This window comes from Streptomyces parvus (assembly GCF_032121415.1).
GTDB classification, from domain to species: domain Bacteria; phylum Actinomycetota; class Actinomycetes; order Streptomycetales; family Streptomycetaceae; genus Streptomyces; species Streptomyces globisporus_A.
Genome location: NZ_CP135079.1, coordinates 6,378,887 through 6,494,229 on the forward strand (window position 1 = coordinate 6,378,887; position 115,343 = coordinate 6,494,229).

At 68.9% G+C, this 115,343-nt stretch carries 98 protein-coding genes and 7 pseudogenes (2 of these 105 running past the window's edge); 42 read left to right on the forward strand and 63 right to left on the reverse strand.

Annotated elements, in window-relative coordinates:
- A protein-coding gene (locus tag RNL97_RS29635; protein ID WP_313751410.1) for a DEAD/DEAH box helicase crosses the window boundary here: on the forward strand, positions 1-4,079 show its 3' portion. Its footprint begins 616 nt before the window's first position; only the last 4,079 of its 4,695 coding nucleotides appear in the window; the start codon falls outside the window, past its left edge; its stop codon occupies positions 4,077-4,079.
- Positions 4,080-4,902: 823 nt separating this feature from the next.
- On the opposite strand, the gene RNL97_RS29640 is transcribed toward RNL97_RS29635, so the two are convergent.
- Together RNL97_RS29640 and RNL97_RS29645 are read right to left on the reverse strand one after the other, a co-directional pair.
- Positions 4,903-5,859, reverse strand: coding sequence for an IS481 family transposase (locus tag RNL97_RS29640; protein WP_313751411.1), 957 nt, complete (start codon positions 5,857-5,859; stop codon positions 4,903-4,905).
- 588 nt (positions 5,860-6,447) lie between these two features.
- Positions 6,448-7,836 (reverse strand): hypothetical protein, encoded by a 1,389-nt coding sequence (locus RNL97_RS29645; protein WP_151510167.1) that lies wholly within the window; start codon positions 7,834-7,836, stop codon positions 6,448-6,450.
- Between the two features lie 760 nt (positions 7,837-8,596).
- Here RNL97_RS29645 and RNL97_RS29650 point away from each other — a divergent pair.
- A complete protein-coding gene (locus tag RNL97_RS29650; RefSeq protein WP_151510193.1) occupies positions 8,597-9,709 on the forward strand; it encodes a tyrosine-type recombinase/integrase in 1,113 nt (370 codons plus the stop codon).
- 723 nt (positions 9,710-10,432) lie between these two features.
- On the opposite strand, the gene RNL97_RS29655 is transcribed toward RNL97_RS29650, so the two are convergent.
- Entirely contained in the window at positions 10,433-10,726 is a 294-nt protein-coding gene (locus RNL97_RS29655) for a transposase family protein (protein WP_264158802.1), read from the reverse strand.
- Between the two features lie 140 nt (positions 10,727-10,866).
- Positions 10,867-11,112 (reverse strand): annotated as a pseudogene (locus RNL97_RS29660) (helix-turn-helix domain-containing protein); the annotation flags it as partial.
- A 367-nt stretch (positions 11,113-11,479) separates the two neighbouring features.
- Here RNL97_RS29660 and RNL97_RS29665 point away from each other — a divergent pair.
- The 3 genes from RNL97_RS29665 (at position 11,480) to RNL97_RS29675 (ending at position 16,392) form a co-directional block, all read left to right on the forward strand.
- Positions 11,480-14,209, forward strand: a complete 2,730-nt coding sequence (locus RNL97_RS29665; protein ID WP_313751412.1) for a hypothetical protein — start codon at positions 11,480-11,482, stop codon at positions 14,207-14,209.
- Between the two features lie 388 nt (positions 14,210-14,597).
- Positions 14,598-15,551, forward strand: coding sequence for a DUF6615 family protein (locus tag RNL97_RS29670; protein ID WP_313751413.1), 954 nt, complete (start codon positions 14,598-14,600; stop codon positions 15,549-15,551).
- Between the two features lie 457 nt (positions 15,552-16,008).
- Positions 16,009-16,392, forward strand: coding sequence for an integrase core domain-containing protein (locus tag RNL97_RS29675; protein ID WP_192806641.1), 384 nt, complete (start codon positions 16,009-16,011; stop codon positions 16,390-16,392).
- Between the two features lie 45 nt (positions 16,393-16,437).
- Here the strand turns inward: RNL97_RS29675 and RNL97_RS29680 are convergent.
- From RNL97_RS29680 to RNL97_RS33160, 3 genes and pseudogenes are all read right to left on the reverse strand, one after another.
- A pseudogene (locus RNL97_RS29680) lies at positions 16,438-17,627 on the reverse strand (dihydrofolate reductase family protein).
- Positions 17,628-17,656: 29 nt separating this feature from the next.
- Positions 17,657-18,730 carry a DNA-binding protein gene (locus RNL97_RS29685; RefSeq protein WP_313751414.1) on the reverse strand — a complete coding sequence of 358 codons (1,074 nt, stop codon included), beginning with the start codon at positions 18,728-18,730 and terminating at the stop codon, positions 17,657-17,659.
- Between the two features lie 135 nt (positions 18,731-18,865).
- Positions 18,866-19,084: pseudogene (locus RNL97_RS33160) on the reverse strand (helix-turn-helix domain-containing protein); the annotation flags it as partial.
- 290 nt (positions 19,085-19,374) lie between these two features.
- Between RNL97_RS33160 and RNL97_RS29690 the strand changes: the two are divergent.
- The 11 genes from RNL97_RS29690 to RNL97_RS29735 all read left to right on the forward strand — a co-directional run bounded on the left by RNL97_RS29690 (position 19,375) and on the right by RNL97_RS29735 (position 30,193).
- Positions 19,375-19,983, forward strand: coding sequence for a hypothetical protein (locus RNL97_RS29690; RefSeq protein ID WP_151510161.1), 609 nt, complete (start codon positions 19,375-19,377; stop codon positions 19,981-19,983).
- Between the two features lie 259 nt (positions 19,984-20,242).
- Positions 20,243-20,443, forward strand: a complete 201-nt coding sequence (locus RNL97_RS33165; RefSeq protein ID WP_225994812.1) for a DUF6302 family protein — start codon at positions 20,243-20,245, stop codon at positions 20,441-20,443.
- 44 nt (positions 20,444-20,487) lie between these two features.
- Positions 20,488-20,691 carry a DUF5999 family protein gene (locus RNL97_RS29695; protein ID WP_151510160.1) on the forward strand — a complete coding sequence of 68 codons (204 nt, stop codon included), beginning with the start codon at positions 20,488-20,490 and terminating at the stop codon, positions 20,689-20,691.
- The gene (locus RNL97_RS29700) at positions 20,688-21,341 is read left to right on the forward strand and encodes a hypothetical protein (RefSeq protein ID WP_151510159.1); all 654 of its coding nucleotides are present in this window, start codon (positions 20,688-20,690) and stop codon (positions 21,339-21,341) included. Before RNL97_RS29695 ends, RNL97_RS29700 begins: the two co-directional genes overlap by 4 nt.
- 188 nt (positions 21,342-21,529) lie before the next feature.
- Positions 21,530-21,709: an FxLD family lanthipeptide gene (locus RNL97_RS29705; protein ID WP_028444064.1), complete on the forward strand. Its 180-nt coding sequence runs from the start codon at positions 21,530-21,532 to the stop codon at positions 21,707-21,709.
- A gap of 176 nt (positions 21,710-21,885) precedes the next feature.
- Positions 21,886-24,915: a lantibiotic dehydratase gene (locus RNL97_RS29710; protein ID WP_151510192.1), complete on the forward strand. Its 3,030-nt coding sequence runs from the start codon at positions 21,886-21,888 to the stop codon at positions 24,913-24,915.
- Complete coding sequence (locus RNL97_RS29715) at positions 24,912-26,177, forward strand: lanthionine synthetase C family protein (protein WP_151510158.1); 1,266 nt, start codon at positions 24,912-24,914, stop codon at positions 26,175-26,177. The genes RNL97_RS29710 and RNL97_RS29715 overlap by 4 nt, the downstream gene beginning before the upstream one ends.
- A 21-nt stretch (positions 26,178-26,198) precedes the next feature.
- Positions 26,199-28,268, forward strand: a complete 2,070-nt coding sequence (fxlM, locus tag RNL97_RS29720; protein ID WP_151510157.1) for a methyltransferase, FxLD system — start codon at positions 26,199-26,201, stop codon at positions 28,266-28,268.
- Positions 28,269-28,357: 89 nt separating this feature from the next.
- A complete protein-coding gene (locus tag RNL97_RS29725) occupies positions 28,358-29,488 on the forward strand; it encodes a hypothetical protein (protein ID WP_151510156.1) in 1,131 nt (376 codons plus the stop codon).
- A 195-nt stretch (positions 29,489-29,683) separates the two neighbouring features.
- Positions 29,684-29,815, forward strand: a complete 132-nt coding sequence (locus RNL97_RS29730; protein ID WP_264158801.1) for a P-loop NTPase family protein — start codon at positions 29,684-29,686, stop codon at positions 29,813-29,815.
- A gap of 21 nt (positions 29,816-29,836) precedes the next feature.
- Positions 29,837-30,193 carry a P-loop NTPase family protein gene (locus tag RNL97_RS29735; protein WP_225994811.1) on the forward strand — a complete coding sequence of 119 codons (357 nt, stop codon included), beginning with the start codon at positions 29,837-29,839 and terminating at the stop codon, positions 30,191-30,193.
- Positions 30,194-30,375: 182 nt separating this feature from the next.
- Here the strand turns inward: RNL97_RS29735 and RNL97_RS29740 are convergent, their stop codons facing one another.
- Genes RNL97_RS29740 through RNL97_RS29750 form a run of 3 tightly spaced genes read right to left on the reverse strand, consistent with a single transcriptional unit; the run spans position 30,376 to position 33,189 of the window.
- Positions 30,376-31,554 (reverse strand): cytochrome P450 family protein, encoded by a 1,179-nt coding sequence (locus tag RNL97_RS29740; protein ID WP_151510155.1) that lies wholly within the window; start codon positions 31,552-31,554, stop codon positions 30,376-30,378.
- A gap of 4 nt (positions 31,555-31,558) precedes the next feature.
- Positions 31,559-32,743, reverse strand: a complete 1,185-nt coding sequence (locus tag RNL97_RS29745; protein WP_151510154.1) for an MAB_1171c family putative transporter — start codon at positions 32,741-32,743, stop codon at positions 31,559-31,561.
- Positions 32,740-33,189 (reverse strand): regulator component, encoded by a 450-nt coding sequence (locus tag RNL97_RS29750; RefSeq protein ID WP_225994810.1) that lies wholly within the window; start codon positions 33,187-33,189, stop codon positions 32,740-32,742. The genes RNL97_RS29745 and RNL97_RS29750 overlap by 4 nt, the downstream gene beginning before the upstream one ends.
- 440 nt (positions 33,190-33,629) lie before the next feature.
- Here RNL97_RS29750 and RNL97_RS29755 point away from each other — a divergent pair, with 440 nt between their 5' ends.
- Complete coding sequence (locus tag RNL97_RS29755; protein WP_151510153.1) at positions 33,630-34,475, forward strand: helix-turn-helix domain-containing protein; 846 nt, start codon at positions 33,630-33,632, stop codon at positions 34,473-34,475.
- A 42-nt stretch (positions 34,476-34,517) separates the two neighbouring features.
- On the opposite strand, the gene RNL97_RS29760 is transcribed toward RNL97_RS29755, so the two are convergent.
- On the reverse strand, positions 34,518-34,964 hold the full coding sequence (locus RNL97_RS29760) for a Secondary metabolite protein (RefSeq protein ID WP_151510152.1): 447 nt from the start codon (positions 34,962-34,964) through the stop codon (positions 34,518-34,520).
- Positions 34,965-35,388: 424 nt separating this feature from the next.
- Here RNL97_RS29760 and RNL97_RS29765 point away from each other — a divergent pair, with 424 nt between their 5' ends.
- The 18 genes from RNL97_RS29765 (at position 35,389) to RNL97_RS29850 (ending at position 53,028) form a co-directional block, all read left to right on the forward strand.
- Positions 35,389-35,712, forward strand: a complete 324-nt coding sequence (locus RNL97_RS29765) for a transcriptional regulator (RefSeq protein ID WP_151510151.1) — start codon at positions 35,389-35,391, stop codon at positions 35,710-35,712.
- Position 35,713: 1 nt separating this feature from the next.
- Entirely contained in the window at positions 35,714-36,733 is a 1,020-nt protein-coding gene (locus RNL97_RS29770; protein ID WP_151510150.1) for a hypothetical protein, read from the forward strand.
- Positions 36,733-37,440, forward strand: a complete 708-nt coding sequence (locus RNL97_RS29775) for an ATP-binding protein (protein WP_151510149.1) — start codon at positions 36,733-36,735, stop codon at positions 37,438-37,440. Before RNL97_RS29770 ends, RNL97_RS29775 begins: the two co-directional genes overlap by 1 nt.
- Positions 37,441-37,555: 115 nt before the next feature.
- Positions 37,556-38,122, forward strand: coding sequence for a WhiB family transcriptional regulator (locus RNL97_RS29780; RefSeq protein WP_151510148.1), 567 nt, complete (start codon positions 37,556-37,558; stop codon positions 38,120-38,122).
- On the forward strand, positions 38,119-39,186 hold the full coding sequence (locus RNL97_RS29785; RefSeq protein ID WP_151510147.1) for a DUF2637 domain-containing protein: 1,068 nt from the start codon (positions 38,119-38,121) through the stop codon (positions 39,184-39,186). The genes RNL97_RS29780 and RNL97_RS29785 overlap by 4 nt, the downstream gene beginning before the upstream one ends.
- A gap of 102 nt (positions 39,187-39,288) precedes the next feature.
- A complete protein-coding gene (locus RNL97_RS29790; RefSeq protein WP_003972986.1) occupies positions 39,289-39,513 on the forward strand; it encodes a hypothetical protein in 225 nt (74 codons plus the stop codon).
- The gene (locus RNL97_RS29795) at positions 39,510-40,175 is read left to right on the forward strand and encodes a plasmid mobilization protein (protein WP_151510146.1); all 666 of its coding nucleotides are present in this window, start codon (positions 39,510-39,512) and stop codon (positions 40,173-40,175) included. Before RNL97_RS29790 ends, RNL97_RS29795 begins: the two co-directional genes overlap by 4 nt.
- Positions 40,175-41,947, forward strand: coding sequence for a relaxase/mobilization nuclease domain-containing protein (locus tag RNL97_RS29800; protein WP_151510145.1), 1,773 nt, complete (start codon positions 40,175-40,177; stop codon positions 41,945-41,947). Before RNL97_RS29795 ends, RNL97_RS29800 begins: the two co-directional genes overlap by 1 nt.
- A gap of 103 nt (positions 41,948-42,050) precedes the next feature.
- Positions 42,051-42,455 carry a hypothetical protein gene (locus RNL97_RS29805; protein WP_151510144.1) on the forward strand — a complete coding sequence of 135 codons (405 nt, stop codon included), beginning with the start codon at positions 42,051-42,053 and terminating at the stop codon, positions 42,453-42,455.
- 481 nt (positions 42,456-42,936) lie between these two features.
- The gene (locus tag RNL97_RS29810) at positions 42,937-43,845 is read left to right on the forward strand and encodes a LysR family transcriptional regulator (RefSeq protein ID WP_151510143.1); all 909 of its coding nucleotides are present in this window, start codon (positions 42,937-42,939) and stop codon (positions 43,843-43,845) included.
- Between the two features lie 84 nt (positions 43,846-43,929).
- On the forward strand, positions 43,930-44,415 hold the full coding sequence (locus tag RNL97_RS29815) for a nuclear transport factor 2 family protein (protein WP_151510142.1): 486 nt from the start codon (positions 43,930-43,932) through the stop codon (positions 44,413-44,415).
- Positions 44,416-44,453: 38 nt separating this feature from the next.
- Positions 44,454-45,359: a VOC family protein gene (locus tag RNL97_RS29820; RefSeq protein ID WP_151510141.1), complete on the forward strand. Its 906-nt coding sequence runs from the start codon at positions 44,454-44,456 to the stop codon at positions 45,357-45,359.
- Positions 45,360-45,364: 5 nt separating this feature from the next.
- A complete protein-coding gene (locus RNL97_RS29825) occupies positions 45,365-46,210 on the forward strand; it encodes a cupin domain-containing protein (protein ID WP_151510140.1) in 846 nt (281 codons plus the stop codon).
- Entirely contained in the window at positions 46,207-46,983 is a 777-nt protein-coding gene (locus RNL97_RS29830) for an HpcH/HpaI aldolase family protein (RefSeq protein WP_151510139.1), read from the forward strand. Before RNL97_RS29825 ends, RNL97_RS29830 begins: the two co-directional genes overlap by 4 nt.
- Before the next feature lie 59 nt (positions 46,984-47,042).
- Entirely contained in the window at positions 47,043-48,002 is a 960-nt protein-coding gene (locus tag RNL97_RS29835; protein ID WP_192806640.1) for an amidohydrolase family protein, read from the forward strand.
- 61 nt (positions 48,003-48,063) lie between these two features.
- Positions 48,064-49,716: a bifunctional 3-(3-hydroxy-phenyl)propionate/3-hydroxycinnamic acid hydroxylase gene (locus RNL97_RS29840; RefSeq protein WP_313751415.1), complete on the forward strand. Its 1,653-nt coding sequence runs from the start codon at positions 48,064-48,066 to the stop codon at positions 49,714-49,716.
- Between the two features lie 38 nt (positions 49,717-49,754).
- Positions 49,755-50,987 (forward strand): SGNH/GDSL hydrolase family protein, encoded by a 1,233-nt coding sequence (locus tag RNL97_RS29845; RefSeq protein ID WP_151510136.1) that lies wholly within the window; start codon positions 49,755-49,757, stop codon positions 50,985-50,987.
- 49 nt (positions 50,988-51,036) lie between these two features.
- Positions 51,037-53,028 carry an acetoacetate--CoA ligase gene (locus RNL97_RS29850; protein WP_151510135.1) on the forward strand — a complete coding sequence of 664 codons (1,992 nt, stop codon included), beginning with the start codon at positions 51,037-51,039 and terminating at the stop codon, positions 53,026-53,028.
- Positions 53,029-53,150: 122 nt separating this feature from the next.
- On the opposite strand, the gene RNL97_RS29855 is transcribed toward RNL97_RS29850, so the two are convergent.
- The 6 genes from RNL97_RS29855 to RNL97_RS29880 all read right to left on the reverse strand — a co-directional run bounded on the left by RNL97_RS29855 (position 53,151) and on the right by RNL97_RS29880 (position 58,064).
- The gene (locus RNL97_RS29855; protein WP_151510134.1) at positions 53,151-53,405 is read right to left on the reverse strand and encodes a hypothetical protein; all 255 of its coding nucleotides are present in this window, start codon (positions 53,403-53,405) and stop codon (positions 53,151-53,153) included.
- Positions 53,406-53,820: 415 nt separating this feature from the next.
- Positions 53,821-55,017 (reverse strand): acyl-CoA dehydrogenase family protein, encoded by a 1,197-nt coding sequence (locus tag RNL97_RS29860; RefSeq protein ID WP_313751416.1) that lies wholly within the window; start codon positions 55,015-55,017, stop codon positions 53,821-53,823.
- 48 nt (positions 55,018-55,065) lie between these two features.
- On the reverse strand, positions 55,066-55,629 hold the full coding sequence (locus RNL97_RS29865) for a flavin reductase family protein (protein WP_030624174.1): 564 nt from the start codon (positions 55,627-55,629) through the stop codon (positions 55,066-55,068).
- Positions 55,626-55,811: a hypothetical protein gene (locus RNL97_RS29870; RefSeq protein WP_151510132.1), complete on the reverse strand. Its 186-nt coding sequence runs from the start codon at positions 55,809-55,811 to the stop codon at positions 55,626-55,628. Before RNL97_RS29870 ends, RNL97_RS29865 begins: the two co-directional genes overlap by 4 nt.
- A complete protein-coding gene (locus RNL97_RS29875) occupies positions 55,796-56,095 on the reverse strand; it encodes a hypothetical protein (RefSeq protein ID WP_151510131.1) in 300 nt (99 codons plus the stop codon). Before RNL97_RS29875 ends, RNL97_RS29870 begins: the two co-directional genes overlap by 16 nt.
- A gap of 937 nt (positions 56,096-57,032) precedes the next feature.
- Positions 57,033-58,064 (reverse strand): hypothetical protein, encoded by a 1,032-nt coding sequence (locus tag RNL97_RS29880; RefSeq protein WP_151510130.1) that lies wholly within the window; start codon positions 58,062-58,064, stop codon positions 57,033-57,035.
- Between the two features lie 209 nt (positions 58,065-58,273).
- Between RNL97_RS29880 and RNL97_RS29885 the strand changes: the two genes are divergently transcribed.
- A complete protein-coding gene (locus tag RNL97_RS29885) occupies positions 58,274-59,053 on the forward strand; it encodes a TetR/AcrR family transcriptional regulator (protein WP_225994809.1) in 780 nt (259 codons plus the stop codon).
- Positions 59,054-59,246: 193 nt separating this feature from the next.
- Here RNL97_RS29885 and RNL97_RS29895 read toward each other — a convergent pair.
- The 5 genes and pseudogenes from RNL97_RS29895 to RNL97_RS29915 all read right to left on the reverse strand — a co-directional run.
- Positions 59,247-60,039, reverse strand: a pseudogene (locus tag RNL97_RS29895) (winged helix-turn-helix domain-containing protein); the annotation flags it as partial.
- Between the two features lie 37 nt (positions 60,040-60,076).
- Positions 60,077-60,322 carry a MarR family transcriptional regulator gene (locus RNL97_RS29900; RefSeq protein ID WP_151510128.1) on the reverse strand — a complete coding sequence of 82 codons (246 nt, stop codon included), beginning with the start codon at positions 60,320-60,322 and terminating at the stop codon, positions 60,077-60,079.
- 102 nt (positions 60,323-60,424) lie between these two features.
- Complete coding sequence (locus RNL97_RS29905) at positions 60,425-60,742, reverse strand: esterase (protein WP_225994808.1); 318 nt, start codon at positions 60,740-60,742, stop codon at positions 60,425-60,427.
- A gap of 101 nt (positions 60,743-60,843) precedes the next feature.
- On the reverse strand, positions 60,844-61,056 hold the full coding sequence (locus RNL97_RS29910) for a hypothetical protein (protein WP_129826083.1): 213 nt from the start codon (positions 61,054-61,056) through the stop codon (positions 60,844-60,846).
- A 109-nt stretch (positions 61,057-61,165) separates the two neighbouring features.
- Entirely contained in the window at positions 61,166-61,423 is a 258-nt protein-coding gene (locus tag RNL97_RS29915; protein ID WP_313751417.1) for an SPDY domain-containing protein, read from the reverse strand.
- Between the two features lie 307 nt (positions 61,424-61,730).
- On the opposite strand from RNL97_RS29915, the gene RNL97_RS29920 reads away from it, so the two are divergent.
- Positions 61,731-61,994: a hypothetical protein gene (locus RNL97_RS29920; RefSeq protein ID WP_151510127.1), complete on the forward strand. Its 264-nt coding sequence runs from the start codon at positions 61,731-61,733 to the stop codon at positions 61,992-61,994.
- A gap of 4 nt (positions 61,995-61,998) precedes the next feature.
- Here RNL97_RS29920 and RNL97_RS29925 read toward each other — a convergent pair whose 3' ends face one another.
- From RNL97_RS29925 to RNL97_RS30000, 16 genes and pseudogenes are all read right to left on the reverse strand, one after another.
- Positions 61,999-62,484 (reverse strand): hypothetical protein, encoded by a 486-nt coding sequence (locus RNL97_RS29925; protein ID WP_151510126.1) that lies wholly within the window; start codon positions 62,482-62,484, stop codon positions 61,999-62,001.
- Between the two features lie 57 nt (positions 62,485-62,541).
- A complete protein-coding gene (locus tag RNL97_RS29930; protein WP_151510125.1) occupies positions 62,542-63,492 on the reverse strand; it encodes an SPDY domain-containing protein in 951 nt (316 codons plus the stop codon).
- 147 nt (positions 63,493-63,639) lie between these two features.
- Positions 63,640-64,458, reverse strand: coding sequence for a winged helix-turn-helix transcriptional regulator (locus RNL97_RS29935; RefSeq protein WP_225994806.1), 819 nt, complete (start codon positions 64,456-64,458; stop codon positions 63,640-63,642).
- 24 nt (positions 64,459-64,482) lie between these two features.
- On the reverse strand, positions 64,483-65,307 hold the full coding sequence (locus RNL97_RS29940) for a large ATP-binding protein (protein ID WP_192806639.1): 825 nt from the start codon (positions 65,305-65,307) through the stop codon (positions 64,483-64,485).
- Positions 65,304-65,969 (reverse strand): hypothetical protein, encoded by a 666-nt coding sequence (locus tag RNL97_RS29945; protein ID WP_313751419.1) that lies wholly within the window; start codon positions 65,967-65,969, stop codon positions 65,304-65,306. Before RNL97_RS29945 ends, RNL97_RS29940 begins: the two co-directional genes overlap by 4 nt.
- Complete coding sequence (locus tag RNL97_RS29950) at positions 65,966-66,442, reverse strand: hypothetical protein (RefSeq protein WP_151510123.1); 477 nt, start codon at positions 66,440-66,442, stop codon at positions 65,966-65,968. Before RNL97_RS29950 ends, RNL97_RS29945 begins: the two co-directional genes overlap by 4 nt.
- Complete coding sequence (locus RNL97_RS29955) at positions 66,439-67,218, reverse strand: glycosyl hydrolase (protein WP_151510122.1); 780 nt, start codon at positions 67,216-67,218, stop codon at positions 66,439-66,441. The genes RNL97_RS29950 and RNL97_RS29955 overlap by 4 nt, the downstream gene beginning before the upstream one ends.
- Positions 67,215-67,814, reverse strand: a complete 600-nt coding sequence (locus RNL97_RS29960; protein ID WP_151510121.1) for a DUF4913 domain-containing protein — start codon at positions 67,812-67,814, stop codon at positions 67,215-67,217. Before RNL97_RS29960 ends, RNL97_RS29955 begins: the two co-directional genes overlap by 4 nt.
- Positions 67,815-67,907: 93 nt before the next feature.
- Positions 67,908-68,882 carry a DNA cytosine methyltransferase gene (locus tag RNL97_RS29965; protein WP_264158803.1) on the reverse strand — a complete coding sequence of 325 codons (975 nt, stop codon included), beginning with the start codon at positions 68,880-68,882 and terminating at the stop codon, positions 67,908-67,910.
- A 43-nt stretch (positions 68,883-68,925) separates the two neighbouring features.
- Positions 68,926-69,192, reverse strand: a pseudogene (locus RNL97_RS29970) (hypothetical protein); the annotation flags it as partial.
- Entirely contained in the window at positions 69,189-70,361 is a 1,173-nt protein-coding gene (locus RNL97_RS29975; RefSeq protein ID WP_192806638.1) for a DnaB-like helicase N-terminal domain-containing protein, read from the reverse strand. The pseudogene RNL97_RS29970 and the gene RNL97_RS29975, both read right to left, overlap by 4 nt.
- Positions 70,358-70,588, reverse strand: a complete 231-nt coding sequence (locus RNL97_RS29980) for a hypothetical protein (RefSeq protein ID WP_151510119.1) — start codon at positions 70,586-70,588, stop codon at positions 70,358-70,360. Before RNL97_RS29980 ends, RNL97_RS29975 begins: the two co-directional genes overlap by 4 nt.
- Positions 70,585-72,373: pseudogene (locus RNL97_RS29985) on the reverse strand (type IV secretory system conjugative DNA transfer family protein). The gene RNL97_RS29980 and the pseudogene RNL97_RS29985 overlap by 4 nt, the downstream one beginning before the upstream one ends.
- Before the next feature lie 94 nt (positions 72,374-72,467).
- Complete coding sequence (locus RNL97_RS29990) at positions 72,468-73,226, reverse strand: hypothetical protein (RefSeq protein ID WP_313751420.1); 759 nt, start codon at positions 73,224-73,226, stop codon at positions 72,468-72,470.
- Positions 73,223-73,948 carry a hypothetical protein gene (locus tag RNL97_RS29995; RefSeq protein WP_151510117.1) on the reverse strand — a complete coding sequence of 242 codons (726 nt, stop codon included), beginning with the start codon at positions 73,946-73,948 and terminating at the stop codon, positions 73,223-73,225. The genes RNL97_RS29990 and RNL97_RS29995 overlap by 4 nt, the downstream gene beginning before the upstream one ends.
- A gap of 158 nt (positions 73,949-74,106) precedes the next feature.
- Complete coding sequence (locus tag RNL97_RS30000) at positions 74,107-74,493, reverse strand: hypothetical protein (RefSeq protein WP_151510116.1); 387 nt, start codon at positions 74,491-74,493, stop codon at positions 74,107-74,109.
- 119 nt (positions 74,494-74,612) lie between these two features.
- On the opposite strand from RNL97_RS30000, the gene RNL97_RS30005 reads away from it, so the two are divergent.
- Positions 74,613-75,593: a hypothetical protein gene (locus tag RNL97_RS30005; RefSeq protein ID WP_151510115.1), complete on the forward strand. Its 981-nt coding sequence runs from the start codon at positions 74,613-74,615 to the stop codon at positions 75,591-75,593.
- A 283-nt stretch (positions 75,594-75,876) separates the two neighbouring features.
- On the opposite strand, the gene RNL97_RS30010 is transcribed toward RNL97_RS30005, so the two are convergent.
- The 10 genes from RNL97_RS30010 to RNL97_RS30055 all read right to left on the reverse strand — a co-directional run bounded on the left by RNL97_RS30010 (position 75,877) and on the right by RNL97_RS30055 (position 85,425).
- The gene (locus RNL97_RS30010) at positions 75,877-76,641 is read right to left on the reverse strand and encodes a hypothetical protein (RefSeq protein WP_151510114.1); all 765 of its coding nucleotides are present in this window, start codon (positions 76,639-76,641) and stop codon (positions 75,877-75,879) included.
- 97 nt (positions 76,642-76,738) lie between these two features.
- Positions 76,739-77,302, reverse strand: coding sequence for a hypothetical protein (locus tag RNL97_RS30015; protein ID WP_313751421.1), 564 nt, complete (start codon positions 77,300-77,302; stop codon positions 76,739-76,741).
- Between the two features lie 129 nt (positions 77,303-77,431).
- Positions 77,432-78,124, reverse strand: coding sequence for a hypothetical protein (locus RNL97_RS30020; RefSeq protein WP_225994804.1), 693 nt, complete (start codon positions 78,122-78,124; stop codon positions 77,432-77,434).
- 32 nt (positions 78,125-78,156) lie between these two features.
- On the reverse strand, positions 78,157-79,662 hold the full coding sequence (locus RNL97_RS30025) for an ATP-binding protein (protein ID WP_313751422.1): 1,506 nt from the start codon (positions 79,660-79,662) through the stop codon (positions 78,157-78,159).
- A 26-nt stretch (positions 79,663-79,688) separates the two neighbouring features.
- Positions 79,689-80,141: a DUF6238 family protein gene (locus RNL97_RS30030; protein WP_151510112.1), complete on the reverse strand. Its 453-nt coding sequence runs from the start codon at positions 80,139-80,141 to the stop codon at positions 79,689-79,691.
- Between the two features lie 25 nt (positions 80,142-80,166).
- Positions 80,167-81,633 carry an SCO6880 family protein gene (locus RNL97_RS30035; RefSeq protein ID WP_151510111.1) on the reverse strand — a complete coding sequence of 489 codons (1,467 nt, stop codon included), beginning with the start codon at positions 81,631-81,633 and terminating at the stop codon, positions 80,167-80,169.
- 131 nt (positions 81,634-81,764) lie between these two features.
- On the reverse strand, positions 81,765-83,174 hold the full coding sequence (locus tag RNL97_RS30040; RefSeq protein ID WP_151510110.1) for an SCO6881 family protein: 1,410 nt from the start codon (positions 83,172-83,174) through the stop codon (positions 81,765-81,767).
- Between the two features lie 28 nt (positions 83,175-83,202).
- Positions 83,203-83,883 (reverse strand): hypothetical protein, encoded by a 681-nt coding sequence (locus RNL97_RS30045; protein WP_151510109.1) that lies wholly within the window; start codon positions 83,881-83,883, stop codon positions 83,203-83,205.
- A complete protein-coding gene (locus RNL97_RS30050; protein ID WP_151510108.1) occupies positions 83,883-84,191 on the reverse strand; it encodes a DUF6112 family protein in 309 nt (102 codons plus the stop codon). The genes RNL97_RS30045 and RNL97_RS30050 overlap by 1 nt, the downstream gene beginning before the upstream one ends.
- An 88-nt stretch (positions 84,192-84,279) precedes the next feature.
- Positions 84,280-85,425: a C40 family peptidase gene (locus tag RNL97_RS30055; RefSeq protein ID WP_151510107.1), complete on the reverse strand. Its 1,146-nt coding sequence runs from the start codon at positions 85,423-85,425 to the stop codon at positions 84,280-84,282.
- Between the two features lie 580 nt (positions 85,426-86,005).
- Between RNL97_RS30055 and RNL97_RS30060 the strand changes: the two genes are divergently transcribed.
- Both RNL97_RS30060 and RNL97_RS30065 read left to right on the forward strand, forming a co-directional pair.
- Positions 86,006-86,752, forward strand: coding sequence for a DNA-methyltransferase (locus tag RNL97_RS30060; protein ID WP_151510106.1), 747 nt, complete (start codon positions 86,006-86,008; stop codon positions 86,750-86,752).
- 334 nt (positions 86,753-87,086) lie between these two features.
- Positions 87,087-88,358: pseudogene (locus RNL97_RS30065) on the forward strand (IS110 family RNA-guided transposase); the annotation flags it as partial.
- Positions 88,359-88,687: 329 nt separating this feature from the next.
- Here the strand turns inward: RNL97_RS30065 and RNL97_RS30070 are convergent.
- Entirely contained in the window at positions 88,688-89,107 is a 420-nt protein-coding gene (locus tag RNL97_RS30070; RefSeq protein ID WP_313751424.1) for a helix-turn-helix domain-containing protein, read from the reverse strand.
- Positions 89,108-89,873: 766 nt separating this feature from the next.
- Here RNL97_RS30070 and RNL97_RS30075 point away from each other — a divergent pair.
- The gene (locus tag RNL97_RS30075; protein WP_151510105.1) at positions 89,874-91,526 is read left to right on the forward strand and encodes an N-6 DNA methylase; all 1,653 of its coding nucleotides are present in this window, start codon (positions 89,874-89,876) and stop codon (positions 91,524-91,526) included.
- Between the two features lie 39 nt (positions 91,527-91,565).
- On the opposite strand, the gene RNL97_RS30080 is transcribed toward RNL97_RS30075, so the two are convergent.
- The 8 genes from RNL97_RS30080 to RNL97_RS30115 form a co-directional block, all read right to left on the reverse strand.
- On the reverse strand, positions 91,566-93,692 hold the full coding sequence (locus tag RNL97_RS30080; RefSeq protein ID WP_151510104.1) for a UvrD-helicase domain-containing protein: 2,127 nt from the start codon (positions 93,690-93,692) through the stop codon (positions 91,566-91,568).
- Between the two features lie 40 nt (positions 93,693-93,732).
- On the reverse strand, positions 93,733-94,977 hold the full coding sequence (locus RNL97_RS30085) for an McrC family protein (RefSeq protein WP_151510103.1): 1,245 nt from the start codon (positions 94,975-94,977) through the stop codon (positions 93,733-93,735).
- Entirely contained in the window at positions 94,974-96,821 is a 1,848-nt protein-coding gene (locus RNL97_RS30090) for a DUF4357 domain-containing protein (RefSeq protein ID WP_225994802.1), read from the reverse strand. Before RNL97_RS30090 ends, RNL97_RS30085 begins: the two co-directional genes overlap by 4 nt.
- 114 nt (positions 96,822-96,935) lie before the next feature.
- Positions 96,936-98,573 carry a hypothetical protein gene (locus RNL97_RS30095; RefSeq protein WP_151510102.1) on the reverse strand — a complete coding sequence of 546 codons (1,638 nt, stop codon included), beginning with the start codon at positions 98,571-98,573 and terminating at the stop codon, positions 96,936-96,938.
- A gap of 39 nt (positions 98,574-98,612) precedes the next feature.
- Positions 98,613-99,011, reverse strand: a complete 399-nt coding sequence (locus tag RNL97_RS30100; protein ID WP_151510101.1) for a hypothetical protein — start codon at positions 99,009-99,011, stop codon at positions 98,613-98,615.
- Positions 99,008-101,413 carry an AAA family ATPase gene (locus RNL97_RS30105; protein WP_151510100.1) on the reverse strand — a complete coding sequence of 802 codons (2,406 nt, stop codon included), beginning with the start codon at positions 101,411-101,413 and terminating at the stop codon, positions 99,008-99,010. Before RNL97_RS30105 ends, RNL97_RS30100 begins: the two co-directional genes overlap by 4 nt.
- Before the next feature lie 270 nt (positions 101,414-101,683).
- Entirely contained in the window at positions 101,684-102,931 is a 1,248-nt protein-coding gene (locus tag RNL97_RS30110; RefSeq protein WP_151510099.1) for an McrC family protein, read from the reverse strand.
- The gene (locus RNL97_RS30115; RefSeq protein WP_313751425.1) at positions 102,924-105,032 is read right to left on the reverse strand and encodes an AAA family ATPase; all 2,109 of its coding nucleotides are present in this window, start codon (positions 105,030-105,032) and stop codon (positions 102,924-102,926) included. Before RNL97_RS30115 ends, RNL97_RS30110 begins: the two co-directional genes overlap by 8 nt.
- A 132-nt stretch (positions 105,033-105,164) precedes the next feature.
- Here RNL97_RS30115 and RNL97_RS30120 point away from each other — a divergent pair, with 132 nt between their 5' ends.
- The gene (locus RNL97_RS30120) at positions 105,165-105,584 is read left to right on the forward strand and encodes an EVE domain-containing protein (RefSeq protein WP_225994801.1); all 420 of its coding nucleotides are present in this window, start codon (positions 105,165-105,167) and stop codon (positions 105,582-105,584) included.
- Between the two features lie 23 nt (positions 105,585-105,607).
- Here RNL97_RS30120 and RNL97_RS30125 read toward each other — a convergent pair whose 3' ends face one another.
- From RNL97_RS30125 to RNL97_RS30150, 6 genes are all read right to left on the reverse strand, one after another.
- Positions 105,608-106,990 carry a hypothetical protein gene (locus RNL97_RS30125; protein WP_225994800.1) on the reverse strand — a complete coding sequence of 461 codons (1,383 nt, stop codon included), beginning with the start codon at positions 106,988-106,990 and terminating at the stop codon, positions 105,608-105,610.
- A 15-nt stretch (positions 106,991-107,005) separates the two neighbouring features.
- Positions 107,006-107,482, reverse strand: a complete 477-nt coding sequence (locus RNL97_RS30130) for an ATP-binding protein (RefSeq protein ID WP_264158800.1) — start codon at positions 107,480-107,482, stop codon at positions 107,006-107,008.
- Entirely contained in the window at positions 107,439-109,784 is a 2,346-nt protein-coding gene (locus RNL97_RS30135) for a competence protein CoiA family protein (protein ID WP_151510096.1), read from the reverse strand. The genes RNL97_RS30130 and RNL97_RS30135 overlap by 44 nt, the downstream gene beginning before the upstream one ends.
- Positions 109,785-110,022: 238 nt before the next feature.
- Positions 110,023-111,174, reverse strand: coding sequence for an EcsC family protein (locus RNL97_RS30140; RefSeq protein WP_151510095.1), 1,152 nt, complete (start codon positions 111,172-111,174; stop codon positions 110,023-110,025).
- 68 nt (positions 111,175-111,242) lie between these two features.
- Positions 111,243-115,319 carry an Eco57I restriction-modification methylase domain-containing protein gene (locus tag RNL97_RS30145; protein WP_151510094.1) on the reverse strand — a complete coding sequence of 1,359 codons (4,077 nt, stop codon included), beginning with the start codon at positions 115,317-115,319 and terminating at the stop codon, positions 111,243-111,245.
- On the reverse strand, positions 115,319-115,343 hold the end of the coding sequence (locus RNL97_RS30150) for a DEAD/DEAH box helicase (protein WP_313751426.1). It continues 2,930 nt past the right edge of the window; 25 of the gene's 2,955 nt are visible here — the last part of the coding sequence; its start codon lies beyond the right edge, outside the window; its stop codon occupies positions 115,319-115,321. Before RNL97_RS30150 ends, RNL97_RS30145 begins: the two co-directional genes overlap by 1 nt.

Consider the following 115,343-nt stretch of genomic DNA (forward strand, 5'->3'; position numbering starts at 1 on the left):
TGCTCAGCCGACGCGAGATGCGCGCCACACCGCCCCACCTTCTGCTCACCAACTACGCCATGCTGGAGTACCTGCTGCTCCGCCCCCAGGACATGGACCTCTTCGAGGGAGAACAGGCGGGTTCCTGGCGGTTCGTCGTCGTCGACGAGGCCCACGTCTACGACGGAGCGCGCGGCGCGGAACTCGCAATGCTGCTGCGCCGTTTGAAGGACCGTGTGGGGCAGGGTCGGGAGATCCAGGCCGTCGCCACCAGTGCCACCGTCGGCGCGGAGGAGAACCCGGCCGCCGTCACCGCCTTCGCCCAGGCCCTCTTCGACGTCCCCTTCCGCTGGGACGCGAGCGACCCGGCCGCCCAGGACCTGGTCACTGCTACCCGGGTCGCCACACCCGATGGCCCGCACTGGGGGCCGCTGCCGACCACCGAGTACCTGCGCCTGGCCACGACCGCCGACCCCGGACCGGAGATCGTGTCGGCCGCCCGCATGCACGGCCTGCCCGCCGACACCACCGCGGCCACCGCCCTCGCCGCCGAGGCCGGCACCGCGGTTCTGCGCCGGGCCCTCGCCGACGGACCCCGGCCCGTGAACGAGATCGCCCGCGACGTCTTTCCCGGTGACCCCGTCGGACCCGCGGCGGTCACCGCGCTCATCCAACTCGCCAGCCAGGTGACCGACACCGACGGCGCTCCCGTGCTCTCCGCCCGCTACCACCTCTTCGCACGCGCCACAGAAGGCGCCTTCACCTGCCTCGACCCGGCAGGCCCCCACCTCGACCTGGCCCGCCACGAGACCTGCGCGCGGTGTGCCCGCCCCTCCTTCGAGCTGGGTGCCTGCCGCCGCTGCGGTGCCGTACACCTGCACGGCACCCTCACCGGCAAGGGGGCACAGGCCCGCCTCGCACACCGCAAGTCTCCCGACAGCTTCCACACTTGGCTGCTCCTCGACGGGGACGGCTCGGACACCGGTGCCGACGAGGACGACGAGACACTCGGCGACAACGCCAAGGGCGGCCTCAAGGAACGCCGACTGTGCACTCGCTGTGCGGTCGTGCACCCCGCGGCCACGGCATCCTGCACCGCTCCTGGATGCGGTGGCACCGAACTGCGCCGAGTCCACCAACTCGACACCCACGAGGGCACCCCGGCCGCATGCCTCGCCTGCGGAGCGCGTGGTCACGGCATGATCCGCCTGTTCGAGGCGGGCAACGAGGCTTCGGCCGCCGTCCTCAGCACCGCCCTCTATCAGGCGCTGCCTCCGGCGACCGACGGCCCGGCCGCCGCACTGCCCGGACAGGGCCGCAAGCTGCTGTTCTTCAGCGACAGCCGACAGGCCGCCGCGTACTTCGCGCCCTACCTGGAGGACTCCTACACCCGCATCCAGCACCGACGTCTGATCACTCAGGCCGTCCGGCAGGGCTGCCCCGATCCCGACGAGCCCCTGCACATCGACGACCTCGTCGCCCACACCATCCGCGCCGCCGACCGCGCCGGAGTCTTCCGCCGCAACGACTCCCGCCAGGCCAAGCAGCGCGAAGTGGCCCTGTGGGTGATGCAAGAAGTGCTCAGCCTCGACGACCGCCAGTCACTCGAAGGCCTCGGCCTGCTCCGGGTCGACATCGACCGCGAGCCCTTCTGGCAGCCGCCCGCCGCCCTCACCTCACTCGGCCTCTCGGACGACGAGGCATGGCTGCTGCTGCAGGAACTTCTGCGCAGCCTGCGCAACCAGGGCTCGCTCACCATGCCCGAGGATGTCGACGCGGGCGACGAGGCGTTCGCCCCGCGCAAGGGGCCCATCTGGGTCCGCTCCCAGGGCTCCGAGGCCAAGCGCAGGGTGATCAGCTGGCTGCCCAGCGCCGCGAGCGCCTCGAACCGACGCGTCGACTACCTCGTACGCGTACTCGACGCCCTCGGCCACCAGGGTGAACGACGGGCCGCCGCTCTCGACGTCTTGAACCGTCTGTGGACCGACCTCACGACAGGTCACCTCGCCGACTGGCTGCCGTCCGAGAACCAGCCCGGGATCGGCGTCGTCCGTCGGCTCGACCACGCCTGGCTGCGCTTGCGGCCGGTGATGGCGGACAGCGATCCGCTGTACGCCTGCGACCGCTGCCGCCGCATCACCGCGGTGTCCGTGCGCGGTGTGTGCCCGACGCTGCGCTGCACAGGGCGCCTGGAGGACTTCAAGCCGTCGCCCGAGACAGACGAGCATCTGCGGCGCCTCTACCTGACCTTCGACCCTGTTCCCCTGCGCGCTCAGGAGCACACCGCGCAGTGGACCGGGGAGAAGGCCGCCGAGATCCAGGGGGAGTTCGTTCGAGGACAGGTCAACGCCCTGTCCTGCTCCACCACCTTCGAACTCGGCGTCGACGTCGGTGAACTCCAGGCCGTCGTCCTGCGCAACATGCCGCCCACCACCGCCAACTACGTCCAGCGCGCCGGCCGTGCCGGCCGCCGTGCGGACTCGGCCGCCCTGGTCCTCACCTACGCGCAGCGGCGCCCCCACGACCTTTCCCGGTTCGCGGAGCCCGAGCGGATGATCGCCGGGGAGGTGAGGGCCCCGATCGTCCCTGTCGACAACGTCCGGATCGACCGCCGCCACGCCCACTCCATCGCGCTCGCCGCCTTCTTCCGTGCCATGAAGGACGAGCGGGGCCGGATCTGGCGCAAGGCGGGAGAGTTCTTCCTTCCCGACGACACCACCGGTGAGATCGCCGCCCACACCGTGCGCGACTGGCTGACGCCTGTCCCCAAGGTCGTCATGGCCTCCCTGCGCCGGGTTCTCCCCGACACGGTCCAAGCCGAGATCGGCATCGACTCCGGCGACTGGGTCGCCGAACTGGACCGACTCCTGCGGGCCGCACAGCAGATCCTCGACCAGGACGTCACCTCGTACAGTGAACGCCGCGATCAGGCCGCGGCCGCCCGCAAGTACCGGCAGGCGGAGATGTACGAGAAGGTCATCCGCAACCTCACCCAGCGCGAACTGCTCGGGGTCCTCGCCAAACGCAACGTGCTGCCCAAGTACGGCTTCCCCGTGGACACCGTCGAACTGCGCATCCCCCAGGAAGGTGGCGCCGTCTCGGGGCAACTGGAACTCACCCGCGATCTGAGCGCCGCTGTCCACGAGTACGCCCCAGGGGCCGAGATCGTGGCGGGCGGCCACCTGTGGGCGTCCGCCGGTGTCTACCGGCTGCCGGACCGCGAACTGGTCAGCCGACACTACGCCGTGTGCGCCGCCTGCGGCCGCTATCGGGAGGCCACCGAACCCGTGGGCCCCGTCTGCGCCGCCTGCGGCACGCAGTCGGCGGCCGCGCAACGAAGGTACGTCGAACCGGTCTACGGTTTCGTCGCCGCGCGCGGCCCACAGCGCCGCCCGGGGCAGACCCCGCCACGGCGGTCCTGGTACGGCGACGTCCACATGTCCACCGACACCGCCGACCTCCAGGAAGGCGCGACCACCTTCGTCTCCGGCCACACCACGCCCTGGTCGGCGGGCACCAGGGGAGAGATGGTGGTCGTCTCCGAGGGACCGGCCGGTGCCGGATACCAGATCTGCGACTGGTGCGGCTGGGGCCGTCCGCACGCTCAGGCCGGGCCTCTTCGCGGCGGCCACCCGCACCTGCTGAAGGACACCCAGTGCACGGGCCCCCTCCGGGTCGTCTCCCTCGCTCACCGGTACCAGACCGACTTCCTCCAGATCCATCTGGACCCGCTCACAGCCTTGACCGCCACTGCGGCCCGTCTGCGTTCCGGCCTGTACGCGCTGCTCGAAGGCGCCGCAGCGCATCTGGAGATGAGTCGCGATGACATCGACGGCACGGTTCACACCGGCACCGGCGGCATGCCGTCCCTGCTGCTCTTCGACACCACTCCGGGGGGCGCGGGCAATGCCGTGTCCATGGGCGAGCGGCTCGAACCGGTTGTCTCTGCCGCGCTTGCTCGGGTGGCGGCCTGCGAGTGCGGCCCGGAGAGCAGCTGCTACGCGTGCCTGCGGAACTTCCGCAACGAGCGATTCCACGAGCTGCTGAGCCGATATGAGGCCATGGCGCTCCTCAACGCCTTGGCCGGGGATCCGACCTGATCGGAATATGTAGGGGCTTCGCTCGACCGCGTCGCGCGAACAGTTCCTCCCACACAAGCGGACTGAGCGGCCGACCAGACGCAAGGCACCCACGACGGAGCTGAACAGACGAGTAGCGTCGCGTCGACTGCCGACCGGGACAAGCTCTGAGCCGTGGTGGGACCTGGGCCGCGATTAGCCACCCGGCGGGTTGCACCAGGAGGCCGAGACGCGCTGCCACCGACTCGCGGTGGGAATCGCCCACCGGAGAGGGGAAGGAGAGCAGACTATCCGTATGGACACTGCCTCAGCCCACCAGGACAGTGAAGAAGCAGAGCAGCTGAGCGCAGCCGTGGGGGTCCTCGCCGACTTCCTGAGCCGTCAGCCGCTCACCGTGGCCCTGGCCTCGCTGGAGCACCGATTGGAGGGGGCCGACGGGGTGAATGTCATGCGGATAGCGGAGGACAGCCACGTCGTGCCGGAGCTGCTTGCCTCAGCGCTCACGGTCCGCGAGAGCCTGGGCCGGATCAACGACTTGATCCACGCCTGCGGCATCCTCCTCGTCCTGCCCCACATCCTTGGGGATGGAGAACACATTGCCGTGCGCCCCTCCCTTGGTGCCGGTAACGACCAGAGCCGTCCGTACGACCTGGAGACGGACCAGCGCGTCGCGGAGTTCAAGTTCGCTCGTTGGCGCGGCGCGGACGCCATGCGCAAGCGCCAGGCCTTCAAGGACCTCGTGATGCTCGCGGCCGACACCTCTGGCCGTCGGGCCGAGCTCTTCGTGCTCGGCCCCGAGCCCTGCCGCTTCCTGGCTTCCAGCACTTCAACTGCGGCCTGGGCCCTAGATGTATTGACCCGCAGGGTTGTTGACACGGGTGATGGGTGGGTGGCCGCCGAGTGCGGTGTGGCTGCGGTGGTGGTTGTAGGTGTGGAGGAAGTCTGCCAGGGCTTCGGCCCGCTCGGTGTTGGCGGTGTAGGGCCGGATGTAGGCCCATTCGTCGAGCAGGGTGCGGTTGAAGCGTTCGACCTTGCCGTTGGTCTGGGGCCGGTAGGCCCGGGTCAGCTTGCCTGTGGCGCCGAGGTCCGCGAGGGCGTTCCTCCAGGCCAGGCCCTTGCGGTAGGCCCAGGCGTTGTCCGTCAGGACCCGCTCGATGCGGGGGATGCCCTGGCGGTGGAAGAAGGCGGCTGCGCGGGTGAGGAAGCCCGCGCAGGTCGCGACCTTCTCGTCGGGGTGGATCTCGCTGTAGGCCAGGCGGGAATGGTCGTCGACGGCAGAGTGGATGTAGTCGAAGCCCATGTTGCTGCGGGTGGCGCGGCCGGCCTGGCGGCCCAGGGTCCTGTGACCGCCGCCGTCGGGGATCCGGCCGAGCTTCTTCACGTCGATGTGGATCAGCTCGCCGGGCCGGTCGCGTTCGTAGCGGCGGATCAGGGTGCCGGTCGGACGGTCGATCCAGGACAGCCGGTTCAGACTGTGGCGGGTCAGGATCCGGTGCACGGTCGAGGCGGGCAGGCCCAGGACCGGGCCGATGCGGGCGGGGCCGAGCTTGCGGGTCCTGCGGAGGTCGCAGACGCGAGCCTCGACGGCCCGTGGGGTGCGGTGCGGTGTGCGATGGGGCCTGCTGGAGCGGTCGGCCAGGCCCGAGTCACCCTCCGCGCGCCAACGGCGGATCCACTTGTGGGCGGTAGGCCTGGATATGCCCATTTCGGCCGCCACATGGGCAACTGGCCGCCCACCGAGGACGCGATCGACCAGGATTCGCCTGCCGTGAACGGTCAGCCGGGCATTACGGTGGGACACGAAGACCTCCGTGTGTGGTGTGGAGCCTAGACACCTCCACCACACCGGAGGTCTTCGCCATGATCAAGCCCGGTCGGCGTTAACAACGCTCGTGATCAATACACCTAGACCGCAGCCCAGGGGCGCTGCGGACCTTCACTACCGCATTCGGCACGCCGAACATGTCCGTCGCCCAGTTCACCGCGACCCATGCCGCCCACGTTCAGATCACCGATTTGCGGGATCTTCTCCCCGCATCCGTCGCAGCCCTCCTGCAGTGAAATATGGGCTGCGGAGTCTAGCTGCACAGTGTTTCCCGACTTGGTTGACCAGTGCATCCAGATTGTCCATCGACAGCCAGCCCCGGCGTCACGGAGTGTCGATCGCTAATCGAGACAAAAGATCACGGCGAGTATGTGCTGGAGGGGGCCCACTGACCTCGAAGGGCTCGAAGGTATTGATCTCGAGCCCGAGAAGATCACCTATGTGCTGAGGCGAGCCATCAGCTCCGGGAGGCTCGCGAGCGGGGCATCGTTCTAGGCCTGCGTGCCCATCGTCCTCGCGCCGGGCCTGGCTCCGAGATGAACCGGGCCCGGAGGAGTTCTAGTGTCAGCGGGCGCGGCTCGGGCGAGGCTCCTTGTCCTGGCCGGGCAGCAGCCGTAGTGCTAGGACCGAGCCGTCGGCGTGGACGGAGACGGGGCCGCCCCAGTCCTTGTCGAATGTGAGGCGTGGGCGGACGTGGCGGCCGGCGTGGACGAGGGCGCGGTATTCCTCGACGTTGCCCCTGGCGAGGAGGCGGAAGACCTCCTCGTCCACGCCGGAGAACGCTTCGACGCGGGGGCCGTTGAGGCGGAAGACGTGGTCGGTGCCGACGTAGTTGTTGCCGAAGAGGACGTGGGTGGCGTCCTGGACGCTCATGTTGGCCGCGTGCTCAAGGCCCGTAAATCGTCTGTGGCCCTGCCGGTCGGTCAGGTGGCGCGCGGTGGCGTGGCCGGAGCCGGTGAAGGCCATCAGGCCCGCCGCCGTAGTGTGGGCCAGGGACTCCTGGAACCAGGCGTAGTCTTTTGCCTGCACGTGGCAGCCCCGTACGGGCTCCGGCGCGACCAAGCCCTTGGTCGGTGGGTGGATGTTCGGCATCACGTTTGCTTGGAACGGTGGGGCGTTGAGGTTCGGCTCACGGACCTCCGCCGGGAACAGCCGGCCGCCGCTGCCGGGTGCCTGGAGGGCGTGGACGGTCATCGTGCCGCCGTCTGTCGGGAGCTGTGTGCTGAACAGCAGGCCCGGTGTCTCGTTCCACGGGCCGATGTGCACCGCTTCGGCGTGGGCGGAGGCGGAGGCCAACTGCTCGGCGGAGGTGGCGGAGTCGCTGTGGTTGCCCTTGCAGGCGAGGGGAATGGTGAGGGACGGCTCGCCCGGACGCCAGATCTCTGCGAAGTAGTGTGGGCGGTAGCGATACCTCACCTTCTCGCCTTTGTCCCTGCTGGTGAGGGCCCAGCCCGCGCGTAACGCCGTATCGACAGGAACGATCGTCACCGTGTGGTCAGGGAAGCGGCTGCGCAGCATGTGTTCGGCGAGAGTGAGCGCGAAACCGATGCCAAGCTCGCCGGACTGCAGCGACTTGTAGTGGTCCGCGATCCGGTGGCCTTCGTCGGTGAGGCCGAGGAAGGAGTTGCGACCGCCGGCCAGGGCCTGGGTGTACTTGAGCGCACCCCAGTGCTCCGCCAGTCCCCGGCCCGCCCCGCGCCATGACAGGGCTGTGGCCCGGGCGAGGGTGTGGAGCACGTCCCAGAGGGTCACTTCGAACTGCCGGGGCAGCTCCGTCTGCGGGATCGGAGCGAGGGCGAGCTTCCGGCGGAGCGGCTCGTCCTCGTTCTCCTTCCGCTTCTTGTCGTCCGCGGCGATGGCGGCTTCCACCTTCCCGACGAGTACCACGTCGGAGTGGACGGAGACGTTCGACGGCTGGGTCAGGTCCTGGAGCACTTCTTCGGTCGGCTTCAACAGCTCTCCTTCACAGTGTGCGAGGCCGGTTCACCATCGGCTGGACCTTACGGAAGGAAGGAACGGCGCACACAAGTGCGCAGGGGCGCATGACATGGACCTCGGCTCGGTCGGGTCGGCGTCGACGCCTCAGCCCGCCTCGCCCACGAGGTCCACACTGCCGAGGAGTTTCGGACGTGCGGCAGGCAGCAATCCGGTTTCCGGGCTGTCGAGCATCGATCGGCTGATGGCTAAGAGGGGGCGCGTTCCGTGAGCCGGAGCGATGGCGGGGCCCGGCAGGTCGGTGCGTGGGCGCACTTCGTCCGTGTGCTGAGGTGTCTTCCGCGTGCATGATGACTCGTCAGGTAAGTCAGCATCCGGTCAGCACAAGCCCCCGCGCGTTCCGGGGCGATTGTCCCAACAGACGTCTGAGCGAAGGGGAAGCCCAGGTAGGAAGCCATCTCGACTGATCGGAGCGATGTTCTTCACAAACATCGTTCCGGTGTACAGTCGAGACCGCCCTTGACCTGCATAAAGCAGGCAGGGAGCCGTCTTCGAGGAGTCCCAAGTGCTGCGCACTCTGTTCAAGTCCAAGATCTGACTATTTGGCGTTGCCGCAGGTCAGGGGCATCATGTGCCCCCCTCAGGTCAGCAAACGGTCAGCATGCGTCCCAGACGTGTCCCCGCTTGCTGACCTGCGACCTGCAGTGCGGCGCCTGAGCATGATTCTTGGGCCGGAACGGATGGTGCACGAAACATGGCCCGACAGCTCGCCCGTGGTATGGGGTCCTTCTTCAAGGACTGCGGCTGCGCGAAGCCAACCCGCTGCCCTCACCCGTACTCGATCCGCTACCGGGACGCGCTGGGCAAGCAGCGCGAGGAGTCCGGTTACGGAACGCAGGACGACGCGATCGAACGCCTGACGCAGGTGTACGCGGAGAAGAAGACCACGGCGCCGACCGTGGCGGCGGCCCGCCGTGAACTGGGTCAGCTGACGGTCGGGGAGTACGCGAAGCAGTGGCGTCCCCGGCAGCGCAAGATGACGGATTACTCCACGGGGGAGCACGTCGACAGTTCGATCAACGTGCACATTGTCCCGCGCCTGGGGTCGCGGAAGCTGAACTCGGTCACACCGATCGTGGTCGAACGCTTCCTGGACGAGATGGAGGGCGACGGAGTCGGTCGGGGAAACCAGGTGAACATATTTCGGGTTCTCAAGACCGTTCTGCGGGATGCGTATGCCAAGGGGGCCATGGCGGACGATCCGGTGAAGGGGGTCCAGGAGCCCGAGTATGTTCGGGGAACGGTTGCCATTCCCTCGCTCGCCTACGTGACGAAAGCACTGGCCGTCGCCGATGAGGACCTGGCGCTGGAGATCGTCATGATGGCGGGATGCGGCTTGCGCAACGGTGAGGCGCGGGCGGTGAACGTCAACAACGTGGTGGCGCAGGACGTGTACCGGGTGCGCGAGCAGATCCATTCCAACACGTTGAAGCCGGCGAAGCTGAAGCACCGCAAGACGGGGGAGTTCCGCGAGGTGCCGTTGCCCGGGTCGGTGCGGGAGGCGATCGAGCGGTACGCGACCAAGCACGGCACCACGAAGGATGGCTACCTGCTGCGCGGTCCGGGCGGCTACTTCACCGAAGGCATGGAGCGGCGCCGGGTGAGGAAGCTCTTCACAGACCTGCCGCCGGAGGAAGGGGTGGGGATGTACGGCTTCCGGCACTACTTCGCCTCGAACGCACTCGGCAACGGGATCCCGATCACCGACGTCGCGGAATGGATGGGCCACAAGTCCATCGAGGAGACGTACCGCACCTACCGGCACCTGATGCCCGGCAGCATTACTAAGGCCGCCCGGATCCTGGACACCGGCCTCTGGGAAGCAGCCTGATTTTTGGATTCGAGGGAACAGCAGGTTCTTCGAGTGCTGGTGGTACACGCCTCGCATGGCTGCTGACCAGCGGAAACGGCTACGATTCGGCCAAGCTGCAACCGGCTGGTCCGTGTATGGCCCGGATCTTGGCCGGCAGGGAGTGGACCCCTGACCGACGGACTGGAGGCGGTGAGTCGGCACACGAACGAGGGGCGGGCCGACAGATCTTCACGGAGCACGCCTCGATCCAACGCGCTACGAGAGAGGGAAACGCCAGGGCTTGGACCGCGGAGCGGGTAACCCACCGGCTGAAGAACTTCCACGCCTTCCCGATTGGCCACGAGGCGTGCGGCTGGGTCTTCCCCCACACACGCTCTCTGACTGAGCCCGGCCAGCCGCAGGCTGCGGCCCATCTGCGCTATCAGGTGCTCCGCTTCACCGCGATCGAACGCAGCCAGTCCGATCGGCGAAGAGCTGGCGCGCGGCCGCTCTGCTCAGCCCGACACGTCTTCCTAACGAGCTCGTGCACGGTAAGCGGTGAGATGTCGAGGGCTTCGGTGGGACTGATGCTCACCTCTGTCGTCGGGGGCCAGGTCCGCGGTCTGCTGGTGGGACAGTAGGCCGGCGACGGCCTGGACGGTGTCGCTGATGTGCTCGTGGCGGCCGAGGTGGTGGGCCAGTCCTCCCCAGGCCTTCAGGTGGGCGATGCCGTGCTCGACCCAGTGAGGAGTGTGCCTTGCGCTATCGCTCGTGCCTTTCCTCGTACCAGTCCGGGGCGTTCTTCTTGAACTTGCGGTGCGGTGGGGTGCCCACGCGTCCGCCGGTCTGGGCGCCGAGGCCCTGGTAGCCGGCATCGACAAGGAATTGGACCACGGGTCCGTCGGCCAGGAGCTGGACCAGGCCCAACCGGAGGGAGTGGGTGATGTCCGCGCAGCTGCCCGGCCCGGTCGGGCTGCAGAACAGCACCTGCCCATTTTGGTCTGTGAGGACCATGGTCTTGACGGCGTTCTGCCTGTTCTTGCCGGAGATGAACACGTCGCGGTCCTTACGTCCGGCCGCCGGACCCGGATCTCGGTGCCGTCGATGATGCCGGTCTGGCCACTGGCGCCGAGGTAGTCGATGACTTCGGCCAGCGTCCGGAGTCGGACGCCGGGGCTGATCGCGCATCCCCGCTCGGCGAGCAGGGGCCGAACCTCACCGATGGCCCGGGTGATGGTGGAGCGGTCGACTCCGAACCAGCAGGCCAGCACGTCGTCAGTGGCCCCGTGACGGAGATGGACGAGGGCGGCCAGGAGTCGGTCGACGAACACAAGCCGGTGCTTCGCACCGGCGCCCACAGCACGCCTTCGCGGCCGAGAAGCCAGCTTGGCTTCGTGACACTCGTGCCACAACAGGCCCAACTCGGCGACGAGTTTGGGCATCACATCGGTAGACAGCCCCGTGATCCGACGGTTGCTGACGATCACTGCACGAGTCACGTTCCGCACCACCCGACCATGATCAACCACCCAGAGCTCGACGTCTCACCGCTTACCGTGCACGAGCTCGTTAGGCGTTGCTGCCGCAGTGTTGACTTCGACTACCTTGGCTTGACCTTCGGGGTGCAACCGATGAGGCCCAGCGCCTCCGGGTTCGCAGTAGGTATAAACGTCCTTGGAGTCGGGTCGGCGAATCTAACAGGGGAGTGAGAGGTTGAGGAGAGGGGCTTCCTCGATTGGCACGGGTGGGGCTGGCACGATCTACGAGTATCGAGTCGCGGCCCTGGATCTGGCCGCTCTGCTGTGCGGCGTGAGCGTTCCGGGGCTAGACGTGGTGCCGGACTCGGTCTGCCTGCAGCAGGGCAGGGAGTTCCCTCTGGACGACGTGGTGGTTCTCAACCGTGAGGGCCCTTACGAGTTGGCCGTGGAACGGCAGGTCAAAAGAACGTTGGAGATCGCTCGCAGCAGCGATCCCTGGCGGAAGACGATCCGGCAGTGCGTGGAGAGTCTGGAGTCGTTTGGCGGGGAAATGGATGCCGACCGGCACAGGCTAGGTGTGACCGCATCCGGCCCCTCGCATGGCTTGGAGGTGCTGCAGAGCTTGGCTGCGTACGCTGCTGCGCAGAAAGGAGTGGAGGACCTTCTGAGAATCCTGCCGGGCTTGGGCCAGGAGCACCGTCGGGTATGGAAACACCTGGCGGACACCGTCCGTGACGTACTTGCAGAAAGTGAGGCTGCTCCCGAACAGAGGTTGGTGGAGCTAAGCGCTTTCCGAATCGCTCGACGTCTCGTCGTACAGATTGAGCCTACCGAGCAAGTCAGTCCGCGCTATCCCTACCTGTGCGCTCTGTTGAATGACCGGGTGCTTGCGGCCGAGTCCAGACATGACGCCGCTGTGGCGTACCGGATGATCGAGGCGCTGGCACAGGAGTGGGGGCCGCGGGCTGGTGTGATTGATGCTGCCATGTTGCGGACCGCACTGCAGGCTCGTGGCATCGTGTTGCGCAATGAACCGCCGGCCGGGTTGCAGCGGGCCGGTGCCTCACACCAGGTTCGCGTGGTCGGGGAACTGGAGCCCACTGACGCCCTGCGCTTCGAGGTGCATCCCGCCATGGAGATGGGTGGAGCCCGTGGTGCGCTAGCGGTACTCCCTCCCTACATCGCCCGTCCGGCCAGCGTTGATATGGAGCTGCGGCGTGAGATAGCTGAGGCGGTCGACGGGAGCCGACTGGTGATGGTGGTTGGTGGCTCCTCAACAGGCAAGACACGATCCTGCTGGGAAGCAGTGCGGGCTGAACTCCCAGACTGGAAGATTGTGCATCCGCTGGCTCCGGATCGGCCAGCGGCACTCCTGCATGCGTTGCAGGAGGATGTGCTGCAGCCACGAACCGTGCTGTGGCTGAATGAAGCAGACCTCTACTTGCTGGTCAAGGACTACGCCGCACAGGTCTCAGCAAGCTTGCAGGACCTGTTGACGAACCAACAGCGCGGGCCCGTCCTGGTCCTGGGCACCATGTGGCCGAGCTTCTGGGAAAAGTTGACGGAGTGCTCCGTCGAGGACGATGACCACCTGGCCACCGGGATGGGCGCGGTGAGTCAGCTTGCCGACCTGGCGGTCACTGTTCGGATGCCTGCCGCGTTCAGTGAACCGGAGTTGGCCCGTGCTGAGGCTGTAGTCAACTCCGACCCGCGCCTGACGCTGGCCCGAACCCGTGCTGCCAGTGGACGCATCGCTCAGTTCCTTGCTGGAGCCCCACATCTATGGCGACGCTACGAGCAGTCCGAAGGGGCGGCACGTGCCATTCTCCACGCTGCCATGGACGCACGCCGATGTGGACATGGTCCCCTTCTGTCTGAAAGCTTTTTGCGGGTTGCCTGTGAGGGCTACGTGGATGACTCCACATGGCACAGCTTGGACGAGGACTGGTTCGCCTCCCACCTAGCCAAGCTCCTTCGACCGCATCGTCAGCTTCCTGGGCCGCTGATGCGCCATCGGCCTCGTCCCTACGAGCCACCTACCGACAGCCCGTTGTATCAACTTGCCGACTTCCTCCATGAGAAGAGCCGGGCAACTAGAGAGAGGGAACACCCCGCTCCCTCTCTGTGGGCGGCAGCAGCGGCACACTCGCGTACAGACACGGACACGCGGGAACTCGCACAGGCCGCGCGTCGCCTGGGAGTGGTGAGCTGTGAACAGCTCTATCTGAAGGCGGCGGAGTGCGGCGACGTAAGCGTGCTTCGCTGGTTCACTCGTCGCCTCATTGACCTCAGACGCTTCGAGCGGGCGGAACAGATCATTGAGGGGCACTGTCTCGACGGGTTACTCCTTGGCGAGCTCTCAGCGGCTCTCGGACTTGCCGGCCACTACAAGGAGGCTGAGCACCTGGCTCGCCGGGCGTACGAGGTGAGCGGTAACCGGAACGGTCAGCGCAGCCTGGCTCACCACTTGCTGACGCTGGGCGTGCGCCACTCGGCCGCACGTATTTACTCATGGGCCGCCGACACCGGAGACCCAGTCGCCGCGCGGTGGCTCACTGCCTACCACGAAGCCCGCGGCGATCGGATCGCGGCAGAGCGTCTAGCGCACACAGCCCTCACGGAGTATGGAAGCCCGTCCGCAGCCCTCGCGCTTGCTCAGTTGCGTGTTACCGCCGGAGCATCCGACGATGCGCAACGATTGTGCCGAGGCATCGCCGGTCACGGCCACACTGATGCCCTGGTGGCCTTCGCGCGCGAAAGATCAGACCACCGTGACCACGCCACTGCCACCTGTTTCTACAGTGCGGCCGCCGCTGCGAAGCACCCGAAGGCACTCGAGTGGATGTCATGGCACTGGGAAGGACGAGGTCACCATCAGCACGCCGAGGAGCTCGCACACGCAGCAGCGGCGGCCGGAAATAGCCACGCCCTGCACGGGCTCGCCCAACTGAGATTCTTCAACGGCGATATCCACGAATCCGAGCGTCTGAATCGCGCCGCTGCGCTTGCAGGGTCAGCATCGGCCCGGGGGTGGCTAATCCGTAGAGGAATCCACCCGTGAGTCGAGCTCTACGCAGACTTTCTCCTCGGCGCGGGCCACAGCCGAATCGCCGTGGACGGTGTGCAGTGCGCGGTTGGCCTGGCGGTCTCCGCCGCGGTTGAGGCGGTGGCGGTCGGTGATCTCGTACGAGCGCTCGCGCAGGGGGGTCGGTACGCGAAGTTCAAGACGATTGCTGGTGTCGCGGCACCCGAGTGCCCCGGAGTTGGAGGTCTCCCGTTCGTCAACTCGTCGATGTGAAACAGGTCATGACCGTAAGGTAGTTGGCACACAGTCAGCGCAGCGCCGAGCGAACGCCCAGGGATCAAAGGCGGAGCCGCAACAGGGAGATCCATTGACGTCGCCGCCACTTCCCCCCATTCCTCCACCACCGGGATCCCGCATTGGGTCCGTGAAGCACATCCACCACGTGATCGAGAACTTGATGGCTGGGCGGCCGGAGGCATGCCACTTGGCGAAGGCTCTGGCCAAGCAGGCTCGTGCCACGCACCGCCGCATGGCGAGAGCACGTGCCGTTGGGTTCGAGGCGTACGAGACGACCCTCACCGACCTGCTTCTGACGGAGCTTGCGCATGTGGACCCGCGTTTCTGGCGGGTCGTTAGATTTAAGCCGCACGAGGAACGAGCGAACGGCGCCGACTGGGAGTGGTGGATCCAGCGGAGCGACTCATCGTGGGTGCGTCTCTGGATTCAGGCCAAGCGCCTCTACCACCCTGGTGAGCGCTACGAGGAGCTCAAACGCAAAGTCCGGAGAGGATCAGACGGCAGGATCTGGCAGAGTCGGTTGCTGGTCGAGGCCGCGCGACGGGAAGGCCGGAACGGTGAGGTCCCGCCGGTCCCGTTGTACGCCTTCTACAACTGCCTGCAGGGTAAAAGGGCTGAGTCATGGCCGTGTACGAGACTTGCGCCCTGTCAACAGCAGCCCCTTCTCGGCATCACGATCGCCCCCGCCCAGCAGATCGACGAGTTGGTCGTGAAGGGTAAGAACAGCTACTGCGACGTACTGGCCGAGAGTAAGCCGCTGTCGTGCCTGGTGCACTGCCCGACAGCGCGGTCGGGGCATCATCAGGAGTCATACGCCTCGACGCTGCTGATGGGCATGGGAGCGCTGCACAGCAACGACGTCCTCTCTTCGACTCCGTCCCTGCCTGGTCGCATTGAAGAAGCGCTTGAGGCGGACGACGAGGTGGTCGCCGACGAGTCGGACCCTCGGATCGCTCTCATCACGGGTCACGCGGCGCTCCCCGGTGCCCGCATGGATGAAGTGCCACAGGGGTTGGCCGACCTGCGGGAGCGGTTCGACCTACGGGCACTGGAGCGGCAGGGGTGGCGGGAAACGACGTGACAGCGCCCCGGGCAGAGTGCGAGTCAGATCCCTGGGCACTTTTCCGCATTGGAAAGAGGCGGAGCGCCCTATGACCCGCGCTCAACTTGATTAAGCACGAGGCATGTCCCACCGGGTATTGGTTCCGTGTTGCCATAGGCCCGTATTGCGTAGCAGCACTGTCACCACCGTTCGGGTCGCCGTGTCGATGACGCAGGCGCAATCTCGACGCTGGTGGACTCGCCGGGCACCTGGGTATTTCGGGTCGCCTCCGTAGGTCTGCTCGGGAGATATGCCGCACCGCAGCACTTCACTCTCATCGAAACCGAGCTTCTTCGCCCGGGACAGGGCGTGCCGGCTCAGCGTGACGCCTGCATGCGTGCGAAGTCGGGTCAGCGCGCGCTCTCGACGAGCATCGCGTCGGTCGTTACTCATGAGGCGGCATCACCGGACACTAGATCCATCGGACGCCCTGGACATGGCCCTGTGGCAACGTGTCCGCGAAGAAAAGACCTACCAGCGGGGCGAGTTGATACATCATTCCGATGCCGGGTCGCAATACACGAGTTTCCGGCTCGCCGAGCACCTGGACGCCGTCGGCATCGCGGCCTCGATCAGCTCGGTCGGCGACGCCTACGACAATGCCCTCGTGGAGAGCACGATCGGCCTGTTCAAGACCAAGCTGATCAAGCCCCGACGTCCATGGAAGACGCTTTCCCAGGTCGAACTCGCCACTGCCGAGTGGATCGACTGGTACTGCCACCGCCGACTACACGGCGAAGCCGGGCACATCCCACCCGTCGAATACGAAACCAACTACTACCTCACAACCACGAAACCGCAGGTCAAAACCACAATCTGAAGTTCCTACCGAACCCGGAACGGTTCAGTTCCCTGAATCCGAGGATCAGAGGCGGAGGTGCCGGTTCGGCGCCTGGGCAGCGTTTGCGTACTCAGGCAGTGCAAGAACTATGACGCCAGCGTCTTCAAGGGTTTCGACGCCATCGGCGCCGGCGACGAAGGTGTCGGGCTCGTTCCAGGCGGTGACGACGCGGCGGAGGCCCACGTCGCGGATGAGCTGGGCGCAGGGGCGAGGTCGGGATGCCCGCCTGGCGCACGGCTCCAGGGAGCTGTAGATCGTGGCGGTCGCGAGCCGGGCGTCCTCGGCGGGGAGCTTGGCGAGGGCCCCTTCCTCGGCATGGTCGTGGGGGTCGCTCTCACGGGAGTAGCCGCGGGCGAGTTCGGTCCCGTCGGCCGCGACGACGACCGCCCCCACGCTGAAGGCGGTTTCCGAAGGTGGGCAGAGGGCGGCCAGCTCACAGGCGAGGATGAGCCAGTTCCGGTCTGCAGTGTTGGGCTCGCGGCCGGTGCCGGGGGCGCCGGCTGAAGAGGTGGTGCTCATCGGGGCTCCGTCGAGGTGTCCTTGGGGGCGTACCTCAGGAGTACCACGTCACCGATCTGGCGGGTCTCCAGGAGCCGGAGGCGGGCGGCCGGGCCGCCGGGGTAGCTCGCGGGGCCGAGCATCCTTACCGCATCGAACTGGCCGACCAGGAGCGGGGCGATGACGAGTTGGAGTTCGTCGGCAAGAGCGGCTTCGAGGAGCTGTGTGTGAACGGTGCCACCACCTTCGACCATGAGCCGCTTGACGGCGTACGCGTCGCCGAGGATGTCGAGCGCGGCCGGCCATACGGCCTCGGCGGGGACGCTCTGAACGGTAGCCAGGTCACCGAGGTTGGCGCGAGCTTTCGCGGTGGCCTCGTGGCCCACGGCCAGGACGAGCTTGTCTCCGCCGTGGTGCCAGAACTTCCAGCCGGGATCAAGGTTGCCCGTTCCTGTGATGGTGACCTTCAGCGGGTACTCCGGCTCACCGGCGGCGACCCGGGACGCCCTGCGTTCCGCCGAGTTGACGAGGAGGCGGGGGTTGTCGGCGCGGAGTGTGCCAGCGCCGACAAGGATCGCGTCGACACTGGCTCGTACGGAGTCGACGCGCTCGAAGTCCTCCTTGTTGGAGAGCAGGAGTCGGTCCTCGCCCGGGCGGGTGTCAAGGTGGCCGTCGATCGATACAGCTGCGGACAGCAGGACGTACGGGCGGGGCACGGTATCTCCAGGCGGTGTGCGCGGGTGAGTCAGGCGGGATGCAGAACGATGCGGTCGAGTGAGGCGCGGAACTCGGCGACGCCGTCCTCGCCGGTTACGGGGGCCAGTGCCTGGTCGAGCCGGTCGAGCTGTCCGAAGATGCGGGCAGATCCGGTCTCGGCGGCGATCCCGACGGCCTGCCCACCGATTCGGGCAGCGAGGGTCACATTGCCTGTGCCCGCATGGGCACGTGCAGCGCGAGCTAGGTAGACACCGCGGTCCCGGCGATATGCGGACGGGAGCACTGCGAGGGCGCTGTCAAAGCCTGCCGCGGCCTGCTCATACTCGCCGAGTGCGGCGAGGGAGCGAGCTCGGGCGGTGCTGATGTACGCCGCATCGAGCCAGGAACCCCAGACACCGTCGGAGCCCGCGCGCCCGAGGAGAGCAAGCGCGGTGTCGTATGCCCTGTGGGCTTCGCTGCCTTCACCGAGTACGGCACGCGCGTGGGCCTCGTGCAGAACGGCGATGACTTCGAGGCGGCTCCCGGGTCGGGCGGTGCGTCGGGCGGCTGCGGCGAGGCCGAGAGCGTCGGCAGGATGACCGGTGTCGACAGCCAGCTGTGCCTTACGGCCGAGGATGTACGCGGTGAGATCGGTGTCGCCGGTGATGTGGGAAGCGTCCAGTGCCTTCGCGGTGTGGCCGTGGGCGGTGCGCTCGTCGCCGATGTCCTGGGCGAACCAGCCTGCCAGCTCTTCGTATCGCGTCTCCAGGGCGAGAAGCTCGATGGCGTCGGTGCCACGAGCGGCTCGGCGTCTCGTGGCAAGGGATACGAGGTGTTGTTGCAGGGCGGGCAACACGTGCCGGGGGCCGATGAGGTTGTCGGTCTGGATCATGACCCGGCGGAGTTGCGCGAAGTGCTCGAAGGGAGACCCCATGTCGGCGAGTTCGGTGGCAGCCGCCGGCGTCGCGGCCGGCATGGCTGTCGCAGCCAGGCCGGCGATCCCTGATGCGAGAACAACGCGGCGGGGCACGGGCACGAAGAGGATCCTTCCGTGGATGCGGGCGGGGACGACGACCGTGTCCGTGTCGTCTCCAAGCGAGCCTGCCCGCACGACCGCGTTCATGGCCAGGGTCTCCGGGGCGCTGGCCCCATGGCCCCGTGTACTGGCCCCATGAGTCGCTGTCCCGGCTCTGGACACCGGGACAGAGCAATCCTGGGGGGCCTCGCGCTCCGCGCTGTCCCAGCCACGAACCAATGCACCGGCGGCATCGAGGATGTCGTCGAGAGTGATGGCCGCATGTTTCGGGACGGGACGTTCAGCGCGCTCGAAGCGCCCGAGATGTGAACGGTCGATCAACGCCCGGCGAGCCAGAGCCTGCTGCGACAGCTGACGGGCCTCGCGGAACTGGCGTAGCTCGTAACCCCAGCGGTGCCATGGGCCGGCGTCCGGAGTCAGCTCGTTCGGCTGCTGCCCCACGCTTCCTCCTCCACCGTGGACTTTCGTTCACCCGCGGTCGATGTCAGCGACAGGGGCGGCTCTCCATGGGGCCTGCGGAGCCAGCGTGTGAGGCTCCATCTAGGGCCTGCCCACCGGGGTTCCGTACCGCTTTCATCGTCGGTACGAGCTGATCACACGGTATCCGAACGGCGCCTGGCACGGACCTGATTCACGTCAGTGGCGAACGTAGTGGTCGGTCGGACCGAACGCATTGCGCAACCGTCGGATGAGCCCTGCGCGGGCTGAGCGCGATCTAGGGGAAGGCGACCATGAAGACACGTAGAAGCCTGGGCGACATGATCGCCGTCTCCAGTCCACGGATCAGCCTGATGGGATCCCGGGACCGAACGGGCACCGACACTGCTCGAACCCAGGAGTGGCACCGCAAACCCGCCCCGCTGGAGCGTCCGGCGCGCAGGGGCGAGCTCGTCCGGCTCCGTCAGCAGTTCCGTCGCGAGGCGACCGAAAGGCGCGACCGCCGCTCCGGTGATCGCCGTCTCCGGGTGTTGGCGTACAGCTTGGTGCTCAGCAGGAGTGCCAGGCCGGATGAGGACTGGAACACCCTCCAAACCGAGGCTGAGCAGCGGGGTTACGCAATGCGAGCGAGGTTTCACGACGTAGCCGTTCCCGTGACCTCGACGTGCCTCCCCGGCTCGGGTGCCGGCTGTGGCGTCTACACGCCGCCCTGGAAGCGCCCTGGCTGGGGGGAGGTCGAGCGACTGATCCGAGGCGGCTTCGCGGACGGCGTGATCGTCCTCGACCGGCACAACATCAGCTCCGATGACGACGAGTATCGCGTTGTGATCAAGGAGCTGGGTGAGCGGTACCAGGCATTCATTCACCTCGTGATCCCCGAGGAACTGTCCGGTCCGACTTGAAGGCGACCGTTGCGGTGGATGGATGCGAAGGGCTGGGGCTGGAGACAGGTCAGCGCTCAGGTTCTCCTCGTCGTCACCGTGTTCGCAGTGCTCGTCACCGTCTACCAAACTGCCTGATCGGGGACCGTTTTGACGTTCGAGGGATACACCGACCAGGCAACACATTTCCTGCCGCTCCGTGAGGTGGGACTCGACCTTTGCATCGTGCCTGCAGGTGACCCGCAGGGCGCGGCATGACCGCGATTAAAGAGACCTGCGCGTGCAGTGGTCGTCTCACCCGGATCCCTGCTTCGTTGTCGAGTGGGGAGAGAGACCACTCACGATCGAGGGCGACCGCACTGCCACCACCCTGGGGCGCTTCTACGGCTACAGCGAAGCAGCCATAGCGGCCTTCATGGGGCGGTGCCACAAGTCCCCCTCTTCGGCCGTGCCCGAACCGTGTTCCCCCACGGCACCGTAGCTGGCCGAAGAGGGCCTAACTTCCCACCCGAGAGGACGAGCACCATGTGCGCGCACAACCCGCCGTGCCCCACGGCCATGGCTCCCGACAGGGAGGCCGCGCGACCCGTCGCGCACCGCTCTGAGCAGGGCTGGAGCCTGCTGTGCAACGGAGTGCTGGTCTTCGAGGACACCGGAGAACTCCTCCCCGACGGCCGTATCGTCGCCCCCCACCGGCCGCTCGCGCTCACGGTTGGAAGCGCGGCATGACGATCACCGCAGCCGACTTGGTCGTTCCGTACATCACCGCCCGTGAAGGCGAAGAGGCGGACTCCCTCCTCAACCTGAACGTACGCACCGGTCCTGACCGGCGCCCGCGGCTCGGGTACAAGGAAGAGGCAGGGCCCGACCGAGATCTCCGCGGCGTGCTGTGGGCCCGGTACTCCATGTCACTCGGCTTCGCGGGACAGCCCACCGGGAACCCGAGGTGGCGGCTGGTGCACCCGCTCCGCCAGCGCATCACGATGGCGCTTCTGCGCTGCCAGGTGTGCACGGTCCCGCTGAAGCGTAGCGACGGCATCCTCTTCGTAGAGACGGCCGACGACGGCGACGACTACACCGGGCCGGTGAAGACCGCGCAGCCGCCGGTGTGTCTGGAGCACGCCCGGATGGCGGCCCGGCGGTGCCCCCGGCTCAGGAGTAAGGGACACGTCGCCCTGCTGGCCACGCGGTTCCCGCTCTACGGCGTCATCGGCACCCCGTACCAGTACACCGCCGACGGCATCCAGCCCCTCGCCGCCTCGGACGCTCCCCTGCCCTACAACCACCCCCAGATCGGCTGGTTCCTCGCCTCTCAGCTTGTACGCGAACTGCGGGACTACGAGGTCGTCAGCCTGGACGATCTTGTGCCCGCCGCATAGACGGCTGCTCGACGGTCCTGGGCAAAGGACCGGACCGTCGAGCGGCACCCCAGAGCTTCCCGGCCCGACCATCGGACCGGGATGGCCAGAACCTGAACCCATGGCGCAGCCCCGTCGCTACGCCACGGTCCTCAGCGCGCTGGCAAGCACCACCTGTCCTACACACCAACGAATCACCTGGAGTTGTTATGACGCGAATCGTCACCAAGAGCACCACCCAGGTCCAGGAGCCGACGGCCGGCGGCCAGTCGGACGGGTTCGACCTGAACGTCTCCCTCCTGGAGGTGTCCGATGCGGCCGGGCTGACCGTTCTGACCGACGACGGGTGCGGCAGCTCCTGCGGTGCCTGCGTCACCTTCACCGACTGACCCTGACCGTCTGAACCCGGTTATCAGGTCATGAACCGCGGTCGGTGCTGTCGCGCTACTCGGCGCGTCGGCTCCGACCGCCCCTCCAGACGCACGAAGGGACACGTCACGTGGCTATACCCCCAGCGTTCAAGGCGGGCACGACCGCCCTGGTGCGCGCAGCCGCTCGACCGTCGATGACCCAGCTTCCCCTACCCGACTTCGACGACCGGTCCTTCCGAGCCGAGGAGTTGGAGGAGATCACCACCGGACGCCTCGCCTGGCTTCGCAGCATCTGGCACGACCCGGGCATCGCACAGGCCCTCCGCCATGCCAGCCCGGTTCTCGCCGCCGAGGTCGAGGTCCTGGAGAGTGCTCACTCCCCTTCTACCCGCGAAGTCCGCCGCGTTGGAGTGTCGGTGGCGCGCTACCTCCTGCGCGCGCTGCACCGGCCCACACCGTTCGGACTGTTCGCCGGAGTCACCACGGCCACCTTCGACGCCGAGCCCCACTCCCGCTGGGGCCAGAACCACGTGGTCGTGGCCCGCGCCGGTGCGGAGTGGGTGGGGAGGCTGATCGAGCAGTTAGAAAGGAGCGGAGAGCTGCTGCCGCTCCTGTCGGTCGTCGTCAACAGCACCACCTTCGAGCGCGACGGCAGTCTCGTCGTCCCCTACCAGGACGACGGGCCGACCGGTCAGCGGCGAGCGGTCGAGGCGTCCGTCGAGCTGTCGGCGCCGGTCCGGCATATCCTCCGCGCGGCTGACGCGCCGATCCGGATCGGGGAACTCGCCGAGAAGCTGATGGCCGAGTTCCCGGCCGTGGCCCCGGAGCGCGTCAAGCGGCTCCTCGCGGGCCTGGTGCGGCAGCGCGTGCTGATCACCAACCTCCACGCGCCGGCGACCGAGACCGACGCGCTCGGTCACCTCGTCACCCAGCTCGACGGGGTCCGTGCCGAGGACATTCGTCTCCTGGCACCCGCCGTCCGGGAGCTGCGCGCCGTCCACGCCGGGCTGGAGCAGTGCGGCACCACAGAGGGCCGGGACGCCGTAGCGACCCGGATGCGCGATCTGGTGCCGGGCCTCCGGCGTCACCCGCTCGCCCTGGACCTGTGCCTGGACGCCACCGTGGTGCTCCCCGATCTGGTCGCCCGCGAGGTCGAGCGCGCCGCCACGATCCTCACCCGTCTCTGCGCCCGCCCGTACGGTACCGAGCCGTGGAACGAGTACCACCAGCGGTTCTACGAGCGGTTCGGCGTCGGCACCATGGTGCCGCTTATGGAAGTTGTCGCTGACAGCGGCGTCGGCTACCCGGACGGGTACCCGGGCAGGCCGACCGGCGAAGGCCGCCGGCGCCTGTCGCCGCGGGACGACGTGCTGCTCCGCCTCGCCCAGGCCGCGGCGCTCGACGGCCGCGACGAGGTCGTGCTGACCGACGAGACCGTGGCCGCCCTGGACCGAGGCCCGCAGGAGCCGCGGATACCGTGCCACCTGGAGGTGGGCGTGCGGCTGCACGCGGCCACCCTCGCCGAAATCCGCCGTGGGCGGTTCACCGTGGAGTTGACCAGCGTGTCACGCGGAGCCGGGGTTACCGCCGGACGCTTCCTCAGCGTCCTCCCGGCCACACAACGCGATTGCCTGCGGGCGGAGTTGGCTGACCTACCCACGGCTGACGAGGGCACGGTGGCGGCGCAGCTTTCCTTCCCCGCGCTGCTGCCCGACACCGCCCACGTCACCCGAACCCCGCGCGTGCTGCCGTTGGTGATCAGCCTGCAAGAGCACCGAGCCCCCGACGCCACAGTGCTCTCGCCGGCGGATCTGGCGCTGGCGTGCGACGGCCGCCGGATGTACCTGGCGGCTCCGGACCGCGGGCTGCGCGTCGAGGCCGTCGGCATGCATGCGCTGAACCTTGCCGAGCACACCCCGCCCTTGGCGCGGCTGATCACCGAGGTGTCCCGGGCGCAGAACGCCCAGGTCACCAGGTTCGACTGGGGCGCCGCCGCAGCGATGCCGTTCCTCCCCCGCCTGCGGTACGGCCGCATCGTGCTGGTCGCGGCCCGCTGGAGGCTGGAGGCCGGTGACCTCCCCAACCGCCATCGTCCGGGGGCGGACTGGGACGCGGCGCTGTCCGGCTGGCGGGAGCGCCGCCGCCTGCCGCAGCACGTGCTCCTCGTCCAGGACGACCGGCGACTGCCGCTCGACCTCGATGAGCCCGGCCACCGGAGCCTGCTGCGCCAACACCTCGACCGCGCCGGTACGGCGCTGCTGACGGAAGCCGCTCCTCCTGGGGCGGACGGCTGGAGCGGGGGCCGGGCCCACGAGATCGCGGTACCCCTCAAAGCGGTCCGTCCTCCGGCCTGGCCTGCGCTGCCCACGCCGACCACCGCCCGCACGCTCTCCCCAGCCCAGATCCAGACCCCGGCCACCTCCTCGGTGCTCCTCGTAGCCCTGTACGGCGACCCGCGGCGTCAAGACGCCCTGCTGACTCGGCACGTGCCCGACCTGATGCGGCGCCTCGGCTCTCCTCGCTGGTGGTACGTCCGATTCCGCGACCCCCAGCAGCACCTTCGCCTGCGGATCGCACTGCCGGACCCGGAGGACTTCGCCGACACCACCCACACGGTCAGCGCCTGGGCCGACGAGCTGCGGACCGCTGGGCTGCTGGCGGACCTGCGCTACCCCACCTCCTACCGTGAGACGGGCCGGTGGGGCTCCGGACCGGCATGGGACGCGGCCGAGGCCGTGTTCCGCGCGGACTCCCTGGCCACGGTGGCGCAGCTCGCCCAGCCCGTCCGGCCCGCGCAGCGCACGCTCGTGGCCGCGCACTTCTTCGCCATCGCCTCCGCCCTCCTCGGCAGCCCGGACGCCGGCGCGCGCTGGCTGATCGACCACATCGAGCCGACCGCGCCGAACCCGGTACCCCGCTCGCAGTTCGCCGACGCCGTGCGGCTGGCAGACCCGCGCGGTGACTGGGCGGCCCTGCGGTCAGCGCCCGGCGGCGCCGCGATCGTGGACGCCTGGGCCGAGCGCACCGCTGCGCTCGCCGCGTACGGGCCGCACCTGTCTGGCCCGCACGCCGACGGCATCGCCGTGGACGGCGTACTGACCTCCCTGCTGCACGTCCACTTCGTGCGGCATGTCGCGGTGGACTTCCCCGAGGAAGAGGTCTGCCTGTACCTGGCCCGCGCCGCCGCCCTGGCCTTCACCGCCCGCGCCAGGAGGCGACCGTGACCCACACCGCAGCCGCGGTGGCCGCCGCCATCGCCGACCGGCTCGCCCGCCCCGACCAGGCGCCGGCGGCGGTCACCGCCGAGGACAACCGGCAGCACCTCGCCTACGGCCCGACCGGCATCGCTCTGCTGCACATCGAGCGCGCCGCGGCCGGGCTTGCCCCCTGGCAGCGCGCCCATGACTGGCTGTCCGCCGCGGCCCGCGAGCCCGTCACCAGCGGCCCAGACAGCCACCCCTTCTACGGCGCCCCGGCGCTCGCCCATGCCGTGGCGTGCGCAGCCGACCAGCTTCCGGACTCCTACCGGCGCGGCCTCGATGTGCTGGACCGGCAGGTGACGGCAGACGCCCGGCGGCGGTTGGACGCCGCGCACCGCCGGATCGAGGCCGGGCAGCTTCCGGCGCTCGCCGAGTTCGACGCCATCCGGGGCCTGACCGGGTACGGCGCCCACCTGCTGCGCCGCGACCCGGCGGGCCCGATGACCCGGGCCGTTCTCGACTACTGCGTGCGCCTGACCAACCCGGTCACTCACGACGGCGAACGCCTGCCGGGCTGGTGGGTACCGACCGGGCCGTCCGGCAGGCCGGACGACCGCTTCCCCGGTGGGCACGCCAACCACGGCATGGCACACGGCGTCGGCGCGGTCCTCGCGCTGCTGGCGCTTGCCGCCCGCCGCGGCACCACCGTCACCGGCCACCATCAGGCGATGCGCACCATCCTGGCCTGGCTGGAGCAGTGGAAGGCGCCCACCGGGCGCGGCACGGCCTGGCCGTACTGGACCACCCGCGAGGAACTGCGCAGCGGCCGGCCCGCGGCCTCGGCACCACGGCGGCCGAGCTGGTGCTACGGCACCGCGGGCCTTGCCCGCGCACAGCAGCTCGCCGCGCTCGCCCTCGGCGACAGCGACCTCCAGGCCGAGGCCGAGGCCGCCCTGCTGGACGCGCTGAGCGACCGCGTGCAGCTTCGCGTCACCACGGACAGCGGCCTGTGCCACGGCTTCGCCGGTCTGGTCCACATCGCGGCGCGTGCCGCCGCCGACGCCGACCGGGCCACCGCCGGCCAGCTCCGCGCCATCATCCCCGCCCTTCTCACCATGCTGGTCCCGCCCGGCACCGCCCCGGACGAGGCCGCTGCCCTGTTGCTGAAGGACGCGGCGGGCGCCGGGCTCCTCGATGGTGCCGCCGGAACCGCGCTGGGATTGACCACCGCAGACAGCGCGGAGCCGCCCCGCACCTCCTGGGACGCCTGCCTGCTCACCGCCTGAATCCGACCGAAGGACTTCGCAATGCGCTCCGACCGCTGGCAGCAGCACAACATCACCTTCCCCGACCGGGACACCGGACGGCGCGCCGTCACCGAACACCTCGCCCCCGTGCTGCTCGCCGCCGAGCCCGACGGGCAGCTCAGCGGCTGGTGGTTCATGAACAAGCAGCCCTGGCGCCTGCGATACGTCGCCGATCAGCCGTCACCGACCGTGCTGACTCTGCTGAACGAGTGGGTGGCTGACGGCACGGCGCAGTCCTGTACGACCGGGATCTACGAGCCGGAGACCGAGGCGTTCGGTGGGGCGGACGCCATGACGGCCGCGCACGCCCTCTTCCACGAGGACAGCCGCCACCTCCTCACCTACCCCGTTTACAACGAGCACCTGGGGCGACGGGAGACTGCCATCCTGCTGATGAGCAGCATGATGCGCGCCGCGAACCTCGACTGGTTCGAGCAGGGCGACGTGTGGGCGAGGGTCTCCGCGCTGCGCCCCGGCACCGGCACGCCTGCGTCCACGCGCCTGACCTCCGCGATGCGGACCCTGATGACCACCGAGGCCCGCAGCCTGTGCCGCGAGCACGGGCCGCTGGACGGCCAGGCCGACTGGATCGCCGCCTTCGAGAGTGTCGGCACCACGCTCGCCTACCTCGCCGCCCAGGGCGACTTGACCCGCGGACTGCGCGCCGTCATCGCACACCACACCATCTTTCACGCCAACCGTGCCGGTCTGCCGTCCGCCGACCAGCACACCCTGTTTCACATCGCACGAGAGGCAGTCATGGGTTCGAGTGAAAACACCGCGTCAGCACCCGGATCGGGCTCCGCGGCCCATAGCGTCAGCACGGTGAACACCGACACAATCACCGCCCCCGAGGCCAACGCCGAACAGCTCCGCAACGCCTTGGTCGACCAGATCAAGGCCGACGGCCACGCCCGCACCCCGGCGGTCGAAGCCGCCCTGCGCACCGTGCCCCGGCACCTGTTCGTCCCCGAAACCTCGCTGGCCGACGCCTACAACAACAGCCCGGTCAACGTGAAGTACGATCCCGAGGGCACCTCGATCTCCTGCGCCTCCCAGCCGGCCGTCGTCGCCCTCATGCTGGACCAGCTCGAAGCCCAGCCGGGCGAGCGCATCCTTGAGCTCGGCGCCGGCACCGGCTACAACGCCGCCTTGATCGGCCACCTCGTCGGCCCGAGCGGACACGTCACCACCATCGACGTCGATGACGACCTGGTCGAAGGCGCCCGAGCCCACTTCGCAGCCGCCGGAGCCACCAACGTCGAGGCCCTGACGCGCGACGGCGCCCTCGGTCACGCCGAAGGCGCCCCGTACGACCGGATCATCGCCACCGTCGGCGCGCACGGCATCCCCCACGCCTGGCTCGACCAGCTCGCCGAGGGCGGCCGACTCGTCACCCCGCAGCGACTCACGGGCAGCGTCTCGCGCTCCATCATCTACGTGAAGCGCGACGGCCGGTGGAAGTCGGTCGGCTCGGAGATGAACACCTTCATGCCGCTGCGCCGGGGCATCGCCGACGACGACCGCCGCGCCGTCCCGCTCAGCACGGACGGCGCCGTGCGCCTCCAGGCCCCGGCCGGCCTGGCGCTCGACGCCGACGCCCTTGCCGGTGTCCTTGACCAGCCGCGCGTCGATGAGTGGACTGGGATGACGGTCCGCGCGGGGGAGTCCCCGGAGTGGATGGAGCTGTTCGTCTCCTGCGTCCTGCCATCCGGGCTGATCCGGATGCTCTTCCCCCAGTCCGTTAAGGGCACGGTGCTCACCGATGACCCCTACCCCTCGGCCACGGCCGCCGTCGAGAAGGGCGCCGTCACCTACCTCGCGCGGCGTCCCTCGGAGCAGAAGACCCCTGAGGGCGCCAAGCTCTGGGAGTTCGGCGTCATCGGCCACGGCCCCGGGAGCGATGAGCTGGCCGCCAAGGTCGCCGACGCGGTCCGTACCTGGGATCGCGAGTACCGCGGCCGGGACGCCGCCTTCGAGATCCTGCCGCTCGATGCGCCCGCGGACGAGCAGCCCGGTGTCTTCGTCCTCGACACCCCGCTGAACCGCGTCCGCGTCACCTGGCAGTAGCTGATCCGCCTGCGTAGTGCCCGCCGACCGGCCGGCGGGCACCATGCGGCCCTTCCCCGCTCCTCGTCGTCTTCACCCCGGGGGACCTCATGGACCTGAACGGGCCCATAGCCCAGCGCTTTCCGCTCATCTACCGATTCCGACCCGCGTGCCTGCCCCTGCCTCTGCGCGTGCACGGCTTGGCCGAACTCGCCGACGCCGCAGCCGCACAGGCTGACCAGGGCCTCGCCTCGGCCGTCTACAACCAGGCCGCCCTCATCGCCTCCGACCTCGGGCTCCCCGACCTCGCGCGGAAGATGTGCCACCAGCACGCCGCCGCCTACCTCCACGCCGTCCCCCTGCCTGGCATGAGCGCGATCCGCGCACTCGAACCCGTGGTGAACCTCGCACGCCTCCAGATCCGCGCGGGCGCCTCCGACGACGGGCGCCACCGTCTGCTGCACCTCTTCGACGCCGTCACCAACGGCACCAGCGCTCAGTTCGAGGGGGTCCACGTCCCGGCCGACCTCACCCTCACCGACACCGACCGCCACGTGGTGCGCACCTGGCTGTGGAAGGTAGTCCTGGCCGACGGCACGCGCACCCTGACCACGGCCGGCCGCTGGGCGGAGGCGTTGGCCCACATCAACGAACACCGGGGCATCGGGCAGCGCATGCTGGACGGCCGCCAGGTCGCCGTCCTGGCCGCGCTCAGCCACACCCCCACCGACGCCGCAGCGCTCGTCACCATGACCACTTCCGGAGAACGCTGGGAGAACGCCGTCACCGGCTGCCTCGACGTGATGTGCAAAAAGGCCCTCCGCGGCCCGGCCGTACCCCTCCTCGACACGCTCGTCGAGGACTACGTCGAGCACCAACCCGACCAGGGCATGACCGTCTTCGACACGCGCCTCGGCCTGACGATCCTGGACCTGCTGGAGCCGCACCAGGAAGACGCAGCGCACCGGATGGCTGCAGAGCTCTACCGCCGGGCCGCCGCGGCGACCGACGGCTACGCCGCCCGTGAGTGCCTGGCCGACCATCGGTTCACCAGTCTCGCCGAGCCGCGCCAGGTCGAGGCGGCCCACCAGCTCGTCCGTGCATGCGCGCTGAGGAGGGGCAGCCTCCCCGAGCTCTGGGTCGCACGGATGACAGAGGCGCTGCGGGGCAGCGACGAGGTGATCCGCGCCAGCGTCGGGCGCTCCCACCCTCAGCGGGAAGGGACTGGCGCACAGGGCTGAGATGTAACGCTTGGGCAGCCAGAGCAGCCCACCCTGCACGGCGTCGAGCACCAGGGGAGCCAGGGCGCGTGGCGACGCCTATCGTCGGTAGTGGGCTCTCTGAGCACCGAACTGAACAGGTAGGTGAGAGGCCAGCCACAGCACGGCCCGGGAGTTGGCTCGCCGATCACCTCAACCTCGCTACGCTGGAGCACCATGAGGAAGGTCGCCATCGTCGGCTGCGGAGGCAGAGGCAAGTCCCACGTGGCCCGCGAGCTGGGCAGGATTTTCGCCGCCCCGGTGACGCACCTGGACGCCGCGTTCTACGACGACGAGTGGAACGCGTAGCCCAGGGACAAGTTCGCCGACGTGCAGCGCGAGCTGGTCTCGCAGCCGCGGTGGGTGATTGACGGCAACTACAACTCGACGCTGCAGGTACGGCTCGAAGCCTGCGACACGGTGGTCCTGATGGACGTGTCGACCGTGGCTGCCCTGTACGGGATCTTCTCCCGGCAGCTCCGGCACGGGGCCGGGCACAAGGGCAAGGGAGTACACAACCGCATCCACTGGCGCGTGATCAAGTACGTCGCCACGTACCGGCGCAAGATGCGACCCCGCGTGATGGCGAAGATCGAGGAGTTCGGCGCCGGCGCCGACGTGGTGCTGCTGGCCAACCGGCGCCAGACGCTCCGCTGGCTGCGGAAGGTGGCCGCCGAGCAGTCCTGACTGGCCCACGCTCCCGGTCAGGGGGCGCGGGATGAACGAGCCCAATCCGTTTGTCGCGGACGATGGCATAGCGGTGGAGCGTCCTGAGATCTGGCGCGAGCCAGCATCTTGCTCGCCCCGACGCAGAAACATGGCTTCCGCGTCGGGACGAGCAGACGGTCTGCCGAGGGCTTGGCAATCGGCTACACCAGGACTGGGAGAGACGCGAGCCCGCGAACGAGACGGGTGTGCCGCCACGCCAGTCGATCAAGCGGAACAGCAAGTCGAACCTCGGGGAACCGCGTCAGGATCATCCGAAGGGCGATCTCAGCCTCGGCCTTGGCGAGAGGAGCACCGACGCAGCGGTGGATGCCGTGGCCGAAGCTGAGATGGGCAGCGGTGTCTCGCTCCAGGTCGAGAATGTCCGGCGAGGGGAACCGTCTCGGGTCCCGGTTGGCTGCTCCGAGAGCGACCAGCACCGGTACACCGGCCGGGATGTCCGTTCCGCCGAGCCTGACCGCTTCGGTGGTGAAGCGGAATGTGGCTGTACTGACAGGGGACTCGAACCGAAGCAGCTCGTCGAGCACAGCAGGGACGTCGTCTGGATTCTCCCGAAGACGATGCAGCTGTGCCGGGTGCTGAAGCAGCGCCAGGACGGCGTTGCCGAGGAAGTTGGTGGTGGTCTCGTGCCCGGCTACGAGCAGCAGCACCGCGAGAGAAACCAGTTCTTCCTCGCTCAGGTGATCGTCTCCGTCGCGAGCCGAGATGAGCCGGTCAAGCAAAGAGGTACCGGGGGACAGGCGCTTGGCGGCGATAAGGCTGGTCATGTAACCGGCCATCGAATGCGAGGCCGCGTCGACGACGTCAGGTCTTCCCGCCGTGAACAGTTTTGCGGACCAGCGCTGGATGTCGGACCGGTCTCCCTCGGGTACTCCGAGTAGCTCGCAGATCACCAGGACCGGTAGGGGGACCGCGAGGCCGGCCACGAAGTCGAACTGCTCGCCGACGGGCCACTGATCCAGCAGCTCCTCGGTGACCTGGGCAATGAAGGGACGGAGCTCCGTGACGGCTCCGGTCGTGAACGCCTTGGTTACCAGCTTGCGCAGCCGGGTGTGCTGCGGTGGGTCGCTGGCGAGCATGGTGTGAGCCACAGCAGGGTGTAGCCGACGCTGTGTGCCCTTACCGGCGAAGAATGCGGCTGTGTCCTTCGACAGCCGAGCGTCGCTGAGGGCTTCCCGGGCTTCCGCGTAGCCGGTGACGAGGTAACTGGTACGCCCGCCGGAGCCCGCGGGCACGGGCTGTACCGGACACGTGGACCGCATAGCCGCGTACGTGGGGTAGGGGTCCTGGGCAAAGCGGGGGTCCTGCGTCGGGTCGGTCATGCTCTCAGGCTCCAACCAGTTCTGGTCGGCCATCGTCTCTGACACGCCCGACACGGTTGACGTAAGCGTCAGCTACCAGAAGGAGCCACTCCGTGGCTGCCCGCAGATCCTTCCGGGAGGCGGCACCCGCGGCTGGCGGGGCGACGTCGTCGGCGACGCGGCCTGTCTTCAAGCCGGCCAGCGCCGCCTTCACGACAGCCGCCTCGACTGCCGCAGCACGTTCCTCTGTCCCAGTGCCGAAAGCGTCCTGGGCCGCCTCCTGTACTGCACGGGGTCGGAACGCCCGAAGGGCGAGGCTGCCGTCGCTGATCTCTATGACCCGCCGCTGGAGCAGGAAGTCCGAGTCATTCGAAGAGTCCTGGGCATCGTCTGCGGCGGTCAGGACGATCTCGGGCATCGCAGCTGAGAGGTCCTGCCAGAGGGAGCCAAGCGCCTCGAAAGACTGCGCCTCCCATCGGCGGCGGCGGGCCTGGCTGAGCGGGTAGACCACAGCAGGCAGAGTGAGGCCGAGGCAGATCAGGAGGACGGCGAGTGCTGGCGAGGTCACGCTGAAGATGCACGGCATGGTCACGAGTGACGAGCATTCCGGGTGGTCGGGTATGAGGTGGAGACCCAGACCCAGATCGAGGAGCCGCGTCAGCTTGTACGCCGTGTAGACGAGCGCGAATCCGCAGCCAACCGCTGCCAACCGGAGGCCGATTCGTACGCTGCTGCGGCGCGTTGACTTCGACTGGCGCACGACTTGCACCAGGAAGTCGACGACGGCGAAGCTCAGGTAGGAGATGTACAGGAGCAGGTAGAGCGCGTACGCCTGCGGAGAGCGGTGGGCCATCTGCTCGTAGGCGAACAGGATGGTCATGCCGAAGGCCGACCCGGCGAGGAGGAAGAGGCGCAGTCGGATCCGGCGCTGTGCCTCTGCGGGCTCGAGGTTGAGCTGGAAGGAGACGGCCAGGACTGCCGTGGCGGCTGCCACCGAGGCGCAGTTGCTCAGCAACCGGGCGACGTGCGGTACTGCCGTCTCGGCAGCGTCCTCGAACAGCGGTGCGTAGGAGGCGAAGGCCAAGGCGAACGACGCGAGGAGCGCACCCATGGCCCACGTCCCGGTCGGACGTGGCGTGCCTCGCCCGAGCACCCAGTAGCCGGAAGCCGCAGCGAGCAGGCATGCCATGCCGAGGAAGACGGTGTTCATCGTGAGCGGAACCGCCCCTTCCTGATGGGTTGGGCAAAGAGTGCGTCCCAGCTGTCCGGCCCCTTCTTCGGCCGCAGAGAGGGAGATTCACGCTCGCGGTAGATCCGCTGGCGGATGACCGTCGCCATCATCTCCGCTTCCCGTTCGTCGGCCGTCGAGTAGCTCGTGCGCCCGGACATGCGCGTCACCAGCGTGGGGTTCACACCGAGGATGCGGGCCATGTCCGTGTCGACCTCCAGATTCCCCGGGTGGTCGTAGTACACGTGGCACAGCTCGTGAGTCAGGATGTGTCTCTGGTGGTGGATAGACGTACCTTCCTCGTAGTAGAGGAGGTCGACCGTCGGGGTTTCGATCCTTATCCCACATGGCGCGTCGACTGCGCCGAGCGTATTCAGCGGCGCCATGACGATCGGCTTGCCGCGGAGATCTGCTATCGCGTCACGCAAATCACGCGTGCTGAAGCGGTGTGGCAGGGACAGTAGGTCAACCTGCTCCTCACATGATGTGCGAAGTCGGCTCTCGTCGATTTCTGGCAAAGGCACGCAAGTCCCCCTCCTTGGTTTCGGCGGTGCGCCAACTCGCTAGCGAGTAACAGCGATGAGGATGCCAAGCGGAAGGCGGAACTCACACTTCCGGGAACCGAGAGTTCCGGTTACGAAGGGTGATAGCGAGGAGCGCTGGAGCTGTGGATGGCGAGTTTCCCGAGCGTGGTCCGAGCGGGTTTGTGCTCGCTATCTCGGGGTGGAGGGTGCGACGTCGCGAGTAATTGAAGGATCGACTACCCGTTATGTCTGACTACGCTGAATGACTGACTCATGATCATTCGCCAGGCATATCGTGCAGGTTGTGGTGTACGTCACTCAATAGCGGCCCCTAGTCTCGCGTTATGGATTCTCGGGGCGGGCAGGGTGGAGGTGGTGAACCCGTCGGCGAGTCCCTGCCTGAGCTGTTACGGGCGTGGCGTAGACGGGCGAATCCTCGACGAATCCCGGGCTTGGTGTCTACGGGGCGCCGGGGTGACGGACTCACGCAGCGCGACGTGGCCCGCCTGACTGGAGTCAGTGAGCGTTGGTATCGCGAGCTGGAGCGCGGCAATGAAGCCCAGTACTCGTCCGACTTCCTCGATCGGATCTCATCGGTGCTCGGACTGAGCCCCGCCGAGCGTCGCGCGCTGTACTTGAGAGCCGTCGGCCGCCCTCCAGCGCTTGCTGTCGTGCTGGAGGCGGACAGGGCTGCGGAAGTGGACGAGTTTCTACTCCAGCGGTTTTTGGACGGTCAGACTCCCAATCCGGCCTTCGCGACGGACCTCGCGTGGAACGTGATCGGCTATAACGGTCCACTGGTGGATTGGTTCCCCTGGGTCACTTACCGGGCCAATCAGATGAGATGGGCACTTCTGGACCCGGAGGCCCGCGAGCAACTCGTGAACTGGGAGCAGGACTGGGCGCGCCCATTTCTTGGGCAGATTCGCTATGAGCGCGCGCATCACCCGGAGAACGAGGCGCTGCGGCAACTGGAGCGCGACATTCTCATGGAATCTCCGGCCGCACGGGAGATGTGGGAGCTTCGCGAGATGGCCGAGCATTCCCACGGTGACTTCCGCCGGCTCAGGCTTCCGTACCACCAGGGGCGGGAGGTCGCGATCCGCATCGTCGCATTGCGGCCGATGCGTAGTGATCACCTTCGGGTGGTCGTGCTGATGGAAGTCGACGAAGGCGGTGCCGGCTCCTGAGCGCCAGGAGGAGGCATGCTTCGGAATGAAACCCAGCTGTCCTCACTCGTCGTCGAGCAGCCCTGATTCGTCCGCCTCGTCCGGCATGCCCTCAAGTCGACGGGCTTGGTCGATCACGGTGTTCAGCATGTTCAGGCTGGACGCGCTGAGTCCGTTGGCGCGCAAGGCGACCCGGCGCACCCCCTGGTCGAGCATGGCAGCAACCACCTGGATCTCCGCGCGCTGCCGCTCGGCCTCCGCCTCGTCGAAGAAGTAGCCCGCACTCACCCCGAAGAACCCGGCCAGAGCCCGGATGGTCTGCATCTTCGGGTTCGTGTTGGTCCCGGTTCGAAGTTGCTGGATGGCGCTTGCGGAGATGGTCACGCCTGATGTGTCGCGGATGCCCTGAGACACCTCCGCGTACGTGTACGGGCTGCGCCCCTTCGGGTGCACCTCCCGGAACAAGTAGTCGAGCAGCTCCGCAAAGGTGCGCTCGTTCTTCTCGGTCATCTCCAGCCCTTCGTCATGCCCACCATCGTATCCACTTCAGTGGTGATCATGACCAGGGCGCTATGCGTATCGACATTGCAGTTGACGGAAATGCGCAACTGCGGTGTACGTTGACGCTTGAAGTCATCCAGTGCAGTGTTCAGTGCCTGGTCAGCGTATGTGGAGAGGCTGGACTTGTGTCAGGGCTCGCCATATGGTCCTGATCCGCGCAATGAATCACCGGTCGGGTGAGCCAGGAGGGGAGGAGTGATGTACGCACACGGGCCATGAGCCCGCAGGGGCGAAGGAGACCGGCGCCCGGGAGCTACCAACTCCCGAGGCGTCGGGCCGACAACCCCGAGGGGCATCGATTCACATCTCGCGGGCGGCGGGGCTTTTGCACGAGAACCGCCGCACCGCGTTCCTACGAACAACGGAGTATCACATGCTCGCCACGCCGAGCGTCAACCCAGCCTGCCCGGATCCCGAACGACAGTGCCGCCTCGCTGCTCAGCTCGCAGAGATGATCCCGGGCGCGGCCACGATCCGAGTCAGCCTCACCGACACGAGCCGGGCATGGCCACACCCGCGTGCCGCTATCCGGGACGAGGGCGGGAAGACCCTGGAGGTGAGCCGGACGACGGCGACGGTCGCTGCGCGCTGGATCCTGCGGGTCTGGCCGGAGGCGGACTGGACCCGGCCGCACACCTTCGACATCCAGCGGGCTGCCCTCACCGGCAGCGAGGTCGCCGCCGGTCGGAGCCGCTGACATGGCCCGGATACGCACCATCAAGCCGGAGGCGTTCTTCTCCGAGTCGCTCGCCGAAGTGAGCGTCGAGGCCGAGCGGACCTTCTTCGGCCTCCTCACGCAGGCCGACGACCACGGACGGCACCGCGACAACGCCGCGATCATCGCTGGGCTCCTGTGGCCCCTGCGCGCCGAGCACACCTCGGTCCACGTCGAGGACGATCTCCACCAGCTCGCGAGCGCCGGCCTGATCTGCCGGTACACCGGCTGCGACGGCCGCCGCTACCTCCACATCGTGACCTGGTCCGAGCACCAGAAGATCGACAAGCCGAGCCAGTCCCGCCTGCCCTCGTGCCCGCAGCACCAGGCTGCCGGCCGGTGCGGCCCCTGCAAGGGCAACTGCACAAAGCAGACCGAGGGCTCGCCCACCACTCCCGGAGGACTCGCCGAGACCTCGCCGAACTTTCCCCGACCCCTCGATCTGCCCGCCCAGGCCACCTCGACGTCTTCCGGGTGCGTGATCGTGTCCCCGGCCGACCGGCAGGCAGCCGCCGATCACCTGGTCGGCGTCCCTGGCCGCTCCGGAGCGGAAACCCCAGGTCAGGAGGCATTCCCCGAGGACTCCTCGAACCTTCCCCGAAGCCTGCCCGAAGGCTCGGCGCCTGGATCTAGGATCTTGGATCCTGGATCTTCTCTCCCTACGGGGCGCACAGCGCCCGCAACCGGCATCTCCGCCAAGGACCTGGTCGGGGAGTACGTCGCCGGGTGCGACCAGCGCCCCCCGAGCGACGTGATCGGGCACCTCGGGCGGATCATCAAGAAGCTCCTGGACGAGGGCATCGCACCGGCGCACATCCGAGCCGGGCTGGCGAATTTCACGGCCAACCCGAAGCACCCGAGCGTGCTGACCAGCATGGTCAACGAGGCGATGAACGCTCGCCCCGGCGGTTTGGCGCGGCCGGGAATCCGGCCTAACGTGCCCGCCCACCAGGCCTGGACCAACCCGGCCAATGCGTCTGCCGCCTACGCCGAGGAGCTGTGATGCACACCCGTCACCGCGAACCGCAGCTCCTCGGCAACGAAGGCACCCTGGAGCGCATGGCCCGGATCCTGGCCGCCCGCAACATCGACCCGGCCGCCGCCGCCGCGCTCCCGGACGACCCCGAGCCGTTCTCCCCGCTCGACGCCCTCCTGGCCGGGATGCCCCCGCGCTACCAGTCGGCGGTCGCCGACCACCCGATGGTCCTGGACTGGGTCCGGAAGGTCACCGAAGCGGCCGTCGCCCCCAGCCGTGGAGCCCGGCGGCAGGTCACCACCGGGCCCAGCCTCCTGATGGCCGGAGTCGTCGGCGCGGGCAAGACACACCAGGCGTACGGCGCGGTCCGAGCGCTCGTGGAGAGCGGGGTCGGCGTGCGCTGGCGTGCGACCACCGCCGCCGACCTCTACGCCGATCTTCGCCCCCGGCCCGGGGTCGACAGCGAGCGGGAGCTGGCGGCCGTCAGCCGGTGCCCGCTGCTGGTCATCGACGACCTCGGCGCGGCCAAGGCCAGCGAGTGGGTCGAGGAAGTGACGTACCGGCTGATCAACCGGCGGTACAACTACGAACTCCCCACGCTGATCACGACCAACCTGGCGATCAAGGACCTGCGCTCGTACCTCGGGGATCGCGTCGCCAGCAGGCTCGCGCAAATGACCGCCCGAGTCGAGTTCGAGGCCGTCGACCGCAGACGCCACAGCGCCGCCGCCTGACTCCCCACAGGCCACCCCGCCGGACCGCGCCCCGCAGCGCCGTCCGAGGGGGCCTACCGCCAGCGCACCTCTCCGCCGACGCCCCTGCGCGCGGAGAGCGATCGGAGCACCCCGCATGACCAGCACGATGAACAGCCCTGCCCACCACCGTCAGCTCGGCGACCAGACCTGGCAGGCCGATGCCATCTGCCAGAGCACCGAGTACAGCCCGGTGGACCCCGAAGTCTTCTTCCCCGAACCCGACGAGACCGCCAAGATTGCCACGGCCAAGGCCCTGTGCGGCCAGTGCCCGGTTCGCCGCACCTGCCTCGACGCCGCTCTCGAAGGGGGTGACACCGACGGGATCCGTGGCGGCCTGACGGAAGAGGAACGCGGGCCGCTGCACGACAAGCTCGCCAGCCGCCTCGACTACAGCCGCGTCAACGCCACCATCGCCGGGCGCGACGTGCACCTCACCCATACGGAGCGCCGCGCGGTCGAGTACGCGGCCTACCGCCACGGGGTGAGCGAGCAGCGCCTGGCCTGGCTTCTGAAGGTCACCGAGGAGCACGCCAAGAAGCGATACCGCGAGATCCGCCGGGCCGAGCGCAACCGAACCCTGAACCAGCCCAAGACGAACACCCCACCCACCGAGACCAGCGGCGAGCGCCTGATCCGCGACGACTTCGGGACGGCGGCATGAACATCGCGAGCGCGCCGAAGACGGCGCACATATCCGGGTGGGACCGCGCGGCTGTCGTGGCCCTCGGGGGCGCGGGATGCGCCCTGTCGTACGACGCCCTGCAACAGATGGCCGTCGCCATCCACATCCGAGGCTTCCTCACCTACCTGTTCCCCCTGGTGATCGACGGCTTCATCGCCTACGGCATCCGAGCCCTCCTGGTCCTGCGGGACGCACCGCTGCGCGCTCGGCTCTACGTCTGGGCCCTCTTCGGCACGGCCACCGCCGCCAGCATCTGGGCGAACGCGCTCCACGCGGTCCGCATCAACCAGGACACGGTCGCCGGCACCGGCCTCCGGCTCGGCGACGCGGTGGTCGCGGTGCTCTCCACCATCGCCCCGCTGGCCTTGGCCGGAGCGGTCCACCTCTACATCCTCATCGCCCGGGGCCCGGTCACGGACGCTGACCGACAGAACCTCGGTGAGCCCGGTCACCTCGGTCAGACTGACCGGGGCGAGGCCATCGAGGTCACCCGGACCGACCGGGCCGGTCAGCAGCGGTCAGCGGTCGGTCAGGTCGAGCCCGGTCAGTCGGTCACCGCTCTGACCGACCGGCTGCCGCTGTCCCCGATCAACGAGGACACCACCATCCGGTCAGTGACCGGAGACTCGACCCCGGCGGCCAGCGGCCAGTCGGTCACCGACCACCCCAACCGGAGCCACGGTGCCCCTGACCTGCCGGGACAGGTGGACAAGGGGCGGACGGGCGCTGACCGCCCCGACGGCGCTGCCCCGGTCGGTGATGGCCAGAGCAGTCCGGCGGCGGTCAGTGCCCCGCCGGTCACCTCGCCGCCGGTCACTGACCGGGCTGCTCAGCCGACTGGTGACCGGCGTCCTGACCCGGACACCGAGGAGCTGCTGAAGATCGCCCGGTCGGCGGTCAGGGCCGAGGACAAACTCACCCGCAAGGTGGTCGCCCAGGCGATCCGAGGTCAACAGATCCCGCTGTCCAGCGACACCCTGACCGCCCTGATGGCCCAGCTGCGCGAGCAGCACCGTCAGCCGGTCACCTCCTCCCGGCCCTGACCGAACCTCCACGGAGTGGGTGACCGAGTCGGTCACCCCGGCCGGTCACCCGCTCCGCACGTCTTCGAGACATCCCGCCACAGCAGAAGCGGAGAGCACCCGATGCGCACTCACCCGGCTACGCCCGCCGAAGTCGACTCCTGGCTGACCGTCCTGCACCAGCACGGACACCTCCACCGCGCCCAGTCCGGCCCCGACACCACCTGGATCGTGCAACGCGAGCAGCACGACCGGCCCTGGACCCTGCACCACCCCGTCCTGGCCATGGACTGGATCGAGGAACTCGTCCGCGAAATCCAGCAGCAGGACCCGGAGACGAGCCGGTGAACACCAACGACCCGGTGGCCACTTCCGCTGGACAGAAGCGTGACCCCACCACGGCTCCTGGCGGAGCAAGCTATCGCGTACGACGGTCCTACGGCCCGACGTACGCACTTGCCCCCGCCCAGGAGGGCGGAGGAAGCACGGCTGACCCCCGAGCGAGGGCGCACGGAGACCAGCCGGGCAACCGGCACCAGGGGGCGCCGGTCACCGGGGGAGAAGCCGACCGCGACGACCACCGCGAGCAGCCGAGCCCGAGCACGCCCGCCTACCCCGACCGCAAACCGCGCCGCCGCACCCGCAACCCCAGCGAGCGCACCCGCAAGACGACCACCCGCCTCTCCGACACCGAGAAGACCGAGATCGCCGAGGCCGCCACCAAGCGCGGCGTCACCGTCGCCCGCTTCCTCGCCGTCTCCGGCCTGAGCGCCGCCCGCGGACGCGCCGCCATGCACAGCAACGATCAGCTTGACACCGCCATCGACGAACTCGCCGCCTTGCGTACCGCGCTGGCCCGGATCGGAAACAACATCAACCAGATCGCCTTCGTCCTCAACAGCGGTGGCCACCCGCGCGCCGGTGATTTCGAGCACGCGCTGGGCGCGCTGACCGGACTTCTCGCTCGCGTCGATGATGCGGCGAACGACCTTGTGACCCGGCGGCTGTGATGGTTCCCGACATCGGACGCGGCTCCCGCACCCATGGCCTCCTTGTCTACCTGTACGGCCCCGGGCGGCGCGAGGAGCACACCGACGCGCACGTCGTCGGCTCCTGGGACGGCTTCGCCCCCGACCCCGGCCGCGACACCGGCCTCGACCCCGACCCGAAGGTCACCCTCGCCCGGCTCACCGCAGCCCTGGACCTGCGGGTCAAGCAGGCCGGCGACCGCGCGCCCGCCAAGCACGTCTGGCACTGCTCGGTCCGCACTGCCCCCGGGGACCGGCGGCTGGACGACGAGGAGTGGAACGCCGTCGCCCAGCGCATCGTCCACGCCACCGGCATCGCCCCGGCCGGAGACCCCGACGGCTGCCGGTGGATCGCCGTCCGTCACGCGGAGGACCACATCCACATCGTCGCCACCCTCGTACGTGGTGACCTGCGCAACCCGCGCCTGAACTACGACTTCAACAAGGCCCAGGCCGAATGCCGCCGCATCGAGCAGGAGATGGGCCTGCGGCGCCTGAACGCCGGTGACGGAACCGCAGCGAAGAATCCCAGCAGCGCCGAGAGGTTCAAGGCCGAGCGCACCGGCCGCCCGGAGACCTCGCGCGAGACGCTTCGTGAGGTCGTTCGTCGAGCCGTGGCGGGAGCGGACTCGGAGGAGGAGTTCTTCACGCGGCTCCGAGAGGCGGGGGTGCGGGTGAAGCTGCGGCACGCTCCGTCCGGTGACGCGCTCGGCTACAACGTCGCCCTGCCCGGCGACCGCAACCGCCACGGCGAACCGATCTGGTACCCCGGCTCCAAACTGGCCCCCGACCTCTCCCTTCCGAAGATCCGCCTACGCCTCACCGACGAGGCCGCCGAACCGAGCGCGCCCGCGGTCGCCGCTGACCGGACGAACTGGTCACCGCCCGCTCGTCAACGACGCAACGCCACCGTCATCGCAGAGCGCTCGGCCACGCTCCTGGAAAGCGACGAGGACGGCGAGGCCGCCGCCCAGCTCGTCGGCGTCGGAGAACTTCTCGACGCGGTGGCCCAGACCTCACCGGCCACCACCCGCGCCGAGCTGGCCGCGGCAGCTCGCGCCTTCGAACGGGCAACCCGCAGTCATGTCCGCGCCGAACGCGCCGATACCCGGGCCCTCCGCTCAGCCGCCCGAGGCATTGTCCAGGCCGGCGGGGCGCTCGGCCGAGGCGAGGACGGCGGCACCACCGCCATGCTCGCCTCCACCCTCGTCCTCGTCACCCTCGCCGCCGCCCGCTGGCACTCCGCCCGCGGACACGCCCAGCAGGCCCACGCCTCCCGACAAGCCGCCGCGCACCTGCGCACCGCCTACCGGCAGGCCGCCGCCACCCCGTTGCGCATGCTGCACGACCAAGGCCGCGCCCTTCCTGGCGCCCAGCGCCTCATGCACGAGGCCACCCTTCGTGCCGTCCTGCCCGAGAAGGTCGTACGGGCAGGAGGCACGGAAGCGAGGACCGACGCCTTGGTCGCCACCCTCGCCCAGGCCGAGGGGGCAGGCCACGACTCCGAAGCCCTCCTGCGCCAGGCCATCGACATGCGCGAACTCGACAGCGCCGATGACGTGAACGACGTCCTGGTCTGGCGCCTGCGGCGCATTGCCCAGCTCCCGGCACACCCGGGTGACGGTGCCCGTCGTCCGCAGGCCGCCACCCGCCAGGCCACCACGCCGAGCAGCCGCACCAGTGAACGAAACGCGACGGCAGCCGTACCGCTCGGAACTGCTCAAGACCCCAACCGCCGCTCGCCACGTCGCTGACCACGTCGAACCGGACGTAGACCCGTCCGAGCGGACGCTGCGAATTTATGGACAGCCGGTTCCACCGGCTGTTACGGATGAAGACGGGACCAACAACCGGGAGATGACGCTCGTGCTCAGAACCACCACCCACACCACGGAGCCGGCACCCGCGCTGCCCGTCCTCCCCACTGGCACCCACCCCCTGCTGCAGCTCCAGGCCGAGACGCGGCCAGCCGACGGCCCTGGGGCGATTCGCTGCGTCGGCCACTCACGCGAACTCGCTCGCGGGGGCATCCCTGTGATGTGCTCCGCCTGCCGTGCCCGACGCGACTGGCTGCTCATCAACCACGGGCGCAACGTCTGGGTCCGCTGCCGGTGCGGCAACCAGTGGCTCGAGCCCGAGATCAGCCGCGCCGATTTCGACGCCCTGGTCGGCGGCCCGCACGGGACGACCTACCCGAGTGTCGAGGTGGGCTTGGCCGCGCTTGGGTTTGACGGAGTCTTCGTCGGCATCTACCTGGAATAACGAGTGCTGCTGCAGCGCATAGAATGAACCGCCCCGGGTGAGGTGGAGACTCGATTCCGTGTAAGGGTTCCGAGTCATGGCACGACCCTCGATAGGACCGCCGACGGCACAAGGGTCACAACGTCGTTCAATATCCGGAAGGATCTGAGCACGGTGACGATCGGGTTTGAGGCGCACTGCGAGGCAATCGCTCTCGGACATGATCCGATGAACTCGCCCTCGGCGGGAAGCACGCGACGACGTGCCGAGCTAGTGCACGCAGCGGTGCGTGGTGGCCAGGTCGGCGCGCCCCATCTGTGCCTCGACCGCGGTCAGGCGGATGACACGCTCGAGCCAAAGACAGCCTGGGATGTGCCACACCGGTGCTGGTCGGTGTTTGTGTGAAGTGGAGGAACGATCGGCGGCAGATGTCGTGACCGGGTGGGCTGCCACCACCACGGTACGATGATCGCCTCGAGGCACTGGTGCGACAGGATGGCCCATGAATCTGCGCGACATGGAGATCTTCTTCGCGGTTGCGGACGAGCTTCACTTCGGTCGAGCGGCCGCCTCTCTGCGGTTGAACCAGGCAAGTGTCAGTGAGGCTGTGGCTCGCTTGGAGCGGGTTATGGGCGAGCGCCTCTTCTTCCGCACGACGCGCCGGGTGTCGATCACCGAGTTCGGCTATCGCGTCCTCGAGACCACGCGGCCTGCCTATTCGGCTCTCTACGAGGCGTACGGCAAGGCTGTCGCGGACGGGCATCACCGAGGAGAGATCCGGCTTGGACACACCCCCGAGCTCGGTCAGGCACTCCTGCCGGGTCTGGTTCAGCTCTCGGCCGCGCCTGGCCCGGTTGCTCCAGCGCCCTGGCGACCGATCACGATGCACACCCGCGAGCAGATCGTGGCGCTGCAGTCGGGGGCGATTGACGTCGGTCTCTGCTGGGAGCCTTCCGTCAGCGACCAGATGAGCAAGGTCGTGCTCGTCGCCTCGCCGCTGGTGGCCATCATGCGTGAGGACGATCCGTTGGCGCAGGACTCCTCACCCATCGATCTGGCCGACATGGCCGACCGCCAGATGCTGGTGAGTCCTCGCGCGGACAATCCGACCGCCTTCGCCCGCCTCAAGCATGGTTTTACGCGAGCAGGCTTCGACCCTGACACCGTCATCGAGGTCTCCCACTACGACATCGTCTCGGTGTACGTCGCCCAGGGGTACGGGATCGGCATCCACCCCGTCTTCGCCGCCCACCTGAACCGTGTGCCCGGCCTCGTCTTCCGTCGGATCACTGGTGAGGGCCTTGACCTCAACGTGTGCGCGATCGTCATGTCCTCGCCGAGGACACCGCAGGTCAGCACGCTGCTCGACGCACTTCGAGCCGTCTGCACCGAGGTCATCGCCGCAGCCTGACGAGCGCGGAGGCATTGTTCGGCGCCGCCGATCAATCACGGTCAAGATGCTCGTTGATGTGTCCTTGAGCACACCTGAGGATGGATGAAGGCCCGCACCCGTGGGTTGAACATCACATCACTCAGGCGGTTGATCATGATCTCGAGTCAGGCGGTGACCGACCTCTCGGCGGCGTACTGGTTCGACGTGGACCACCGCGGCGCCGCGAACGCGCACCGGTTCTTCACGGCGGACGGTGTGCTGGGGTTCGATGCCGCGCGATTCCACGGACCCGCTGAGATCGAGGCCATGTACGCCGCGCGGCGTGCTCGGGGCCCGCGAGTCAGCCGGCACGTCGCCAGCAACGTTCACGTGCTGAGCAGCACGGGCGACCACGCCGAGGTTATGTCGTCCCTGTGCCTTTTCGCCGAGGACGGTTACGCGCCGCGATCGCGAACGGAGCCGGTCTCGGTCGCCGACGTGCGCGACCACGTGGTCGCGACCCCTGACGGCTTGCTGATCGTCAGTCGCATTCTCACCACTCAGTTCTTGAGCTCGGACGCCGAGCTCGCCGTTCCTACCCAGCCTTAGGCTCGCGCCTCGTTGAGCGCCGACGAAAGGTAATCACCATGATCACGCGCGTCTCATCCATCACGTTGGAAGTGCCCGACATCGAGAGTTCGATCGGGTTCTTCGAAGAACACATCGGTCTCACCGTGACGGAGCGCACCGGGGACAGGGCCTACCTGCGAGCGCGCTCCGTGCACCATGATCTGGTGCTCGTCGCGTCGCAGAGCGGAGCCACCTCGCTCCACACGCTGAACTTCGAGTCCGACGACGTGGCCAGCGACGTCGCGCGCGCCGTTGCGGCAGGGGCTAAGGACCACGGGCCGATCGACCACGCAGGTGTCGACACCGCCCACCTCCTTGAGGCGCCGGGCGAGATCGGTCTGTTGATCCACTCGACCCTGCAGACCGTCGACGCCGCTCCCGCCTTGCGCCTCGCGCAGCCGGCGCACTTCTCGCACTTCAACATCGGAACGCCCGATCCGGCCTCGCTGATCCGCTTCTTCGTCGACCTGGGCATGCGCAACTCCGACTGGATCGGCAGCGTCGAAGAGCCGCTGATCGGCTGGTTGCACTGTCCCGTCGACGGCGCCCTCCACCACGGGGTCGCCGTTCTACGGTCCCCGGACACCCGTCTGCACCACATCTCCTACGAGTACGACACCACCGAGCAGATCGTGGACCGGGTCGACAACTTCGTCGACGACACGCACTTCCTGGTGTGGGGGATGGGACGCCACGGCACCGGCGGCAGCATTTTCGCGTATATGAACGACGTCTCCGGCGTGATGGTCGAGCTGGGCACCGGGATGATCCGGATCGGCCAGGACCCGCGCTGGAACGGCCCACAGGTCTGGCCTCTCGACGACCCGCGAGGCGTGGACGAGTGGGGCTCCAGCGTCCCTGACGCCTGGATGGCGCAGCGTGTCGACGTGAGCTCCCCCGCGACGCTCCGTATCGAAGCGTGACTGACGTGACCACAGCGATCTCGGCACCCCAGTACGTCGAGTTCCACAGCGAGCCTCCGACGCCGACCGAGGGGGGCGGCAGGTCGTGGTCGTCGCGCGGTCAGAACTACGTGCTCGACTACGTCGAGGCGAAGGCCGCGGACCTCATGGTCTACGACTCGGACGTCGAGCACGTGCTGATCGTGCCGGACGATGGCGGTGACCTCGCCATCACGTTCGACGGCCAGAAGGTCCGTGTCACCGAGGCAGCGGTCATTGTTCTTCCCCAGGGGACGGCCGAGGTGGCGACCCGCCGATCGATGCGATTCATCAGGTTGGCCGACATCCGGGACGCGCGCGGTGCCGCCCGCGCCGTCAACAACGCGAGCTACCAGCGCGCGGATCCTCGCGTGGCCGGCGTCGTCGTCGCCGAGCGGGTCAAGGCAGCGAACGGTCCCGAGGTGTTCCTCCTGTCGGACCACCCGCCCGAAGAGGGCCGGTTCGGCACGATGTTCCAGTCCGAGACGTTCCTGGTGAACCTGTTGCCCCTCCAGGAGGGGCCGCGCGACCCGGAGGCCCTGTCGCCGCACCACCACGACGACTTCGAGCAGTGCTCCCTCGCGCTCGACGGCGAGTGGGTGCACCACCTCCGCACGCCCTGGGGTCCGAACCGCAACCAGTGGCGGGAGGACGAGCACCGCAGCATCGGGAGCCCGTCGGTGACGATCATCCCGCCCCCGATGGTCCACACGAGTGAGGCCGTGGGCCAGGGCATGAACCGCCTGGTCGACATCTTTTGCCCTGTGCGACGCGACTTCATCGACAGGGGCTGGGTGCTGAACGCCGGCAACTACTCCGTCACGGTGTCATGAACGGGTTCCCCCGCCTGCCCGGCGATCGTGCCGCCCTGGGCACGTGGGTCAAGCTCCCCGCTCTGGAGTCCGTCGAGCTCATGGCGGAGGCAGGCCTGGACCTGGTCGTGATCGACCTGGAGCATTCGCCGCTGTCGATCGAGACGGCGTCCGCGCTCGTGAGCGTCGCGCTGGGCCGCGGCCTGATCCCCTTCGTGCGGGTGCCCGATCACTCGCCGTCGTGGATCCAACGGTGCCTCGACCTCGGGGCTCTCGGCATCGTGGTCCCGCACGTCGACTCGCTGGAGGAGGCGGTCGCGGTGCAACGCGCATCGCGATTTGAACCTCGCGGACGTCGGGGGATGGGCCCGACCACCAGGGCGGGCGCGTGGAACCTGCGCGGCCCGCAGGAGTATCTCGCCGGCGGCGACGACGCCTGCGTCGTGATCCAGATCGAGTCCGCAGCAGGGCTTGCCGCACTACCGGAGATCCTCGAGCACGAGGCGGCAGACGGTGTGCTCCTGGGTGCCGCCGACCTGTCGATGTCACTCGGTGTGGCGATGGATGACCCGCAGGTGGCGGCGTACATGCACACCGCCCTCGAGCAGTGTCTGACGCACGGCGTCCCCTGCGCCGTCGCGACCGGCGCACACGCCGCCACGGCGGCGCGACTGGCGGAACGAGGCTTCGGCCTCGTGCTCGCGAGCAATGATGCCTCCCTTCTCGGAGCATCCGCCCGCGCCCTGGTGCATGCCGTGCGCGACGAGACCGAAGGCCCGGTAGCGGGCACATGAACTCACTGCGTACCCGCGCAGAAACGATCAACGAACCAGAGCGAGGAAGGGAGCCGAACATGGCCAGTCGTATCGATGTGCACAGCCACTACATGGGCGAGGTCAGCTTCAGGCTGCTGAAGGAGGCCGGGCTCATCCCGGAGAACTTCCCGATCAAGTTCTGGTCGGCGGAGGATGCCATCGACTTCATGGACCGCCACGACATCGAGACGCAGATGCTCTCCCTGCCGTTCAGCCTCCGTGGCAACGCCGTAGACCCACAGTTCCCGGCCCCCTTGATCCGAGAGCTCAACGAGACGCTCGCCGAAGTCGTCAGCGCGCACCCCGGTCGCTTCGGCGCCTTCGCGACGCTGCCCTTCAACAGCACGGACGCCGCGCTCGAGGAGATCGAGTACGCCCTGGACGTCCTGCACCTCGACGGCATCGCGCAGTCGTCGAACGTCGGCGGGACCTACCTGGGGCACACGTTCCTGGAGCCCGTCATCGAGGAGCTGGCTCGACGTGAGGTCCCGGTCTTCATGCACCCGAACGACTGCATCCACGCTGCGGACCTCAACCTGGGCCGGGTCGGATCCTTCATCGAGTTCCCGATGGACACGGCGCGCAACGTCACGAACGCGATCCTCACAGGCGTCTTCCAGCGCCACCCCGGTCTCAAGCTGATCTTGGCCCACAACGGCGGAGTCCTCCCGACCCTTGCATGGCGCATCTCCGAGCATCTCGGCATGGGGCAGGGCCCCGGCGACGCCAACATCGACGCACAGCACGTCGAGGAGGTGCTGCGCGGGCTCTACTACGAGGTCGCGCTGGCTGCCAGCCCGCACTCGCTCCTGCCGACGCTCAAGGTCGCCGATGCCAACCACCTCGTGTTCGGCACTGACTACGGGGCTGCGCCGGAAGCTTTCATCGCGCGCAACATCGAGCACCTGGTGAAGTCCGACGCGCTGGACGACGTCCAGCGTGTGTCCATCGAACGCGAGACCGCGCTTCAGCTGTTTCCCCGGCTCGCCAACGGCTGACCGGTCCAACCCTTCCGCCCCGGTCGTCCTCGGGGCGCGACATCCATCCAGGAGGATCTGAATGTCCCATCAACACACTCTTGCAGGCGCCGGCGCGCGCGTGCTTCCGGAGAACGTGCACTGCGACGTCGCCATCGTGGGGTACGGCCCGGTCGGGATGACCGCCGCTGCGCTGCTCGCCGCGGCGGGGCACCGCGTCGTCGTGGTCGAACGTTTCCCCCAGCGCTACGACAAGCCGCGGGCCGGCCACTTCGACGGCGAGACCATGCGCACGTTCCAACAGCTGGGCATCGCGCGCGAAGTCGAGCTGTTGGTCCGGAGGATGAACTCGTACGAGGCCGTCTCCTCGACGAACGAGGTTCTCGCGGCACTCAAGGACGGCGACGCCGGTTCCGGGTGGCACAAGAGCTACCTGTTCCACCAGCCTGAGGTCGAGGACGTGATCGACGCGGGCGGCCGCGACCTCGGCGTCGAGGTGATCATGAACGCCACGGCCGTCGACATCGCGCAGTCGGGTCACGGGGTTCGCCTCGTGGTCCGCGACAGCGACGACCTCGACGGAGCAGAATGCACGATCGAGGCGCAGTTCGTGCTCGGCGCCGACGGTTCCAACAGCTTCGTCCGTCAGAACGCAGGAATCGCCAAGCAGGATCTCGGATTCCCCGCGCTCGCGGACCTCGCCATCGACTTCGAGTACGACGACCCCGACGTGGAGGTCCCGCTCGGCGAGTCGGGGCACCTGATCGAGGACGACGTCATCGTCACCTTCGGACGCTGGACCGGTGGACGTATCTCGCGAGTGGAGGTCTGCAAGCTGGGGGACGAAGGGACTCGGGCCTACCTCGAGGACGAGGGCACCGCCTGGACGTTCCTCGCCAAGTTCGGCCTGAAGCCGGACATGGGCCGCATCGTGCGCAACTCGATCTACACGTTCGAGTGCACTGTCGCCGAGCGGTGGCGCGACGGCCGTGTCCTGCTGATCGGGGACGCGGCGCACACCACTGTCCCTTTCATGGGTCAAGGGGTGTGTGCCGGCATCCGCGACGCGGCCAACCTCTCCTGGAAGCTCGATGCCGTCCTGCGCGGCCAAGCAGACCAGACGCTGCTCGACACCTACGAGAGCGAGCGCTCCTCGCACGCCGTCGGCATCATCCGGATGGCCATGGCCATGGGATCCATGGTCATCCCGGCAGCAGCGGCAGCGGCTGACCTCCAGCACGGCCAGCTCCAGGGCTCCGACATGCCGGACCCCGGTGCTGCGTTCCCGCGCATCGGTGCCGGGGTGGTGCGAAATGGTGACGACCCAGCGGCAATTCCGGCCGAGGGCCGCCCGGCACTGCAAGCGCGAGTCGGTCGGGAAGGGCGGGTCGACCTGCTGGAGGAGTTCCTGCAGCCCGGGTGGAAGCTCATCACCCGCCACCCGGTGCCCGACAGCATGCTCGATGAGGACCAGCGGTCCTTGATCGAAGAGCTCGGCCTGCAGCGCGTGCACGTCTCCCGCGCCGCCGGCCCGAACCACTACGTGGACATCGACGGTGACTACGAAACCTGGTTCCAGGCCACGGGCCGACGGGCCTTCCTCGTCCGGCCGGATCACTACGTTTTCGGCGCAGCGGCCACCATCGAGGACGTCCCGGACCTGCTCGACACGTTGAAGGACGCCCTGACCTCCCACGGGTGGGTCCTCGGCGACCGACTCGCCACGCAGCACTGACCGTCACCACCACCTCCACGCGAAAGTTGAAGGACATCATGTCCACCTTTGCCAACACTCTCGATTCGAACAACTGGGTCGCCACCTGGGCCGGCCCCGTGGCACGTCACCCGGCCGCCATGGAGCCCATCGCGCAGAAGACGCTCCGCCTCCGCATCGAGGCGAGCGTGGGCGGACGGGCCGTCCGGGTCGTGCTGACGAACGAGTACGGCACCTCGCCGCTGCGGATCGGTGCCGCGTCGATCGCCACGGTCGACCAGGACGGCGACGAGGGGCAGCCCGCTCCGCTCACCTTCGGAGGGCAGAGCTCCATCGACGTGGCCGTCGGTGCGGTCGCCCTCAGCAACGACGTGGAGCTCAGTGTCGATCCCGGGCAGCACCTCTTCGTGAAGCTGTACCTGCCGGTGGAGACCAAGCCGGAGAGCGCGGTGCTGGTCCAGGGGCCCGAGCTACCCCTCAGCCACCCACTCGCGGTGGCCCTGCTGGACTTCGAGCGGGTCGAGCTCTCGTCCGAGGGCGACTTCACCGACGTGACCGGTCTCCCCGGCGCCACCCCCGGTGTCCACCTGCCCTTCCTGTCCCGCGTCGACGTCCTGGCGCAGGCCGACGTGAGCACCGTCGCCGTGCTGGGGACCACCTACACCGACGGTCTCGACGTGTGGCCCGACCACCTGTCCCGCCTGTGGAACACCCAGCCCGGACAGGAGCGGTTCTCCATCGTGAACCTGTCCGCGCGTGGGGGCAGCATGTCTCGCGGACATGCCCCCTCCGGGCGCGAGGGCGTGGTGACGCTCTTCGACCGGGAGGTGCTGTCACTGCCAGGCATCTCCCACGTCATCGTGTCGGAGGCACGTCAGGACATCACGACGGCGGGAGCCCGCTCGCTGAATGCCGACGGTTCGCGCTCGGAGTCCTCGGACGGCGAGGAGCTCCCGGTCACGGCCGAGTCCCTCAAGGCGGCCTACCGCCAGCTGATCGCGAAGGCACACGTCCGCGGGGTCAAGGTGCTGGCCGCGACGATGCCCCCGTTCCGCGGGGTTCCGGCGCCGGGCTACTACAGCGACGAGAAGGACGACCTGCGCGAGGAGATCAACACGTGGATCCTCGAGTCCGGTGAGTTCGACGGCGTCATCGACATCGACGCCCTCATGCGCGACCCCGAGGACACGCGCCAGTACCGCGAGCAGTACCGCAGCGCCAACTTCTACGGTCCGAACCCCCAGGGACACGCCGCCATCGCGGCGTCGATCGACCCCGCGGCCTTGCAGTAGCAGTCCGACCGGTCGGCTCCGCGTCGCCCCATCGACACCGAAGGACGTCATGAGCAGCAGCACCACACCCGTCGGTCCCGGCCGTGCACGAGACCCGATCTGGTCTCCGCGGCCGGTCGACGTGGACCAGTCACGGATCACGCAGTTCTCAGAGTTCCTGAGCAGCCGTACGGGGTCCACCTACCCCGACTACGGCGACCTCTGGCGGTACTCGGTCGACCACATAGGCGAGTTCTGGGCTGCGGTGTGGGACTTCTTCGACATCGTCTCCGAGGGGGAGCGGGGGCTGTCCCTCGGCGCCTCGGAGATGCCCGGGGCCGAGTGGTTCCCCGGGACCCGGCTCAACTACGCCGAGCACGCCCTGCGCCACGCCGGCGCCGGGCCGGCGATCGTGGCCATCTCCGAGAACGGGTCCACGGAGACGACCAGCTGGGACGAGCTGCGCCTCCAGGTGGCGAGCGTCGCTCGCTGGCTCCGGGACCATGGTGTGCAGCAGGGCGACAGGGTCGTCGGTTACCTGCCGAACGGCCAGCCTGCCGTCGTGGCGTTCCTGGCCACGGCGAGCCTCGGCGCGTTGTGGTCGACCTGCGGCCAGGACTACGGCGCGGCCGGCGCCGCCGCTCGATTCGCGCAGCTGGCCCCGGTGGTCCTTTTCGCCGCCGACGGATACACCTGGAACGGGGAGACGCACGACCGGTCGGACGAGACCGCGGCGCTTCGGGAGCTTCTTCCGACCCTCGAGGCCACGGTCCACGTGCCGGTCCTCGGCACGTCGAAAGTCCCGACCGACAGCCACCAGTGGGACACCATCCTCAGCGAGGAGGCGCCGCTGGAGTTCACTCGGGTCGCCTTCGACGCCCCCCTCTGGGTCCTCTACTCCTCGGGCACCACCGGCGTGCCGAAGGGGATCGTCCACGGGCACGGCGGTGTCGTCCTCGACCACCACAAGCTCCTGGGCCTTCACCACGACCTCGGACCCGGGGACCGGTTCTTCTGGTACACCACGACGAACTGGATGATGTGGAACATGGTCGTGTCGGGCCTGATGGTGGGTGCGACGATCGTGCTCTACGACGGCAGCCCAGCGCATCCCGGACCTCAACGCCTGTGGGACATCGCCGCCGATCACGACGTGGCCGTCCTGGGGGTGAGCCCGGGCTACCTGCTCGGATGCGCCAAGGCAGGTCTGGAGCCGAGTCGCGACCGTGATCTGTCGACGCTGCGCATGCTCGGGTCCACCGGCGCGCCACTGCCCGAGGCCTCGTACCTCTGGGTGCGCGACCACGTCCGCGCCGACGTGCAGGTGGCATCGGTCAGCGGCGGGACGGACGTGGTGAGCGGATTTGCCGGCAGTGCCCCGAACACGCCCGTCTGGGCGGGCGAGCTGTCGGCACCGCTGCTCGGAGTTGCGATGGAGGCGTGGGACGGGCGGGGGGAGTCCGTCGTCGGCGAGGTCGGCGAGTTGGTCGTCACGAAGCCCATGCCGTCGATGCCGGTCTTCTTCTGGAGCGACCCGGACGGCTCCCGGTACCACGACGCCTACTTCGACACCTTCGCCGGCGTCTGGCGTCATGGCGACTGGGTCACGGTGACCGAGCGTGGTTCGGTCACCATCTCCGGCCGCTCGGACGCCACACTGAATCGTCAGGGCGTACGTCTGGGGAGCGCCGACATCTACCAGGTCGTCGAGGACATGCCCGAGATCGACGACGCCATGGTCATCGGGGCCGAGCTGGACGACGGCGGGTACTGGATGCCGCTGTTCGTCGTCCTCGCCGCCGGTGCGGAGCTCGATGACGACCTGCGGGGTCGTATCAACGGGGCCATCCGGACCCAAGCCTCACCGCGTCATGTACCGGACGACATCATCCAGGTCCCCGCCATTCCTCGGACGCGGACCGGCAAGAAGGTGGAGATCCCCGTCAAGCGCATCGTGCAGGGTGCCGACCTGAACCGGATCGTGGGCTCGGACACCGTGGACGACGTGGAGGCCCTGCGCTACTTCGCGCGCTTCCGAGACGGCGTGTCCGCGTACACGTGAACGTACCCAACTGTGTACGGGTCAACGTGCTCAGCTGGTGATGTGCTGAGGCCAGTGCCTCGCACGGCGACACCTGACCCACGAGACGGCACCGATCGGCGATCGGTGCCGTCTCGTGCCGACTACACCTCGTTGAAGCCACGCGACGCGTCGTAGATGTCGAGTTCGATGAAGACCACGTAGAAGCTCGTTACGACGTACTGGACCATGACGTGGTCCTCCCAGACCGAGCGGGTCACTGTATCGGTCGTATAGGTGAGATGGCTGCCAGCGCCCTCTGGCTCGGCTGCGATCCTGCCGACCAGACGCAGGAACGTTTCTCGATCTTCTGCCGGCATGTTGTCACGGAACCGCGCAACCTGCTCGGTGAACTGCACTCGTCTCTTCATCAAGGCAGGACTCTATGGGCACGGTCAACGCCCGCGCCGGGAATTGCGACTGGGCCTGCAGGCCTGCAGGCCAGCTCAGGCGGCAGCTTCCTTGAAGTCCGAGACAAGGTCAGCCGAGCCCCAGGTTGGTCGGCAGCCGATGCACGTGCACTGAACGCCGTCATGGGCGAGCTCCAACTGAGCACATTTATCTGTACTTCGTTGAGCACATTCGCAAGTACGCCGACACGGCGCGAAGTCTGCAGCGGATCGCCGCTGATTCTCGACGTTTGCACGGTCCAACCGGGGCCGGGCAGGTGGCTCGACGTCTCGGCGGACCGAGCGTCGGGCGTCACGCGGTCGGCAAAGACAGACGCGCCCGCCGGACCAGAGGGCCGGCGGGCGCGTCTATGGCGGTACAGGATCAGAAGAACGGGGTCCCAACCGAGACGGGTCCTTCACTGGAGTTCTTCGTGAGCATGTAGGCGCCGACCGACTCGTAGCTGGACTCCAGCGGCAGGTTGTGGTTCGCGGCGGTGCTCATGTCGCGGAAGGCCCGCTCGATGACACGGCCCCGGTACACCGCGCTGGTACCGGCGATCTTGAAGATCTCGTCGACGACCTCGCGGCAGGACCGGACGGCGAAGATGTTCGCCTGCCGGATCGCGACGCGTTGGTCCATGGGGAGCTCGTCGTGCGCGGCCGCCACCAAGGCGTCCTCGACCGCCCCGTACAGCAGGCTGCGGGCGGCACGCAGCAGCGCGTCCGCCTTGGCGAAGGCGATGCGGTGGCTTTCCGTGTGACCCATCACGGCCGCACTGCGCGATCCGGGGATCGGCTTCGAGGCGACGATGCGCTGGAACTCGTCGAGCGCGCCGCGGGCGAGCCCCAGCGCGTGCGTCCCGTGGGCCAGCACGCCCAGCTCACGGACACGCTCCGTCGCGTGCTCGGCCCGGAGCGGGAACGGCTCGAGGAGGGCTTGGCCGTCCGGCACAAACAGGTCTTCGACCTCGATGTCGTGGCTGGCCGTCCCGCGCAGGCCGAGCCCGTCCCAGGTCTCGACGACCTTGCCCTGGTCCGCGGGCCACATGACCTGGATCATCATCGGGTGGAGGCCGTTGGGCGCCATCTGGGGCGTTCCGTCCTCGGTGACCACCATGGCGACGCCACCGTGCCAGGTCGCGTAGGTGGAACCGCTGGCGAACGGCCAGCGTCCGGTCACGCGGTACCCGCCCTCCACAGCCACGGCGCGGCCGCGCGGAGCGGAGGCGAATGCCGGGAGCACTCGCCCGTTTGTGAGCTCGCTGAAGCGCGTGTAGTGGTCGACGGTCAGCAGCCGGACGTGCCCCGACAGGACGATGACGGCCCAACCAACCGACGCGTCGATCCGGGCAATCGCCTCGACGGCCTTCAACCAGTCGACGGGGTCTGCTTCCTTGCCGCTGACCTTCGAGGGGATCCAGACGTCGAGGATGCCGGCCTCCTCGACAGCGCGCATGATCTCGGCGGGGAGGATGCCCCGCTCCAGGTCGTCGAGGCCGGCTCGGATGACCGGCTCGAGGGTGGGGATGGTGTCGAGCAGCGAGGTTGGCGTCTCGACCGGGGCAAGGCCGTCGGTCATAGTTTCTCCTTCGATGGTGTGAACGATGGTCGTGCGGGGTCGTCCCTGTCAGAGCAGCTGCGAGTGCGGACCCAGCGAGTGCCAGGTGCGGTTGTGGTAGACGAGCGGCGCCTCAGGCGTGGTCGGCACCTTGGCCTGCACCACGTGGACGGCGATCACCGTCGAGTCGCCGGCCTCCATGCGGTTGATGACCTTCCCGCGCACCCAGGCGTGCGCCGACGGGAAGAAGGGCTCGCCAGTCATCAGGCGACTCCACCGGCTGGTGTCCGCGAAGCGGTCGATGCCGCTTGTGGCGCAGAGCTGGGCGATGTCGAGCTGACCCTCGCCGAGCAGGTGCACCACGAGAGTGTCAGCCGCCAGGATGGTCGGCGCCGAGGACGAGATCGAGGAGATGGAGAAGACCAGGAGTGGGGGGGTGGCGCTGACCGAGAACACGGAGGTGGCCGTCAGACCCACCGGCCCGGCTGCTCCCTCGGCCGTGATCACCGAGACGCCGGCCGCGTGGTTGCGGAAGGCGAGCTTGAACTCCTCCGCCGACAGGCCACTGAGAGCGTCTGCCGCGGGCGTCGAATATGCATCGGGCGAGCGGCGCATGGATGCATCGGTGGTCATGAGGTGGTTTCCTCCTCGAAGATCGCCGGATCGATCGCTGCGGCGATCGCCCGGTGCCCGGCCTGGTTGGGGCCGTACTTGCTGCTGTGCCGGTATTCGTCGGTGAACTGACCGGGGTCCTCGGGGGCGCGCATGGGCAGGTCGGCAGAGTCGCGGATCCAGTCGTTCAGCTCGACCCGCATGGCTTCCTTCTGCTCGCTGTAGTAGCCAGGAGCCGGCACTCCACGGAAGTCCAGGCCTCGGTGAAGGACGTGCCGTGCACTGCGACCGTCGTGACGTGTTCGTGAGCGAGCACGTCGACGCGCGACAGAAAGGGCACGTGGTGGGATCGCGTTGCGTCCGGCAGGCCGACGACGTCGGTGAAGTCGCCCTCGGACGACAGGTTGGCCCGCCACCACTCGGGGTAGTACAGCGGGTGATCCGTCGGCAGCCCGGTGGACAGCAGACGGCGCTCTTCGGCTGGCACTCTCCCGGCAGGTACGCCTTGACGAGCAGGAACTGTCCGGGGCTGACCGGCAGGTCGACCTCGTTGCTGAGCGCTGTGGCACCGATCGCGATGTTGATGCCCGCCTGACCGCCGAACAGAAGTGGCACCGGCGTGCTCTCGACCTCGTCGGCGGTCGACGTCGCCACCGACGCACTTCCGATGGAGAGCGGTCGGGTGCCGTACTCGTTGGAGATGACGATGCGCACCGCCTCGCCATCGACGCTGGCCTCGACCCGGTGGCGCAGAGTCTGGTTGCGGATCGGCTTCAAGGTCTCGGGCGTGTGGCGAACGATGGGTCCCCCCAGGTGGCGACCCAGTTGGCCTCGGCCAGGGCATTAGCTGCGGTGGACATTATTTCCTCTCGAGGGCATGACGACGTGCGGCATGGCCGCACCTCTCGCCGCGCGCGGATGTCTCAGGTGACGTGGCCCGCAGCCTCGGGTACTCGGTCACGCGGCCGGCGCTGTCGCGACAGGCGGTGGCGGTCACACCATCCTCTTGCGTTGCTGAGGGCTCATCAACGAGAAATGCAGGTGCTATTGATCGGCGGAGCCGAAGAATCGGCGGGCGTGGTGTGCGCGAGGTGGGCTGGCGTTGCAGGACGACGGCAGCTGTCGCATACGGGCGCTACGGGTCGCGGGATAGCGGTCGCGAAACACGTGTCGAAGGATCGGCGGCCGCTCGTTTCAACATCTCGGTGCCGTCCGCCGCCCCCGCCGAGCCTCGTAGGGTGCGTCAGGGTGTACTGGCGTGCTCAGCCCTCGAACCGGAGCCGGACCCGGACGCGAGTGCGTCGAGCTGGGAGGCGAGTTCCTGGCCGAGGGTCCGGGCAGGCCGGACGAAGGGCGGCGTGCGAGCTTGCTCGGCGTTGCCCCGGGAAATCCCGGGGCAACGCCGAGGCGCTGTCGAGGCCGGTTCAGGCCGCGGACATCTCGGGCTGGGCGGCGGCCGGCCGCGGGCTACGGCTCCTCCCGCGACGGTCGGCGATCAGTGCGAGGGCGAGACCAAGGGCGACCCAGGCCGTGAGGGTCAGGGCGGGCACGAGGGCGCCCGTGCCTTCGAAGAAGGCGTTGGCGCGCAGCAGGCTGCCGGAGGCGCCCGGCGGGAGGATCTGGCCGAGAGCGGCCCAGCCGGCGGGCAGCCAGTGGGGGCCGGTGGCGAGGCCGGACAGGGGGTTGCCCAGGAGCATCATGACGGCGGAGCCGGCGCCGAGGCCGCCGAAGCCGAGGAGGGCTTCGAGGCCGATGAAGGTGGTGGACAGGGCGGCCATGCCCAGGGAGAGGCCGAGGGAGGTGAGCCAGTAGTTGCCGTCCAGGGAGCCGGTGCCGAACTGGAGGAAGGTGGCCACGGCGGCGCCCGCGACGAGCGAGAAGGCGAGGACGCCGACAAGGCGGGTGCGCAGTCCGGAATGGCCAGGGAAGAGCCGGGTGAGGGCGATGGCGGGGATCATGCCGCCGAAGATCATCGGCAGGGCGGCGGAGGTGAAGCCTGCCCCTCGGGGGTCGTCCTCAGGGAAGGGCACCACGTCGTGGACGGTGGCCTGGGCCTGCTGCTGTTCGGCCAGCGTGTTGCCCAGTGCGGTGAGGGCGCCGGCGGTGGAGGGGCCGGCGGCGGTTGCGGTGTAGACGTCGACGCCCTCGGCGCCGAGGGCTATGCCGCCCATGATGTCGCGGTCGTGGATCGCTTTTTCCAGGGCGCCCGGCGAGTCGTACACGGTGACGGTCCACGCGTCGCCATCGAGCTTCTTCTCGGCGGCCGCGGTGGTCTGAGCGGGGCCGCTGACACCGACGGGGTCCTGGTGGGGGCCGCCGTTGACGCTGGGGAGTGCGAAGGCGCACAGCATCAGGGTGACCAGGGCGGCGAGGCCGAGGATGACGACGATCAGTTTCCGTGCCGTGCCGCCTGGTGCGGTTGCGGCTTCTGCGCCGGAGGCGCGAGGGCTGGACATGAAGTGCCTGTTTCTGGCGGAGGGGTGGGCGGGAACCGTGGGACCAGACCTGCGGGACGGTCCGGAGCCGCAGGCGGTGCGGTGGGCGCGAGGGCAGCGGCCGTGCGGAGGATCCCGTCAAGTGGACCGAGTAACGAGTACAGGGTACCTTTATCCGTATGTCAAACGGTGAAGTTCAACCCCGGCCCCATCCGGTCCCCCAGGAGATCGTGGACGCCGCACTGCGGGCGGCCGAGATCCGGGGCGCTCCCGTGGCCGACGTCCCGGTCCTCGCCATCGCCCAGGAGGCCGGTGTCTCCCGCAGCACGCTGATGCGCCGCCTGGGAGGCACCCGCCGCACGCTGGACGAGGCCGTGCGAGGGGCGGGCGTGGACCCCGGCGGCCGCAAGCCCGTACGAGAGCGTGCGGTCGAAGCCGCGGCCGCCCTCATCAGTGAACGCGGCCTGGATGCGGTGACGTTCGAGCTGGTGGCGGGCTCGGCCCGGTGTTCGGTGCACAGCCTGTACGCCGTCTTCGGCTCACGCGACGAGCTGCTGGACACCGTCTTCGAGCGCTACAGCCCGGTCCTGGCTGTGGAGGACGTCCTGGCCGGCCCGCGCGAGGACTTCGAGGCCACCGTCCGCCGCATCCACCGGCTCCTGGCCGAGGCGCTCAGCCGCGAACCCCGTGTCATGCCTGCCCTGTTCGCCCAGGCGCTGGCCCGTCCGGGTGACGACAGCGTCCAGGCGATGTTCCGGCGCAACTATCCACGTCTGATCACCGGGATCGGGACATGGCTGTCCGAGGAGACCGCCGCCGGGCGCATCCGCGATCTGCCTCCGATCCTGCTCATCCAGCAGTTGACCAGCCCGGTCGTCTTCCATTTCCTGATGAGGCCCGCCATCGGCCCGGTCGCCGGTGCCGACATGCCGGACACCGGCGAGACCCTGGAGACCTTCACCCAGAACTTCCTTCGGGCCGTTGCCGTCACCCCGCCCTGCGGGAACTGACCGCTTCCGAAAGAGCGAGTTCACCTGGCCACCGCTCGCAGGTCCGAGGGGTGCTCCTTCGACGCCCGCGCCCGCTACCTGCTTCTCCGACACGTCCCAGAACAGCTTCGGCGCGCACACCCGCTGGAGCTTGTTCACCCCCGCCAGGAGACTGTCCAGGCCCAGAGCGTCGATGAAGGCCCACATGCGGGCGGTCTTTGTGGACGTTCAGGTTGTCCCAGACCCAGACGATAGGTGCGCCGAGTTGCCGCAGCGATGAGGAGGTCGCGGTACTCGGTCCAGGCGAGGATCTTGCGCCCCCGGCCTTGTGGTCCGTGTGTCGTTTGGGCCGGTAGATCAGGCGGGAGTGTTTCCCGGCTTTGTAGCAGCACAGGGCGGCGCTGGGAGCGTCCGCGGACCCGGATGACCGGCGTGGTCCCGCGTCGACTCCACGTGCGTGCGGCCGGTGCGTCATCGAGGAGCCGGCTTCGTCCTCGCAGACGATCCAGGCCCCGAGCGCCGCCGCGTTTTCCCACCCCCGGCCACACCTCCTTCGCTCAGCCGGCCACCGCCGCCTCGTCACGCTCGACCGCACGACGGGCCGGAACCTGATGGCTCCAGCCGTGTCTGCGTAGCATCTGAGAGATTCCCGACGGAGCCATCGATTTGTGGAACCTGCGGCCTATCGGAGTCTTGATCCTGGCCAGCGTCCATCGCTGGTCGGGCCAGCCGTGCGCGATCGGGCCCTTGGCCAGCTCCTCCTCAAGCACTGCGAACAGCGCGTTGCTCAGCTTTGGCCTCGACGCCGGGCCGCGGGACCGGATCCCGCTCGGGCCACCCTTCCACGCCTGCCGCCACCGCTGGACCGACCGGACGCTGACCCGTAACTCCTTCGCAACGTGCGTGCTGCCCCGCCCGGCCGCGAACATCACCGCTGCTTCCATCCGGATCCGCTCGCGGGAGGCTTGCCTCTCCGCGGTCAGACCCCCACCCTGCGGATACCTCATACATCTGGCATACCGCGACCCCTACGACAAGACGCCTTCAAGGTCGGTAGTTGGCCGGTGTTTCCTCCGGCCGGGCGGAGCTGTGCAGGTCGCTGCGAAACCCCCGGCCGACCGGCCTCCAGTTCTGGAACGTGGACGGCTTCCAGCGGGGACGGTCCGGCACGCTGTTGTCGTCTGGCGAGGGCAGACTGCCCCGGCTCTTGCGACTGCGGGTCGCGCCGACGCTGATACCCAGGTGGGCGGCGACCTCCGGGTATCCCCAGAGCCTCTGGTCGTCGGCCATGGTGTCCTCCTCCGTCGGGTCGAGCGTACGCAACGAACGGGTGGACGCACGACGAGGCCGCCCCTGCCTCAGCGGCGTGGGGCGGCCTTCGGCGGTCCTCGTTCAGACCCCGGCGAGCCGGTTGGAGAGGTCGAGGGCGTCGGTCGCGAAGGAGAGGGCGGCGCACAGGCCGGTCACCTCGTACAGGGTCGGGCGGACCAGGCGCGGCCAGTTGTCCGGGGCGGCGGGCCAGGAACCGAGGAGCACCTCGGCAGTGGTCAGCCCCAGGTGCGTCGTGACGTCCCAGCCGCTGCGCGATGCGGGCTCCCAGCGCAGCCGAATGCGCCCGAGGGGGAGTCTAGAAGTCTCGGCGGCGAGCCAGGTGATGTCGAGCGGGCCGTCGGGGCGGGTGGAGATGCGCTGGAGAAGCGCGCTGTGCACGCCGTGCGGCATGGGGCGCGCCGCGACAGTGTGCAGTGCGAGGCGGGGTGCGGGGCGCGAGAGTGACGGGATGGGAAGCCTCCGTGATGGTAGGGAAGCGCTCAGGCCCAGGTGAGGGCGTCGCGCGCCCCCACCGGGAGGTAGTCCTCCTGGCCGTCGTCGGCGATGTACGCCTTGCCGTCGCGGACGACGACCTTGGCCCCCACGAAGTGGGCGAAGGGGAAGTCGGGGTTGACGGCGAGACGGACCGGCAGGTTGGGGTCGAGTTCCTGGAGCTGGCGGAGCAGGTGGCCGACGGTCAGGTACTGGGGCAAGGGAGTCTCCGTGAACGGTGGACATTGACGGGGCTGGTCGGCCGGACGACGGGGAGTCGTCGAGCCATCGGTGTGGTCACTGAACGAATGTGCGGAGCCTGATCGGCAGTCACCACGAGGAGTTGGTGACCAGGGCGGCGAGGAATCCGGCTACGGCCTCGGAGGGGGTGTGGAGACCGAACTCCTGCACCCATGCGTCGCCCTCGGCGGGCTGTACCCGGACGTGCCAGACGATGTTGTGCTGCCAGGCCGACGGGTCCTCGGAGAGCCAGCCGACGTAGACACAGCCGTCGGGGCTGGTCGCGTGGACGTTGGCCTCGGGGGTGTCGGCGATCGCCCACCCGAGTGCGTCCAGGAGATCAAGCACCGGCCCCGCACCGTGGTCGGCGGAGAGCCAGTGGAGAGCATCCGCCGTGGGGGCGGACAACGGCAGGAAGGAGAGTGGCAGAGGTACTCACGGTTACATGGATCCCTTCGTTGACCTGCGGTTTTCCCGACACCCGTACGTTGGCATGCGGCATGCCGAAGTGCGTAGTCGTTTCCCGGCAGGGATGTCTGCCGTGGGCGAACTCGGGTCGTCGGCAGGTGACGGGAGATCCGGGAATGGACAGGCCACCGCGGTTGTCCTACATGGGTTGCGGCGACGGGCCGCAGGCGAGACAAGGGGGACAGCGATGGCCGAGGCGAGCAGACACTGGGGCGGCGCCGGATTGGAGCGCAAGATCCGCGCCGCCGGACGGCCCTGGACCGTGGGCGACATCGCGATGGTCGCCGACGGCCAGTGGGGAGTCGGCGCACAGCCCGACCGGTGGCCGGACGAGGAGACGGTGGAGCGCCGGGTCGCTGAAGGCCGGCGCGTGGAGCTCACGGTGGAGGAGCTGGCCCGCGCGGTGGGCCCCCGGGCCGAAGAGGGCCACCGCGACAGGAATCGGAGCTAAGCGTTCAACGTCGGGGCCCCGTTGTGGGCGCTGACGGCCCTACGACCGCCGCCGGAGAGGACGGTTCGGGCACGGCCCCCGGGGCGTGCCGCGTCTGCCCGGAGCGGGCGACAGCGGCCTGAGCCAGCCGAACCGCCGGTGCCTCAACCTCGGGTGCGGCGGCCTCCCGAGCCTCCACCACGCGCCGGATCGCCTGGAGGTACGCACGGCTCTCCGCGTGGGCGACGCGGAGCTTGACCGCCGTTTCGGTGATCCGGTCGAGTTCGTAGAAGTCAGGCACGGACCCATGCCGGGACAGGGCGTGAAGACGGTCCTGGTGAACGGTTACCGCGCTGTCCGTGATGGCCAGGGCCGCGCGGGTGTGCATGGCGCAGCGCAGGAGCGGGTCCTCGCTGGGGCGGCGGACCCCTAGGACCTCAAGAGCTTCGATGGGCTGGCCCCAGGCGTTCTCGATCATGGCCGTGGCCTGGTCGAGCATGGTGGTGGGCATGGTGGAACTCCTGTTGGGCGGGGACGGTCGCGAGTGGAGTGCGGCCTGGGGTGGGAGTCAGCGTCCGCGCCGGGTCGTCGGCGAGCTGGCCGGCAGCCGGGCAGAGGTCGCGGGCGCGGGGTGTCCCGTCCGTTGCTGCGCCGCCCCCGTGGAGCGGCTCTGCGCGGCCATCACCCGTAGGTCGGCTGCTGTGCGTGGTGCCCGCGCGGCACGGTGTACGGCCTGGGTGACCGCGGTGCGGCGTACGTCCAGCGGAGTCGGAGCGCGACGGACCTGAGACTCGGCGATCGGCGTCGCCGAAGCGACAGGGGTCATGGTGACCAAGTGCTGCATCCGCCGGTCGACTTGGTGGCGCTCGCGGACCACCGGGGTCGACTTCGCCATCACAGCGGCGGTTGCGGCGATCAAGTGGGACGGGGTGCGGGCCGTGAACGTCGCTTCGGCACGAGTGCCCCAGCCCGGCGGGCCAGCCCACAGCTCAACGGTCGTGCGGTCGGAGCCGTAGCCGCGCCGATCGATAAGGATGCCCGCTTGGTCGTCAGGAGCGATGATCTCGACGGTGCCGAGTTCAGCAGCTCCGTCAAGGTTCCAGCCGGCATCGGTCAGCGGCCGGACGGTGTCCCTCCAGGGGACGGTTGGCCCTGTCAAGAAGCGGCCGGGGGTGTCGGAGGCGAGGGCTTCGTCGTAGTCCTGGACCAGTGCGGCGGTGAGGCCGGCGACCATCTCGGCCGAAGTGACGTGGTTGAACGTCGCCGTCCAGCGAGGCGCCGAGAAGGCGTCCTCGGCTGCGCTGATCTTCCACAGTTCGAAGTCGTCGCCGAACCAGCCGATCCGAATCCGTTGGTCGGGAGAGGTCACGAGGAGCTGGCAGGGGCCCTCATCGAGGTACTGATGGGGCCAGTGAGCGACGGGCGCGAAGCCAGCCTCGCCGGTCCCGTTGGAACCAGCCAGATACATGGGGCTGACCAGTACCTCTTGGTACCGGGTCGGGTCATCTGGGGCGTACATGGTCGAGTCTCCGGAAGCGAAGGAGGAGAACGGATCCGCGTATGCAGTGGCGGGAGCCGCCGGAGCGCACGCGGATGCCGTAGTGGCGGCGAGTGGCCTCTAGTTCTCACGCCCGTCACCGGCCCCGGCCCGGTGCCGACTGAGCGGTCACGGCTGCCGGCACCCGTGGTTCCGGCTGAGGCGCGTGGCTGAACATGACGTTCGACGCGGCGGCGCTCCGTCGTAGGGCCGCCGCGGTCCGGGCGCTGTCGGCTCCCGCCCCCAGCGGAATGCCGACGTGGGTGCGCGTGGCTCCGCTGCCGGAAGCGGTGCCGCTGTTCCACCTCGCAGCGCGAAGGGCTGGCTCCAGTGCTCGACACTCGCGTAGACGGCCCCCAACGCCTGGCCGGCATCAGTGAGCACGTACGGGTCTCCGTGCCGGGAGCCCGTCCGCGTGACCAGGCCATCGGCCTGAAGCCGGACAAGTCGCTGCCGTGCGAGGCCGTAGTCCAGACCGGCTGCCTCGGCGATGTGAACGAACCGCATCTGGCCGTCAGCCGAATCGAGAGCCTGAATCACGGCAGTTGAGTGCCGAAGATGCAAGCGGCGCAGCGCGTCCTCGACACGCTCGGCTTCGGCCATCGGTTCCTGTGGCAGGTGGGTGCGGGACCAGTCCGACACCGTGCGGAGGACGGGGGCCAGAGACGTGCCGAGCGCGCTGAGCCGGTACGGCGCGCCCCGCCGGTCGTCATCGCGGATCACCAGTCCGTCAGCGTGCATCGTGGCCAGCCGTTTGCCGCCGAACTGCTCACTGACGAAGGGGAGCTGCGCAGCAACGTCGCGGACGCGTGCGGGTCCGTTCACCTGGGCCAGAGTCATCGCGGTCCAGGCGGTCCACTTGGGCCCGACCCGGGCGAGAGCCTCCTCGACGCGCTGGGCGTCGATGGAAGCGATGGAGAAGGTGGGAGGCAGGCCGGGGGTAGCCATGGTGGGGTCCTTATCGGGATGAGGTCAGCGTGAGCGGGGGGTCGCGAGGGAGGTCCTGGCGACGGGCGCGGCGGCCGAGTCGGAGAGCGCGCTTGACGTGGTCCGCGTGGTGGTGCGGCCGAGGGCGGCGGACACCCGGGAGGTCGTCGCGCGACCATCACGCAGGGCGGCTTCCCCCTGCGCAGTGAGCGAGAGGAGCTGGCCGGGCCGGTACACGTTCTCGGTGATGTCCTGATGCAGTAGCCCGTCGGCGACCAGCCGCTGCACGGTCTGAGGGAAGACCGCCGGGTCCTGCCACTGGGCCTTCTGCCGCGAGATGTACGGGTCCTCGCCGATCGCGTTGCGGCGAAAGCGAACACCTCCGGCCGCAACCGCTTCGAGGGCTACCAGCCCGCGCTCCCCGGCGACGGCCCAGTCGTCGTCCCGGGGCCTCGTCTTCTGGTCCGGCCCGTGGCTCTTGTTGCGCGCGTGTTGATCAGGCTCGGGCGAGGAAAGAAGCTGGCGGTAGGCAGACAGGGACTCGACGAGCTGGCTGTATGCCCGGTCCTGCTGGGCCAGGCCGTCTCCGAGGTCCGGGAGAGCTGTCCGCAGCAGCGCGTACGACACCTGGGCTCGGCCGACCTCACCGCGACCAGTGCCTTCGAGCAGCCGCTGAGCCCGCTGGACCGCGTTGAGCACGCTCTCGTGTCGCTCGTCCAACGCCGCTGCGGCTTCGATGACGCGTGTAGCGGCCTGGTGCAGCGGCTCCTCCGGACCATGTGCGAGGGCGTGCACGCTGACATCCCCGACACCGAGCACTTCGACGACGAGATAGGGCCCAGGGTGTGTGTCTGCGTCGTACGGGTTCACTCCGTTGCCTCCATCCGGGCGAGCAGGGAGCGGACCAGAGCGGGCAGGCTCCCGGGGTCGTTGTCGAGCCGAGGGCGGTCGCTCACTTCGCTGAGGAGTTCGGCGTCATCGAGCAGGCCGCTGGAAATCTCCATGCAGGCGTCGGTGATCCGGGCGGCGGCGAGCAGCGACTGGGAGAGAACCTCGACGTAGTCGTCCGGCGCGAGGCCGGCGGCCTCGGCTGCGTTGCGGACCGCCTCCAACTCAACTGCGTTGAAGGCGAAGTCGAATTCGTCGTCCCGCTCTGTTCCGTGGGACGTGGCGGCGATCGGAGCGCAAGGCTCCGTAGGGATGCCCACGCGGGTGCAGATCTCGTCGACCGAGGAGGTCAGCTCGGCGAACGACTCGGTGAGCCACCCCAGCGCGGAGGCGTAGGAGGCCAGAGCGAACAGGCCCGCCGAACCAGCGGGGCGTGGCTCTATGGCCACGAAGCCCTCGAACCGGTCGTTCAGCTCGGTGATCACGCGGGGCCCAGCGGCCAGCGGACCCAAGACGGGATGCAGGTAGGAGCGGGCGGCAGCCGTCGGGTACTCGGCGGCAGGGATGCCGCCGACGTTCTGAGCGGCCTCGGTGAGGAGATGCGCCAGCTCTGAACGGGTCAGCGCAGTATGGTCGTTGGTCATCGCTGGGCGGCCTTTCGAGAAGCAGTGGCCGAGGGCGGCGCTGGTGACGGGGCAGCCGCGCGGCCCGTTATCGGCCGTTCGGTGGTGAGCGTCGAGCGAGACCGGGCGGCCTGCACGCGGGCCTCCGTGGCGGAGTCCGGGCCGACCGCTTGCTGGGGCTCGGTCCGTAGGTGGGCCGCGCGGTAGACCGCGTAGTCCTTCCGGCTGCCAGCCGCCACGAGGTAGATCTCGCGCTTGTGGGTCGAGGTCGGTGGCGCTTGGCGGAACTGGATGACCAGCCGGTAAGAGACCTCTGGGTCGACGTACACCTTGTGGAAGCCGGCGAGGCGGCCCTTCAACGGCAAGCAGTCCTCGCTTCCGTGGACCAGGTTCTGCAGCTCCAGCAAGGCCAAATCGCGTATCTCAGAGGGGAGTTCCCGCAGGTCGGCGATGGCGTCAGGGTGCGCGGCGAAGGCGAAGCGGGCGCGGCTCACATCAGCCTCCCCTGGACCGCACGCTGGACCGGTACCGCCGCTGACGCGCGGGGCGCGTCGAGCCCGGCCTGCGGTGTCGGAGAGGTTCCGGCGGACCGGGAAAGGGCGATGCGGGCTATGCGGACCCGGACGACAGCACCGTTGTGGTCGCTGTACTCCGGAGGCTCGGGCAGCGGTTCGCTGCGCTCGTCCAGCCAGGTCTGGGCGACGCCGACGTCGGGGAAGGCGCCTTCGCGCATCGTGTACGTGCCGGCACCGTGGTTCCACTCCTCGTAGAAGAGGCGAACCGGTGCCTGGGTGGCCTGGGAGTCGTTGACGAGTGTCCACGCCTCGCTGGGGTTGTCGTCAGAGGTGTAGGTGTCGAGGACCTCGTAGCGGGTGCCCGACTTCTGGATCTGCTGTTCCACCTGGAGGGTGAGGTCGTCGGCGGGCTCGATGTATTCGCCACCGTGCAGTGCGATCCGTTCGAGCGGGCAGCCGCGTTCTGCCAGCCAGTTCTGCGCGAAGGACGCCGTGGCGTGGTGACTCGTCTCGAACGTGAACGTGGACTGCCGCAGATCCCGAGCAACCGCGATCGCAACGAGCTGTGGCTCGCCGGGTATCCCCCAGGTGACCGATCGGTCGTGGGCGAGGACGAAGCTGTGCGAACCGTTGGGCGTGGTGTGGTGCTGGGACAGCACCGTCAGGTCGCCAGTCCAGAGGGCCTCCATCGCTTCCTCGGAGTCGTCGTCGACCGGCGAGGCATCGTCGAGGCCGAAGTCGAGAATGTCGTTCACGCCGCCACCCCCGCCTGCTCGGGCGCCGGGGTGGCCAGCACCCGGTGATTGGGGCGAGTTGCGCTGGTCGTGCAGGCCGCGAACGGTCCGTCGGGCGCACGCAGGTGCGCCAGGGTCTGGTCCAGGTGGTCGCGGTGCCAGGTCGAGGGGCCGGACAGGCCGGCCTCCGTGTCGGTGAACTGCTGCCAGGCGAGCCAGAGTGCGTGGAGCCGGGCGACGGCCTCGGGGTGCTCGTGCCAGTGCGCGCACCAGGGACGGCTCGTGCTGATCTCCCGGCCGTACACCGGCAGGAAGAGGTAGTTCACCCAGTCGCTGAGGGCAGCGAGTTCGACGGCATATTCCTTGCCGCCCAGGGCGAGGATGAACACCGAGGCGGGGCCGTCGAGCTTCTTCCCGTCAGCCGCCTCGGCTTCCGGAGCGCCGTCCGGCGGCTGGATGGCGCCGGGGTCGGGCTCGGAGCCGAGGCGGTCGAGGATGACGCCGTGCTGCCTGACCTCGGCCATGGTCTTGGCGAGGGTGCTGGCGAGGTCGTCGAGGTCTGCGTCGGGGACGCGGTACGGCTCGGGGCCGGGGGAGGGCGGGCTGGTGTCGGCCATGGGGGTGTGCTCCATCTGTGAGACGGCGACATGCCCGAGAGGATCCGGAGAATCAGCGGTTTGGTCCGGCCGGAAAAACGCGGTAGTGGAGCGCTATCGGTCGGCGCAGCGGGGACAGCGGAGGAAGGGTGGTGCCAGCAACTGCAAGGCGCGCTCAGCCTGTTGTGGGACGACGCCGTTGCCGAGCGCGGTGAGCTGCGCCGGACGGCCGAGCCCCGGAGTCGCGGTGACCCAGCCGGCGTCGAGGCCCTGCATCCACTCCACGAAGTCCGCGCGGAGCCGACCGGCCGCGTCCGTGGGGGCCGGGGCCGGGCGGGTGAGGCTCTCCCATCGGGTGATGGCGGATCCGTACGCTCCCCATCGCCGGTCCGCGTCCCCGCCTCCGGTATCTCCTCCGCCCAGAGGGGCAGGACCACCGCCGACAAGGGAGGCCGCCATCCCTTCCCGGGGCGGCGGCCCGGGGTGCCCGTGTCGCTGGCCCTCGGCGTCGGCAGCAGAGAAGCTGCCGCGCTGGGCAGGGTCATGTCGCCATTGCCGTGCCGCTGGTTCGGCGAGCCCTTGATTCCGTCCGACGCCTTCGGGGTCGGCAGCAGCAGCCACTCGACCTCGTCGGCCAGGTTCGGACCGTGCCCCCCGCTCTTCCGCTTCGATGGATGCTGGCTGCCGCCGTTCTTCCCGATGTTGCTGGTCGGCGTCTTCAGCAGGGTGCCCGGCGGGCCAAGCGGCGAGGAAGGTCCGCTCGCGGCGGTGCGGAGCCCCGACGTCGGAGGCGCGAAGCACGAGCCACTTCGCGTCGTACCCGAGGTCGGCCAGGGATCCGAGTACGGCACCGAGTGCCCGCAGAGCAGGCTGACCTGCGGTGTCTCCCAGACACCACGGACAGGGTTCCACGTCGCCAGGGGAACCGGCGGGGGAGGTGAGGAGGCCGCGCACATTCTCGATCACAACCAGGCAGGGTCGGAGGGCTGCGACCGCACGGGCGACGTGCAGCCAGAGCCCGGAGCGGGTCTGGGCGTTGAGTCCGGCCCGGCGGCCGGCGACCGAGACGTCTTTGACAGGGGAAGCCAGCCGTCAGGACGCACACCCGGGGGACGGTGGACCAGTCGACGGCGGTGATATCGCCCAGGTTCGGGACGCCGGGCCAGTGGCGGGCCAGGATGCGTGAGGCGTTCGGGTCGACCTCGGCATGCCAGGCGAGCGTGCCGCCGAGCGCGGACTGCACACCCAGGTCGAGGCCGCCGTACCCCGAGCAGAGAGACCCGATCAACGGGGTGGCGAGGCTCGGGGCCGTGACGCGTAGGTCCGGCGCGGCTGCGGAGATGGGGTAGATCAAGGCGAGTTCCAGGGGCAGAAGAGGCTGGTGGGGAGGGGGCCTCACGGGTGGCCGCGCGAGGGTGGTCGGGCTGCTGACAGCGTGGGGAGACGGCTGGCCGGGGCTGGGGGTGACGCGCCTGGGCGGGGTGTGCTGCGGGCGCGGGCGGCCTTCACTCGGGCGGGTGGCGGCTCGGCCGCCGACGGAGCGGATGCCGTGGTCTTCGGAGCCGGACTGCTGTTCGCGGTGGCCCAGCGGGCACGTACCTCGTCGAGCGGACCGAGTTCGTGCAGGGCGTGGTTGATCAGCCGGCCGGGCCCCAGAGCCTCGTCCTGGGCCAGGGTCCGGATGGCTCGCGCGGAGGCGGCGGCGGTGCGGGTGACGGAGGAGCGCATCACCCGCTGTCCGAACCAGTCAGCGCTGCCGGGGACCATGCCTTCGCAGACGGCGGTCAGCTGCTCGCTCGACACAGTGCCGTCGGCCAGCAGACCGCGTCGCTGGGCCTCCCAGAGCAGGGTGATCCGGTCGATGGGTTCGCCTCGGTGGTGCAGCGCGCCCAGGCACCGGTAGAGCTGCCCATGGGTCGGGTCGGCGAAGTCTCCCGGCCGCAGCCAGGCCACCACCTCGCCCATGGCCCCCGGCTGTTCGGCGAGGACGGCCAAGAGGAACCGCTCGTCCTCGGCGACCTGGCCGCTCTGCGCCGGAGGCGGGATGTGCGTGGCGGCAGAGGGCCCAGCGGTAGGTGGGACCGGTCGAGGGTCGGTTCCCCAGCGTCGCGCAAGGTCGGTGAGTACGCCGGTCAGGACGTCCGCCGTGCGCAAGGCTCCCTCGACCTCGCCCTGGACGGCGTCGGCCCGAGCCGCTTGGTGGAGACGGATCGCGTGCTGGGCGACGTTGCGGTGAATCGCCCCCTCCAGCACCATGCGTCCGTACACGGGGGCGTGCTCTGTTCGGGGACACGCCTGGATCAGGGTGTGGGCGTACGCCGCGGTCAGCCCGCGCACGTGCTGTCCGGCCTCCTCGACCGCGTCGGTCACCCACGACAGCGGCAACGGACCAGCGGCCGAGAGCGCGGGATGCCCGTCGTTGCGCAGCTTGCGGAGCGCGGCGAACAGCGCCTGGTGGACGGGCCGATAGAAGTAGTCCGCAGCGAGCCACTCCAGGTGCGTGAGCTGCTCGGGTTCGAGGAGTGCGGCACCGAGGACCGCCTGCTCGGCACTCATCAGCGGGTTCACCGCCGGCCTCCGGGATCAACGCAGGACGCCTTGTCCTGCCGGACGAGGAGGTTGGCGACTGCCTGATCGGCAGCGGCCATCGACAGCGCGAAGTCGTCCAAGACGGCAGTGAAGGCGGGATCGGAGGCGGGAACCGAGCCTGCCTCGCCGTCAAGCCACCACCGGCCACCGCGCAGGACGACCGGAGCGTGGGCCAACTGCCCCTGCTGTGGTGTGGGCGCGCTCATGCCGACAGTCCAAGATCGTCCTGGCCGATGCTCTTCGCGAGGGCACGCTCGGTGATGGCCTTCGTGGCGCGAGCGGAAGCCGGGCCGACCACCTTGGCGGAGGGCTCCTTGTACCAGGGCTTGAGGTTGAGCATGGCGACCCGGATGCCGGTGGCCAGCAGCAGTACCTTGCCCTTGGGCAGGGCGCGGATGGCGTCCGGCGGAAGGATCCGCTCCGTGCGCATGCTCACCGAGGTGGACTTGCCGCCCTCGCTGGTCGACACCGAGGTGGTCTGGACGTCGTGATCGCCGACCTGACGGCTGAGCCGGTCGGCGAAGTCCGCGTCATCGATGCCAGATCCGATGATCTTGATGGTGGCGGCGGAGTACAGGGCGTCCATACCGGCCTCGCCCCAGCAACGCTGGCCCTGACGGTAGGACTGCAGGATCGTCATCGGGATGACGCCTCGGCTGCCCAGGTGGCTGTAGAGATCAGGGAGATCCGAGATGCGGCAGACGTTCGCCGCCTCGTCGAGGACGCACAGGGCGGGCGGGTCGAGTCGCCCGCCGGAGCGCTCGGCGACGATCACGGCCGCGCGCATCACGGCGTCGGCCGCCGCCGCGATGATCGCGGACGCACTGCCGCCGCCGTCCTTGCTCAGCAGGTACAGGGTGTCGCGGGACGTGGCGAAGGCGAACGGCTGGAACTCGGGGAGGTCGTCGTTCGGGGTGACCCAGGCGGCGACGTCCGGGTCGAGCAGGCAGCTCGCGTACTGCCTCGCGGTCTCATAGATGCCGTCGCGCGTTTCGGTCGCGCCGGAGACGGTGCCCTGGAGTTGGGCGGCGACGGCATGGTGGCCGGCGTCGGTGAGCAGGTCCACCGGGGTGCGGTCGGCCGGCATCGCGAGCCAGGCCAGGACGTCGGTGATCGGCCGCCGGTGGGACGCGGCGGCGAGGAAGAGGGCGCCGAGGGTGTTGCTCGCGGCGGTGGACCAGAAGTCGGAGCCGCTGGACTCGTCCACGCTCGCCGTCACGAAGTGCCCCGCCAACCTCTTCGCCCCGGCGAGATCGCGGGCGTCGGCCAGGATGTCCCACCACATCTCGCGCGGGTGATGGGCGATCTGCTGCGGATCGAGGGTCCAGATCGTGCCGACCTCGGCACGGGCGTCCACCGTGGTGGTGAAGGCATCGTTCGCGGCTTTGTTGCTGGTGAGCAGGACCGGGCCCGGCGCCGAGAGGATCGCGGGGATCGCCAGCCCGGACGTCTTGCCGGAACGCGGGGCCATGATCGCGACGATCACGTCCTCCCAGGACGCGCGGACCTCCGCACGACCGGGATCGAGGGTGCCGAGCAGGATGCCACGGTCAGCGGGCAGGACCTCTTTTACTCTCCCGGCCGCCCAGGCTCGGGCGCAGGCTCTTCGCCTTGGCGACGATCTCCTTGTCCAGCAGCGGCGCCAGGTCCGCCTTGCGGGCGAGGCCGGACTTGGACCCGGCACGCCAGCGCATCCACAGCACCGCAGCGGTGACGACCAGGGCAACAGTGAACAGGGCGGGGACGACGCGGGCGCCGACCATCAGCATGTTGGTGCTCAAGGCTGGCCACAGCACCTCCGGGTGCAGCAGCGCGTCCGTGACGTGGAAGGGGGCCCATGTCCCGCTCCCGACAGCGGTATTGGTGAGATTTCCGGTCAGCCAGGCGACAGAGCCGAAAGCCATGACGGCGCCGAGGACGCCGAACAGCAGGTAGAGGAGCGCGTCCGACCCGGTGGTGGTCGAGGGCGCGCTGGTGCGCGGGGAAGGCACGGCGGTTCCTTGTGTGTGCGAGCGGGCGGGGCGGGGCGCGCTCAGCTCTCGTGCAGCTCATGGGGGTACTCCTGGAAGTCCGAAGCGGAACGTTTCAGCGGGGTCGGCCAGCAGAACGAGGCGCGGGCGGAGGTGCTGCGGTGGCCGGCGGACTGCCAGTCGACGGCGATGTTCCGGCGCGCGGCGAGGAGGCGCGGGCCGCCCGCTGCCGGTCTGAATCGACGTTCCGGGCAGCGGACGGCACAGGAGCAGCCTCGGCACCGAGGACATCGTCGAGCAACTCCCGGCTGCGCAAGACGTTGACCATCTGGTGGTGCCGGGGGTCCGTGCGCTCTGCGGGACAGTCGGCGAGACCGTCCTCGGCGACTTCCAACTGCTCACGGACGTCCTGGAGCATTCCGTACGCGGCGGCCAGTCGTGTCCACGTCTCGAAAGTCGGATGGTGATGCGGGTCGTCGAAGTCGAGACGGGCGCGAATCCAGTCGGCGGCAGAGGCGACGAGTTCGGTCAGCTCGGGCAGAGCCCCGACCAGTGCGCCGTTGACCTCCGCAATGATGCCCGCCACCTCATCGGGCGAGGCGTCCTCGTGGAGGCGAGAGATCATTCCGCGGACCGAGTACGGATCGGCGGAAGCGTTGGGCAGGTGCCTGACCTGCAGCGGCTTGTCGGAGCCCGGTGCCGCGCTGCGGTGGGCGAGCCGGATGTTGTGCTGCATGGCCGCACCGACGGCCTCGCCGATGCTGGAGTAGTACTCGGGCACGGTTGCCTCTTCGGGTGAGTGGTCTTTGACGGGTGAGTCGAGCGGGGGCGCGACGTACTGGAGGCCGACGGCGGAGAGGGCGGCCGGGGTCACCGTCGGGGGGTTGAGGCGCGCGGCGGGTGACCCGTCGCAGAGCAAGGCGCCGGCGGGGAACTGGACGCCGAGGAGACCTTGGCCTGGTTCGCCGCAGGAGAAGTGGCGAGAGCGGCACCACGGTGATCACGGACGGTCCGTGCTGGGGAGTAGCTCGTCGAAGCGGTGCCGACGCGGCGTAGTTCGGCATCGGAGTCGACGAGTTCGGACTGGGCTGAGCTGACGAACTCCGAGGCGAAGCCGAACCGGTCGCCGAGCGCATACGCGTCGTCGTCCAGGTCGTTGACCTGTTCTCCCGCTGCTTCCAGCGCCTCCCGGACACGCTCCAGAGCACCGTGCTCGGGGTGAAGGAGGTGGTCGACTGCCCGCTGAAGGCTGGCTCCGTCTTCGGCCGCACGGATCTGGTCCGTGATGCTGAGGAGCTCAGCTCCGGCGGCGTAGGGCCCCAGCGCATGCACCGGAGGGCTCATCCGGGCCGTGTCGAGGGACGGCGGAAGGGTGACGTCATATCGAGCGGCTCGAAGCATCTCGGCCGCATGGGTGGCGATGGCGACCTGGTCGGCGAGCGGAGTTGTGGTGGGCAGGCGATGGCGTCGGCCGTGCCAGTCGTCGATCTGCTTGAAACCGGCGTGGCGGAGGAGCTGCGCGGAGAGGTCATCGGTAGCGCCCTTGGCAACGACGCTGCCGCTGGACTCGGACGTGATGGTGATCGAGGTAGGCACGGAAGTCTCCGGGGCAGAGGGAGCGAAGGACCCGTTGGAGTTGGGCCAGTGGGCAGAGCGTCCGGCAGATCCGGGTTTTGGTCCGGCCGAGAATCGCTGGTAGAGGCCGCACGGTGGCGGTCAGCCGGGTGCACCGCCGCAGCAGGGCACCCGGTCGGTCAGAAGAAGAAATTTCCTGTCGGCCGGTCGGCCCCGGTGGCGGCTCGGAGCAGTTCGGCGAGGTCCTCGGGCTCGGACGACCTCTGGTCTATCCACCACCCGGCGCGGGTCACCGTACGAGCGTTCTCCTCGATCTCCGCCCACTCCGCTTCGCTGGTCGTGCCTCCGGTGACGAGTGCGGTGTAGCCGTTGGTAAGGATCTGGTGACGACAGCGCACGCCCCAGGGAACGGCCCGCTCGGTCCCCTCCAGAGGAGGCATCCGGTACTGCTCGGACCAGGCTTCGGACGCCGTTTGCTCCTCGGCGCGCTTCGCCTTGAGCCAGGCGGCCTTGTCCTGCTCGTCGCCCTCGTTCGAGGCACGCCAGCAGTCCGTGTTTATCTGCATTTCATCCGGACGGGGCGACAGGAGCGCCGTGGGCGGTGCGTCAACGTCCTCCCGGCGGAAAGCAGCACATGTGGAAGAAATCCGTCGACCAACGGGCGGGGCAGTGGCAGCATGACGCCATGAACGACGAGCACGAGCCTGATGGGGGCTCCGATGATGAGGACCTGGACAAGGAGCTTGAGCGCTTCCGGGGTTCCATGGACCCACTCATCAAGTGGCAGCAGAACTGGGCAAGGAACATGCTCCCGCCAATCGGCAGGATGCTTCAGGAGTCGGCCGCTGTCAGGCTGAACCTAGCGAAGAACTTCCCAACGATCGTGCCGCCGTTGGCTGCCCAGGTATCGCAGCTTCAGAAGCAGTTGCAGGGGATGTACACCTTCAACAGCTCTCTACGCACGCTGATTGAGTCGGTCAACCGCTCGTATGCACCGCAGTGGGAGCGCATCTTTGAGTCGATCAGAGACTTTCAGTCGCGCATCTTCCCGGAAAACTGGGAGGGTGTAAGTCGTCCGGGTGTTGATGAGTTCGAGTCCCTCTTGATTGATGAGGGCATCGCCTTGATGTGGGTTCCCGGTCCGAAGGTCATTCAGGCCCTCTTGGACGCCTCCACGGCCGCAGAACGGCGGCGCATCATCAGCCGTCGCTGGAAGGGCATAGTCACTGACTGCGAGACGGTGCTGAGCGACGTGACTCACCCCAGCTTGCAGGACTCCAAGAAGTTCGGGCTCGATTGTGTGCGGGCACTCCACGAGGGGCACACGGCACCGGCGCAGGCTCTTGCCGGAAACCTTCTCGACAGCGTTCTGCGAAGCAACTTCGATAACGCGGCTCGGCTTGAGGTAACACGTAACAACTTCAAGAAGAACGGTGTTCGTTTCAACCTGGACGATTACAAGATCCGAGCTGCCTTCACATTTGCACCAGTGTGGTGTGCGCACGCTAAGTACAAGACGGAAGACGGCGACCCGATCCCCCGCACCTTTGGCAGGCACCCGACCACGCACGCCGTCTCGCGCGCCCAGTACAGCCGGATCAACGCGGTGATGGGGCTCATGCTAGTTACGTCGGTCATTAAATTCTTCGACACGGAGATGGAGTAGTGGCCGATCAAGCGCGTGAAGCGATCGTGATTACGGGTCGCACAATGATCCTTTTCGATCTCAATCAGGCGGCAGGTTCGAGGGCAACGAAAGCTCGGATAGCGGCGGCCTCACTGAATTTAGATTCCTGTATGAGGCGCCGCCCGGATCGACGATGTGACGGCTGCAGGCAGTCACTCCTGACCGCCACGGGATACCGTCGCGGTCGGCATGGTGACCGGAGGTGTGGTCGATAGGCCAGATCGTCTTCACGGCCATGGAAGGGCCTCCTTGAGGAGTTGGATCAGCGGTCGCGGGAGTACGCGATGCGGGGGTCAACCGGCCGGACCGCCGGTGTGGTGACGGCGGAGGCGGGGACCGGCGCCCTGCCCGGGATACCGGCGCGGGCCGGGCTGCCGGCGAGCGCGGCGGCGCTCAACGGAGAGGCGCGAGCGGGACCACGGCCGCGCTCACGGCCGACCGCCGGCGTGGCAGCAGGGCCGGGCCGAGCCGTCACCTCTTGGGCGAGGCGGGGCTGCACTGCGACCTGGAGCCCCGAACGGTGCAGGGCCACCGTGGCGTCGGCGACTTTCCCCAGCGCCTCGACGCGATCGGTGGTCGCGGGGAGCGTGTAGATGTCCAGGCTCGAGTTGTGCTGCCAGCCGTCCTCCACCAGCGCGAGCCCGATGAGGCCGGAGACACTGTCGTCGAGGGCTGCGACGATGCCGAGCTGCGGGTGATCGGCGAAGGCGACGTCTGGTTCACCGAGCGGGCCGCGGCCGCGTACCTGTGCCGTGTCGGGCGCCGGTGCAGGGTGAAGTGCGACGTCCACATCGACCTGGTAGCCGGCCTTGCGCAGCAGCTCGATGGCCCGGCTCGTACGGCCGTGTCCGTCACGGTTCTGGTCGGCCAGCGCGTACAACGTCGGCTGGTCGGGGACGGGATGGAAGTCGAATCCCTTGAGCATCCAGGTGCTGGCCGCGAGGTTCTTCGGGTTCGCGGCGACGATGCCGTGGACGGGGTGGTGGCCGAAGGCCAGGTCGGGCAGCACGTCGTAGTGGCTGGGCATGGCAGACCCATCCGAGGCGGGTGCGGTTGCAGGTGCGGGCGACGGGCGGATCAGTTCTGAGGGTGCGGTGCACGGAGGACTCCTGGATCGCGGTCGGTCAGAGCCGGGGAGCGGATGAGGAACTGGCCGGCGGCGGCGCGGCCCGCGCGGAAGACTCCGGCGGCGGACCGGTCGGGAGCACGCGTTGGCCGACCGACGGCGAGGAGGCGAGAGCGACCCTCGCCCGGGATGGAGCGGGGTCGGGCGGGAGCACGGTGGCGGCGCGCGCCTCGCCGGAACGTTCCTGCTCCTGGCGTGTCGGTACGCCAAGCTGGTCCAGGCGGGCGTCGACAGCGGAGAGGAGATCCGGCACGCTGCCGCCGTGGCGCGCATGCGGACCGTCCGGCTGGGAGTCGTAGATCACCTCGTAGATGGCAGGCTCGACGGACCGGTGGCGGGTGACCATCCAGCTTTCCGGGGACTCGGGGTGCTCGGAGGGCGGCTCCTGCGGGGGCGAGATGATCAGCGAACTGCCGTCGGGAAGCTCGGCGTGGACGATGTAGTCGCTGAGGCCGTACTCGACGGTGCCCTCCAGGCCGCGCTGCCCGAGCGCGGAACAGAGGGCGGCCTGAATGTGACGCGGATCGGATGTGGCGGTCGGGGGCGAGGTTTCGTGGTGCATGGAGTTCTCCGTTGCGAACGTCCCGCCGCACGGCGGGAGCCGACGGGGCGTGGAGCTTGAAGGAGTGCGGTGGTCCATGAGGATCCGGTGATCGGGCAGTTTGGCGCTGCCGTGACTGCGTGCTAGGGATCACCGCGAGCGACCGGGAGTCGGCGGATGCGATGCCGGCGGGACCTGGGGCGAAGGGGCTGATACGGCAGGGGTGTTGTGCGTCGAGCGGGTCAGGGCGACGCGAGCCCGCTCGGTCTGCGCCGGCCGTTCGGTGTCCGCTCGGTGAGCTAGATATTCACCGACGCGAACCAACGCCGGTCCCTTGGAGCCGAGTTCGTGTGAGTAGTGCCAGCCTTCGGTGTTGCGGTGCTCCTCGGCACGCTCCTGGTAGAGGTGGAGCACGCTCGGCTGCGAACCGTCCATAAGCGCCATGACGCCGTCCCATTCGTGCCGCAGCTCCTCCGCCCGGAGCAGGATGGTGTCGATCCCGCGTATCCGACGGAGGTCGTCACTGATCGGCCCCTCGACGTAGTCGGGGCCGGCGGCGGCGCGGACCCCGGCCAGCACCTCGGGTCCGTGGTCGAGGAACACCTCGGCGTGCTTCCACGCTTCGGCGTCCCGCTTGACCTTCCCGTCCCCGTAGACCTTGTCGTCCAGCGGCCAGCCGTCCGCGTCGCAGAGCGAGTCCGAAACCGCGTCCCAGGCGTCGCACGCCTCGTTGATCCCGGCGGCGGCCGAGGCCAGTGCCGGGAGGTGCCGTCGCCACGCCAAAGGGTCGGTGGCCTGCGACGGCTCGTTGTCACCGGAGGAAGGAGTGGAAGAAGCAGACATGATCGATTCCCGTTGCTGTGCCGGTCGTTGGGCTAGGCGGCCATGCGGGCGTCTGTGTCGAACAGCTCCCGCTCAGCCGGGTGGAGGATGTGCTGGGTGATGAACGAGCGGCCGGCGACCTTCCACAGACCTCGGCCCTTGGTCAGGGAGGACACCGCCTGGGTCTCGACGCCGGTCAGGCCGAGCAGAGATGCAGCGGCGGCGAGCTGGTCGGGCTCCTGGCGGTAGATGATGCGCGTGCTGCAGTCCGCGAGGAGCCCCTCGGCCAGGACTCGGCCGCGTGAACCGGCGTCGCCCGCCGAGAGCAAATCGCTGAGACGGTGGATCACCATCAGGTTCGCGATGCCCAGCCCTCGAGAGAGCTTCCACTGGCTCTGCATCCGCTCCAGCAGCCCGACGTGCCGCATCAGCCGCCACGCCTCGTCGTAGATCACCCAGCGCCGACCGCCATCGGGATCACTGAGGGCTGACTCCATCCACGCGCTCGCGCACGTCATCGCGAGCACCAGTGCCGTGTCATCACCGGAGCCGCCGAGACGGGAGAGATCGATGGACAGCATCGGTGTGGTCGGGTCGAACGACACGGTGCTCGGCGCGTCGAACATGCCGCTCAAGTCGCCGTGCACGAGACGTCGCAAGGCATGGGCGAGGTCCTGGGCGGCTGAACCGAGGTGCCCAGCCTGGCGGCCGAGGGCCTGGTCGAGGCGTTCGGGGGAGCCGAGTACGTGCGCGATCTCGCCGAGCAGCGGCACCGTGCCCCGGGCGACGGCGTCAGCGACGACCAGATCCAGGGCCAGGTCGAGGGCGGTGTGCTCCATCGGCAGCAGGTCGCGCTTCAGCACGGTGCGGGCGAGGCTGGCCAGCAGCAGCAGACGGCGCTTGCGAACCTCCGTGAACCAGTCCTCCTCGCTCACGGAGGCGGGGCGAGCCGGGGCGTCCAGCGGATTCAACCGTCCAGGGAGCCCCGGGCCCAGGGCGATGCTGTATCCGCCGAGGGCCTGCGAGACACCGGTCCACTCCCCCTTGGGATCGCAGGGGATGTAGATCCGGTAGCCGTGGGCGATCGACCGGGTGGCGATCGACTTCGCCAGCGCCGACTTACCCATGCCGATGATCCCGGCCAGGACCGCGTTGGGGTTGGTGAAGCCCTCCACCCTGCCGTTGTTGTAGAGCGAGAATGGGTCGAAGCAGAAGGCCGCCTCCGCGTGCACATCGCGGCCGATGAACACCCCTTCGGCGCCCAGGCCGCCCTCGGCCACGAACGGGTACGCGCCGCTGGCTGTGGCGGTGGTCATCCGGTGGGCGGGCAGGGCGAGCTTGCCGCCGCGGGCGGAGGCCGGACCGGGGCGACCGGCGAGCGGGTAGGTAGGCCGCAGACCCGGGTCGAGGGTCTGCTCGGCGCGGTGCTTGGGCGGGTTTCCGGCGAGACATGCCTGGCGGCGGGCTTCGGCGAACCCTGATCGGGCGGCCCGCTGTTCGGCGCGTGTCGTCTTACGGGGCACGAACAGAGGGGAAGCACTGGCGCGGGTACGGGGCATGAGCGTTTCTCCAGATGAGGGGTGGGTCAGCGGCGGACGAGGCCGGTGAACGGGGCGTGCAGGTCGGCCGGAGTGGTGCGCCGCCGGACGAGATGAGCGGTGCGCTGGTGGCGCTGGCAGATGGTCAGTCCCGGTGCTCCCTCCGGAAGGCCGGCCTGGCACGCCTCCGGTGCGGGGATCTCGCCGGAGTCCGGCCGGGGCGCCGCGTGGTAGGCGGCGTGGAGGTGCTCGGCGGCCTGCCAGATGCGGGTGCGGGCGGTACGGAGCTGGTCGCCCTCGACCGCGACAAGCTGCCCGGTGCGACCGGTGTGGGCGTCGAGCAGCCCGTACAGCGCGACGAGGTGGGCGTGCAGGGCGTCCAGCTCGGCCCGGCTGGTGACCAGCGGGCCGCCCGGGATGTTGAGCGCCCGGTGGAAGTCGAGCGCGGCGGTGGCGAAGGGCACGAAGTCCTGCGCGGTCGGGCTGGCGGTGCGGGACATGAGGGTGCTCTTTCGAAGGGAAGGGTCAGGCAGCGAGCGCGAGCGGCAGGGCGGCGGCGGTGAATGCCTCGGCCTGCTGCCAGGTCAGCGGCCGGAGGTCGAGCTGGGCGCCGACCGCGGCGGTCTCCACGACGGCGCAGGCGGCGCGCAGCTCGTCCTCGGTGTCGGCCGAGACGGTCAGCAGACCGGTCAGGGCGACGTCGGCGTGCCCGGCGATGAGCTGGCGTTCGCGGGACTTGATGTCCTGGTACTCGATCGAGTCGGCCTCGGAGTCGACCTGGCCGCGCCGGGCGCGTTCGGCGGCGTCGGCGATCACGCTGGACTTCTTGCGCTGCACGTCGCGCAGGGCGGCGTCGAGGTTCTTCGGCTCGTAGGAGAGCGACAGCGTGCGCCGGACGCCGCCGGTGAACAGGAGCTGGTGTAGGAAGCCGGCGCTGGTCTCGGTGCGCGGCCAGTTCTCCACCCAGTAGGTGGCGTGCACGGCGGTGTCGGTGGCGATGTGGTCCGCCTTCTCGACGACCACGACAGGGCCGGCGGCGGCGGGCTCGGCCTCGGGGCGACCGGCCGTGGACCAGCGGTCGAGTGTCGCCAGCGCCTTCGGGTCGTAGGAGGTGCGCACCACGGCGGCGATCTCGCGTGCGGTGAGCCAGCCCGTCGGGGTGAGACCCGCGGTCCGCGCCGCCTGGTCGAACGTGGAGGTGAGCTGGGCGAGGACGCTGAAGGCACCGGTGAGACCACCGCCAGCCTGGTTGATCAGCCGACGGGCCGCCTTGGTGTCCAGGGACACCGCGACGTACGCCTCGTGCGGGGCGGCCGCGGGACCGGCGCTCTGGATCAGCTCGTTGTAGATCGCGCCGGCCATCGGGGTGTCGGGTCGGCCGTGCTCTTCCCAGTAGCGGCGCAGCGCGTCACCGGAGTCGGGGATGGTGCGCTCGATCACCTGGATGCGGGCGATCCGCCCGGTACGGGCGAGAGCTGCCAGCGCGCGTCCCCAGCCGCCGACGTTGGCCTGCTGGGTGCCGGGGTCGAGCAGGGCGTAGGCGAGGGAGGAGACCTTGACCACCGCGGTCAGCGTCCCGGTGTGCGGGTTGTGGACGGCGCCGTACTTGCCGTCGGGAGCAGTGGTCACGCGCAGGCTGGCAGCGGTGCCGGGGAGGTGGAGTAGTCCCTCGCGGGTCGGCCGGCGGGAGGGCCGGGTGAGCCAGACGAGCTGGCCTCGCATCCGGCGCAGCGCGTACCGGACGACGATCGGGGCCCAGTCCGCCAGAGCACGGCCTCGGTGGCGGACGAAGACGAGCAGGGCGATCACGGCCCACAGCGGGATGAGCTGGAGGGCGCCGACCACACCGCGGGCGAGGATCACGGCGAGAAGGAGAAGGCCGGTGAGCCCGGCGACGACCAACTGCGGGACGGTCAGGCCGAGCAGGACGCCGCGCCTGCTGCGGTGCGGGAACTTCACGGTGGGCGTGGAGGACTGGTGCTTGCCGGACATGGTGGTTCCAGACGGTGGGAGCGGGCGGAGGACGGGGCGCGCGGCGCTCTTCTGGACGTCATGGCGCAACCTTCCTGCTGGTGGGGGGCGGGGGCGGGCCGTGGAGTGCGGCCCGCCCCCGGGGATGTGGGTCAGGAACCCGACGGCGGCTGGGTGGGATACACCCAGTTCGTCGGCGTCGCGGAGCCGGTGGCCGACGGTCCGGACGCGGACGCCGGAGTGCCCGAGGCCGAAGGTCCGGGGTCGGCTGGCGGCATGGAGGTCATGTCGCCGCCCGGAGCCGATGCGGCTGCGAGGTGACCGGAGCCGCCCGCAACGCCTTGGGCAGTCGATTCGGACCCTTCCGGTTCGTCCTCGCCAGGACGTGTGATCAGTGGCGGGATCCCGGGGCGCTGGATCAGAGCCCGGCCCTTGTCGCCGCTCGCGTCCGGGTCTTCGCCGTACCGGAAGCGGGTCTGCTGCTTGGGCGGCCCGGCGTCGATGCCCTCCTTGCTGAGGTTGCCGCCGGAGGGGTTGATGCCGGAGGCGACGCCATCGGTGCCCGCGCCCGGGACCTGGTTCGGACCCTGCGGAGCGGGGGCGCCGGTACCGGCCCGCAGCGCGAGGCTGCCTGCGGTCTTTGCGGCTCCTGCGGCGACCGCCATGCCGGCGACACCGGTGCGGTGCATGTCGTCGTGGCCGCCGCCGTCGCTGGCCCAGTGGACGAACTTGTACGTCGCGTAGGGGCAGAGCAACACCAAGACCATCACGACGATGCCGGCCATCGCGTCGGACAGGGCCGCCATTCCGTCGCTGGCGTCGGTCTTGCCCATGGCGGAGACGCCGATCAGGAAGACCACGGTCATCAACAGCTTGGAGACGATCAGGGTGCCGGTGGCCTCGATCCAGCCGCGCCGCCACCGCTTGGCGACCTCCCAGCCGCCGCCGGCCCCGGCGAACACCGCGAGCGCGACCATGATCAGGACGCCGACCTTGCGGGCGACCATCACGCCCCAGTAGAGGAAGGCGCCGATCGCGCACCCGAAGGCGACCAGCGCGGGCACACCCCAGCCGAGGCCGTACATGGCCCCCATCTGGTCAACCTTGATCACACGGCGGATCGCGTCGTCGATCGAGGTGTTGGCGGCTTTGAAGAGGCCGTCGGACAGCGCGTCGACCACGGTGATGGCGACGGTGGTGAAGGCGATGGCGGAGAAGCTGAACAGGACTCCGGTCATGGTGCCGAACGCCGCCTTGGCGAGGGCACGTTCGTCTCGGCGCCAGGCCGCGGTCATGAGCTGGATGCAGAAGATGCCGACGGTCAGGGCGAGGCCGATGGGCAGCAACAGCTCGTAGTTGTCCCGGAACCACCCGGTGTTAAGGTCGATGGCCGTCGTCTTGTTGACGGCTTTGGCGGCTAGGTCGGCCGCGCTGGACGCCAGCTCGCCCGCCGACTTCGCGATCCACGCGCCGAGGCCGTCGGTGACGGTGCCGGCGGGGTTGGTGGCGAAGTCGACGGCGCCGCACACCTTGTCCATCAGCGGGAAGTCGCAGACTCCCATGGGTCATACCTCCGTTCTGGGGCGAGGGTCAGGGCGCGACGGACGGCATGACGCCGACCAGGGCGCAAGGGTGGTTGGGTCGGCACTGGACCGCGAGGGTGGTGGAACGGCTCTCCGCGCCGCCGGCGGACGCGCCCTTCCAGCGAATCGACTGCTTGCCGGAGACCGTGACAGCGTAGACGTACGCCTGGGTGATCGCCCCGGGGTCGTCCTGGAGGGCCTGGGTGAAGGCGTGCGGGAAGTGCCCCTCGTTGATCTTGGCGGTGGCGACCTGCTTGTTGGCGGCCATCTCCCTCCACAGCACCGCCGAGGGGACCGCCTGGTCGACGGAGGCCGGATCGGCGTACTTCGACTCCGTGGTCAGCCAGCCGCGCAGCGCCTTGCGCAGCTCGGGCTGCAAGTACGCGCGGGTGTCGTACGACCACAGCGCTGCTGCGGCGGCCTTCCCGTACGTGATCGGGTCGTGGGTTTTCGGCGGAACGGGGAGAGCGCGGGGCCGGGTGTGAGGCCCGGACGGTGCCTCGGACGACGAGGACGCCGTCGGCGAACTCGGCGGTGGCGCCGGAGTATCGGAGGGGCTTCGGCCCTCGCGGGTGAGGTAAGCGGCCAGGCCGGCGAGGGCGACGAGCACCGCCAGGACGGCAGTGCCGAGCAGCGCCCGGCGGCGCACGCGAGATGCGCCGCCGGGGTGGGTGGAGTGCTGAGCCATCAGTGGACCTGCGTCCCGAGCGTCGAGAAGAACGCCACGACACCGTTGGCCGCACCGAGCAGAAGGGCCGCGCCCGCGCTGACCAGCACGCCCTTCTTCCCGTTCGCCTCGGCCTGGTGACCACCGGAGTGGTGACCCCAGGCCCATACGCCCGCGCTGACGGCGAGGGCGCCGACCACGGCGATGAGCCCGAAGAGGTTGATCGAGCCCATCACCTGCTTGAGGACGTTGAGGCCAGGTAGCCCTCCCTCGTTCGGCTTGATTCCGGGGTCGTAGGCGAGCTGTATGACCTGTTCAGCGAGATGCATGGGGACTCCAGTTCGAGTGAGCGCACGTCAAAGCCCGGTGGGGCGATCCAGCGGTGCGAGGGGAGGTGAGGAGGGGGAGGAGCGCCGGTCAGACGACTCGGCGGGCCGCGAGAATCCGCGATTTCCAGGACGCGACGGTGGTGATCCGTACGACGTCACCGGTGTGCGGGGCGTGGACGATCAGTCCCTGGCCGATCGCCATCCCGACGTGTTCCGGTACGGCGGCCGTCCCCTCGGTGAAGAGGAGGTCGCCCGGCTTGAGGGCATCGACCGAGACGGCCTTGCCGTCCTTGACCTGCGTGTACGTGGTCCGCGTCAGGGTGACCCCGGCGGCCTTGTACGCGCCCTGCATCAGGGAGGAGCAGTCGCAGCGGCCCATCGGGTTCTCGCCGTGGGAGTCGGTGCAGGTGCCGCCCCACTGATACGGCGTGCCGAGCTGGCCGAGCGCCCACCGGATCGCCGTCTGCACCTCTCGCGGCGCGGAGGCGGGAATCTTGTACTCGTCCGGCAGCGCGCCCGCCGGGATGGTGCCGAAGTCCGTCCCGTCGCCGTCCGCCGAGCAACCGCCAGCGGAATCGGGAGATGGGGTGCCGGTGTCGGCAGAGCCGGACGGCGACGGGCTCGGCGATGCACCGCCGGCCTTCTGCAGCAGGGGCTCGATGGCCTTCTGCAGGGCGGTGGCCAGTGGCTCCCATTTGGCGTACGCCTCGGGGAAGCCCGACTTCTGCACCGCCTGGGCGGCCTGGGTGACAGAGAGGGACTGCCAGCCGGAAACCTTCTTGAGCCCCTCGTAGAACTTCGTCGAGGCGTGCACCGGGTCGAGGATCTGGCTGGCCGTGCCCCAGCCCATCGACGGCCGCTGCTGGAAGAGACCCAGCGAATCGCGGTCGCCGTAGGTCAGGTTCCGCAGGCCGCTCTCCTGCAGAGCGGTCGCCAGGGCGACGACCTGCCCTCGGGCGGGGATGTTCATCGCGACGCCCGTGGCCTGGATCGTCTTGGCGTTGGGCACCTGGTCGGCAGGCGCGTCCAGGCCCGGCACGGAGACCGAGCTCTTGTCGCCGCCGTTCAGGATGGCCTTCACCTGCTTGGCGACGGCGGAGGTGTCCACACCTTGTGCACCGTCGGTCGAGCACGAAGCCGAGGCGGTCCCGGTACCGATGCCAAGGATCGGCAGTGCCAGAAGGAGTGGTCCGGTGGCGCACAGACCGACGAGGGCTCCCGTCGTCTTCTTCACTGCTGCCGCCGTTCAGCGCGACGGCGGTGCGGACCAGACGACGGAGGTGGGTCGGGGCGCGGGTGTGTCAGGGCATGCTGCATCGCAGCGGCTCCTCGGTGTTCGTAGGAGACGCGGTGCCGACTTCTCGTGCAAAGCCGTCGGCACCGCGCCGATGTGCATCCGCCTCTCGGCGGGCCCGGGTCAGAGGAGTTGGTAGCTCCAGGACGCCGGTTTCAGGTCAAGCGCGGCAGCAGGCCGCGTTCGTAATCTCAGGCAATACACAGGGGCCTCCTCGCGGCGCTCGCGGACAGATGGGCAACATGCCACCGACGCTGCTCGATTGGACGAGACGGCACGGATAAGCACAGCTCAACGGGGGTGGAGCAGCGCTCCTTCCCGGTGGCACGGCGAGACAGTAGACCGGGATTCCGGCCGCACCAAGCGACTGCCATCCAGGGGTCCGGAGCAGGGAGCCACCTCGTTAGGCGCGGCCGGAATTCGCCGTTAACCTCCGCTGCAACCTCGCACCGGATGCACGCCGTTGAGCGCTGCCCGGAGCAGGTCCAGACTCCGCCGCGCCCGAAGAGAGGCCCTCCCCATGAGCTACACGCTGCACCGAGGCGATGGCCTGACCGTCCTGAAGTCCCTCCCGGACGAGAGCGTCCAGGCGGTGATCACCGATCCGCCGTACAACTCCGGGGGCCGCACCAGCTCCGATCGAACCGGCCGTACCGCACGTGCCAAGTACGTCACGAGCAACTCGGCGCACGACCTCGCCAACTTCCCGGGCGAGAACCGCGACCAGCGCTCCTACCGCTCCTGGCTCACCGACCTCCTCACCGAGGCGTACCGGGCCTCGACCGAGCACGCGGTCGCGATGGTCTTCACCGACTGGCGACAGGAGCCGACCACCTCCGACGCACTGCAGATGGCGGGGTGGACCTGGAGCGGCACGATTCCGTGGATCAAGCCGTCCAGCCGGCCCCGCAAGGGCGGGCCGAAGCAGGACTCGGAGTTCATCATCTGGGGCGTCAAGGGCTCCCTCGACAACACCCGCGACCTCTACCTGCCGGGCCACTACATCGCCTCCCAGCCCCGCAAGGGCCGGGTTCACATCACCCAGAAGCCAGTCGAGGTCATGCAGCAGCTCGTCCAGGTCTGCCCCGAGGGCGGCACCGTCCTCGATCCCTTCACCGGCAGCGGCTCCACCGGGGTCGCGGCCCTGCGCGAGGGACGCCGCTTCGTGGGCGTCGAGCTGTCCGCGCACTACGCCGACGTCGCCGAGGAGCGGCTGCGGGCCGAACTGACGAAGGAGGACTTCGAGCTGGCCGGACCGGAGGCATGAGCGTGAGAGCGGAGAGGCCGGGGCCGGCGGCCCGCAGACGCCAAAGGGGCGGCTGGAGCATCGACTAACCGATGCACCAGCCGCCCCTCCTGTTGCGTCAGGCCGCTCTACCTTCTTGATCGGGTTGATCGAGCCATTCGTAGGGTTGGGTCACCCAGGGGCGCTGGGTGTGGCTTTCAGGCCGCTGCCGTCTCGTGGCAATCGAGGCTTTGTCGCTCAGCGCCCCACGACGACTCGGCCGCCGATTAGGAAGTGCGAACAAGTCGCTGTGTAGAGCAATGCCGGCGAGGTCGTTCGTGGCACGAAGAGTACGAACACGCACGTCAGGAGCGCGATGAGCCGGATATGGGCGGGGATCGACGTCGGCAAGGGCCACCATCACGGCCTTGTCCTGGACGTGGAGGGCAAGACACTGCTGTCGCGGCGGGTCGCCAATGACGAACCCGAGCTGCTGACGCTGGTCGGGGATGTCCTGGACCTGGCCGACGGGCGTGAGGTCACCTGGGCGATCGACATGACCGGCGGGGAACCCGCGCTGTTGCTGGCCTTGCTGGTCAGCAACGGCCAAGAGGTCCTCTACATGCCCGGCCGACTGGTGAACCGGGCGTCCGACGGCTACCGCGGCGAGGGCAAGACCGATGCCCGCGATGCCTACGTGATCGCCGACCAGGCCCGGATGCGCCGCGACCTGCGGCCCATCCGTCCCAGTGACGAGGCAGCCATCGAGCTGAAGCTGCTGACTGGGCGCCGGTCTGACCTGGTTGAGGACCGCACCCGCGTCGTGAACCGCCTGCGCGGCACTTTGCTGAGCATGTTCCCGGCCCTGGAGCGGGCCTTGGACGTGACCAATACCGGCCCGCTCCAGCTGCTGACGGGCTACCAGACCCCATCTGCGATCCGCAGGGCCGGCGCCGCCCGGCTGACGAAGTGGCTGGCCAACCGCAAGGTCCGCAGCGCCAGGGACTTGGCCGAAGCGGCGGTCGAGGCCGCCGTGCGCCAGCACACCGCCGTGCCTGGGGAGAAGACCATCGCAAAGCTGGTCCATACCCTGGCTGAGGAGGTGATGGCCCTCAACGCGCATATTTCCGAGATGGACAAGCTCATCGAGGGCCGGTTTCGCGAGCACGAACTCGCCGACATCGTCCTGAGTGTCCCCGGCATCGGTGCGACTCTCGGTGCCGAGTTTCTCGCCGCCGTCGGCGGCGATCTGGACGAGTTCGACTCCCCGGACGCCCTGGCGGCCTTCGCCGGCGTCGCCCCAGCACCTCGCGACTCGGGCAAGGTCAGCGGCAACCTCCACCGGCCGGTCACCTACCACCGCAGACTCCAGCGCGTCTTTTGCACCTCCGCGCTCGTCAGTGTCCGCTACGACCCGAAGTGGGGCGAGGGCGGCCCGCGGGCTCTGCGATCGCAGGGACCTGCGTTGTTGCCGAGGCTGAGCGAGAAGCAGTTCGCCCAGCTGGAGGCGGAGCTGGCCAGGAGGCCGGCCGCGCACGGCTGGGAGGGCCAGCGATGGACGCTCGCGCGGATCAAGACGGTGATCGGCCGGCGCTTCCACCTGACCGGAGCCTCCGAAGCAGGGACATCCCAGGGACTTTCACGTCTGTCCCAGGGAGTTTCCAGGGACTTTCCGCCGTGCAAGCAGGGAAGGCCCTGACAGCGCTGAAAGATACGAACGCGCTGGTCAGGGCCTATCTGCCTAACACTCGATGATGTTCACCGCGAGCCCGCCCCGCGCCGTCTCCTTGTACTTCACGTTCATGGGCACGGGCGTCTTAGCCCAGGTGGTGGGTCCCCGGCCGCTTTGTCGCTTCTTTTCAGGATGAGGTGAACTTCCCTACGTGCAATGCGAATCCGGTGCGTAGTGCGCACGAAGAATGTCCGGCGCGGAGATCATCCGAGGGGCGTTCGCGAGCGCTGAGCACGGCGAGGGCGTTAGTGGATTTTCTGCTGCTCCAGCCATTTGAAGACCTCGGCCCGCTTGTACAGCACCTTGGCGTTCCTGCCTCGGCCGAGTTTGTAGCCCTTCAAGCCCAGTTTTGACGCCTCCCTGTAGACCCAGCTCGTGGACATGCTGAGGATTGTGGCGACTTCGGCAGTGTCTATGAGGACAGGCTCGACAGGCTGGTGCCTGCGCGGTAGGCCGTTGTCGGTGCGGCTTCCATCGGAGTGCGGCTGCGGTCCCATAGGTACAACGGCTCCTTGAGGCTGGTTCGAGGCTAATCCCCGTATCAGGTCGCATTCGGTCCAGCCGGATCTCGAAGGTTCATGGCGCCCGCTCCGTGCTGCTCCGAAGAGTTGTCGGGCGGGCCGTCGCCATGGTCGTGAGGATCGGCAGCTTTGCTGGCCCGGCATTCGCTGCTAGGTTGCCGCGCCGCATCGAGCTCCCGAGTGCTCGCAAGTCCCTGCCAGGGGGGCGCGAAGGCGTGCAACCGCTCTCGGCTGGTCGGGGTGACGGTGATCACGGATACACGCGGGGGAGAGCCGCGTAGGTTTGCGGAGTCGTCGCGGTGGAGCTCGCGAGGGTGAGTGGTGTCTCCCCAAATCCAACCTGACGAAGCGTCAAAAAAGTCAGCAAGTGGTCAGCATGAGTCCTGAAAAACCTGGGGAACGCCGCCCGAACATGCGACTCGTTGTAGAGTGAGGAAACAGCCCTTGACCTGCAAATACGCAGGCAGGGAGCCTATGACCAGGAGTACCTCGATGATACGTACAATATTCAATTCCAAAACCTAGCCCGTGGGTGTCTCCGCAGGTGATGGGGCTACCCGGCTGTTGAGCCGGTGATCACCAGGACAGGGGCATTGGCGTAGGGACGTGGTCCGATGGCGCCGTGAAGTCCTGGCAGGCACTTCTGCAAGCGCGGTTGCCGCGCACCTTGCGGATGCGGAGCGCACCCAGGGCATCAGTCAGCCAGAGGGCTCCGTCCCCGACGCTCCCGGTCTGCCGATCCTCGCTGCGAGGGCACAGGGGATCGGAATCCGACGGCTTGGAAGGTGTGGTGAGTCGCTCTTCCTCTGTCAGGGATCTCCCCAGCAGTAGCGGAAGCTACAAAGGTTGTTAACGTCGTCAACGAATGCCCGCATTGATAGCGGGGGCCGCCCTGTGTACGGTTGCTCGTATGACGGACACCCCCGCCCGACAGGCCAACCCGCTGGTCACCGGGTCCGAGATCGCCAGGCTGGCGGGCGTCACCCGCGCTGCCGTCTCGAATTGGCGGCGACGTTACGACGACTTCCCCACGCCGTCCGGCGGTGGTGTCAACAGTCCGCTGTTCGACCTGGCCGAGGTGCAGGCCTGGCTGGACAGGCAGCGCAAGGGGCAGGAAGTCTCCGCGGATGTGCAGCTGTGGCAGGTGCTGCGTGGAGCATACGGCGACGACATGCTCGGCGGGCTCGTGGATGTCGCCCGTCTCCTCAGCGAGGGAGTGGCCCCTGAAAAGCTTCCGGCGGATGTCGTACGCCTTGCGCGGGAGCTGGCCGAGAGCGGTGGCGCGGCAGAGGCGGTGAGCGTCCTCGCGGAGCGCTTCACCGAATCCGTACGCCGGGCAGGGTCGGACCAGGTCACCGCACCGCGCGTCATCCGTGCCGTACGCCACTTCGCCGGTGAGGTGGCACCCGACGCGACCCTCTTCGACCCGGCCTGCGGCATCGGCTCCCTTCTGCTCGCCATCGGCCCCGAGCAAGGCGTCAGGCGCTGCGGGCAGGAGTCCGACGCTCGCAGGGCCGTGTTCGCGCAGCTGAGGGCCGACCTCACCGGGCATACCGATGTCGGCATCGTCACGGGGGACTCCCTGCGTAACGACCGGTGGGTGGACCTCAAGGCCGACCTGGTCGTCTGTGATCCCCCGGTCGGTGAACCCGACTGGGGGCGCGAGGACCTGTTGCTCGACCCGCGCTGGGAGTTCGGCACACCGTCTCGTGCCGAAGGCGAACTCGCCTGGCTGCAGCACGCCTATGCGCATACCGCGCCCGGTGGTCGCGTGCTCATGGTCCTGCCCGCGTCGGTCGCCTACCGCAAGGCAGGCCGCCGTATCCGCGCCGAGCTCGTACGACGGGGCATTCTCACCCAGGTCACCGCCCTTCCGTCCGGCACGGCGGCCTCACACGCGCTTCCGGTCCACCTCTGGCAGTTGCGTCGCCCCCGGACCCTGGGAGATGCCGCCACCCGTGTCCGCATAGTCGATCTGACGGCGGGTGATCCGGACGGCTCACTGGAACCGACTGCCGAGCAGATGGCTGAAGTTCCCCTCGTCGATCTGCTGGACGATGCCGTGGACCTCACGCCCGGCCGCCATGTCGAGGATTCCCACCGCGACTACGCGGTGGAATACCAGACCTTGCGACGGGAGCTGACCGAGCAGGTGAGGCTGCTGGCGGAGTTGCTGCCGACGTTGGTCGCGGGCGACGGCCCGGGCCTTCCGGACGGACCTACCGTCAGCGTGGCTGACCTCGCGCGCGCGGGGCTCGTCGAGTACGGCGATCCGGAACCGGTCTCGATCAGCGACCAACTCGACACCGACTACCTTCAGGGCTTTCTGCGCAGCGCGGCCAACACCCGGCGCTCCACGAGCAGCAGTGGCACCTTCCGCCTCGACGGCAAGGGTGCCCGCATCCCGCAGATGGACATCAGCGAGCAACGGCGGTACGGGGCGGCCTTCCGCGCGCTTCAGGAATTCGAGGAGCGAGCGCGCAGGGTGGTGGAGCTGAGCCGGGACGCGGCGACCCTGGCAAGGGACGGGCTCGGCAACGGCGCGCTCGCCCCGGACAGCTGACGCTGAGTGCCTCGCCGCTTGTCCATCACGCCAAGGTGGTCACGGCACGAACGGACTGGCCGAGCCGCTCCACGTGACCGCCAGCGCCTCCCGCGCCCGCGTGCACGCCACGAACAGCAGGCACCGCTCCCGCAGCAGGTCCGAGTCGTGCTGCAGCGGGTCCACAGGGGCCGGAGTCACCTCGCGAGCGAATGGCACCGCGCTCGCCGTCACGCCTAGCACGGTGACGCAGCGGAACTCCAGACCCTTCATGGCATGCATGGTGGCGAGCCGCACCCCTTCCGCGCCGGACCCCGGGTTGTCCCTGACCCGGACCACCGGGATCCCGGCCGCCGTCAGCTTGTCGTATGCCTTGTCGAGCAGCACGTTGAAGCGGGCGCAGACTCCGATTTCCGACGGCGAGATGCCTTGGCCGAGCCAGCCCTCGACGCGCTCGATGAGCGCGTCGACCTCCGCCTGCTCCGTGCCGTACCCCCCCACGTGTGGCCTGAGGCCGTGCAGCAGGGAGCGGTAACCGGCCAGGCTGTCGCTGCCCTCACCGCCCAGATCGTCGACCGACACCGGGCTGAGGATGTCGGTCGACCAGCCGAGGATCTCCTCCGTGGAGCGGTAGTTGATGCGCAGACGATGGGTGCGGCCGGCCACCGGGACGCCCAGGGAGCCCAGCGACACCTTCGAGTCGTAGATGCGCTGGTGCGGGTCGCCCGTGATGAACAGGTCGTCGCTGCCGGATGCCACCGCGCCGCGCAGTACACGCCACTGCGCGGGATGCAGATCCTGCGCCTCGTCGACCACCACGTGGTCGTGCGTGGGCGTCGAACCGGCCAGGGAATCGGCCGCACGCGCGCACACCCGCAGATGCGTGGTGGCCTTCCGGTCACGCAGCATGGACTCGAACAGCTCGACCGCGGACCACAGTTGGTCGCGTCGCGCCGACGGCAGCGCGCTGCCGCGCCCGCGCCGCAGGGCGCTGCGGTAGGCGTCAGGTGTGCGCAGATCCTGCGCGAGGACGACGTGCCGGTACTCCTGGGCCAGGAACTGCTCGGTCCACGGCAGCGCCAGTTGCTTCACGACACGCTGCCACAGCTGCCGTTCCTCCCGATCGTTGATGGGAGAGGGGGCCTTGCCGTCGAGGCGGGTCACGACTCCGTGCGCGTAGGCGTTGACCGTGGTCACATCGACGCGGCTGAGCAGGGCGTCGTCGCCGTCCAGGAGCAGGGACAGGTTCTCGCGCAGTGAGCCGGCCAGGGCGTTCGTGTACGTGGTCAGCAGGACCCGGGTATCGCGCGAGCGCGTGAGGAGGTGCTTGACGCGATGCAGGGCCGCGACCGTCTTGCCCGTGCCGGGGCCGCCGGTGATCTGAACCGGGCCGCCGTACGACACCCGGTAGGCGACGCGGCGCTGTGAGGGGTGCAGGAACACCCGCCAGGCCGTGAACGGCTTCTCCAGGATGTCCGCGAGCTCTTCGGGGCCGGTGACGAGGGTGATGCGGTTGGCGGTGTTGGCGATGGCCACGGCGAGGCTCTCGTCGGGGTCCGGGCCCGCGCCGACCGGACGGCGGACGGCGACCACGTCCCGGTACACGTCGTCAGGGCTGAACCCCTCGGCGAGGAACTGGAGCACCTCGCACTGGTCCTCCGGCAACAGGGTCTCGAACGCCTTGAGCTGCGCCTTGTCGACGATCGTCCGCACCGCACGCAGCACCTGGTCGTCGATGCCCAGTTCGCGGAGCACGGTGTCCGAGTAAGTCGCGAAGAGAAGGGAGTCGGCGCCGGTCGCCGCCTTCTCCAGGGCCGGGGTCAGCTGCTCGATGGCGACCACGTTTCGGACTTCGAGCGCGCGCGTCGCTGAGTTCGTCGTGTACAGCCGCTTGGCGGCCCAGGCGTACGCGTCGTCGTGCCGTACGACGTTGACGAGGAGGAACACGTCGCTGCCGTCATCCGGAGCGAGAACGACACCGCGCCAGAAGTCGTTGATGCGGATGGTCCGCATGCGTGCGTCCCGCGCGTTCTGCACGAACTCGAGGTGGAGCCCTTTGTCCGCGTGCAGTTCGGCCACGGTCAGCAGCTGGAACTTCTGCATCGCCTTGCGTACGCCGGCCTTGACGGGCCTCTCCAGGACGTCGTAGCTCTCCCAGAAGCTGTTGGCGAACGCGAGCTGCGGCACGAGGTGAACTCCCCACCCTGGACGGACACTCCGCAGTCGATCATACGCGTGGGGTGTTCGCCAACCGCTGGGCCACCTCGTCGATGTCCGTGAGCAGTCCGGAGGGTTCCTGGTCCAGGTCGAGGGCGTGCTGATGGATGACGATGCCCGCGTGACGCACTTGGTGGGCGGCGTGCGGGGCATTGCCCTTCGCGTACACCAGGTGGCCTTCGCGCAGGCCGAGGGCCGTGCAGTAAGCCAGCATCTGGTACAGGTCGGCGTCGGGATAGCCGCCCGGTCGCCCGGACTTGTACTTGGCGTCCGCCACCGCGCACGGGGTGCCGTCCGGTCCGTACAGCACGAGGTCGGGCTTCATCCGGATCGCGGCGGCCTCGTCGAGGTGGTGGGAGTCCTGGAGTCGGACGGTGTGGCCGTCCGAACCCCGGCCCCGGCCGTGGAAGGTCTCCCGTAGGGCGGTTGTCACGAAGTCCTCGAAGAGCTTGTTCATGTCGAAGAGGAAGCCGTCGATGCGCAGATCGCCGGGGCCGTGCTCGGCGGATGCGCCGTCCAGGACGACGCGCGAGAGACGCAGGGCCCGGTGGTAGCGGGAGTTGAGGCGGGTGGGACGCCATTCGGGGATCGGCTGTCCGCGCGCGATCGCCGTGACGTCTCTCAGGCGGGCGCGCTGGTGCAGCAGCCTGCGGCGTACGTCGCGCGGTGTGCCGGGCAGGCGCAGGAGACGTTCGACGGCCGCACGGAGGATGCGGTTCTCCGCTATGTCGGTGGTGAACTCGTCGTACGCCACCTCGATCGGCAGCATCGCCCCGAACCGCCGCCGTATCTGTTCGGCCTCCCTGACCCGGCCGCGGACGACGAGCGCGGATTCCTCAGCCGCCCGGTAGCCCTGCGACAAGCCCTGTCGCAGGGCCCGGTCCACCTGCCGTTCCACAGCGTGGGCGAGCGCGGGCAGCAGTTCGCGGTGCTCGGCGACCTCGACCTCGCCGTCCCGCCAACTCCTGCTCGGATCGAGGCTGTAGCCGAGCAGGAAGAAGAGCCGGACGATGGGCACCTTGGGTGTGACGCGTACGGTGACCGGTTCGCCGCCGCCCGCCGCCGTGACGGCCACGGCCCCGACCTTGCTGCCGGCCTTCAGCGACCAAAGCCCGGGCGTGTACGGGTCGGGGGTCGCGTCCACGATGCGGGAAGCGGCGAGGGCACGGCCGACGGCGTCCGGCAGGACGAGACGGGTCGCCGGCGCGTGCTCGACCAGTTCGACGGAGTACGGGGCGTCGACCGCTGACGTCACTGCAGGGACATCCGCAGTGCCGCCAGCCCGTAGCGCGTCTCGATGTCCACGCCCTCCCCGTAGTGATGCTCCTCCAGCAAGGGCAGGATCTTCGTCCGCCAGGTCCGCTCCAGACCGCCCTCCCGGTACACGCCCTTCTTCATCAGGTACGAGGGCCCGATACGGAAGTCGGGTTCGGCGATACGGGAGTTCAGCGCATCGAGCAGGTCGGCGGGCTCCGCGCCCCTGCCCTCCTCGGTCAGCCAGCGGCGCAGCAGACCGCGTGTCGGCTCGGTGCGCGGCGACAGTTCGACGAAGGCGAAACGGCGGCGCATCGCCGCGTCCACGAGGGCGATGGAGCGGTCGGCGGTGTTCATCGTGCCGATGACGAACAGATTCGGCGGCAGCGCGAAGTCGTCGCCGGAGTAGGTCAACCGAACCGACTTGTTGCGGTACTCCAGCAGGAAGTACAGCTCGCCGAAGACCTTCGCCAGGTTGGCCCGGTTGATCTCGTCGATGATCAGGAAGTGCGGGATGTGCCGGTTTCCCTCACGCGAGGCCAGGTCGGCGAGTTCGCGCAGCGGGCCCGCAGTGAGCCGGAAGGCGACCTCCCTCGTCTGCGGGTCCTCCTGGGGCCGGAAGCCCTCGAAGAAGTCCTCGTAGGCGTACGACGGGTGGAACTGCACGAGCTTGACCTGCTCGGGCCCGCCGCCGAGGAACTCGGCGAGTTTCAGTGCCAGGTACGTCTTGCCGGTGCCTGGCGGGCCGTGGAGCACCAGTTGCCGGTCGTCGGCCAGGAGATCGCGCACTTCGCGCAGCCACGCCGTCTCGTGCACGAGGAGTTCGGCCGCCAGCTGATCCGTCGGGTCGGGCAGTTCCGGCTCACGGCGGGCGGTGATCGCCGGGATCGCCAGGCTGGGGTCCCGCTCCATGGCCTGGGCCTCCTGCTCCAGTTCCTCGTCGCTCCGTCCGAGTCCCTCGACGAGTGCCAGTACGGCGGTCAGGTCGACGACATCGTGTTGCACGGACAGCTTCTGCTGGAGGGCCTCGGGCAACTCGTCGTACGGGATACCGGAGGACCGCCACTCGGCCCTCCGGCGCAGATTCGACAGCCCGCCCTCGGACTCGGTCTGCTCCGCGTCTCCCGTGAGCTTTCCGATGTACATCTGCCCGTCCGAGATGGTGCAGACGGTGTCGCCCTGCCGCATCTGGGACAGGAAGTAGTGCAGTTCGTCGGCCATCACCTGCTTCTGGCTGTACGAAGTGGTGGCGTCGTATCCCTCCTGGACGTACCGCCGCAGGACGCTCTTGGTCGGCGCGGCCTCGTCCACGTGGGGCAGGTGTGTGGCCGCGAGAGTCACCCAGCCCTCGGTCACCCACAGTCGCTTGACCAGATCACGCCCGGAGACGTTCGAGCCCCTCACCAGCCAGGCCTTGTGCGGGGTGCGCCATGAGGCGCCGAGGTAGTCGACCAGGGGGAAGCCCTCTTCCGTGCGCCACTCGGAGAGCCCGTCGGAGCTACGCCCGGTCACCACCGAGGCGGCTGCGGAGGGGGAGTTGCATTCGATGTCCCGAGTCGTCTCCCCATAGCCGGGCCACCGGTCCGACGCCGTCCCGATGCCGCCGTCCGCGAGCAGCCGTTCCCGCTGCGCCGACGGATGGGGCCCTATGCCGGGCATCGTCTCCACACGCACCGGTGAGCCGGCGAGGATGAGGAACTTCAGGCTTCCGTTCATCCCTTTCTCGGGCAGGACCCGGCCCCGGGCCTGCGGTCCTCCGTTGGGCAGGCGCAGCAGGAACTCCGGGTACACCGTGGCGACCCCGGCCTGAACCGCCTCGGGGCGGGCCTCGTCTCGCTCGTTCACTCCCACTCCTCGCCCCGGCGCCCAGCGGCGCACGGCCCTCCCGATCCACTCCGCCCACTCCACACGACCCTACCCGCGTGGAACGACAACCACCGATCGCCACGGGTTGATGCCTCAGGTCATGGTGTTGGCCAGGTGTGGACCCATGTAGCCGACGAAGATCCCGTGTTCGGTGCAGGCTCCGTCGTAGTAGTGGAGGCGCGGCGCGATGGTGTTGCCTCCGCCGATCCGCAGGTGGGCGCCCATGAACAGTTCGCCGTCCGGATGCACGCGGCGCGGCACGGGGAAGGTGCGTGCGCGGCTCCAGTCGCTGTTCGCCCTGACGGACTTGGACTCGTCCCTGACGACCTTGCGGGGCGAGATGACGTGCGCTCCCTCGGGCGCGTCCGCACACCACCTCTTGAAGTCGCTGTTCGCCTTGCCGCTCGCCACGGCTTCCGCGAAGTCCTGGAGTGCCAGAAGGGCGTCCCAGGCCATCCGGACCCAGGACGAGCCGTAGGCCTGGTCGTCGAGTTCCAGGGTGTACTTGCGTCGGCCGCTGAAGTGGACGCGTCGCATGCCGCCGATCCTTTCCAGGATCTCGGCGAAGGACGCGGGCGCGTCCACCAACGGGTCCACCGCCGCGTACGCCTGCTCGGCCGCGCCCAGCCTCAGCAGTTCTCTCTGCAGTTCTCGTACCTGCGCCTTGGCCCGGTGGAGTTCCTTGTACTGCTCGTCGTAGTCGACGACGACCTGGGTCTCGTTGCTCTCCGCCTGACGCAGCTCCCGCTTCAGGTCACGGATCTCGTCGGCTCTGACGCGCTGTTCGCGTGCTGCCTCTTCCAGGATCTCGTGCAGGGCGTCGTTCTCGTCGCGCAGCCGTTCCTGCTGGGAGCCGCCGATCCCGTCCCTGGCCCGGGTGCGCATGAGCGGCAGGGAATCCAGGGCGTCGGGCAGCGGGAGCCGGGTGGCGAGTCCTTGAGGGAGCTGGTTCAGGATGCGGGCGGCCAGTCGAGGGTTCTCGGCGAGCAGCCGTTTCGACATCACACGGTGCCGCTGGCCGTCGGCGGGCCAGGCCGGGTCGACGCCAGGCAGGTAGGTGCGGATGCCCCCGTTGTACACGCGGTGGTGTTCCAGTGTCCGGTTGAAGACGGACTCGGCTCCCGGGGTGAGCACGTAGAGGATCGCCAACCCGACCAGGGGGCGGACGACAGGGTCGACCGTCCTCTCCAGCCAGTCGTCGAAGTCGACGTCGTACGGTGTGGTCGCCATGACGACAGGGAGGCGTCGGTCGGCGTCGCACAGTTCGTCGATCACCGCCTCGACATCCTCCGCCTCGACGACTTGGGGCATGGCCGTGACGTCTGCCAGGCCGTCGTGTGCGTCGAGCGCCTCCAGCAGGTGTTTCGCGAGCCGGGGTGTCTTGGCGGGCACGGGGGCCGCCTGGGCGTCGTCGGGAAGGTGCTCGACGTCGAGCTGGACCCAGGTCGGCCCGTCGGTGATCTGCCGCGTCACGACGGTGGTCTGCCAGGTGCCGCCGGGCGCGGTCTCCCGGAGCCGCCACCGTCCGTAGGCGCCGGTGACACCCGTGACGGAGTCGTGGTCGAGGGTGACTCCGCGGGCTATCTCGTTGCGGCCCTCGGCGAACGCGTCGACGTCGTAGCGCTTGGGTGGTTGGGCGAGCCAGTGGCGCAGCTGTTCGTCGACGAGAGCGCCGGTCCGCACGTAGTCGGTCCGGCTGGTGACCACCATGCGGTAGCGACGGGCGTCCATCGTGCAGCTCCTGACGTATGCGGGGAAGGGCGGCGTGATTCAGGCGGTGGTGACGGCCAGGGCGCCGAGCAGTTCGCTCACGTCCTGGTGCCAGGCCTGTACCTCGGCGGGTGTGGGAGGCAGGTCGTACGTGTGGTGGTGACAGGCGGCGCTGAGACCGGACCAGACGGTGTACCACTGGCGCGCGACGGAGGGACTGACGTACCACTGCAGGCAGAGCATGCGGGTACGGCCGGTGCTGCGGGTCATGCGGGGGCTGACCGACCGCCAGAAGGCGTCGAGGGTCTCGTCGAGGGCCAGCCGGAGCAGGGTGGCAGCGGCGCGCGCGCGGACGCCGGGGGAGAGCGCGGTGTCGTGCGAGGGGTTGAGCAACCGGTCTGCTGCCGCCAGGAGTTCGTCCGTGGGGAGAATACGGGCCGAGCGCGGGGGAGTGGTCACCGGGCCAGCACCTCCTTGGCGAGGCGCTTCGTACGGTCGACCAGAGCCACGCGGTCACCGACCGGTGTGGCCGGCGCCTGGTGCGATGCCTGGTTCAGCCCCTGGATCAACTCCCGTGCCCACGGGCCGTGGTCGCGGGCGACGGCCTCCAGCACCTCGCGCCCCTCCTTGCCCCGCATGCCCATCGCGAGGGCCGCCAGACCGGTGAGCGGCCCCGGCCGGGAGACCCGCTCCTGGATGGCGCGCTGCCCGACGCCGGCCTCGCGCAGGGCACGCCGCGCGCTGTCCAAGTAGGCGGCCTCCAGCGCCAGACGGCACATCGAGGGGAGTACCCGGTCGGCGACTTCCGGCGGGAGGTGCGGATCGAGGGCGATGGCTCGTGCCTCAGCCAGGGCCTGGCTCACCGGGTCGCTGACGGAGGAGACGTGTACGACCGAGTCGGTCTGCCGGGACACCCGCATGACCGTCGCCCGCAGACCGAGGCGCTGGATGGCCTCTTCGAGCCGGGTGTCGTGGGTGAAGACGACGACCTGCCGGTGCTGCGCGTACAGGTCGAGGACCTTGGCGAGGCCGTCGACCTTCTCCGGGTCCATGGACTGCACCGGGTCGTCGATGACCAGGAAACCGAAGGGACTGTCCTGGTGGGTGGCCCGCGGGATGAACAGGGAGAGGGCGAGTGAGTGCAGCTCGCCCTGGCTCATGACGCCGAAGGCGGGCGCGTCGGCATCGTCCACGGAGACGGGAAGACTGACCTGCCGCTGCGGACCGACACCCGTGAGCCCGATCGCACCCAGCAGGACGCTGCTGCGCTCGCACAACAGCCGCCAGATCTGCCCGGACTGGTCGGCGAACGGCTTGAACCGGGCGTCCCGCAACTCGTCGGTGAGCGCACGCACCCAGGCACGTACGGCCTTGACCCGCTTGAGGGCGGGCTTAGCCGCCTGCGCGGCCTCCGCCTGCCCCAACCATGCGGACAGGCGTACGGCCAGCGGCTGCCAGCGGCCGTCCTGCGCTGTGACGCGCCGGCGGGCGTCCTCGATGATCTGGTCACAGGAGTCACCGAGGACTGCCTCGGCACGTTCCGCACGGTCGGCCAGCTCGCGCGGGTCACGAATCGTGCGGCAGGCGACCAGATCCCGCCAGAGCGCGGCGAGGGAGGGCTCGTCGGCCTGGAGCCAGGTAGGGCCCGGACGCATCAGATCGTGCACCTCCCGCACCGCGTTCACGAGGTCGCGGTGTGCCGCCTCGGCCTCTGCGGCCTCCGTCTGGAGCCTGTCGACCTGCGCGCGCGTCCGTTCCGCCCAGGAGCGGTCCAGGAGGTCCGTGCTGCCGCATACGGGGCAATCGGAGACATCGGGGTGGCGGCGGCGGTGTTCCAGCGCGGTGTCGAGCAGCTTGATCAGCTGCCGGGCATCCTCGGCGGACCCGTGGCGTGCGTCGTCGGCCACGGCGGCCGCCGACCGAAGCCGTGTCACGGCCCTCGCGATCAACGGCCGGTCCGGGCGCTCGAGATCGGCCAGTCGGCGCAGTCGGGCGAGGTGCGCCTCGTCGGCGGCACCGTGCCCCTTCAACAGGGCCCGGACGGCGTCCAGATCGGGGCTCCTGCCGGAGAGCGCCGTGATCGCTTCCTTGGCGCGCGGGTCGTCCACCTCCGACAACTCCTGGATCACGGTGCCGGTGAGAGCCTTCACGGCGTTCTCGGTGTCGGTCAGGGTCTTGGCCCGAGCCCGTGCCGCCGCGTCGGTGTCACTGAGCAGTTCGAGGCCCAGGATCCGGGAGATCTCGTCGTGCAAGGTGGTCAGCGGCCCGTTGATCACCGCACCGAGTTGGGTGTACGGGAGAAACGGCCGGTACAGCGACAGTTGGCCGGAGTCGATCACGTCGTGCACGGCTTCGCCGGTGACCTGTCCCGCTTCCTCGACGACGGTGCGGGACTCCTCGAGCCCTTCGCCGTGCCAGAACCGGCGTATGGTCACGGGCTCCCTGGCGCCCTCTCCGCCACTGCCGGAGTCGAAGCCGAGCTCCACCGCGACCTCGGGAGCGGAGTGCTCGTGGAGGTTGCGCCAGCCCTTCTTCCATACCTGAGTGCGCCCCTGCCAGCGGAAGTTGTCGCCCGTCAAGGCCATCTCCGCGGCCTCGGCGAAACTCGACTTGCCGGAGCCGTTTCGGCCCGCCACCAGCGTCAGACCGGGGCCGGGATTCAGCCGGACAGTAGCGGCGGGTCCGATACCGCGCCAGCCGGAGGCCGTGATGGACCGCATGTACACGGTCCCGGAACGGCCACCGCTCCGGGGCTGAGCGGCAGGCAGCAGATCGCGCAGCAGGGCCTGCTCCTCGGCGGAGAGCCCTGATCCGGGCAGACGGGCGAGGACCAGGTCACGGAGGCTGGTGGTGTCGCTCATGGATCGGCTTCCTTGGGTGCTGTGGATGGCTGCGGCGGACGCGCCCAAGGCGTTGCGAGGGGACGGCGAGCCGTTGTCGATCCGAGCATGACGGAGGCTTGTTAGCGTCGTCAACAGACTTCTATGAATTCAAGGAGAGCGGATGTGTGTACACGTGTTCTAGCGTCCCGCCTGACACGGAAATGTGTTCGGTTGGCGGATCCGCCGGTCTGACCGTCCAGGCACCTCACCGCACACGGCGGCCGTCACCGACCAGCCAGTGTGTGATGGTCAGCGCAGTACTGAGCCTATCCAGGCCGACGCCTGCTCGGGTGTGGTGCGGGTGTCGACACCGAGGACGTGGATGATGCCCAACAGGCCTCTGGGGCCGCGCACCTGGAGAGTGCGCCGGGCGTGACTGCCCGGCTGGGGATGGACGATGACGGCCGTCGGGGTGTCGGCGGACGCGTAGCCGCTGCCGTAGGTGAGGAGCTGGTGGACGTCGGCCGCGCTCACGCCGCGGCGGTCGTAGCGCTTGTACTTGGCGTCCACGGGCAGCAGCGTGCGATGTGCCGTGTCGTATCCGGGAAGTCCTGGAAGGCTGAGCAGGAGATCGGGCCGGAAGGCCGAGGCGTTGCCCAGGTCTCCGCGAACGGTCATCCCGGCGCCGCTCCCGCCGGGTACGGCGTGGCCGCCCTGCGGGCTGACGGCCTCGGTGCCGAGACGGCGGACCACGGCCTCCCAGAGCGCGGGCATGGAGAGGAGGAGACCGTCCGCCGCGGTGCCGTGGTCGGTGAGCAGGTCGGTCACGCCGCCACCGCGCAGCAGCAGGCGGGCCCAGGTGTGGGCGGGCCGGTAGCGGGCGTTGAGGCGGGTGTAGTGGGTGCGGTCCAGGGCGCGGAGCGCCGCGGCCGGGGTCGGAACCTGCGGAAAGGACCCGGCGGCGCCGTGCAGGGCGCGCGCAAGGTCGGGACTGGCGGTCATGCCGAGCGCCGCCCTCAGCGCACTCCCCAGGACGCGGTTCTCCCAGACGTCCGCCTCCCGGTCGAAGGTGCGGACGTGCAGCTGGTCCAGTTGCCCGTAGCGGCGGGTGGCCTGGGCTGCGACGTCCAGGCGTCCCCGGAGCACCGGTTCGACGCTCCGGCGGCGTACGTAGTCCTGGCGCAGTCCCTCCCGCAGGAGCCGCTCGCACTCTTCGAGCAGGGCGGCGGCGACCAGGTCGGCGTAACCGTCGGGGCCGGTGGCCCAGTGCCTGGCCGTCGCCGGGACGGGCGTGCCCAGGGCAAAGGCGAGCCAGCTCATGAGCTGCTCTCCCGGAATGGCGAACTTGGGTGCGACGACCACGCGGACACGGTCCAGGACCAGGACTCCGACGGTCGCGTCGGCCTTGAGCCGCCACCCGGTGCGCTCCCTGGTCAGAGTGAGGCAGCCCCGTGCCTGGAGGGCGTGCAGACGGTTGACGTCCCGGAGGGTGAGCTGATCGGGCTCCAGCGGGGCGGACTCGTACTCGCCGAGCCGGACCGGGGTGCGGTCAGGCATCCGGGCCGGGAACTCCGCTGGTGAACTCGGTCGCCAGCGCGTCCGCAAGGTCCTGCGGGGGCATGAGGAGCGGACGCCCGGTCTCGGCGTCGACCAGGCCGCCGAGGATACGGTGCAGCAGCTCCGCCCGGCCGAGACAGTAGTCCTCCAGGAGCGGGATCACCTCGTGGTGGAAAGCCGCGGCCAGGTCCTCCTCGGTGGCGATCGGCTCACCCTCCCGCAGCAGGTAGGCGTGCCCGATCTGGTGGTCGGCGTCGAGATGGCGGGTGATGCGGGTGTTGAGGGACTCGAAGAACCCGGCCAGGTCCAGGGGACCCACGGTGCCGGAGACCGCGTCCGGGTCCGGCCCCACAGGCAGGAAGGCGAAGCGGCGGCGGACCGCGGCGTCCAGGTGGCTGATGCTCCGGTCGGCGGTGTTCATGGTGCCGATGACCCGGACGTTCGGCGGCACGGAGAAGCGTCGCTTGCTGACGGGCAGGATGACCGGCAGGTTCCGCTTGTCGAGTTCGAGGAGCGTGATCAACTCGCCGAAGATCCGGGGCAGGTCACCGCGATTGATCTCGTCGACGACCAGTAGGAACGTTTGGTCGGGGTGGGCGGCGGCCCGGCTGCACAGGTTGTGGAACAGGCCGTCCGTGAGGGCGAGGGTGAGCCCCGGGCCGGTGGCGCTCAGGTCCGGCTTGAAGCCCTCGACGAAGTCCTCGTAGCCGTAGGAGGGATGGAAGGTGACCATGCGGACACGGTCGCCCTGCAGCATCTCGGCCTGCGCCTCGGCACGTTGGTGCGCGTCGGCACCGAGCACGCCCGCGCGGCCATCCAGGGCGAGGGCGGCGGCGAGCGCGAGCCGGGTCTTGCCCGTGCCGGGCGGCCCGTGCAGGATCACCTGTCCTTTGCGTTCCAGGGCGTCCAGGACGACCTGTACGTCTTCGGGCAGCGCGACGGGCGTGCCCGTCTGCGCCTGGCCCGTATCCGGGACGGAGCCGGAGCCGGAGTCGGCGTGGTGTGCGGTGAACCTGGCGAAGAGGGAGGCGTCGACTTTGGCGAAGGTGGACCGCCACCCGTGCTGGGGCTTCGACAGTTTCTGTGCGTGGGAGGTGTCCCAGGTCACCGGGACGACGTGGTGGAACTCCGGCCGGTCCGGGGCGTAGCGGTAGCTCCCGTCGACCCTGCCGGTGGCCAGGACCTCGTCCGTCCCGCGGTTGGCGACGACCCGGTCTCCCGCCTCCAGGTCCCGGAAGGCCAGCAGCCGACGGGCAAGGGTCAGGCTGCCGCCACTGCTGCGCGGCCAGTGCGCGTCCAGGGCCTGCTTCAGTTCGGTGTCGCTCTGGTACTGGCCGAGGTCTCCGAGCTCGTCCCACCCGACGCAGATGAACCCTCCGGCCCGGCATTCCTCCCACAGGCGGCCGCGCTCGCCGGGCGCGACTTTCCAGATGGTGCGTTGCCGGGGATTGAAGTGCTTGTACAGGAAGCGCATCACCGCCTGTCCCGTCCAGCCCTCGAACTCCTCACGGTTCCGCACGAGTTCCCTCAGTTGCCGGTTCGTGCGCGCGGCGGGGACGCCGGCCTGCGCCTCGCCGCCGACCAGCGTGACGAACGTCCGCAGATGCTCGGCCGCGTAGATCGGCAGGAAGTGCTGTGGGAAGTAGGTCGCCAGGGACTTTGTCACCAACGTCGGCCCGTACCGCAGCATTTCGAGGTCGTCCAGCGCCTCGAAGTCTCCTGCCCCGACGGCGTCGAAAGCCCGGACGAACTGTCCCCGCAGTTCCGCCCAGGCCTCCTGCGGGTCCATGCCGCGCAGGGGAGCGGCCAGCCGCCATTCGCCGGAGTTGTGGTGGTACATGATGTGCTTCGCGGCACTGCCGCCCTTGATGCTGCCCAGGTGGGGAGTGCCGAACTCCATGAGCCGGCAGTACGTCGGCCCCGACTCATGCGGTGCGCTCTGCCCGAGGGCGTAGCGCTCCAACGGCAGCTGGGCCCACTGTTCCAACGGAAACTGGGACAGCACCTGCTTGCGCTCGTCCTCGGCAGCCGACTCGGCGTTCGCCACGGCGGCCCGGTCGAACTCTGCCGCGGCTGTGCGCACATCCACCCCGTTCGTCATGGAGGCCATCATGCCTGAGGGCGAGGCGGCGTCCCCCACGCTCGTGAGGTTGGGCAACTTTCTGCGTGGGCGGCAGGAGCGGGCTGGCAGGATGCTCACCAGGGCGAGGTCGGCCCCCTGGGCACCGGGAGCATGGCGACGGGGGAGATCGTGCAGGACTGGATCTACATTCTTAATCCGAGCAAGCACTCCCTCGACGGTGAGCCCTTCGACAAGGACACGGTGCGTCGTCTCGCCCACCAGGACCCCGAGGGCGACTTCTGGCTCAGCCGACGCAACCGCATGAACCCGGGCGACCGCCTGTGGTTCTTCTTCACCTCGCCGGATTCGGAAGTCGCCGCGGTGGCCGACGTCATGGGTGAGCCGTACGAGGCGGACCCGCCGGATCCCGAATCCGTCTACCGGGTCGACGTCACGCTGCTGTCCGGGCCCACGGACGCGTTGCACGGCGATCCGGTGGGCCGGGACGAGCTGCAACTCGGCCAGGTGAGGTCGGTTCAGAGGGTCGAACCAGGGGCGTTGGAGATCCTGCTGGAGCGAGCCGGTCTGTGATCCGCCCTCCGCGGGCAGGACGGCTACCAGGGCTCCAGCCCACGCTCGGCCGGGTCCGTGTGGGGCAAGAGCGCCTCCCGGGCACGTGAGTTCAGGGCCATGAGTTTGTCCGCCGTGCGATCGACGAAGAAGACGAACGCTTTGGCGGTGTCGGCGAAGGCCGCTGCCGGGCGACTGATACCGGCTGTCGTGATGACGATGAGCCGCTTGGGTACGTCCTCACCTGCCGCCGCGGCCAGGCCGTTCATCCGCTGAACCTCGGAGGTGGACAGGTTCTTGGCCCTGTCGTGCCACTCGATGTGGAACGCGTCGGACCGGATGGGCTGTTCGGCGTCCCCTTCTTCGAGGTCCCCGAAGCCGAATGCCGTCAATTGCTCGAGAACCGTGTCCGTGATGTGCTGGGGGCTGGGCGAGCGCCGCGAGGTCTTCGGCTCAGTTTCCTCATCGAGCTGACCGACATCGGCGCCGGCGTCCCCCAGCCACTTGGGCGGACCGGCTTCGTCTGCGAAGAGCGACTCCTGCCACTCGGACCGGTGCCCGGCGGAATCCGGTTCCCCGCGACCGGCCGGCTCGCACGACACCTCCACGTCCCAGGCCTTCAGGCCCCTGCCGAGTACGTCGGCGATGTCCGCCACCGACGCCTCCGCGCGGGGTACCCCTGGCGTGGGCTTCGTGCTGCGCCACAGGTTCCAGGCCAGATCGACGCGGCCCCAAGCTCCGCATTCCGCGAGGTGCACATCCACCAGCCAGCCGAGGGCGGGCTTGAGTGAGACGCGGACGAACGCGTCCGAGAACTCGGCCTCGACGAAGCTGCCGTCGCGTCCGCCCACGATGTCGAGTTTCGGCGAGTGGCGGGGGCCGTACGGGAAGTAGCCGTTCCCCGCCGCCACGCGCCGCACTCGCACACCTTTGGCGTCCAGGAGGTCGGCCAGCTCGGTCATGTCGGACGGCTCGCTCTCGTTCCAGCGCCACGGCGAGGGAACCGGTACGTCGGTGAGGTGTGCCGACGCCATGGCGTGCAGTGCGTCGACGAGTACCTCGTCGGGCGTCTCCAGCGGCCAGACGGACGGTTCACTGTTCAGTACCGGGTCCATCACCGCCCAGACGATCGTGTAGCCCATGCGCACCTGGGCCAGCACGACCGAGCGTTTGCCGGACAGCGTGACCTTCAGATGCATCAGGCGGTTCGCGTCGTCGAACTGTACCCGGTCGGCAAGCTCGGGGTGACGGTCGCACAGAGCCTGTTCCAGGCTCTTGAAGTGCAGGTGTCTGCCGAAGGCGGCGACCATGTCACCGGGCGGGAAAGGCAAGGGAAACACTCCTGTTGAGTAGCGGCGGCGTGTGGCGCCGCCGGGGACGCCGTGATCTGTTGACGGAGCGTAGGTCGACCGGATGCCGTCGCTCAAAGCGTTCGGCTGTCCTCAACGGCATTGGCTGCCGGATTGACCGGAAACCGCTTCAGGCCTCTCGCCTTGCTGGTCGATCTCCGCCCAGACGGTCTTGCCAGAGGGCGGGCGCGGGTCCGTGCCCCAGCGGTCGGCCAGTGCGTCGACCAGGAGCAGGCCGCGGCCCGACTCGTCGTCCGGGCCCCGATCCGGGGGGATCGCGGGGCGGTTCTCGCCCCGAGTGTCGCTCACGGCGATGCGCAGGGTGTCGGCCGTCCCGTCCAGCGTCAGTGCCACCAGGAAATCGCGGCCCTGGACGCGGCCGTGCAGCGCCGCGTTGGCGGCCAGCTCCGCGACGACGTGTTCCGCTCTCTCGATGACTCGCGGTGACATCTCTCCGCCCCGCCGGGCAGGGTGACGACGGCTGCGTTGGCCGCGATGCCGATCGCGAGGCGACGACGGTTCGGTCTCATGCTCTTTCCTTCGGGGCCTCGGCGCTGTGGGCGGCAGCACGGTATGCCGTGAACACCCGGGCCTGTTCCGTCTTCCGGAGCCGGCCCAATTCGATGGGGCGCAGGCCGTAGGGCCGTCCGAGGCGTTTGAGGATGGCGTCGAAGTACGGCACGGGGGTGTGCTCGGAGGCGACCACGAGGGAGGACAGCAGCACCCCATAGGTGGCCGGGCTGTCAACGGTTACGAGGATCGATTCCCTGGCCTTGGCGGACAGGTCCGATGGCTTGAGCCCGGCGGCAGCGGCAAGCGTGTGCCAGCCCACGCAGACCTGGCGTTGGGCAGCGTCGATCAGTGCCCGCCGAACGGCCACGACCACGGCGCGCTTGGTGGTCCCGAGCTTGCCCCAGTGCACGCGTTCCTCCTCGGTGGGGCGCTCAGCGGAAGCGCTTCGGGCCACCGGTACGGCTTGGGTGCCTCGCGCGTGGGCACGATAAACGGCAGCCCGCCAGACTGCCTCGACGGTCGGGGTGACGGCGTCGGGCTTCCAGCCCAATTCCCTCAACACGTCGCCGAAGAAGGGGGCCGGGCCTGGGGGCTGGCCGTCCGCCTTCACCAGGGCCGACAACAACCGGCGCCCGGGAACGTAGGAGCTGTCCACCGCGGCCAGCAGCCGAACGCGGTCCTGGTCGGTCAGCGTCGACGGCGAGATGCCCTGCTTCCTGAGCAGGCTCGTCCACTTGATGATGCCGTGCCCTTTGGCGACGAGTTCCAGATGCTCGCGGAGCCGGGCCGCGAGCCGTGCCTCGTTCAGCACATGTGCGGTTCCGGCCTTCGGCTCTGGTGGCCTGACCGAGGGCTGTTGCCGTGCGGGGGTCGATTCGGCGAGGACGTAGGCGGTCTTCCGCTCACGCTCCCAGATCTCTGTAACCTTCGCCTCGGACAGGCCGGATCGCCAGCCGAGGCCGGCGAGGACGTTGGTGAAGTACGGGGCGGGCGCGGCCGGGGCGTGGGCGGGTTTGACAAGCGCCGAGAGCACTGGTTTGCCGTCGGCTCGGGGATGGTCCACCTCGATGAGGAGGCGCACGCGTTCGTCCGGGGTGACGTCGCCGGGCGCCGCTCCGGCGTGGCTGATCAGCGTCTCCCAGTTGATGAGGCCGCGGGCGCGGGCGACGATGCCGAGCCTTGAGCGGAAGACGCGGATCGTCTCGGCCTCACCGAGGGGAAGTGGGCGGGGTGCTGAGGTGGCCGGTTCGGTCGTCGCGGGGGTGGCCGGGGGCGACTCGGGACGCGGAGACGCGGGGCGCAAGTCCGGCCAGCGGGAGTCGGTCTGCTGAGGTAGGGGCGACGCGCCGTCGGCGCGTATCAGCCAGTCGGGTCCGGAGGGGGTCGCTTCGGTGAGCGGCAGCAGGTGGGCTGAGGAGTAGATGATGTGCAGTTGGTGGGGAGAAGGGGCAGGGTGGGCATGCGGCAGGGTGATCCGGGCCCGGACAGCGGCCGAGCCGAGCGGCTGGAGGTCGGCCTCGTAGAGGCGTACGGCGGTGCCGTCCGGGTCAGTGTGCGATGCCGGGAGCTCGGTCGCTGCGGTGAAGGCGATGGTGCCCGGAGCCAGCGGGAAGGCCACGGACGTAGGAGCCGGAACGGGCGTGCTGCTCGCGGGCGGTTCGGCGTCGAGGCTGGGCGTGACGACCCCCTCGTTCGACAGGCGGCACTCGGTGAGGGTCGACCACCCGAGGCTGTTGTCCGGGTACTGCGCGCCGACGTACACCTCGCGGGTATCGCCCTGGGTGCGGCAGGAGATGCGGATGGCATGTCCGGCGGCGTCCACCTCGTTGTGCGAGAGCCCGCAGTAGGGTCCGTACGCCCAGTGGACGTGGGTGTGCCGGTCGGCGAGGCGTTCGCGTGTCTCCTGCCACTCGCGGAGGGAGAGGCGGGCCAACTGGACCCGGATGAGCCGGGACCGGCCCTGACCGAACCGGACCTCGACGGCTCCACCGTGGACCGAACCGGGATCCAGGTAGGTGATGTCGGCGTCCTGGTACCCCTGGCGCAGTAGCCAGCGCCGTAACGCCTGCCCGATGTACAGGTGATCTGCGCTGGCCTCACCGGTCTCCGTGCGGCGGCAGTGCACGGGCGGCCGGTGCGCGTAGTGGCACTTCTTCCCCGTGTACCGCTTCGGAGTCAACTTCTTGCCGCAGCCGCCGAGCAGGACGCCGCAGTAGAAGTCGTGGCGGGTCCGGCCCCGCATGAACGTGTCGAAGTCGTCGTGGTCGTACGGCAGGAACACCGGCCAGTCCGACTCGGCCTGACCGATGACCGCCGTCTGAACCTTGCGGGTGTCTTCTTCGGAGGTGGGCGAGACCATCCTGGCTCCTGGCTCGGGCAGCGGCGGCGGTTGGGTCAGGTTGGGTGGCGGGGGACTTGGCCTGAGGGTGGAGGTGTACCCGAACAGACTGTGTGTGTATACGAATCCAAGGACGACGCACATACAGTTCGCCGTGGGGCGTGAGGAGTGGTCGGGGTTCGTGAGGTTCGCGACCGGGGCCTGAACCGCGCTCGGCCCGGCGGTCGTGAGGTCACTCTTTCACTGCTGGGACACTGGGTCAGTGGAGGTCTGGTCCGCCCGCATCGGCTATCTCGTCGAGCAGACTGATCTTCTCGTCGGCGTCGTCATCGACGTCCGGGCCGTCAGGGCTGGTGTCGGGAAACGATCCGGCTGCCTCCTCGTCAGCGAGGTGCGGGTACTTCTCCAGAAGGAACCGCCGCCGGTACGCGACCTCGGCCGCGTCGACGATCCCTTCCAGAGTGGTCCAGTTGAGAGTGCTTCCGACGACGATCCCGAATGCGGGTACGGCCTTACCGAGCCCCTTCTTGGTGAGGCGGAAGCCGAACGCCTTCGCGAACTGCTGGGAAACCTTGGTGACGACCGCGTCGTTGAGGACCTCCCACGTCTTGCCGCGGAAGAGTGCTTGGGTAAGTCGCGAGATGTCGGCCATCGCGGCGTTCTTGGCGGTGGCCGAGCTTGCCGTCCCGACGTTGACGACGGACATCACGAAGAGCTTCTCGGCGGGCTCTTCGGGGTCGTAGCCGTAGAACAGCGAGACCTGGCCGACGGCACGGGACGCGAGTCCGAGGACGACCGCGGTATCGGCGACGAAAGCACCCGCGATCGCACCTCCCGAAGGCGCTGCGGCGGCACCGGCGGTAGCGGCGATGGCGAGCTGCCCTCCCGAGATCACCAGCCCAGCACCCGCACCCGAGAGTGCTGCGGCGGCTGGGTAGTACAGGCTCGCCGCCCGACCACGGACCGCGTCGACCTGCTCAAGGTCGAGGCGGCGCAGGTCGAGCAGCGATTCGACGTCGTGCCCGCGCTTCTTGTGGAGCGCCACCACGCGCTTGGGGGAGAGGCCCGCTCGCGAGGCCCGCCCCACCGTCTTCCGTAGGGACTGCGCGGCAGTGCCACTCCAGTCCGGGAGGGCATCAGCGGCTCCGCGCGCCCCCGCGCCGACCTTCTGAGCGCCCTTGGCGACGGCTTCCTGGCCCCGCGAAAGCGCAGACTTCGCCCGTGGGTGGTTCTCCAGTTGCTTCGCGGCACGCTTGCCAAGCTCCGAGACGCCGTTGGCCACTTGGTCGCCGGCGTTTCTCATCACTCGGGACAGTAGCCGGCCTTTGAACTGCTGGACTGCATGCCATGCGTCGAGCTCGTAGTCCGATGGCAGCTGATCGAGCTGCTGTGGGTTCTGCGCATTGCTCATGGTCCCCCCTGGGGCGTGGATCGTGATGCAAGAGTGGGTAACACGTCAGGTCACGTCGTCGAGAGCGGTCAGGCGGGGTGGCGGGGGCCGTGGCCTGGGGGTGGTGCGAGTGTGGAGGTGTAGTTTTCGCCCTCGATGAGTGGGGTCTCCAGGGTGAGCCCGGCGGCGGCCATGCGGTCGTACTCGGCGAGGATCAGTTCCTTGGTGCGGTACGAACCGTGCTTGGCCTCGTCCTTGCGGCGGACGATGGGGAAGGTGTCGAGGATGTAGTCGGCGTCCTCGCGGGAGATGCCGTAGAGGTGGAAGAAGAGGGAGTCTAGTTCCGCGCGGATTTGCTGGCGGCGCTTCTGGTTCCAGTGGAAGGGGGAGCCGGTATCGCCGAGATAGGTGGCGAGGCTTTTCATGTCATTCGCGGTGTATACGAGTTCAAGGACGCGCGGCACGATGAAGCTCGAGTGAGGGGAGAGTTGGGTTGGGGTGGGTACCGGGAGCTGCTTGACGATGAAGAAGCTCATGGAGGTGCCGCCGATGCTCTGGCGAGCCGCGTAGTCAAATGCGAATGACGACCAGGCGGCTCCGAGGAGTTCGGGTGACAGTGACATGGCCAGCAGGAATTTGTGTCCCACGCCTACCATCGGCATTAGAGCGCTAATCATGCTTCTCTCGTCGGTGGACCGGCAGATATCCCGCCAGCCGAGAAGGAAGCTATTCGGCCATTCTTTCTCGGCGAGGCGCTTTCGGACCCCCGCGACAGGAATCTCCTCGCCGTTCTTGTCGAACTTGCCGGACGGCGTGTCCTCTTCTGACACCCAGTACCGGGGCAAGACCAGCGCTTCGCTGTCGTCCTTCTCCTCCGGTGGGAGGGGCCGAGTGTCGTCTTCGGTGCCGTATGTGGCCCACCGGTGGTCGTAGTGGTGGAGCATCTTTGCCTCGTACAGGGGGAGCATCCGCTCCCCGTGCCTGGTGAAGACGTTGCCCTCAAGTGTCCAGCCAAAGGCTTCGAGATCTTGGCGGGGGTTGAGGAGAGCAGAGTCGTGGCCCATGTCATACATCCGGAGGAACGATGTGCCCCACGGGTTACTGCTGGGCTGGCCCTCCTTCCAGAAAACGGGTAGCTGCCGGTACATTCGCAGAGTTACCTCGGCATCCCGACGAGACCTGAAAATCGGGAGGGTTCCGGTGTTCGGATTGAGGAGCTCGATCTCTTCTGGTGTCAGCGCGAACGCCTTCTCCGCGTCATCCAGTTCGGCCGGGTCGTGGAGGAAGAATGCAAACCGTGCTGCCGGTTCGCATAGCGACCGCCCCGTGATCGACAGGATGCTGAACTTGAACGAGCGGTGCACTCCGGGAAAGAGCGGTGCCGCGTTTTCGAAGTCGTACAACACGGCGATCGACCCGCTCTGAACTAGGTCTTTTGAGAAGTACTGCGTCCGTGCGTCCGTCACGATCCCCGTCGGCACGATCACCCCCGCACGCCCCTTCGGCCCGAGTAGGACGCGGTCTGTCTCCGTGAAGACCGAGTAGGTGTTGAGGTTCCCCTGACCGGTCAGCGGAACCCGCCCCGACCGCCGCAGGAAGTGGCTCTCGGCGTACACCTTTCGCTTGCCCGCCTGGAACTCCTCAAACAGCGAAAGGGTGTCTGGAGAGTGTTTGAGCGTCTCGATCATGTTCTTGCGGACGGACGCGCGGGATGCTTCCGCGATCTCAGGAGCACGATGGGCGAAGAACTCCTGCTCGCGGAAGTCCACGCTGTCCCACGGCGGGTTACCCACCACTGAGTCAAAGCCGCCAGCCCAGCCTGTCTCAGAGGAAACTCCCTGGCCATTCTCCGGAACGGAGAAGACCTCGGGGAACTCCAAGTGCCAGTGGAAGAAGTTGTACCGGTCACGCAGCCGCTCGATCTCGACGCCGGTCTCTGCGGCGACACCCCCGCCACTCGGGTCCTCCAGCGCCTTGAACACCGAATGCGTCACCGCGCGCGGACCCTCAGGCGTCTTGAGCCACACGAACGCCGCGCACCAGGCGTCGGCGACAAGCCGGGCCCGCTGGTACGCCGAGGAGCCCGCCCACTCCTCGTACGCCTCCTCCTGGCGGCGCACGTCCGCCAGCTCCTCCGCCTGAGCCAGCGTGATGGACCGAAGCCCTCTGGCGAAAACGGTGTTGGCGACCTGGACCGATTCGTCGCTGATGTCGAACAGGCTGCCCTGTCCGATCCGCTCCTGCTGGTTGATCTTCTCCAGCGCCTTCGCGTGCTTCTTGTCGTCGCCCTCCGTGGCGATGAACGCATCGTCGGGAATCCCGTCCCGCAGCAGCTTCGGCGTCGCCCCGATCAACCCGTTGCCATGCTTTACGTGCGCGTCAAGGAACCCAAGCGGCTTCCCCGGCTCCAGCGCCTCCAGCCACAGCGACACCTTGGCCAGCTCCACAGCCATCGGGTTGAGGTCCACGCCGTAGATGCACCGGGCGACGACCTCATGCAGCGCATGCCGCACCGCGTCCAACGTCGGCTCGGGGTTCCGCTCCCGCACCGCCGCAACCTGCTTGGCGATGCGCCTGGCCGACGCCACCAGGAAGTGCCCCGAGCCGCACGCCGGGTCGCACACCGTAAGTGACAGCAACTCGTCCACGATCGCGTCCGCCGGGTCGGCCGCCCCCGACTCCGACGCCGCCTCCTCGCCCCGCTTCACCGCGTCCCGTATCACCGGGTCCAGAGTCGAGTCCAACAAGCACTCGATGAGCGAGGACGGGGTGTAGTAACTACCCGTCGTCTTACGGGTGTTGCCCGCGACCTCGACCAGCGTGAACGTACGGTCGGCGGTGCTGTGCTTCGGCTCCAGCTCCAGCAGCGACTCGTACACGGAGCCCAGTTCCTCCGCGTCCAGGTGCCGGTAGTCCACCGCCCGCCAGCGCCCCGAGCTGCCGTCCCGCACCTGCGACAAGTGCCGTACGGCGGTCAACAGCGCCTCGTTCGACAGCTTCAGCCCGCGCAACGGCGCATCCGCGTCCGTGTCGTTGAAGAGGCCGCCGAGACCGGGCAGGCCCAGTTCGGGGCGGCCCTTCTCGTCGCCGAGGGCGTCGAGGACGATGCGCAGGGCCTCGTACAGGTCACCGTGTGCCGTGCCCCGCCGCTTCCTCGCGTGCGCACGCAGCCGGGCCGAAGAGAAGTACGCCTCGTACCGCTCGCGTGCCTGCGGGTCCGTCTTCGGCGACAGCAGCGCGTCGCGGTCCTCGGCCACGAAGACGAACAACAGCCGGTAGACAAGCCGCAGCAGCGCGGCCTGGAGCGCCTTCGGGCGGACGTCCTCGCGCAGGGCCGAGTTCTCCGGGTGCCGCAGGAAGCCCGTACCCAGCGCGGTGATCGCGTCCTGGACGCCCTTGCGGAGCTGGTCCAGGGCGCGGGTGCCGGACGCGATGGCCTCCGTGCGCCACTTCTCCAGCCGGCACGCGGACGGCGGCGCTTCCTCCGCCACGTCGAACCGCGACACGTGCAGCACCCGGTACAGCAGCACGAACTCGCTGAACAGCTCGCCGTCGAAGATCGCTTCGAGGTCGAACTCGACGTACGAGGCCGTGGCCAGCGCGCTGGAGTCACGCAGCAGCCGTACCTGACGGCCATTCGTCAGAACGCCCCACAGGTGGGCCTCCGTGCGGTTCAGGCACTCCTGGAGCATCGACTGCGGCGGCACCGTGCCCACGCCGCCGGGGCGCTTGTCCAGGTTGGCGTTCCAGGGCGTCTGGTGGATCAGCGCGTGCTGCCATCGGTGGGAGACCGGGAACTTCTTCTCCGCGTCCGAGTCGGCGGCGATGCCCGCCGCCCCGACCTGCGTCAGCGGGCCGAAGCCGAGCTCGCGCCAGAGCGGGGCCAGCCAGTCACTGCCGGCACGACCGGTTGCATCGGCCGCCGGGTCGCCCGTCTCGCGGTCCTCGGGCAGGTGTTTGCGCAGCTCGCGCCAGAGCGGCTTCAGGTACTCCCAGCTGCGCTCGGCCTCGTCGCGTACCGATCGGGAGGACGGCAGGCCATAGTCGGAGGGCTTCGAGCCGGGGACGTCCTTGCCCTCGGAGATCCGTACCAGCATGTCGGCGGGCAGCAGCCCCCCGACCGTGTGGACGGCGGTGAACACCTGGTTGCGGGTGACGGCGGACATCAGGCGGACACTCCAGGAGCAGCG

What these genes read in the sequence shown, in the direction of transcription:
- RNL97_RS30025 (WP_313751422.1), bottom strand. Translation starts at nt 79,662, where the DNA reads ATGCCCCGTACCCGCGCCAGTGCTTCCCCTCTGTTCGTGCCCCGTAAG.
- RNL97_RS30120 (WP_225994801.1), top strand. Translation starts at nt 105,165, where the DNA reads ATGGCGACGGGGGAGATCGTGCAGGACTGGATCTACATTCTTAATCCG.
- RNL97_RS29935 (WP_225994806.1), bottom strand. Translation starts at nt 64,458, where the DNA reads ATGGCTACCCCCGGCCTGCCTCCCACCTTCTCCATCGCTTCCATCGAC.
- RNL97_RS29790 (WP_003972986.1), top strand. Translation starts at nt 39,289, where the DNA reads ATGCGCACTCACCCGGCTACGCCCGCCGAAGTCGACTCCTGGCTGACC.
- RNL97_RS30070 (WP_313751424.1), bottom strand. Translation starts at nt 89,107, where the DNA reads ATGCCGGGCCAGCAAAGCTGCCGATCCTCACGACCATGGCGACGGCCC.
- RNL97_RS29800 (WP_151510145.1), top strand. Translation starts at nt 40,175, where the DNA reads ATGGTTCCCGACATCGGACGCGGCTCCCGCACCCATGGCCTCCTTGTC.
- RNL97_RS30095 (WP_151510102.1), bottom strand. Translation starts at nt 98,573, where the DNA reads ATGGACGCCCGTCGCTACCGCATGGTGGTCACCAGCCGGACCGACTAC.
- RNL97_RS29745 (WP_151510154.1), bottom strand. Translation starts at nt 32,743, where the DNA reads ATGAACACCGTCTTCCTCGGCATGGCATGCCTGCTCGCTGCGGCTTCC.
- RNL97_RS29775 (WP_151510149.1), top strand. Translation starts at nt 36,733, where the DNA reads ATGCACACCCGTCACCGCGAACCGCAGCTCCTCGGCAACGAAGGCACC.
- RNL97_RS29980 (WP_151510119.1), bottom strand. Translation starts at nt 70,588, where the DNA reads ATGAGCGCGCCCACACCACAGCAGGGGCAGTTGGCCCACGCTCCGGTC.
- RNL97_RS29765 (WP_151510151.1), top strand. Translation starts at nt 35,389, where the DNA reads ATGCTCGCCACGCCGAGCGTCAACCCAGCCTGCCCGGATCCCGAACGA.
- RNL97_RS29710 (WP_151510192.1), top strand. Translation starts at nt 21,886, where the DNA reads ATGACCCAGCTTCCCCTACCCGACTTCGACGACCGGTCCTTCCGAGCC.
- RNL97_RS30035 (WP_151510111.1), bottom strand. Translation starts at nt 81,633, where the DNA reads ATGTCCGGCAAGCACCAGTCCTCCACGCCCACCGTGAAGTTCCCGCAC.
- RNL97_RS29900 (WP_151510128.1), bottom strand. Translation starts at nt 60,322, where the DNA reads ATGGCCGACGACCAGAGGCTCTGGGGATACCCGGAGGTCGCCGCCCAC.
- RNL97_RS29770 (WP_151510150.1), top strand. Translation starts at nt 35,714, where the DNA reads ATGGCCCGGATACGCACCATCAAGCCGGAGGCGTTCTTCTCCGAGTCG.
- RNL97_RS30045 (WP_151510109.1), bottom strand. Translation starts at nt 83,883, where the DNA reads ATGGCTCAGCACTCCACCCACCCCGGCGGCGCATCTCGCGTGCGCCGC.
- RNL97_RS30105 (WP_151510100.1), bottom strand. Translation starts at nt 101,413, where the DNA reads ATGAGCGACACCACCAGCCTCCGTGACCTGGTCCTCGCCCGTCTGCCC.
- RNL97_RS29760 (WP_151510152.1), bottom strand. Translation starts at nt 34,964, where the DNA reads ATGACCGAGAAGAACGAGCGCACCTTTGCGGAGCTGCTCGACTACTTG.
- RNL97_RS30140 (WP_151510095.1), bottom strand. Translation starts at nt 111,174, where the DNA reads ATGAGCAATGCGCAGAACCCACAGCAGCTCGATCAGCTGCCATCGGAC.
- RNL97_RS30005 (WP_151510115.1), top strand. Translation starts at nt 74,613, where the DNA reads ATGAACGACGAGCACGAGCCTGATGGGGGCTCCGATGATGAGGACCTG.
- RNL97_RS29725 (WP_151510156.1), top strand. Translation starts at nt 28,358, where the DNA reads ATGGACCTGAACGGGCCCATAGCCCAGCGCTTTCCGCTCATCTACCGA.
- RNL97_RS29700 (WP_151510159.1), top strand. Translation starts at nt 20,688, where the DNA reads ATGACGATCACCGCAGCCGACTTGGTCGTTCCGTACATCACCGCCCGT.
- RNL97_RS29780 (WP_151510148.1), top strand. Translation starts at nt 37,556, where the DNA reads ATGACCAGCACGATGAACAGCCCTGCCCACCACCGTCAGCTCGGCGAC.
- RNL97_RS29960 (WP_151510121.1), bottom strand. Translation starts at nt 67,814, where the DNA reads ATGGCCGACACCAGCCCGCCCTCCCCCGGCCCCGAGCCGTACCGCGTC.
- RNL97_RS29705 (WP_028444064.1), top strand. Translation starts at nt 21,530, where the DNA reads ATGACGCGAATCGTCACCAAGAGCACCACCCAGGTCCAGGAGCCGACG.
- RNL97_RS29805 (WP_151510144.1), top strand. Translation starts at nt 42,051, where the DNA reads ATGACGCTCGTGCTCAGAACCACCACCCACACCACGGAGCCGGCACCC.
- RNL97_RS30050 (WP_151510108.1), bottom strand. Translation starts at nt 84,191, where the DNA reads ATGCATCTCGCTGAACAGGTCATACAGCTCGCCTACGACCCCGGAATC.
- RNL97_RS30110 (WP_151510099.1), bottom strand. Translation starts at nt 102,931, where the DNA reads ATGCCTGACCGCACCCCGGTCCGGCTCGGCGAGTACGAGTCCGCCCCG.
- RNL97_RS29880 (WP_151510130.1), bottom strand. Translation starts at nt 58,064, where the DNA reads ATGTCCAGCCCTCGCGCCTCCGGCGCAGAAGCCGCAACCGCACCAGGC.
- RNL97_RS29785 (WP_151510147.1), top strand. Translation starts at nt 38,119, where the DNA reads ATGAACATCGCGAGCGCGCCGAAGACGGCGCACATATCCGGGTGGGAC.
- RNL97_RS29925 (WP_151510126.1), bottom strand. Translation starts at nt 62,484, where the DNA reads ATGCCCACCACCATGCTCGACCAGGCCACGGCCATGATCGAGAACGCC.
- RNL97_RS29930 (WP_151510125.1), bottom strand. Translation starts at nt 63,492, where the DNA reads ATGTACGCCCCAGATGACCCGACCCGGTACCAAGAGGTACTGGTCAGC.
- RNL97_RS30020 (WP_225994804.1), bottom strand. Translation starts at nt 78,124, where the DNA reads ATGTCTGCTTCTTCCACTCCTTCCTCCGGTGACAACGAGCCGTCGCAG.
- RNL97_RS29820 (WP_151510141.1), top strand. Translation starts at nt 44,454, where the DNA reads ATGATCACGCGCGTCTCATCCATCACGTTGGAAGTGCCCGACATCGAG.
- RNL97_RS29845 (WP_151510136.1), top strand. Translation starts at nt 49,755, where the DNA reads ATGTCCACCTTTGCCAACACTCTCGATTCGAACAACTGGGTCGCCACC.
- RNL97_RS29920 (WP_151510127.1), top strand. Translation starts at nt 61,731, where the DNA reads ATGGCCGAGGCGAGCAGACACTGGGGCGGCGCCGGATTGGAGCGCAAG.
- RNL97_RS29685 (WP_313751414.1), bottom strand. Translation starts at nt 18,730, where the DNA reads ATGAACGCGGTCGTGCGGGCAGGCTCGCTTGGAGACGACACGGACACG.
- RNL97_RS29840 (WP_313751415.1), top strand. Translation starts at nt 48,064, where the DNA reads ATGTCCCATCAACACACTCTTGCAGGCGCCGGCGCGCGCGTGCTTCCG.
- RNL97_RS29650 (WP_151510193.1), top strand. Translation starts at nt 8,597, where the DNA reads ATGGGGTCCTTCTTCAAGGACTGCGGCTGCGCGAAGCCAACCCGCTGC.
- RNL97_RS30000 (WP_151510116.1), bottom strand. Translation starts at nt 74,493, where the DNA reads ATGCAGATAAACACGGACTGCTGGCGTGCCTCGAACGAGGGCGACGAG.
- RNL97_RS30075 (WP_151510105.1), top strand. Translation starts at nt 89,874, where the DNA reads ATGACGGACACCCCCGCCCGACAGGCCAACCCGCTGGTCACCGGGTCC.
- RNL97_RS29835 (WP_192806640.1), top strand. Translation starts at nt 47,043, where the DNA reads ATGGCCAGTCGTATCGATGTGCACAGCCACTACATGGGCGAGGTCAGC.
- RNL97_RS30115 (WP_313751425.1), bottom strand. Translation starts at nt 105,032, where the DNA reads ATGACGAACGGGGTGGATGTGCGCACAGCCGCGGCAGAGTTCGACCGG.
- RNL97_RS30015 (WP_313751421.1), bottom strand. Translation starts at nt 77,302, where the DNA reads ATGCACCACGAAACCTCGCCCCCGACCGCCACATCCGATCCGCGTCAC.
- RNL97_RS30145 (WP_151510094.1), bottom strand. Translation starts at nt 115,319, where the DNA reads ATGTCCGCCGTCACCCGCAACCAGGTGTTCACCGCCGTCCACACGGTC.
- RNL97_RS29850 (WP_151510135.1), top strand. Translation starts at nt 51,037, where the DNA reads ATGAGCAGCAGCACCACACCCGTCGGTCCCGGCCGTGCACGAGACCCG.
- RNL97_RS29865 (WP_030624174.1), bottom strand. Translation starts at nt 55,629, where the DNA reads ATGACCACCGATGCATCCATGCGCCGCTCGCCCGATGCATATTCGACG.
- RNL97_RS29810 (WP_151510143.1), top strand. Translation starts at nt 42,937, where the DNA reads ATGAATCTGCGCGACATGGAGATCTTCTTCGCGGTTGCGGACGAGCTT.
- RNL97_RS29675 (WP_192806641.1), top strand. Translation starts at nt 16,009, where the DNA reads ATGGCCCTGTGGCAACGTGTCCGCGAAGAAAAGACCTACCAGCGGGGC.
- RNL97_RS29870 (WP_151510132.1), bottom strand. Translation starts at nt 55,811, where the DNA reads ATGCGGGTCGAGCTGAACGACTGGATCCGCGACTCTGCCGACCTGCCC.
- RNL97_RS29860 (WP_313751416.1), bottom strand. Translation starts at nt 55,017, where the DNA reads ATGACCGACGGCCTTGCCCCGGTCGAGACGCCAACCTCGCTGCTCGAC.
- RNL97_RS30030 (WP_151510112.1), bottom strand. Translation starts at nt 80,141, where the DNA reads ATGTCCCGCACCGCCAGCCCGACCGCGCAGGACTTCGTGCCCTTCGCC.
- RNL97_RS29690 (WP_151510161.1), top strand. Translation starts at nt 19,375, where the DNA reads ATGAAGACACGTAGAAGCCTGGGCGACATGATCGCCGTCTCCAGTCCA.
- RNL97_RS30060 (WP_151510106.1), top strand. Translation starts at nt 86,006, where the DNA reads ATGAGCTACACGCTGCACCGAGGCGATGGCCTGACCGTCCTGAAGTCC.
- RNL97_RS30010 (WP_151510114.1), bottom strand. Translation starts at nt 76,641, where the DNA reads ATGCCCAGCCACTACGACGTGCTGCCCGACCTGGCCTTCGGCCACCAC.
- RNL97_RS29730 (WP_264158801.1), top strand. Translation starts at nt 29,684, where the DNA reads ATGAGGAAGGTCGCCATCGTCGGCTGCGGAGGCAGAGGCAAGTCCCAC.
- RNL97_RS29945 (WP_313751419.1), bottom strand. Translation starts at nt 65,969, where the DNA reads ATGACCAACGACCATACTGCGCTGACCCGTTCAGAGCTGGCGCATCTC.
- fxlM (WP_151510157.1), top strand. Translation starts at nt 26,199, where the DNA reads ATGCGCTCCGACCGCTGGCAGCAGCACAACATCACCTTCCCCGACCGG.
- RNL97_RS29755 (WP_151510153.1), top strand. Translation starts at nt 33,630, where the DNA reads ATGGATTCTCGGGGCGGGCAGGGTGGAGGTGGTGAACCCGTCGGCGAG.
- RNL97_RS29830 (WP_151510139.1), top strand. Translation starts at nt 46,207, where the DNA reads ATGAACGGGTTCCCCCGCCTGCCCGGCGATCGTGCCGCCCTGGGCACG.
- RNL97_RS29815 (WP_151510142.1), top strand. Translation starts at nt 43,930, where the DNA reads ATGAAGGCCCGCACCCGTGGGTTGAACATCACATCACTCAGGCGGTTG.
- RNL97_RS29740 (WP_151510155.1), bottom strand. Translation starts at nt 31,554, where the DNA reads ATGACCGACCCGACGCAGGACCCCCGCTTTGCCCAGGACCCCTACCCC.
- RNL97_RS29695 (WP_151510160.1), top strand. Translation starts at nt 20,488, where the DNA reads ATGTGCGCGCACAACCCGCCGTGCCCCACGGCCATGGCTCCCGACAGG.
- RNL97_RS30040 (WP_151510110.1), bottom strand. Translation starts at nt 83,174, where the DNA reads ATGGGAGTCTGCGACTTCCCGCTGATGGACAAGGTGTGCGGCGCCGTC.
- RNL97_RS30135 (WP_151510096.1), bottom strand. Translation starts at nt 109,784, where the DNA reads ATGGTCTCGCCCACCTCCGAAGAAGACACCCGCAAGGTTCAGACGGCG.